The organism is Paenibacillus sp. JJ-223 (assembly GCF_927798175.1).
Taxonomy (GTDB): Bacteria; Bacillota; Bacilli; order Paenibacillales; family Paenibacillaceae; genus Paenibacillus; species Paenibacillus hubeiensis.
Genome location: NZ_CAKMMP010000019.1, coordinates 1 through 115,343 on the forward strand (window position 1 = coordinate 1; position 115,343 = coordinate 115,343).

General features: G+C 52.2%; 108 protein-coding genes, 1 rRNA gene and 1 riboswitch (1 of these 110 running past the window's edge). Of the genes, 86 read left to right on the top strand and 23 right to left on the bottom strand.

Annotation, left to right across the window (positions count from 1 at the left end):
• From rrf to L6H98_RS26725, 17 genes are all read left to right on the top strand, one after another.
• Nucleotides 1-99, top strand: a 5S ribosomal RNA gene (gene rrf, locus L6H98_RS26645); the annotation flags it as partial.
• Nucleotides 100-296: 197 nt separating this feature from the next.
• Complete coding sequence (ybaK, locus tag L6H98_RS26650; protein ID WP_236420726.1) at nt 297-779, top strand: Cys-tRNA(Pro) deacylase; 483 nt, start codon at nt 297-299, stop codon at nt 777-779.
• 379 nt (nt 780-1,158) lie between these two features.
• The gene (locus L6H98_RS26655; protein ID WP_236420727.1) at nt 1,159-2,148 is read left to right on the top strand and encodes a LacI family DNA-binding transcriptional regulator; all 990 of its coding nucleotides are present in this window, start codon (nt 1,159-1,161) and stop codon (nt 2,146-2,148) included.
• Nucleotides 2,141-3,022 carry a ribokinase gene (gene rbsK, locus L6H98_RS26660; protein WP_236420728.1) on the top strand — a complete coding sequence of 294 codons (882 nt, stop codon included), beginning with the start codon at nt 2,141-2,143 and terminating at the stop codon, nt 3,020-3,022. The genes L6H98_RS26655 and rbsK overlap by 8 nt, the downstream gene beginning before the upstream one ends.
• Nucleotides 3,019-3,420, top strand: coding sequence for a D-ribose pyranase (gene rbsD, locus L6H98_RS26665; RefSeq protein ID WP_236420729.1), 402 nt, complete (start codon nt 3,019-3,021; stop codon nt 3,418-3,420). The genes rbsK and rbsD overlap by 4 nt, the downstream gene beginning before the upstream one ends.
• A gap of 14 nt (nt 3,421-3,434) precedes the next feature.
• Nucleotides 3,435-4,916, top strand: coding sequence for a sugar ABC transporter ATP-binding protein (locus L6H98_RS26670; RefSeq protein WP_236420730.1), 1,482 nt, complete (start codon nt 3,435-3,437; stop codon nt 4,914-4,916).
• Nucleotide 4,917: 1 nt separating this feature from the next.
• Nucleotides 4,918-5,889: a ribose ABC transporter permease gene (rbsC, locus tag L6H98_RS26675; RefSeq protein ID WP_236420731.1), complete on the top strand. Its 972-nt coding sequence runs from the start codon at nt 4,918-4,920 to the stop codon at nt 5,887-5,889.
• A gap of 14 nt (nt 5,890-5,903) precedes the next feature.
• Nucleotides 5,904-6,833, top strand: coding sequence for a ribose ABC transporter substrate-binding protein RbsB (gene rbsB, locus L6H98_RS26680; protein ID WP_236420732.1), 930 nt, complete (start codon nt 5,904-5,906; stop codon nt 6,831-6,833).
• 175 nt (nt 6,834-7,008) lie between these two features.
• A complete protein-coding gene (locus tag L6H98_RS26685) occupies nt 7,009-8,517 on the top strand; it encodes a spore germination protein (RefSeq protein ID WP_236420733.1) in 1,509 nt (502 codons plus the stop codon).
• A 64-nt stretch (nt 8,518-8,581) separates the two neighbouring features.
• The gene (locus L6H98_RS26690) at nt 8,582-9,697 is read left to right on the top strand and encodes an endospore germination permease (RefSeq protein WP_236420734.1); all 1,116 of its coding nucleotides are present in this window, start codon (nt 8,582-8,584) and stop codon (nt 9,695-9,697) included.
• Entirely contained in the window at nt 9,694-10,893 is a 1,200-nt protein-coding gene (locus L6H98_RS26695; RefSeq protein ID WP_236420735.1) for a Ger(x)C family spore germination protein, read from the top strand. The genes L6H98_RS26690 and L6H98_RS26695 overlap by 4 nt, the downstream gene beginning before the upstream one ends.
• A 35-nt stretch (nt 10,894-10,928) precedes the next feature.
• A complete protein-coding gene (locus L6H98_RS26700; protein WP_236420736.1) occupies nt 10,929-11,147 on the top strand; it encodes a hypothetical protein in 219 nt (72 codons plus the stop codon).
• 609 nt (nt 11,148-11,756) lie between these two features.
• A complete protein-coding gene (locus L6H98_RS26705; RefSeq protein ID WP_236420737.1) occupies nt 11,757-12,995 on the top strand; it encodes a saccharopine dehydrogenase family protein in 1,239 nt (412 codons plus the stop codon).
• 1 nt (nt 12,996) lies between these two features.
• Nucleotides 12,997-14,124: a carboxynorspermidine decarboxylase gene (gene nspC, locus L6H98_RS26710; protein WP_236420738.1), complete on the top strand. Its 1,128-nt coding sequence runs from the start codon at nt 12,997-12,999 to the stop codon at nt 14,122-14,124.
• A gap of 335 nt (nt 14,125-14,459) precedes the next feature.
• A complete protein-coding gene (locus tag L6H98_RS26715) occupies nt 14,460-17,579 on the top strand; it encodes a GNAT family N-acetyltransferase (RefSeq protein ID WP_236420739.1) in 3,120 nt (1,039 codons plus the stop codon).
• Between the two features lie 15 nt (nt 17,580-17,594).
• Nucleotides 17,595-18,464: an amidohydrolase family protein gene (locus L6H98_RS26720; protein WP_236420740.1), complete on the top strand. Its 870-nt coding sequence runs from the start codon at nt 17,595-17,597 to the stop codon at nt 18,462-18,464.
• A 278-nt stretch (nt 18,465-18,742) separates the two neighbouring features.
• Nucleotides 18,743-19,594: a Cof-type HAD-IIB family hydrolase gene (locus L6H98_RS26725; RefSeq protein ID WP_236420741.1), complete on the top strand. Its 852-nt coding sequence runs from the start codon at nt 18,743-18,745 to the stop codon at nt 19,592-19,594.
• Nucleotides 19,595-19,683: 89 nt separating this feature from the next.
• Here L6H98_RS26725 and L6H98_RS26730 read toward each other — a convergent pair whose 3' ends face one another.
• On the bottom strand, nt 19,684-21,042 hold the full coding sequence (locus tag L6H98_RS26730; RefSeq protein WP_236420742.1) for an MATE family efflux transporter: 1,359 nt from the start codon (nt 21,040-21,042) through the stop codon (nt 19,684-19,686).
• 165 nt (nt 21,043-21,207) lie between these two features.
• Between L6H98_RS26730 and L6H98_RS26735 the strand changes: the two genes are divergently transcribed.
• The 15 genes from L6H98_RS26735 to L6H98_RS26805 all read left to right on the top strand — a co-directional run bounded on the left by L6H98_RS26735 (nt 21,208) and on the right by L6H98_RS26805 (nt 35,486).
• A complete protein-coding gene (locus L6H98_RS26735; protein WP_236420743.1) occupies nt 21,208-21,942 on the top strand; it encodes a class I SAM-dependent methyltransferase in 735 nt (244 codons plus the stop codon).
• 330 nt (nt 21,943-22,272) lie between these two features.
• Nucleotides 22,273-22,947 (top strand): response regulator transcription factor, encoded by a 675-nt coding sequence (locus L6H98_RS26740; RefSeq protein WP_236420744.1) that lies wholly within the window; start codon nt 22,273-22,275, stop codon nt 22,945-22,947.
• Nucleotides 22,935-24,119, top strand: a complete 1,185-nt coding sequence (locus L6H98_RS26745; RefSeq protein ID WP_236420745.1) for a HAMP domain-containing sensor histidine kinase — start codon at nt 22,935-22,937, stop codon at nt 24,117-24,119. Before L6H98_RS26740 ends, L6H98_RS26745 begins: the two co-directional genes overlap by 13 nt.
• Nucleotides 24,120-24,195: 76 nt before the next feature.
• Nucleotides 24,196-24,870, top strand: coding sequence for an ABC transporter ATP-binding protein (locus L6H98_RS26750; protein WP_236420849.1), 675 nt, complete (start codon nt 24,196-24,198; stop codon nt 24,868-24,870).
• 1 nt (nt 24,871) lies between these two features.
• On the top strand, nt 24,872-27,298 hold the full coding sequence (locus tag L6H98_RS26755; RefSeq protein WP_236420746.1) for an ABC transporter permease: 2,427 nt from the start codon (nt 24,872-24,874) through the stop codon (nt 27,296-27,298).
• A gap of 35 nt (nt 27,299-27,333) precedes the next feature.
• Nucleotides 27,334-27,780: a hypothetical protein gene (locus tag L6H98_RS26760; RefSeq protein WP_236420747.1), complete on the top strand. Its 447-nt coding sequence runs from the start codon at nt 27,334-27,336 to the stop codon at nt 27,778-27,780.
• Nucleotides 27,781-27,910: 130 nt separating this feature from the next.
• Nucleotides 27,911-28,489, top strand: coding sequence for an RNA polymerase sigma factor (locus L6H98_RS26765; RefSeq protein WP_236420748.1), 579 nt, complete (start codon nt 27,911-27,913; stop codon nt 28,487-28,489).
• On the top strand, nt 28,486-29,784 hold the full coding sequence (locus tag L6H98_RS26770; protein WP_236420749.1) for a hypothetical protein: 1,299 nt from the start codon (nt 28,486-28,488) through the stop codon (nt 29,782-29,784). Before L6H98_RS26765 ends, L6H98_RS26770 begins: the two co-directional genes overlap by 4 nt.
• A gap of 67 nt (nt 29,785-29,851) precedes the next feature.
• A complete protein-coding gene (locus L6H98_RS26775; RefSeq protein WP_236420750.1) occupies nt 29,852-30,310 on the top strand; it encodes a DUF523 domain-containing protein in 459 nt (152 codons plus the stop codon).
• Nucleotides 30,311-30,455: 145 nt separating this feature from the next.
• Nucleotides 30,456-31,133: an NAD(P)H-dependent oxidoreductase gene (locus L6H98_RS26780; protein ID WP_236420751.1), complete on the top strand. Its 678-nt coding sequence runs from the start codon at nt 30,456-30,458 to the stop codon at nt 31,131-31,133.
• Nucleotides 31,134-31,305: 172 nt separating this feature from the next.
• Nucleotides 31,306-31,680 (top strand): MarR family transcriptional regulator, encoded by a 375-nt coding sequence (locus L6H98_RS26785; RefSeq protein ID WP_339275954.1) that lies wholly within the window; start codon nt 31,306-31,308, stop codon nt 31,678-31,680.
• 137 nt (nt 31,681-31,817) lie between these two features.
• Nucleotides 31,818-32,399 carry an NAD(P)H-dependent oxidoreductase gene (locus tag L6H98_RS26790; protein ID WP_236420753.1) on the top strand — a complete coding sequence of 194 codons (582 nt, stop codon included), beginning with the start codon at nt 31,818-31,820 and terminating at the stop codon, nt 32,397-32,399.
• Nucleotides 32,400-32,514: 115 nt separating this feature from the next.
• Nucleotides 32,515-32,826 carry an ArsR family transcriptional regulator gene (locus L6H98_RS26795; protein ID WP_236420754.1) on the top strand — a complete coding sequence of 104 codons (312 nt, stop codon included), beginning with the start codon at nt 32,515-32,517 and terminating at the stop codon, nt 32,824-32,826.
• A gap of 168 nt (nt 32,827-32,994) precedes the next feature.
• Nucleotides 32,995-34,029 (top strand): LLM class flavin-dependent oxidoreductase, encoded by a 1,035-nt coding sequence (locus L6H98_RS26800; protein ID WP_236420755.1) that lies wholly within the window; start codon nt 32,995-32,997, stop codon nt 34,027-34,029.
• A gap of 305 nt (nt 34,030-34,334) precedes the next feature.
• Complete coding sequence (locus tag L6H98_RS26805) at nt 34,335-35,486, top strand: AI-2E family transporter (RefSeq protein WP_236420756.1); 1,152 nt, start codon at nt 34,335-34,337, stop codon at nt 35,484-35,486.
• Between the two features lie 99 nt (nt 35,487-35,585).
• On the opposite strand, the gene L6H98_RS26810 is transcribed toward L6H98_RS26805, so the two are convergent.
• A complete protein-coding gene (locus L6H98_RS26810) occupies nt 35,586-35,957 on the bottom strand; it encodes a metalloregulator ArsR/SmtB family transcription factor (RefSeq protein WP_236420757.1) in 372 nt (123 codons plus the stop codon).
• Nucleotides 35,958-36,183: 226 nt separating this feature from the next.
• Here L6H98_RS26810 and L6H98_RS26815 point away from each other — a divergent pair, with 226 nt between their 5' ends.
• Nucleotides 36,184-38,520 carry a heavy metal translocating P-type ATPase gene (locus tag L6H98_RS26815; protein ID WP_236420758.1) on the top strand — a complete coding sequence of 779 codons (2,337 nt, stop codon included), beginning with the start codon at nt 36,184-36,186 and terminating at the stop codon, nt 38,518-38,520.
• A gap of 114 nt (nt 38,521-38,634) precedes the next feature.
• Nucleotides 38,635-38,970 carry an SdpI family protein gene (locus L6H98_RS26820; RefSeq protein WP_236420759.1) on the top strand — a complete coding sequence of 112 codons (336 nt, stop codon included), beginning with the start codon at nt 38,635-38,637 and terminating at the stop codon, nt 38,968-38,970.
• A 66-nt stretch (nt 38,971-39,036) separates the two neighbouring features.
• Here L6H98_RS26820 and L6H98_RS26825 read toward each other — a convergent pair whose 3' ends face one another.
• Nucleotides 39,037-39,414: a glyoxalase gene (locus L6H98_RS26825; protein WP_236420760.1), complete on the bottom strand. Its 378-nt coding sequence runs from the start codon at nt 39,412-39,414 to the stop codon at nt 39,037-39,039.
• Nucleotides 39,415-39,738: 324 nt separating this feature from the next.
• Between L6H98_RS26825 and L6H98_RS26830 the strand changes: the two genes are divergently transcribed.
• The 4 genes from L6H98_RS26830 (at nt 39,739) to L6H98_RS26845 (ending at nt 43,471) form a co-directional block, all read left to right on the top strand.
• On the top strand, nt 39,739-40,188 hold the full coding sequence (locus tag L6H98_RS26830) for a MerR family transcriptional regulator (RefSeq protein WP_236420761.1): 450 nt from the start codon (nt 39,739-39,741) through the stop codon (nt 40,186-40,188).
• A gap of 117 nt (nt 40,189-40,305) precedes the next feature.
• The gene (locus tag L6H98_RS26835) at nt 40,306-41,526 is read left to right on the top strand and encodes an MFS transporter (protein ID WP_236420762.1); all 1,221 of its coding nucleotides are present in this window, start codon (nt 40,306-40,308) and stop codon (nt 41,524-41,526) included.
• Between the two features lie 18 nt (nt 41,527-41,544).
• Nucleotides 41,545-41,967: a universal stress protein gene (locus L6H98_RS26840; RefSeq protein WP_236420763.1), complete on the top strand. Its 423-nt coding sequence runs from the start codon at nt 41,545-41,547 to the stop codon at nt 41,965-41,967.
• 79 nt (nt 41,968-42,046) lie between these two features.
• Nucleotides 42,047-43,471 (top strand): aldehyde dehydrogenase family protein, encoded by a 1,425-nt coding sequence (locus tag L6H98_RS26845; protein ID WP_236420764.1) that lies wholly within the window; start codon nt 42,047-42,049, stop codon nt 43,469-43,471.
• Nucleotides 43,472-43,668: 197 nt separating this feature from the next.
• On the opposite strand, the gene L6H98_RS26850 is transcribed toward L6H98_RS26845, so the two are convergent.
• Nucleotides 43,669-44,151: a GAF domain-containing protein gene (locus L6H98_RS26850; RefSeq protein WP_236420765.1), complete on the bottom strand. Its 483-nt coding sequence runs from the start codon at nt 44,149-44,151 to the stop codon at nt 43,669-43,671.
• Nucleotides 44,152-44,342: 191 nt separating this feature from the next.
• On the opposite strand from L6H98_RS26850, the gene L6H98_RS26855 reads away from it, so the two are divergent.
• From L6H98_RS26855 to L6H98_RS26865, 3 genes are all read left to right on the top strand, one after another.
• The gene (locus L6H98_RS26855) at nt 44,343-44,639 is read left to right on the top strand and encodes a hypothetical protein (protein ID WP_236420766.1); all 297 of its coding nucleotides are present in this window, start codon (nt 44,343-44,345) and stop codon (nt 44,637-44,639) included.
• Nucleotides 44,640-44,822: 183 nt separating this feature from the next.
• Nucleotides 44,823-45,398: a GNAT family protein gene (locus L6H98_RS26860; protein WP_236420767.1), complete on the top strand. Its 576-nt coding sequence runs from the start codon at nt 44,823-44,825 to the stop codon at nt 45,396-45,398.
• 52 nt (nt 45,399-45,450) lie between these two features.
• Complete coding sequence (locus L6H98_RS26865; RefSeq protein WP_236420850.1) at nt 45,451-46,962, top strand: MDR family MFS transporter; 1,512 nt, start codon at nt 45,451-45,453, stop codon at nt 46,960-46,962.
• Between the two features lie 114 nt (nt 46,963-47,076).
• Here the strand turns inward: L6H98_RS26865 and L6H98_RS26870 are convergent, their stop codons facing one another.
• The gene (locus tag L6H98_RS26870; protein ID WP_236420768.1) at nt 47,077-47,544 is read right to left on the bottom strand and encodes a MarR family transcriptional regulator; all 468 of its coding nucleotides are present in this window, start codon (nt 47,542-47,544) and stop codon (nt 47,077-47,079) included.
• A 342-nt stretch (nt 47,545-47,886) separates the two neighbouring features.
• Here L6H98_RS26870 and L6H98_RS26875 point away from each other — a divergent pair, with 342 nt between their 5' ends.
• The 5 genes from L6H98_RS26875 to L6H98_RS26895 all read left to right on the top strand — a co-directional run bounded on the left by L6H98_RS26875 (nt 47,887) and on the right by L6H98_RS26895 (nt 51,427).
• Nucleotides 47,887-48,615, top strand: coding sequence for an ABC transporter ATP-binding protein (locus L6H98_RS26875; RefSeq protein ID WP_236420769.1), 729 nt, complete (start codon nt 47,887-47,889; stop codon nt 48,613-48,615).
• A gap of 18 nt (nt 48,616-48,633) precedes the next feature.
• Nucleotides 48,634-49,881 carry an ABC transporter permease gene (locus L6H98_RS26880; RefSeq protein WP_236420770.1) on the top strand — a complete coding sequence of 416 codons (1,248 nt, stop codon included), beginning with the start codon at nt 48,634-48,636 and terminating at the stop codon, nt 49,879-49,881.
• Between the two features lie 101 nt (nt 49,882-49,982).
• The gene (locus tag L6H98_RS26885; RefSeq protein ID WP_236420771.1) at nt 49,983-50,183 is read left to right on the top strand and encodes a ribbon-helix-helix domain-containing protein; all 201 of its coding nucleotides are present in this window, start codon (nt 49,983-49,985) and stop codon (nt 50,181-50,183) included.
• 17 nt (nt 50,184-50,200) lie between these two features.
• Nucleotides 50,201-51,001, top strand: coding sequence for an alpha/beta hydrolase (locus L6H98_RS26890; protein WP_236420772.1), 801 nt, complete (start codon nt 50,201-50,203; stop codon nt 50,999-51,001).
• A 39-nt stretch (nt 51,002-51,040) separates the two neighbouring features.
• Nucleotides 51,041-51,427, top strand: a complete 387-nt coding sequence (locus L6H98_RS26895) for a hypothetical protein (protein WP_236420773.1) — start codon at nt 51,041-51,043, stop codon at nt 51,425-51,427.
• A 120-nt stretch (nt 51,428-51,547) separates the two neighbouring features.
• On the opposite strand, the gene L6H98_RS26900 is transcribed toward L6H98_RS26895, so the two are convergent.
• Nucleotides 51,548-52,819, bottom strand: coding sequence for an NAD(P)/FAD-dependent oxidoreductase (locus L6H98_RS26900; protein WP_236420774.1), 1,272 nt, complete (start codon nt 52,817-52,819; stop codon nt 51,548-51,550).
• Between the two features lie 285 nt (nt 52,820-53,104).
• Here L6H98_RS26900 and L6H98_RS26905 point away from each other — a divergent pair, with 285 nt between their 5' ends.
• From L6H98_RS26905 to mutY, 5 genes are all read left to right on the top strand, one after another.
• Nucleotides 53,105-54,790 carry an ATP-binding protein gene (locus L6H98_RS26905; RefSeq protein WP_236420775.1) on the top strand — a complete coding sequence of 562 codons (1,686 nt, stop codon included), beginning with the start codon at nt 53,105-53,107 and terminating at the stop codon, nt 54,788-54,790.
• 181 nt (nt 54,791-54,971) lie between these two features.
• Nucleotides 54,972-55,406, top strand: coding sequence for a BrxA/BrxB family bacilliredoxin (locus L6H98_RS26910; protein ID WP_236420776.1), 435 nt, complete (start codon nt 54,972-54,974; stop codon nt 55,404-55,406).
• A gap of 135 nt (nt 55,407-55,541) precedes the next feature.
• Nucleotides 55,542-56,351, top strand: coding sequence for an ammonia-dependent NAD(+) synthetase (nadE, locus tag L6H98_RS26915; RefSeq protein ID WP_236420777.1), 810 nt, complete (start codon nt 55,542-55,544; stop codon nt 56,349-56,351).
• A gap of 346 nt (nt 56,352-56,697) precedes the next feature.
• The gene (gene acpS, locus L6H98_RS26920; RefSeq protein ID WP_236420778.1) at nt 56,698-57,120 is read left to right on the top strand and encodes a holo-ACP synthase; all 423 of its coding nucleotides are present in this window, start codon (nt 56,698-56,700) and stop codon (nt 57,118-57,120) included.
• A 53-nt stretch (nt 57,121-57,173) separates the two neighbouring features.
• Complete coding sequence (gene mutY, locus L6H98_RS26925; protein WP_236420779.1) at nt 57,174-58,433, top strand: A/G-specific adenine glycosylase; 1,260 nt, start codon at nt 57,174-57,176, stop codon at nt 58,431-58,433.
• Nucleotides 58,434-58,533: 100 nt separating this feature from the next.
• On the opposite strand, the gene L6H98_RS26930 is transcribed toward mutY, so the two are convergent.
• On the bottom strand, nt 58,534-59,145 hold the full coding sequence (locus L6H98_RS26930; protein WP_236420780.1) for a superoxide dismutase: 612 nt from the start codon (nt 59,143-59,145) through the stop codon (nt 58,534-58,536).
• A gap of 412 nt (nt 59,146-59,557) precedes the next feature.
• On the opposite strand from L6H98_RS26930, the gene L6H98_RS26935 reads away from it, so the two are divergent.
• From L6H98_RS26935 to L6H98_RS26970, 8 genes are all read left to right on the top strand, one after another.
• A complete protein-coding gene (locus tag L6H98_RS26935; protein ID WP_236420781.1) occupies nt 59,558-59,983 on the top strand; it encodes a GNAT family N-acetyltransferase in 426 nt (141 codons plus the stop codon).
• An 884-nt stretch (nt 59,984-60,867) separates the two neighbouring features.
• Complete coding sequence (gene lepB, locus L6H98_RS26940) at nt 60,868-61,461, top strand: signal peptidase I (RefSeq protein WP_236420782.1); 594 nt, start codon at nt 60,868-60,870, stop codon at nt 61,459-61,461.
• Between the two features lie 166 nt (nt 61,462-61,627).
• Nucleotides 61,628-63,472, top strand: a complete 1,845-nt coding sequence (queG, locus tag L6H98_RS26945; protein ID WP_236420783.1) for a tRNA epoxyqueuosine(34) reductase QueG — start codon at nt 61,628-61,630, stop codon at nt 63,470-63,472.
• 15 nt (nt 63,473-63,487) lie between these two features.
• Complete coding sequence (locus L6H98_RS26950) at nt 63,488-64,519, top strand: HD domain-containing phosphohydrolase (protein WP_236420784.1); 1,032 nt, start codon at nt 63,488-63,490, stop codon at nt 64,517-64,519.
• 189 nt (nt 64,520-64,708) lie between these two features.
• A complete protein-coding gene (locus L6H98_RS26955; protein ID WP_236420785.1) occupies nt 64,709-64,972 on the top strand; it encodes a YneF family protein in 264 nt (87 codons plus the stop codon).
• Nucleotides 64,973-65,025: 53 nt separating this feature from the next.
• Nucleotides 65,026-65,619 carry a GTP cyclohydrolase I FolE gene (folE, locus tag L6H98_RS26960; RefSeq protein WP_236420786.1) on the top strand — a complete coding sequence of 198 codons (594 nt, stop codon included), beginning with the start codon at nt 65,026-65,028 and terminating at the stop codon, nt 65,617-65,619.
• A 351-nt stretch (nt 65,620-65,970) separates the two neighbouring features.
• Nucleotides 65,971-66,819: a lipoate--protein ligase family protein gene (locus L6H98_RS26965; protein WP_236420787.1), complete on the top strand. Its 849-nt coding sequence runs from the start codon at nt 65,971-65,973 to the stop codon at nt 66,817-66,819.
• 69 nt (nt 66,820-66,888) lie between these two features.
• Nucleotides 66,889-67,113, top strand: coding sequence for a hypothetical protein (locus tag L6H98_RS26970; RefSeq protein ID WP_236420788.1), 225 nt, complete (start codon nt 66,889-66,891; stop codon nt 67,111-67,113).
• Nucleotides 67,114-67,224: 111 nt separating this feature from the next.
• Here the strand turns inward: L6H98_RS26970 and L6H98_RS26975 are convergent, their stop codons facing one another.
• The 3 genes from L6H98_RS26975 to L6H98_RS26985 form a co-directional block, all read right to left on the bottom strand.
• Nucleotides 67,225-67,839: a hypothetical protein gene (locus tag L6H98_RS26975; RefSeq protein ID WP_236420789.1), complete on the bottom strand. Its 615-nt coding sequence runs from the start codon at nt 67,837-67,839 to the stop codon at nt 67,225-67,227.
• Nucleotides 67,840-67,963: 124 nt separating this feature from the next.
• Nucleotides 67,964-69,265 carry a Fe-Mn family superoxide dismutase gene (locus L6H98_RS26980; RefSeq protein WP_236420790.1) on the bottom strand — a complete coding sequence of 434 codons (1,302 nt, stop codon included), beginning with the start codon at nt 69,263-69,265 and terminating at the stop codon, nt 67,964-67,966.
• Between the two features lie 165 nt (nt 69,266-69,430).
• The gene (locus L6H98_RS26985; RefSeq protein WP_236420791.1) at nt 69,431-70,456 is read right to left on the bottom strand and encodes an alpha/beta fold hydrolase; all 1,026 of its coding nucleotides are present in this window, start codon (nt 70,454-70,456) and stop codon (nt 69,431-69,433) included.
• A 546-nt stretch (nt 70,457-71,002) separates the two neighbouring features.
• Between L6H98_RS26985 and L6H98_RS26990 the strand changes: the two genes are divergently transcribed.
• Together L6H98_RS26990 and thiC are read left to right on the top strand one after the other, a co-directional pair.
• Nucleotides 71,003-71,746 carry an IclR family transcriptional regulator gene (locus L6H98_RS26990; protein ID WP_236420792.1) on the top strand — a complete coding sequence of 248 codons (744 nt, stop codon included), beginning with the start codon at nt 71,003-71,005 and terminating at the stop codon, nt 71,744-71,746.
• Nucleotides 71,747-71,873: 127 nt separating this feature from the next.
• Nucleotides 71,874-71,987, top strand: a riboswitch (TPP riboswitch).
• Nucleotides 71,988-72,310: 323 nt separating this feature from the next.
• Nucleotides 72,311-74,107, top strand: a complete 1,797-nt coding sequence (gene thiC / locus L6H98_RS26995; protein ID WP_236420793.1) for a phosphomethylpyrimidine synthase ThiC — start codon at nt 72,311-72,313, stop codon at nt 74,105-74,107.
• 149 nt (nt 74,108-74,256) lie between these two features.
• On the opposite strand, the gene L6H98_RS27000 is transcribed toward thiC, so the two are convergent.
• The 4 genes from L6H98_RS27000 to L6H98_RS27015 all read right to left on the bottom strand — a co-directional run bounded on the left by L6H98_RS27000 (nt 74,257) and on the right by L6H98_RS27015 (nt 77,550).
• The gene (locus L6H98_RS27000; protein ID WP_236420794.1) at nt 74,257-74,949 is read right to left on the bottom strand and encodes a hypothetical protein; all 693 of its coding nucleotides are present in this window, start codon (nt 74,947-74,949) and stop codon (nt 74,257-74,259) included.
• Between the two features lie 94 nt (nt 74,950-75,043).
• Nucleotides 75,044-75,211, bottom strand: a complete 168-nt coding sequence (locus tag L6H98_RS27005) for a hypothetical protein (protein ID WP_236420795.1) — start codon at nt 75,209-75,211, stop codon at nt 75,044-75,046.
• 524 nt (nt 75,212-75,735) lie between these two features.
• The gene (locus L6H98_RS27010) at nt 75,736-76,524 is read right to left on the bottom strand and encodes a zinc ribbon domain-containing protein (RefSeq protein WP_236420796.1); all 789 of its coding nucleotides are present in this window, start codon (nt 76,522-76,524) and stop codon (nt 75,736-75,738) included.
• A 75-nt stretch (nt 76,525-76,599) separates the two neighbouring features.
• Nucleotides 76,600-77,550, bottom strand: a complete 951-nt coding sequence (locus L6H98_RS27015; protein WP_236420797.1) for a YafY family protein — start codon at nt 77,548-77,550, stop codon at nt 76,600-76,602.
• 83 nt (nt 77,551-77,633) lie between these two features.
• Here L6H98_RS27015 and L6H98_RS27020 point away from each other — a divergent pair, with 83 nt between their 5' ends.
• The 6 genes from L6H98_RS27020 to L6H98_RS27045 all read left to right on the top strand — a co-directional run bounded on the left by L6H98_RS27020 (nt 77,634) and on the right by L6H98_RS27045 (nt 82,420).
• Nucleotides 77,634-78,329, top strand: coding sequence for a response regulator transcription factor (locus L6H98_RS27020; RefSeq protein ID WP_236420798.1), 696 nt, complete (start codon nt 77,634-77,636; stop codon nt 78,327-78,329).
• Nucleotides 78,322-79,419 carry a HAMP domain-containing sensor histidine kinase gene (locus L6H98_RS27025; RefSeq protein WP_236420799.1) on the top strand — a complete coding sequence of 366 codons (1,098 nt, stop codon included), beginning with the start codon at nt 78,322-78,324 and terminating at the stop codon, nt 79,417-79,419. The genes L6H98_RS27020 and L6H98_RS27025 overlap by 8 nt, the downstream gene beginning before the upstream one ends.
• Nucleotides 79,420-79,513: 94 nt before the next feature.
• A complete protein-coding gene (locus L6H98_RS27030; RefSeq protein WP_236420800.1) occupies nt 79,514-80,395 on the top strand; it encodes a M15 family metallopeptidase in 882 nt (293 codons plus the stop codon).
• A gap of 35 nt (nt 80,396-80,430) precedes the next feature.
• The gene (locus L6H98_RS27035; protein ID WP_236420801.1) at nt 80,431-80,976 is read left to right on the top strand and encodes a VanZ family protein; all 546 of its coding nucleotides are present in this window, start codon (nt 80,431-80,433) and stop codon (nt 80,974-80,976) included.
• 699 nt (nt 80,977-81,675) lie between these two features.
• A complete protein-coding gene (locus tag L6H98_RS27040) occupies nt 81,676-82,074 on the top strand; it encodes a hypothetical protein (RefSeq protein WP_236420802.1) in 399 nt (132 codons plus the stop codon).
• A gap of 31 nt (nt 82,075-82,105) precedes the next feature.
• Complete coding sequence (locus tag L6H98_RS27045; protein WP_236420803.1) at nt 82,106-82,420, top strand: hypothetical protein; 315 nt, start codon at nt 82,106-82,108, stop codon at nt 82,418-82,420.
• Nucleotides 82,421-82,516: 96 nt separating this feature from the next.
• Here the strand turns inward: L6H98_RS27045 and acnA are convergent, their stop codons facing one another.
• Nucleotides 82,517-85,231, bottom strand: a complete 2,715-nt coding sequence (gene acnA, locus L6H98_RS27050; RefSeq protein ID WP_236420804.1) for an aconitate hydratase AcnA — start codon at nt 85,229-85,231, stop codon at nt 82,517-82,519.
• A gap of 362 nt (nt 85,232-85,593) precedes the next feature.
• On the opposite strand from acnA, the gene L6H98_RS27055 reads away from it, so the two are divergent.
• The 14 genes from L6H98_RS27055 (at nt 85,594) to L6H98_RS27120 (ending at nt 100,983) form a co-directional block, all read left to right on the top strand.
• A complete protein-coding gene (locus tag L6H98_RS27055) occupies nt 85,594-86,595 on the top strand; it encodes an amidase domain-containing protein (protein WP_236420805.1) in 1,002 nt (333 codons plus the stop codon).
• 354 nt (nt 86,596-86,949) lie between these two features.
• Nucleotides 86,950-88,050: a D-alanine--D-alanine ligase gene (locus tag L6H98_RS27060; protein WP_236420806.1), complete on the top strand. Its 1,101-nt coding sequence runs from the start codon at nt 86,950-86,952 to the stop codon at nt 88,048-88,050.
• Between the two features lie 26 nt (nt 88,051-88,076).
• Nucleotides 88,077-88,400 carry a hypothetical protein gene (locus L6H98_RS27065; RefSeq protein WP_236420807.1) on the top strand — a complete coding sequence of 108 codons (324 nt, stop codon included), beginning with the start codon at nt 88,077-88,079 and terminating at the stop codon, nt 88,398-88,400.
• A gap of 147 nt (nt 88,401-88,547) precedes the next feature.
• Complete coding sequence (gene uvsE / locus L6H98_RS27070) at nt 88,548-89,549, top strand: UV DNA damage repair endonuclease UvsE (RefSeq protein ID WP_236420808.1); 1,002 nt, start codon at nt 88,548-88,550, stop codon at nt 89,547-89,549.
• Nucleotides 89,550-89,647: 98 nt separating this feature from the next.
• The gene (locus L6H98_RS27075) at nt 89,648-90,520 is read left to right on the top strand and encodes an inositol monophosphatase family protein (RefSeq protein ID WP_236420809.1); all 873 of its coding nucleotides are present in this window, start codon (nt 89,648-89,650) and stop codon (nt 90,518-90,520) included.
• Between the two features lie 32 nt (nt 90,521-90,552).
• A complete protein-coding gene (locus tag L6H98_RS27080; RefSeq protein ID WP_236420810.1) occupies nt 90,553-90,837 on the top strand; it encodes a hypothetical protein in 285 nt (94 codons plus the stop codon).
• Nucleotides 90,838-91,019: 182 nt separating this feature from the next.
• A complete protein-coding gene (locus L6H98_RS27085) occupies nt 91,020-92,333 on the top strand; it encodes a stalk domain-containing protein (protein WP_236420811.1) in 1,314 nt (437 codons plus the stop codon).
• A gap of 233 nt (nt 92,334-92,566) precedes the next feature.
• Nucleotides 92,567-94,351, top strand: a complete 1,785-nt coding sequence (locus L6H98_RS27090; RefSeq protein WP_236420812.1) for a sensor histidine kinase — start codon at nt 92,567-92,569, stop codon at nt 94,349-94,351.
• Entirely contained in the window at nt 94,326-95,879 is a 1,554-nt protein-coding gene (locus L6H98_RS27095; RefSeq protein WP_236420813.1) for a response regulator, read from the top strand. The genes L6H98_RS27090 and L6H98_RS27095 overlap by 26 nt, the downstream gene beginning before the upstream one ends.
• Before the next feature lie 222 nt (nt 95,880-96,101).
• On the top strand, nt 96,102-97,394 hold the full coding sequence (locus L6H98_RS27100) for a sugar ABC transporter substrate-binding protein (RefSeq protein ID WP_236420814.1): 1,293 nt from the start codon (nt 96,102-96,104) through the stop codon (nt 97,392-97,394).
• A 146-nt stretch (nt 97,395-97,540) separates the two neighbouring features.
• Nucleotides 97,541-98,446, top strand: coding sequence for a sugar ABC transporter permease (locus tag L6H98_RS27105; RefSeq protein ID WP_236420815.1), 906 nt, complete (start codon nt 97,541-97,543; stop codon nt 98,444-98,446).
• A gap of 2 nt (nt 98,447-98,448) precedes the next feature.
• Nucleotides 98,449-99,288, top strand: coding sequence for a carbohydrate ABC transporter permease (locus L6H98_RS27110; protein ID WP_236420816.1), 840 nt, complete (start codon nt 98,449-98,451; stop codon nt 99,286-99,288).
• A 75-nt stretch (nt 99,289-99,363) separates the two neighbouring features.
• Nucleotides 99,364-100,545, top strand: a complete 1,182-nt coding sequence (locus tag L6H98_RS27115; protein WP_236420851.1) for a rhamnogalacturonan acetylesterase — start codon at nt 99,364-99,366, stop codon at nt 100,543-100,545.
• 42 nt (nt 100,546-100,587) lie between these two features.
• Complete coding sequence (locus tag L6H98_RS27120) at nt 100,588-100,983, top strand: sensory rhodopsin transducer (protein ID WP_236420817.1); 396 nt, start codon at nt 100,588-100,590, stop codon at nt 100,981-100,983.
• Nucleotides 100,984-101,051: 68 nt separating this feature from the next.
• Here the strand turns inward: L6H98_RS27120 and L6H98_RS27125 are convergent, their stop codons facing one another.
• The 4 genes from L6H98_RS27125 to L6H98_RS27140 form a co-directional block, all read right to left on the bottom strand.
• Complete coding sequence (locus L6H98_RS27125; protein WP_236420818.1) at nt 101,052-102,254, bottom strand: Ger(x)C family spore germination protein; 1,203 nt, start codon at nt 102,252-102,254, stop codon at nt 101,052-101,054.
• The gene (locus L6H98_RS27130; RefSeq protein ID WP_236420819.1) at nt 102,251-103,732 is read right to left on the bottom strand and encodes a spore germination protein; all 1,482 of its coding nucleotides are present in this window, start codon (nt 103,730-103,732) and stop codon (nt 102,251-102,253) included. Before L6H98_RS27130 ends, L6H98_RS27125 begins: the two co-directional genes overlap by 4 nt.
• Nucleotides 103,701-104,819: an endospore germination permease gene (locus L6H98_RS27135; RefSeq protein ID WP_236420820.1), complete on the bottom strand. Its 1,119-nt coding sequence runs from the start codon at nt 104,817-104,819 to the stop codon at nt 103,701-103,703. Before L6H98_RS27135 ends, L6H98_RS27130 begins: the two co-directional genes overlap by 32 nt.
• 378 nt (nt 104,820-105,197) lie before the next feature.
• A complete protein-coding gene (locus L6H98_RS27140) occupies nt 105,198-106,169 on the bottom strand; it encodes a DMT family transporter (RefSeq protein WP_236420821.1) in 972 nt (323 codons plus the stop codon).
• Nucleotides 106,170-106,344: 175 nt separating this feature from the next.
• On the opposite strand from L6H98_RS27140, the gene L6H98_RS27145 reads away from it, so the two are divergent.
• Nucleotides 106,345-107,739: a PLP-dependent aminotransferase family protein gene (locus tag L6H98_RS27145; protein WP_236420822.1), complete on the top strand. Its 1,395-nt coding sequence runs from the start codon at nt 106,345-106,347 to the stop codon at nt 107,737-107,739.
• Between the two features lie 117 nt (nt 107,740-107,856).
• On the opposite strand, the gene L6H98_RS27150 is transcribed toward L6H98_RS27145, so the two are convergent.
• Together L6H98_RS27150 and L6H98_RS27155 are read right to left on the bottom strand one after the other, a co-directional pair.
• A complete protein-coding gene (locus tag L6H98_RS27150; RefSeq protein ID WP_236420823.1) occupies nt 107,857-109,176 on the bottom strand; it encodes a glutamate-1-semialdehyde 2,1-aminomutase in 1,320 nt (439 codons plus the stop codon).
• A gap of 299 nt (nt 109,177-109,475) precedes the next feature.
• On the bottom strand, nt 109,476-110,519 hold the full coding sequence (locus L6H98_RS27155) for an LCP family protein (protein ID WP_236420824.1): 1,044 nt from the start codon (nt 110,517-110,519) through the stop codon (nt 109,476-109,478).
• Between the two features lie 210 nt (nt 110,520-110,729).
• Between L6H98_RS27155 and L6H98_RS27160 the strand changes: the two genes are divergently transcribed.
• From L6H98_RS27160 to bcp, 4 genes are read left to right on the top strand one after another with little or no spacing between them, the layout of a single operon-like run.
• Nucleotides 110,730-111,776, top strand: coding sequence for an ABC transporter ATP-binding protein (locus L6H98_RS27160; protein WP_236420825.1), 1,047 nt, complete (start codon nt 110,730-110,732; stop codon nt 111,774-111,776).
• Nucleotide 111,777: 1 nt separating this feature from the next.
• The gene (locus tag L6H98_RS27165) at nt 111,778-112,572 is read left to right on the top strand and encodes an ABC-2 family transporter protein (RefSeq protein ID WP_236420826.1); all 795 of its coding nucleotides are present in this window, start codon (nt 111,778-111,780) and stop codon (nt 112,570-112,572) included.
• Between the two features lie 4 nt (nt 112,573-112,576).
• The gene (locus L6H98_RS27170) at nt 112,577-113,362 is read left to right on the top strand and encodes an ABC-2 family transporter protein (RefSeq protein ID WP_236420827.1); all 786 of its coding nucleotides are present in this window, start codon (nt 112,577-112,579) and stop codon (nt 113,360-113,362) included.
• Between the two features lie 42 nt (nt 113,363-113,404).
• Nucleotides 113,405-113,869, top strand: a complete 465-nt coding sequence (gene bcp / locus L6H98_RS27175) for a thioredoxin-dependent thiol peroxidase (protein WP_236420828.1) — start codon at nt 113,405-113,407, stop codon at nt 113,867-113,869.
• A gap of 107 nt (nt 113,870-113,976) precedes the next feature.
• Here the strand turns inward: bcp and L6H98_RS27180 are convergent, their stop codons facing one another.
• Nucleotides 113,977-115,104: an endospore germination permease gene (locus L6H98_RS27180; protein ID WP_236420829.1), complete on the bottom strand. Its 1,128-nt coding sequence runs from the start codon at nt 115,102-115,104 to the stop codon at nt 113,977-113,979.
• A 43-nt stretch (nt 115,105-115,147) separates the two neighbouring features.
• Nucleotides 115,148-115,343: the end of an endospore germination permease gene (locus L6H98_RS27185; protein ID WP_236420830.1), read on the bottom strand. Its footprint extends 899 nt past the window's final position; the window shows 196 of its 1,095 coding nt (coding positions 900-1,095); its start codon lies off the right edge, out of view — the gene reads right to left on this strand; it ends in the stop codon at nt 115,148-115,150.

Here is a 115,343-nt window from a genome sequence, read left to right on the forward strand (position 1 = left end):
GGGGTTCCACACGTTCCCATCCCGAACACGACCGTTAAGCCCTCTAGCGCCGATGGTACTTGGACCGCAGGGTCCTGGGAGAGTAGGAAGCCGCCAAGCACTTCAAAAACACACTCGAATAATTTCGAGTGTGTTTTTTTATGTTCATTTGAGTGGATTCATTTCCATACGATGAGGACAGCGATGTGGAGACCTGCTTCAAATTGGTCTAGATTTGTCTGGGTCCGTGAATTTTGAATGCCGGGGATGTGGAATACCGACGGCGATGTCCTATATAATAGGCTTTGGTGATGAAAATGGCTAAAAAAACGGACAAAACGAACGTAATGCGTATCCTCGACCAAATGAAGATCCATTACGAATATAACGTCTTCGACAACGAAAGGCAGGATGTCTTTGAAGTGTCCCAATCTCTCGGAAGAAATCCGGCTTGCGTATTCAAAACGCTCGTGACCTCCAATCGTTCGAAAGAATACTATGTCTTCATGGTGCCGATCGAGAAGGAACTGGATCTGAAGAAGGCCGCCAAAGTGGCCGGGGAGAAGGCTTTGGAGATGATTCCTCAGAAGGAGCTGCTGCCTCTCACGGGTTATGTACACGGAGGCTGCTCGCCGATCGGCATGAAGAAGCCGTTCAAGACATATATCGACCAGACCGCAGCAGACGCGGAGCGCATTTATTTTTCGGGTGGGCGGGTTGGATATCAGCTTGGATTGCCGTTAGGCGACCTGCAAAAGGTCATCGACGTGTTTCCAGCCGATATTACTAAGGACTCCTAAACGTTGGCCTTAAGAAACCTTCCTTTCCACGTGTAAGTTTCTGCAATCTCATAAAAGTCTTATTTTTTTGCTCAAGCGGCCACGATCAGTACTTCATTGAACAGTGGCCGCTTATTTATGATGAATAGTTTTCAGCCAGAAGGCTTCCAGTTGTTTCATATCTTAGAGGCCAGGTGATGAGGTGTACCCCTTCATTTAATCGTGGTTTATTCGGCTTTTCAGCCAATATTCTTACGCCGGTCATTCCTTCTGCATTTCCTATTTCAGGGAAAGGATTAGTGTTATCAATCGGTTTCTTCAAAAAAGGGGTTGTCACAGTAAACAAAGTGTGATATTTTTATGTCTGTAACCGGTTACACATTCAGAGGTGAAAAGTTCAATGACAACGATCAAAGACGTAGCGAATTTGGCTGGCGTTTCGGTAGCCACCGTATCAAGGGTCATTAATGAAAGAGGTTATGTTCATGCGGACACTCGCAAGAAAGTGGAGGATGCCATCAAGCAGCTTAACTTTTCTCCAAACGAGGTGGCCCGTTCTTTATACAAGCGCAAATCCAAACTGATTGGCCTGCTGCTTCCGGATATTGCAAACCCTTACTTTCCGCAGCTTGCACGCGGGGTGGAGGACCGGATGCAGGAACAGGAATTCAGATTGATTTTCGGAAATAGCGATGAGGATGAACAGAAGGAGCAGGATTACATCCAAACCTTTATTCAGAATAACGTCGTCGGCGTCATTTCTTCAACGAATTATCCTCATTCTCACATATATGAAAGCTTGAAGATCCCTGTTGTCTTCCTGGACAGGACGCCGTTGGACAGTCCGTCCGTATTTGCAGATGGCAGAGAGGGCGGCCGGCTGGCCGCCAGGGAAATCATCAAGCGAGGAAGCCGCCGAATCACGGTCATGCAGGGACCGACACATATCAAACCTGCACAGGACCGCTTCAAGGGCGCGATTGAGAGCATTCGCGAAGCCGGTTTGGATTATCGTGTAGTCCAGACCACCTCCTTTTCGATTAACGATGTGGGATTATGGGCGGAAGAGCTTTTTAGCAAGCATGGCGATACGGACGGGGTCATTGCCAGCAATGACATCGCGGCGATGGCAGTACTTCACGAGGCGCTGCGAATCGGCAAAAAAGTACCAGAAGACTTGCAGATTATCGGCTTCGACGATATCCCGATGAGCAGCCTGCTGTCACCGGCTCTATCGACCATTCGCCAACCGGCGTACGAGATGGGAAGGGAAGCGGCCGGTCTGCTGATCAATCTGGTAGAACAAGCGCCCATCGATACAAAACATATACAGCTGCCCGTCAGCTTCATTGAGCGGGGCACGACAAGAAAGGTGAATTCAAATGGCTAAAGTATGCGTAATCGGAAGCAGCTCCATGGATCTGGTCGTTACTTCCTCAAGACGGCCGGGGGCGGGGGAAACCGTCCTTGGCGACAGCTTCAAAACCGTCCCTGGCGGCAAAGGTGCTAACCAAGCGGTTGCTGCGGCAAGGCTGGGTGCCGAAGTGTCCATGATCGGCCGGGTAGGCGATGATGCGTTTGGTACAGACATTTTGAACAACTTCAAAGCAAACGGTGTCGATGTGCAAAATGTGAAACCGGTTACACATATGGAGAGCGGAACGGCTCATATCATATTGGCCGAAGGTGATAATAGTATCGTGTTCGTGGAGGCGGCAAATCGCGAAGTGACGCCAGAATATGTCGATGAAGCTGCGGACGTGATCCGCAATGCCGATATCGTGCTCATCCAACAGGAGATCCCGGAAGAAACCGTTGTTCGGGTCAGCAAGATTTGTGCGGAAAGCGGGACTCCGCTGCTGCTTAATCCGGCCCCGGCGAGACCATTACCCGATGAGGTCATCAACAATGCAGCTTACATCACGCCGAATGAGCATGAAGCCGAAATCCTGTTTAAGGGCATGACGCCTGCGGAAGCGCTGCGGAAATATCCGAACAAATTGTTTATTACGGAAGGCAGCAACGGGGTTCGCTACTTTGACGGGGAACAAGAAATCGTCGTGCCGACGTACAAGGTGGAGGCAGTCGATACGACGGGGGCAGGCGATACGTTCAATGCCGCATTTGCGGTCGCTTTGGCGGAAGGCAAGCCGCTCCAAGACAGCGTTAGATTCGCGAACCGGGCTGCATCGCTATCCGTGACAAAGTTCGGGGCACAAGGCGGCATGCCGATGCGACACGAAGTGGAGGAAGGCCTGAAATGAAAAAGCAAGGAATGCTGAACAGCCATATTTCCAAAATACTGTCGGATTTGGGCCATACGGACATGATTGTGATCGCGGATGCGGGCCTTCCGGTTCCTGAGGGGGTTGCCAAAATCGATTTGGCGCTCAAGCTCGGAACGCCGAGCTTTCGGGAGGTCGTCGAATTGATCGCAGACGATATGGTCGTTGAAAAAGTGGTTTTGGCGCAAGAAATCAAGGAGGGCAACCCGGCGGCATTGCAGCTCGTTACGGAGACGTTCGGAAGCGAAGCCGTCGACGTGTCGGTCAGCCATGAACAATTCAAAGCGCTGACCAGACAAGCCAAAGCGGTCATCCGCACGGGTGAAGCCACGCCGTATGCCAATTGCATTTTGCAATCGGGCGTCATATTCGGTTAAAGGGGGACGGCATCATGCATATTCGGATGCAAGGCATATATAAGGCGTTCGGCACCAATCAGGTGCTGAGCGGAGTGGATTTCGAACTGAAGGAAGGCGAGGTTCATGCCCTCATGGGCGAGAACGGGGCCGGCAAATCCACGTTAATGAACATTCTGATCGGCCTTCATCAACGGGATCAGGGAACGATCGCCATCGACGGCAAGGAAACGTATTTTTCCAGCCCGAAGGAAGCCGAGAAAGCGGGAGTTGCTTTTATTCATCAGGAGTTGAACGTTTGGCCGGAAATGACGGTGCTCGATAATCTTTTCATCGGCAAGGAGCTTACATCGTCCATGGGATTGCTGAATACGCGACAAATGAAAGCGCTTGCCAATGAGCAGTTTGCCAAACTGTCCGTGCAAATCCCATTGGAGCGTCCGGCAGGAGAGTGCTCTGTAGGTCAGCAGCAAATGATTGAAATCGCCAAAGCGCTAATGACCGACGCCAAAGTCATCATTATGGACGAGCCGACGGCGGCGCTTACGGAGCGCGAAATCCAGAAGCTGTTCGGCGTGATCGCTTCGTTGAAGAAAAACGGGGTGTCCATCGTTTACATCTCGCACCGGATGGAGGAGATTTTCACGATCTGCGACCGAATTACGGTGATGCGGGACGGCAAAACGGTCGATACCAAGCCGATCCCGGAGACGAGCTTTGACGAAGTGGTCCGGAAGATGGTTGGCCGGGAGCTCACCGAGCGATATCCGTCCCGTCATCCTTCGTACGGCGAAGTGGTCCTCGAAGTGCGGAATGCCAGCAGTAAAGGTTTGTTCCAAAACATCAGCTTTACGGTGAGAGCAGGAGAGATCCTTGGATTTTCGGGGCTGATGGGCTCAGGGCGAACCGAAATCATGCGGGCGATCTTCGGACTGGACGGGATGGACAGCGGAGACATCATGATGCGCGGCAAAAAAGTGAACATCCGGAAGCCGGCAGACGCAGTCAAACACGGCATCGGTTTTATTACGGAAGACCGAAAGGACGAAGGTTTAGTGCTTGATTTCTCCATCCGCGAAAATATGGCTTTGCCGAACTTGTTCAGCTTCTCGAGCAAAGGATTCATTTCCGGGCAAAAAGAACAGGATTTCGTCGACACGCTGATCAAGCGTTTGCAAATCAAGACACAATCTTCGGAGACGGCAGCACGTAACCTGTCCGGGGGCAACCAGCAAAAGGTGGTCATCGCCAAATGGGTCGGCATCGGGCCGAGCGTACTGATTCTGGATGAGCCGACGCGCGGGGTTGATGTGGGCGCGAAACGCGAAATTTATCAGCTGATGAACGAGCTGACGGATCGCGGCGTCGCCATCATCATGGTATCGTCAGAGCTGCCCGAGGTGCTGGGCATGAGCGACCGGATTGCGGTCGTGCATGAAGGACGCATCAGCGGCGAGCTGGCAAGGGAAGAGGCAACGCAGGAAAGCATTATGACATTGGCTACAGGGGGAAAGTAACATGACAACCATGCAAGAAAACCAACCCGCCAAAAGCGGTTTCCGCTTGACGAATGTGACACAGAAACTGGGTCCGCTGCTCGGACTGATCATTCTTATTTTTATCGTATCGGTATTGAATCCAAGCTTTTTGGAACCGCTTAACATTTTGAACCTGCTGCGCCAAGTCTCGATCAACGCGCTGATCGCCTTTGGCATGACGTTCGTCATCCTGACTGGCGGCATCGACTTGTCTGTAGGCTCCATTCTGGCTTTATCCAGCGCATTCGTAGCCAACTTGATGTTGTCCGGTCTTGATCCGATCCTGTCGATCATTATCGGGGTAGCGCTCGGCGGCGTGATGGGTATGGTGAACGGGCTGATGATTACGAAAGGCAAGATGGCTCCGTTTATCGCCACATTGGCAACGATGACGGTATTCCGCGGATTGACGCTGGTGTACACGGACGGAAACCCGATCACGGGATTGGGCGACAGCATGCTGTTCCAACTGTTCGGCCGGGGTTATATGTTCGGTATTCCCGTACCGGCCATTACGATGCTGATTACGTTTGTCATTCTGTGGACGATTTTGCACAAAACGGCCTTTGGCCGCAAAACGTACGCCATCGGCGGCAATGAGAAAGCGTCCATCATTTCAGGCATCAAAGTGCATCGCGTAAAAATCATGATTTATTCGTTGGCAGGCATGCTGTCCGCGCTGGCAGGCGCAATCCTGACTTCCCGCCTGAATTCCGCGCAGCCGACGGCCGGCACATCGTATGAGCTGGACGCCATCGCTGCCGTCGTTCTCGGCGGAACAAGCCTCTCGGGCGGCAGAGGACGGATCGTCGGCACATTGATCGGGGTACTGATCATCGGCGTGTTGAACAACGGTTTGAACTTGCTCGGCGTCAACTCGTTTTATCAAATGGTTGTCAAAGGCGTCGTCATTGCCATTGCCGTCCTGCTGGACCGCAAGAAAACGGCTTAAGGAGAGAAATGAACATGAAAAAATTGACCATATTGCTTGTAAGCGTAATGATGATCGTTCTGGCAGGATGCTCCCTGGAGCCTCCAGGTTGGGCCAAGCCTGATGCTGCCGGGGGCAAAGAGCAGAAAAAAATCGGACTGTCCATTTCCACCTTGAACAATCCGTTCTTCGTTTCCCTGAAGGACGGCGTGGTGGCGGAGGCGGCAAAGCAGGGAATTCAAGTTATCGTCGTTGACGCACAGAACGACTCGGCCAAACAAACCAATGACGTAGACGATCTCATTCAACAGGGCGTAGATGCCTTGCTGATTAACCCTGCGGATTCCGCGGCGATCTCTACGGCGGTGCAATCGGCCAATAGTGTCGGCATTCCCGTGATTACGCTGGACCGTTCCGCAGACAAAGGCGATGTGGCAGCACTCGTTGCGTCCGATAACGTCAAAGGTGGACGAATGGCCGCAGAGTATTTCGTGGAGAAGTTGGGCGAAGGTGCAAAAGTTATCGAGCTTGAAGGTGTACCGGGGGCTTCGGCAACGAGAGAACGCGGAAAAGGGTTCCATGAAGTGGCCGACCAGAAGCTTAATGTAATCGCCAAACAGTCTGCCGACTTTGACCGCTCCAAAGGGTTGAACGTCATGGAGAACCTGCTGCAAGGAAATCCGGACGTACAGGCGGTATTTGCCCACAACGACGAGATGGCGCTTGGTGCCATTGAAGCGATCCAAAGCTCGGGCAAGGATATTCCGGTCATCGGGTTCGACGGCAACGATGACGCGATCAAGTCCATCAAGGACGGCAAGCTGACCGCAACGGTTGCCCAACAGCCTGCACTGATCGGCCAATTGTCGGTACAGGCAGCGATGGATGTGTTGAACGGCAAACAGGTGGAGAAATCCATCCCTGCCGAATTGAAGCTCGTAACCAAAGAAACCGCAAACGAATAATAGCCCGACGATCCCGTTTTGGACCCCGTGTCCGAAACGGGATTTTTGCATTTCGTGAGTGAGAAGCTATTCCTTTCATTCCCTGAAATGAATAATTCGTGGATGGAACGCAAAAGATAGCGACACCTATAAATATCTCAACGACATCAGATAATGCATAACAGGGGGCATGAGGATGAGCACAACCATGGATTTGCTGTTGAATGAACCGTTTACGGGCAGCATGTCGACCGACGAAGCGAGGCTAAGATCCATTTTCACAGGCTGTTCGGACATGGTGTTTCATGCGTTTACAACGGCAGCCCACACTCCTGTGTTATGCATTTATTGCGTTGGGCTGTGCGATACGGAAAGGCTCGAGCGCCAGGTATTGGCTCCGCTGCAGCAGTCGGCGGCAAATGTCAGGATCACGGTTGGTGCTTCACATGAAACGACACATGGCACGACACATGGAACGCCCTCCGCTCTGGAGCATGATGAGACGATGAGGGGCACCAGCACTTCCGAAGCACCCATGTCGTCCGTGGAAATGGTGCATACCATGGGTCAGGCGGTACAGGCTCTTATGGACGGAGGGGCATTGCTTCTCATGGATGGGGAAACCTCGGGAACTGTATATCCGCTATACAAAACACCGAATCGAACGCCGCAGGAACCTGCCGCCGAATCGACGGTTCGCGGAGCACGGGACGGCTTCACGGAATCGTTGGACGTAAACTTGTCTTTGGTGCGGAAGCGAATCAAAACACCTTCGCTAAAGCTGAAAAAAATGACAGTGGGGGAATATACGAGTACGCAGGCAGCCTTGGTGTACGTGGAAGGCATTATCGATCCTTCCTTATTGAAGGAAGCGGAGTCCAGATTAAATCGCCTGAATCTCAAGGAGGTTCTTGAGAGCCAGTACATCGAAGAGGCGATCATTGACCAGAAACACTCGCCTTTTCCCCAAATGATGTCCACGGAACGTCCGGATGTGGTTGCATCGAATGTGCTGGAAGGCCGCTTTGCGCTGATTGTGGACGGCACGCCCTTCAGCCTGATCGCACCTGTCACATTATTCTCCATGCTGCAATCTCCGGAGGACTATTATCAAGATCAGTACATGAGCGTGTTTATCCGCTGGCTGCGGTATTTATTTTATGTCCTGTCGCTGCTGCTGCCTTCGGCGTACGTGGCTATCACGACCTTCCATCAAGAGATGATTCCAACGGTATTGATGCTGAGCATCGCAAAGGCAAGGGAGGAGATTCCATTTCCGGCACTGGTGGAGGCATTCATTATGGAAATTTCCTTCGAAGCTTTGCGCGAGGCAGGCGTCAGGCTGCCCAAACAGGTCGGGTCCGCAGTCAGCATCGTCGGGGCGCTGATCATCGGTCAGGCTGCGACGTCAGCAGGCATCGTGTCCGCCCCCATGATCATTATTGTAGCCATAACGGGCATCGCGTCCTTCATGATTCCGCGATATGCGGCCAGCATCGTTACGCGTCTGCTTCGTTTTCCGATGATGCTGCTGGCGGGCACACTGGGCCTTACGGGTGTGATGCTCGGCCTGATCCTCATCGTTATCCATTTAAGCAGTCTGCGTTCCTTCGGTGTGCCATATCTGTCTCCAGCAACGCCGACCTCAGTCCGCAGCCTCAAGGATGTCTGGTGGCGCCCTTCGCCCAAAGGTAGTCCGAAATGAATCGGCAGTCGCAGCGGTTTATACAGTTTAATTGCATACAGCATTCATGAAAGGGGCATTTGTTATGCTGACAGACAAAGGCAAAATATCGTCGGCACAATTGGCTTTCATGATTTTCCCGGCGATTCTGGCGACATCCATTTTGTCCGTGCCAAGCATGACGATGCATTTTGCCGGGCATGACATGTGGATTTCCCCGCTGATCGGAGCTGTGGTCGGACTTGCCGTCATCGGCATTTCTTTTGGTCTTCACAGGCTCTATCCCGGGCAAACCATCATGCGGTCAAGCACGCAAATTGCAGGATGGTGGGGCGGTAAAGCAATAGGCTTTATTTTTCTGCTCTATTTGCCGCACTTGACCGGCTTGATCATTCGCGAATACGGCGAGTTCATAGCAAGCAATGCGCTTCCCCGAACTCCGCTGTTTGTCGTGATGGGCACGATGGTTCTGGTGTGCGCGATCAATGTGCGGCTGGGCATCGAAGTGGTTGGGCGAACTTCGCAGGTGTTTGTGTCGATTCTGGTTATTCTGATGTGCCTGATCTTCATCTTGTTAATTGGAGAGCTTCATCTGGGCGAATTGCTGCCTTTCCTGGAGAACGGGATTGTCCCCATATTTAAAGGAGCCGTTGCTCCGGCCGCCTGGTTTAGCGAGTACATCGTGCTTGCCTTCCTGCTTCCCTATCTTGACGGGAAGAAGAATCCGGCCAGAACGATGATGTTTTCGCTTGTTTTGACAACAGGGGCCATGATCGTTACCAATTTGTTCTGCTTGTTCCTGTTGGGGGATTTGACGGACAGCTTTGCCTTTCCGTTTATGATTGCTGCGCGTTACATCACGATTGCCGATTTCCTGCAGCATATCGAGGCGGTTGTCATCGGCATTTGGATTTTCGGCATCTTCGTTAAAATCTCCGTGTTTCTGTACATATTCGCGACGTCCACGGCTGAATGGTTCGGCTTGGATAATTACAAACCGCTCGTATTCCCTCTTGCATTTTTATGCATGGTATTTGCATACTGGTTAGCCTCGGATGGCCTTGGAGTCGCTGGCCTCGTAAGCGCATCGGCCAATGTGTACACGATGTCTGTCCTATTGGTCCTCCCGGCCATGATTTACGGACTTGCACTGCTAAAGAACATGTTCAAGCGGACTCCAAAGGATGGCAAAAAAGCATGAAAAATAACGGGAGATTAAAACGATATGCAATCGTTCTAGTCGGTTTAGGCCTGTTGTTGGCCGGTTGCTGGGACCGGAAGGAGATCAATGATTTGGCGATCGTTCTTGCCACAGGCATTGACTATGAAGATGGCAGAGTGGAGCTGACGGCCCAGATTTTCATTCCCCGCAAAGCGAGTGGAGGAGCGGGCGGAGGCACAGGCGGAGCTGGAGAGAGCAGTCCGAGCGGAGTTACCATGGTGCGGACAGCCGAAGGAAGCACCATTGCCGAAGCATTGAACCGGCTGCAGCGAAAGGTCCCCCGAAACATGTTTTGGGGCCACTGCGAGGTTGTTGTCATCAGCGAAGAGGCTGGAAAACAGGGACTGCGGGAATATATCGATTTTTTGCTGCGATATCCGCAGTTCCGCGAGCACGCTTACGTTTTTTCCAGCGCAGAGCCGACCAAGGAATTGCTGGCCCTGCTGGACCCGCTCGAAAGAAGCTCTGCCGAATCCTTGCGGGAGATGGCAAACATGGGGCTGGGCACTCGAGTGACCGTGCTGGATTTGGCCCAGTCCATCGAGGGCCCGAGCCGGTCAGCCATTTTGTCCCGGATGCTCATTCTTCCACCTGATCCGGGGCAAAGCAAACAAACGACGACGCCTTACATCAAAGGCCTGAGCATATACAAGAACGGCCGCTATGTCCGGACCGCCAAAGAGCCGCTTAGCATAGGGATGCTGCTGCTGTCCAACGAATTGAATAATATCATCATGCCGGTTGAATTGGAGCGGGAGAAGGGGGCGTTTTCCATCCGTCCTTTCGAAATGAAAACAGAACTGATCCCGCACGTCAAGGGAAAGGACTGGTCCATGGAGATCAAAGTCCAGTCAAAAGGAGAAGTCGTATTGAACACGACCAACGCCAACTTGACCGACCCTTCCAAGATGAAGGAACTCGAAAAGGCTTGGTCAGACAGGCTGAAGGCATTGGCGGAGGAAGCGCTTGAACTTGCCCAGCACGAGCTGCAAGCCGATCTGTATAAATTTTCGGTCGAATTTCGCAGGCACTATCCCGAGCAATGGAAAGAACGACATCGGCAATGGGACGCCGTTTTCTCGAATCTTGATGTGAAGGTCGACGTCCGCGCTCGCATTGCCCGCACCGGGAAATCGACTGATCCTCAAGGAATTACGGAACAAAGTGCCGACTGAGCACATATCCATATTGGGATGAAGGAGAAGATGCAATGAAATCAGCCTCGATGGTCGGCATCGTGCTGCTGGCAGCGGCCATAGTATATGGGGAGTGGAAAAACACCCCGCAGCGGCGGGAGAGATGGGTGGTTGCAGGCATTATGGCCGGAGCCGTAATTCTGTCCATCGTGCTTCTGCTGCTGCCGGGCATTCCCGGTCCCAGCCAGTTCGTAAAGTTGGTGTTTGGGCAAGTGGACCAATACATGAAATGAACATCGGTGCTACATTCGGCGTGATTATGTCATATGCGTCTAAGAATGACGTCTTCGCTGGATAAAAATGTTTTTATAAAAATGACTTGTTTTTTTCCTCAGCGTCTGATATTGTATAACCTGTGATTTTGGAAAGCGGATATATCAACATTGAATCGGAACTTTCCAGCAGATAATTTTTGACCACTCCTCAAGAGTCAAGGCCATACGGACAGCCGGGTCAAATGCCGATTGGCAACGAAATGTTGCCTTATTGATTGAGTTAAAAGCTCAAATTTTATAAGTTGGTTACTTTACAACCAGTGCATCTGCACATCAACTTGTGAAACGGTCAATAAGAGTGGTAAAGGCGAATTATTTGCTATATAGACTCTGATCCAATATTGATATACATGAAGGAGCTTTCCGCCAGGAACATTCTACGGAATTTCTGTGGTCATGGAACGTGACGCCTTTTTAATGATGTATATCGACAAGCAAGTGTGATGATGCGCGATTAGGCCATTTTGCACTTGCTTTTTTTGTTGTGTTAGAAACGGAACTGGGAAAGCTAAATGAACTGGGTTCAAAACAAATCAAAAAAATTCACTTGGGTTAGGAGAATGGAAAATGGGTAAAGCACTAATCATCGGCGCGGGCGGCGTTGCTTCCGTAGCAGTTCACAAATGCGTTCAAAACAGCGAAGTTTTCGAGGAAATCTGCATCGCAAGCCGCACCAAATCCAAATGCGACGATCTTAAAGCCAAACTGGATGGCGGCAAAACAAAAATCACGACTGCGCAAGTGGATGCAGACAACGTTGAAGAGCTGATCGCCCTGATCAATGAATTCAAACCGGATATCGTCATGAACCTGGCTTTGCCTTACCAGGATTTGACGATCATGGATGCATGCTTGGCAACCAAAACACATTACATGGATACAGCCAACTACGAGCCGGAAGATACGGCAAAATTCGAATACAAATGGCAATGGGAATACAAAGAGCGTTTCGAAAAAGCCGGCATCACGGCGCTGCTGGGCAGCGGCTTTGACCCGGGCGTAACCGGCGTATTCTCCGCATACGCGCTGAAACATTACTTCGACGAAATCGAGTACATCGACATTCTCGACTGCAACGGCGGCGACCACGGTTACCCGTTTGCGACCAATTTCAACCCTGAGATTAACATTCGCGAGGTTTCGGCGAACGGAAGATATTGGGAGAACGGCGAATGGATCGAGACCAAACCTATGGAAATCAAACGTGTCTACGACTTCAAAGAAGTGGGCGAAAAAGACATGTACCTGCTGTACCATGAGGAGCTCGAGTCCCTGGCGAAAAACATTCCTGGCCTGAAACGCATCCGTTTCTTCATGACCTTTGGCCAAAGTTACCTGACTCACCTCAAAGCTTTGGAAAACGTGGGCATGACTTCGATCGAACCGATCGAGTTCGAAGGCAAACAAATCATTCCTTTGCAATTCCTGAAGGCGGTACTGCCTGATCCTGCGTCCCTCGGTCCTCGCACCGTGGGCAAAACGAACATCGGCTGCATTTTCAAAGGCAAAAAAGACGGCAAAGACAAAACGTACTACGTGTACAACGTATGTGATCACCAAGAGTGCTACAAAGAGGTTGGCTCCCAAGCGATTTCTTATACAACTGGCGTTCCGGCCATGATCGGTGCTGCCATGGTCATCACTGGCAAATGGAATAAACCGGGCGTATACAACGTGGAAGAGTTCAACCCGGATCCATTCATGGAAGAACTGAACAAATGGGGCCTTCCTTGGGTAGAAGACTTCAACCCGGTTCTCGTTGACGAACTGCCGGAAGAAGCAAAAGAATCGGAGCTTGTACGTTAAGATGCGGTTCGAGCAATTACCGACACCATGTTTTGTTGTTGACGAAGCACTGATCGAGAAAAACCTGAAAATCCTGAACGGTGTCATGCAGCGTACTGGCGCGAAAATCGTGCTGGCTCAGAAGGCGTTCTCCATGACGGCGATGTATCCGCTCATCGGAGAATACCTGAGCGGCGCAACCGCAAGCGGGCTGTACGAAGCCCGTTTGGGCCATGAGGAAATGGGCAAAGAGAATCATGTCTTTGCCCCGGCCTATCGCGAGGACGAGATCGATGAGATCATCTCGATCTGTGACCACATTATTTTCAATTCGTTTTCGCAGCTGGCGAAGTTCAAAGATAAGGCGCTTCAGGCTGGCAGAAAAGTAGGGCTGCGCATTAACCCGGAATGCTCGACCCAGGTCGGCCACGAAATCTACGATCCTTGTTCCCCGGGTTCCCGTTTCGGGGCCAAACACGAAGATTTCCGCGCCGAGCTGCTGGACGGTGTCTCCGGACTGCACTTCCACACCTTGTGCCAGCAAAATTCCGACGATCTGGAGACGACGCTGAACGCGGTGGAAGAGAAGTTCGGACAATGGCTGCCGCAAATGGAATGGATCAACTTCGGCGGAGGGCATCACATCACGCGCGAAGATTACGACATTCCGAGATTGGAAGCCTGCATCAAACGTATGCAGGAGAAGTACAACCTGGAAGTATATCTGGAGCCGGGTGAAGCTGTTGCGCTGAACGCGGGTTTCCTGGTCACTTCCGTATTGGATTTCCACAGAAACGGCATGGACATCGCCATTCTCGACACATCGGCGACATGTCATATGCCGGACGTACTGGAAATGCCGTACCGCCCACCGCTTGTCGGTTCGGGAGAAGCAGGCGAGAAGCCGTACCTGTACCGTTTGGGCGGGCAAACTTGCCTGTCTGGCGACGTGATCGGCGATTATTCGTTCGATCAGCCGCTGAAGGAAGGCGATCGTCTGGTATTCGAGGACATGGCGATCTATTCCATGGTCAAAACGAATACGTTCAACGGCATGCCGCTGCCAGCTATCGCTGTTCGCCGAAAAGACGGCGATTGCGAAGTGGTTCGCCAATTTGGCTATGAAGATTTCAAAACGAGATTGGCCTGATTTATTTTTTTCATTATACGACTCAGCGCTGCTCAGGCAGAACGGTGGATCAATGATCTCCGACAGCCTGCTTGAGCGCGATCGCATACCAACCGGATTCCTATATAGGGGTCCGGTTTTTTGTTGCAGGTCCATTTTTTCCAGAATTAACAAAAAGTTCACATAGAAGACACATGGCTCCTGTATAATTTTGTATGATAAAGGAATCAAGCTTCCATTCGAAGCTGTTCCATATATATGGGGACAAGCTTTAGAAGGATGGTTTGATTTTTTTACATACCGAACTTTCAGTCCGTATTTAAGCAAAAGCCATTTTTCTGGAGGTGAACGTTTGAATGATCAGTGCAAAAGAAGTGGAAATCGTTGAATATGAGCCTGCCTTCGCTGCTTCCGTCGCAAAAATGTGGAATATGAGCCAGGACAGCTGGGGAGGCGACAGCACGGTCCGGACGGAGGAACAAATCATCAAAGAACACCAAAATAGCCCGTACCTCCACGTTTTTTTGGCCATGGTTGACGACGAGGTCGTCGGATACTGCAGTTTCTCCCATTATAAAGAAGACCAAGGAGCGCTTTATATTCCATTGTTGAACGTGCGCCCGGATTATCACGGCCGCAAAGTCGGAAAACGGCTTATATTGCGCGCGTTGGACGAAACGATCAAACGAGGTTGGCCGCGATTGGATTTATATACTTGGGCTGGAAACACCAAAGCCGTGCCTGCGTACAAAAAATGCGGATTTTTCTGGGAGCGGCGGGATGACACGACGCATCTCATGAACCTGATCCCTTCGGTGCTCCAGACCGAGGCCGTGAAGCATTATTTCGATGAACTGGATTGGTATGCCGATAGCCTGCGGGAGATCGTCATCAGCCCGGATGGCCGCCAAGAACGCGGATTCGATTACTTCACTTACGAATGGAGCAAAGGCTCCACTTACCTCAAAATGGAGTACGAGCGCACGGGGCGCGGACTGCGCCTCATTGAAACCGAGGACTATTTAATTGAAGCAAGCATTCCCGAGCAGCATGAGCTTCCGTTCGGCGCCCATTATCCCATCATGTACAAAGCCGTAAACAAAAGCGGCAAACCGCTCACTGTAGATGTGCAAAGCGTTAGCAATGCCGGGATCAGCTTTGACTTGCAGGAGAGCATGAACGTTGAGCAAACCGGAACCATTGAGGGTACTTTTTTCGTGCAGCCTGTGGAGGAAGACCAGAATCCCTTCGAAACGCATCCGGTGGTGGAAGCCGAACTTCGGATCAATGGCAAACAAGCGACGTTCAAAATCGGAATTGAGCCCAAGTATCCGGTAAAAATCAAGTTTCATGCCCCACAACTGCCCCTGCATGCAGGCCAAACGTACAACCTTGACCTGACCGTGGAGAACGAATACGCGGCGGATGGCGTGTTTGAATTCGAGCTGCCTTCGGATGGTATTCTCGCCTTCGTGCAGCCGACCGTTCGGATCGCAGTTCCGGCCAAAGGCAGACAGTCGATCGCGGTGAAGGCCGAGCTGCTCGAATATGGTATCTGGCATCATAAGGTAGGCATTTACAGTATAACGGATAGCGAAAAGAAACGGGTTCATCAGCAAAAAACAAGCATCGTTTTTCAGGGGATCCATGCGGCCTTTGGCGGAGAAACGGAACAGGAATGGATGATTTCCAATGGCCCTTATTCGGTCCGGTTAGGAAAATCCCAGCCGATGATCTCGATTTATGGGGGGAACAAAGATGTCATTTCGCTTAGTTTCCCAAGCTTTGGTTTGCCGTATAGCGATGCTTTTGAGAAGAAACGGGCAGCGCGTGTTGCTTGGCGGCATGAAGGTGCCATGATCATGGAAGCCGATTATGAGATTGCTTCATTTCATCTGAATCTCACCCTCGTTGTGCAGCTGCATAATAACGGCGTGATCAGCCGTCATTTTATCGTTCGTAACAGTGATGCTGCACCCGAGCGTACGGAACCATTATATATGAAGGAAAAATTTCATTTTGGCTTGGAAGGCGCGATTATTCCGTATCAGGGACAATATGTGGATGCAGGTCAAAGCCCGGATGCCGCCGACAAAGATTATTGGGAACTGACCCAATTCACCGAGAATTGGCTGTATGCTAAACAAGGAGACCATACAAGAGGCATCACATGGCCTGAAGGCAGACAGCTCACCAGAGAAAATTGGCTTTATGGACTTGAACACGAATTGGGACTGCTCCCTGCGGAGAGCGTTGCTCAGACCGAACCGATTCGGATCGCCGTGGGGACATGGCAAGATTGGCGCGATTTCCGTGCATTTGCGTTGAAAGGCGAGAAGGACACCGATCTGCATACAACGGCACATCTGGAGCTGATCATTAACGATCGCAATCCGTTCATACATGGAGAGGCTGCCGCCCGTATTGTGGAACGGAAAAATACGCTGTTGGCCGGCGAAATTCACGTTTCGTCCGTAAAGGAAGGCATTGTCCCGGCATCGCAACTCGTGTATGAAGAGGAACAACGCACCGTTGTGGCTTTGCCGTTAAACGCGAATCCTGCACTGGAGGCCGATATCGTATCCGTCCGGCTTGATATGGAAGATTACGAAGTGAAACGGCATCGTGCGGTATTTCCGGTCACGGAGGATGGCGTAATCCTCCAGACAGAGCCATCGGAGCATGGCGATCTATGCGTGGCCGACAATGGCGTTCTGCGGATTAAAGCCAGTTCCGAGTATGCACCGGCGCTCTTCTCTCTGCAATATCACGGGCAAGAATGGCTGGAGTCTTCCTACCCGCAGGCCGGGCCGAAGTCGTGGTGGAATCCATGGACCGGGGGGATTACGGCCGGAATCATCGGCATGTCCGAATCGAGCCTGATGAAGGAACCTCGCGAGGTTTCGTTTGCGGAAATGAAGGATTCGGCGGGCAATGCTTGGTCAGGCATCCGAATGACGGTGAAGGTTACTCATCATGCCAAATATAAGGGGATCACGATGCATCATTATTTCCTTATGCTTCCCGGCGTGCCTGTGCTGGCATCGGTCGTTGGCATCGTTCAGCATACGGGGGCCCCGCTGCATCCGCTGCACGTGATTCATTATACCTCCTGCCAGGCAAGCCGGGATATTAAGGATTGCCGCGTATACGTTCAGGATCAGTCCGGGGAAGGGGTCGTATACAAGGCTGGCCGGGTTCAATTGGAAGTGAATAGCGCCAGCGGCATCATTCAATATGGATCACGGGAAAGGGAGCAGCGCTTGATGACCGTTTCCCATCCCGGATTGGAATCGGTGGAAACCGTAATCAATAACGAGTTATCCTTTTCCGTGAATATCGAAAAATTGTTCGTTCCGGATCGTCAAGGAAAAATGGGCAAACCCCATTTTTGCATCATCTCGGATCTGCCGGCGATGCAGGACGCCTACGCGGATTTGCAGGCCCTTCGTTTTGACGATGCCAACCTGATATAGAAAGGACTGCTTGGGATGAAAATCATTGATGCGCATATTCACTACTCCAACATTGCGGCGTTCAAAGAGACTGCACAGCTGCAGGCATCCATCGAATATACTTCGAAAGGCCTGCTGGAGGAGTTCAGGAACGCCGGCGTAATCGCCGGGGTAGGCATGGGTGTGACGGAAACGGAAGAAGGTCTGTTTCCGGACGCTGCCGCCCTTAATCCGATGCTTCTTGATCTGGAGCCGTTGTTGCCGGATAACATATACACATGCGTCGGCATTAATCCGCTAACCTTGCATCAGGATGGTCAAATTGAAGCGCTGGAGCAATCCTTGCGTTCCGAACGCGTGGTGGGGATCAAGTTATATGCGGGATATTACCATTTTAACGTCGGCGACGAGATTTACGATCCGGTATATCGCTTGGCTTCCGCTTATGAGCTTCCCATCGTCATTCATGGAGGGCTGACGTATTCGGATCACGGGTTGTTGAAATACTCCCATCCGCTCTCGATGGAAGAGACGTTCATGAAACACCGCAACCTGACCTTTATGTTATGCCATCTTGGTGATCCGTGGGTGATGGATACGGCGGCTTTGCTCGAGAAAAATCCGAATCTTTATGCCGATCTGTCCGGCTGGATTGTCGGGGATGCGGCAAAGGTGGAACGATTGCAGCGCGAGCAGACGTACGTGGACCATTTCAAACGCGCCATCGTCTTTGCCGAGAAGTATGACCGTCTCGTGTTTGGCACGGACTGGCCGCTGGTTCCGCTTGAACCATACATTCGGTTCGTACAGAACCTGATTCCCGAGCAGCACTGGGAAGATGTATTTTATAACAATGCACTGCGCGTGTTTCCAAGACTGCAGCAGGCACTAGCGTCTAATGTATAGGCAGGGCAGGGGTAACTAAAGATCATACCAACGAAACCGGACTCTAGCTTGTGAATGTCCGGTTTCGTTTTTTTGTGTTTCATAACTTGACCTTAGGTCAGACCTAAGGTATATGCTTGAGTCAAATCCAAGGAAAAAGAACAGGAGGGACAAACGGCTTGACTTGGAACGCGTTCCAGCCTGTACACTGGCTTTATGGAGCGTAATCGTCTGGTCGTCTTTTGGATCATGGAGACACTATGCTGCCATATCGCGTCTCATAAGGGGGAAGTGCATTCATGAGTCAGGACAAGCGCAAAATCGTATTTATCGATATCGACGGCACCTTGGTCGGGGATGACGGTATCGTGCCGGAGTCGGCACAGCAGGCTTGCCGCGCCGCGCGGGAGAATGGACATTTATTATATTTGTGCACAGGGCGTTCCAAAGCCGAAATTTACGACGCCATATGGGACATCGGGTTCGATGGACTGATCGGCGCAGGCGGGGGATATGTCGAGATCGGCGGTACGCCGCTGTATCATAAAAAAGTGCAGCCGGAAGACGTACGCCGGATGGTCGATTTTTTCAACGAACACGATGTGGACTTTTATTTGGAATCCAACTCGGCCTTATATGCGAGCCGCAACCTCAAGGCCCGGCTGGAAAAGCTGATCTACGGCGATGTCGAGAACGATCCGGCGGCCCGCGAAAAAATGGAAAAAACGCCGCACCCGTTCATCGCGGGCTTGACGTATGGCGAAAGCGACTTGTACAAGGATGACGTCAACAAGGTGTCTTTCTTGGAAAGCCGGGTACCTTTCGAGCAAATTAAGAAACAATTTGCGGGTCAATTCGAGGTCATCCAATGCACGGTGCCGATCTTTGGCAAAGATAGCGGGGAGATGATGATTCCCGGCATTCACAAGGCGGTGGCCATCGCCGATTTGCTGGAGCACCATGGTTGGTCCGTGGAGGACACGATGGCGATCGGAGACGGCATGAACGATGCCGAGATGCTCGAATTTTGCAGCGTGGGCATCGCCATGGGCAATGCCAAGCCGGGGCTCAAGGAAATTGCCGACGATATTACGGACACGTTGGATAATGACGGGCTGTACAACAGTTTTGTGAAGTATGGCCTGATCTAGTCTGAAATTGACATCTCAAAGAACCGTGACGGACGCGATGGTCATTGTCACGGTTTTTGGGACTTTGCCCCAGGCAGGGGATAAACCTCTTAATCGCTCATCGTTAATCCCGTTAATCTTTCATGAATTGAACGTTTGCGGTAATAGATGCCGATGGTCAGCAGGACAAGCATTTCAGACAGCGGCACTGCCAGCCATACGCCGGTAACCCCGGCAAATGCGGGCAGGATCGCGATCAGCGCAACCATAATGATCATTTCGCGCGCGGCCGTAATCCAGATGGCCATTTTGGCGTTGCCGACGGACTGGAAGTATGTGCTCATGACGAAGTTAATGCCCATGAACAGGTAAGCAAAGGTAAAGATACGCAGTCCATAAACCGCGTTGTCCATCACGCTCGCGCTGAAGTTGCCGAAGATTTGCACAAAAAAGGATGCGCCGATCTGTACGACGACGAGCAGCAATACGCCGAACCCCAGCGCCGTGCCGGACGCGATCCGCAGCGTCAGCTTGACGCGGTCCATCTGTTTCGCACCATAATAATAACTGACCAGCGGCTGCGCCGCCGAAGCCAAACCGAGGAAGGCCAGGAGCACGACGCCATGGATGTAGTTCAGCACCGTAAAAGAGGCGACGCCGTCCGTGCCGGCCAGCCGATCGAGCGAAATGTTATGGGCGACGGAAAAGACGGACATGCCCAATTCCGCCAAAAAGCTCGGGAACCCGATCAGCACGATGGCCATCAGCCATTTTTTGCTCCATTTGAAGCGAGTGAACTTGAGATGATTGTTTTTTCCGAGAAAATGGGTCAACAACACGAGCAGCGCCAAGGACGCGGAAATGATCGTACCCAGCGCAACGCCGCGTACACCCCATTCCAATACGTACAGCATGAGGTAATTGATGGCGATGTTTGCCGCGGCAAAGGTTATCTGCGCGTACATCGATGTTCGCGGACCTCCGTCGTTGCGCACGAAAATGGTCAATGCGTTTTCGATGGTGAACACGAATCCGAACAACAGGATGACGTTCATGTAATCGGCCGCATACGGGAACGTTTCCGCATTGGCGCCAAGCGCGTAGACCAGCTGCTCCCTCAACGAGAAGGCGGTCAGCCCGATCGCTGCCGTGGCGATCAGAATAATCAGAATGGATTTTGTGAAAATCCTTCTGGCGGAGAGAAGCTCTTTTTCCCCCATATAGTTGGAGTATAGCGTTGCGCCGCCCATCCCGATCCATAGCGACATGGCTACGAACAGCGTATAGACGGGCGAGGCGATGCCGATGCCTGCAAGCGCGGTGGAGCCGAGTTTGTGTCCGACCATGATGCCGTCGATGATAAAGTTGAATGCGATGACCAGCATGCCCAGGATGGAAGGCACGAGGTAGCTCAGGAAAGCTTTCTGTACCGATTGTTTTTCCAAGGGATGCGTCCACGTCGTGTTCATGATGACCTCCATTATTAAACTGAATGTTCATTCTGTTTATATTTATACTGAACGTTCGTTCTGTATTTTAGCATATTCAAATTTGAAGTGCAATTGTTCGAAATGTCTGCATTTTTTGTGGTAGAGTCAGGATAGAGTCCAAATGGTTGGAAAGGAAGAAACGATATGAAAGAAAACAAGTATGATGAACCTTCCTTCTTCGCGAGTTATAGTGAAATGCCTCGTTCCAAGGAAGGATTGGAGGCAGCGGGTGAATGGCATGAGTTGCGCACCATGCTGCCCGTGCTGGCCGGGAAAAAAGTGCTGGACCTCGGCTGCGGTTTTGGCTGGCACTGTCGCTATGCGCGAGAGCAAGGGGCAGCCTCGGTGGTCGGCATTGATTTGTCTGAAAACATGCTGCGGCGTGCACGCGAATTAAGCGGTGATTCTGGGATTGAATACCGACGGATGGCTATTGAAGACGTAGGTCCAGAACTGGGGACGTTTGATGTAGTGATCAGTTCTCTTGCCTTGCATTATGTACAGCACCTGGCCCCCGTGTATGCTCGCATTAGGGAGTGCCTTCATCCCGGCGGGTGGTTGGTGTTATCTACCGAACATCCAATCTTCACTGCTCGCGCGGAGCAGGATTGGCATTACGGGCCGCAGGGAGAACTGCAGCATTGGCCTGTCGATCACTATCAGGATGAAGGGGTGCGTGAAACTCATTTTTTGAGCGAACCGGTCCTGAAATATCACCGTACGCTAGCGACACAGTTGAATGAACTGATCCAGGCTGGCTTTGAGATTCGTCGGGTAGAAGAGTCCAAACCTTCACCTGAAATGATGGAGCGTGTACCTGGCATGCGAGACGAGAATCGTCGTCCGATGTTTCTGATGATTGCTGCGACCAAATCATGAATTGTGTTTTGGTATATGGATGGATAATATTAAAAGAAGATCTATGAAATTACCAAAAAGAAACATGATATATATACCGCAAAAAACATAACACGTTAACGGAGAGGCAGAACCAATCTGGAGAAGCAAAGCGGTCGCTTAAAAGCTTTCTGAAAGAAAGCTGCTTCGGAAGCATAGGCTGTTCACCGCATTTTACCCTTAGACAAGGGGGTTCAAAAAAATCTGGGGATAACAGCGATCGGAAGATGGTACTGCACTCGCAGTGGCCTTGTGTGATTGATTAATGCGGTTTCTATAACATAATAAGTTTTTTGAAAAAGAGGTACAACGATGACGAAACGTATCCTGGTCGTTGACGATGAACAGGACATTGTCTGTTTGTTACAAGATTATTTAACCATGAATGGATATATGGTAATGACGGCCATAAACGGTGATCAGGCTCTTCAACAAGCTTCAAAAGGGCCTGATCTTATTTTGCTGGATATCAACATGCCTGATATGGACGGTCTGCAAGTATGCAGCTTAATCCGTAATCATGTGAGCTGCCCGATCATTTTTTTGACGGCAAGAGTGGAGGAGCGCGATAAAATCGTTGGATTTCAAGCCGGGGCTGACGATTATATCGTTAAACCGTTCAGTATCGATGAACTGGGAGCGAGAATTGAGGCGCATTTGCGGCGCGAGGAGCGATTGCAAGCCAAACATCAAACCAAATTCATCGGAGAGTTGGTTGTCGACTACACTTCCAGAGAAATTCGTTTTCAGGACGAAATCATTCACTTTTCTAAAAAGGAATTCGAAATCATTGAATTGCTTTCAATGAACCAGGGGCAAGTTTTCGATAAGGAACGAATCTATGAACTGATTTGGGGTTACGAGCGCGATGGGGACAGTGCCGTGGTTGCGGAACATGTTCGACGGATCAGGCAGAAGTTTGCGGCATGTTCTAAACAGAAGTACATATCAACCGTTTGGGGTGTGGGATACAAATGGGAAGGCTGATGCAGGGACTGCGTAATCTTTCGATTCGGAAAACCTTTATATTATACATGTTTGTTTTTATCATGGCCGCAGCCTTGGTAAGCGTAATCACCGTTGGACAGGCTGGTGAAATGATGAATCGGCTCTTTTTGAAATATAATCCCTCATATACGGTGGAGGATATCAATAACCCGGCAGTGATTTATAATATTGAAAAGATTAATACGGATTATTCACCCAGGGATCAACGCTGGGCTGATTTTCTCCGATTCCTTGATAGCTGGAGTGTCCCCATATATTTCGCAGGAAGCATCATAAGCGCAGCTCTTTTGTTTTATCGCAACAAATTAGAGAAGCCGATCAAGTTAATTCGCAACGCATCCGAAAACATAACGAATCATAATCTGGATTTCCATATTCATTATGACTGTCAGGATGAAATGGGGAAACTGTGCGAATCCCTGGAGCAAATGAGAGCGGCATTGGACCAAAACAACAAAATGTTGTGGCAGGCTGTTGAAGAGCGCAAAAGACTCAATGCTGCGTTTTCCCACGATTTACGAACCCCGCTTACCGTGCTTACCGGGTATACCGATTTTATGAAGAACTATATACCTTCCGGTAAAATGCCTACCGACCAAATTGTCTCTACGCTCGATAAGATGTCGAATCAAATCATGCGCCTGAAACAGGATGTAGATGCGATGAGTGCTGCGCAGCGCCTTGAAGATGTTCAGTACAAGCTAGATCACGTGGAGATGGCATCTCTAACGGAACAATTGCAAAGCATTTGCGATATGTTTACGCAGGGGAAACGTTTCGCGGTCGTGTGGGATATCGATCTAACGGTACTTCATGCTAAAGTGGATGCAAATCTTATCATTCGAGTATTCGAAAATTTGATGGGAAATGCGGCTCGCTATGCCCGGAACCATCTGGAAATTGAATTACGCTTTATTCCTGAATACCTAATTTTGGCTGTTCATGACGACGGCTACGGATTTTCTCCAGCGGATCGCAAGAAAGCATTTGTCCCTTTTTACAGGGGCGAACATGCAAATAGTCAGGATAGACATTCCGGCCTTGGGCTCTACATATGCAAAACTCTGGTTGAAAAGCATGGAGGAACGATAGATATATCCAATAACGAGACTGGAGGAGCTACGGTTCAGGCTATGTTCAGATTAGGTTGAAATTAATGGTTAAAGTTGATAAAAAGTTGAAAATGTTACGTTATGATTCGCTTGTGACCAAATTACGGGCGGAGGGATAACAATGATTTTAGAAGGAAATCATCTCCATAAAGTATACGGACAGGGCGAAAATCAGGTTAGCGTGATCAATGACGTTCATTTTGGCGCAAAACAGGGGGAATTCGTAGCGATTGTAGGGAAATCGGGAGCAGGGAAAAGCACATTAATGCATATTATTGGCGGTCTGGAGCCGCCCACAAAAGGAGAGGTCCTTATTAAAGGGACTTCGGTATATGACCTCAAAGCCGATGAACGCGCGATATTCAGGAGACGCGAGATCGGTTTCGTATTCCAGGCTTTTAACCTGGTCCCCTCCTTGAATGTTTGGGAAAATACATTGCTGCCGATCGGACTGGATGGGAAAGAACCGGATCTTCCGTTCGTGGAAGATGTACTTGCTACACTTGGCGTGGAAACGAAAAAAACGAGTCTCCCGGCTTCGCTTTCGGGCGGCCAACAACAGCGGGTTGCTATTGCGCGGGCGCTTGCCCCAAAACCAGCCATTATTTTGGCAGACGAACCGACAGGCAACTTGGATAGCCGAACCAGTAAGGACGTGCTTGAACTTCTTCGCGTATCTGTGTCCAAATATGGCCAAACGATCATCATGGTAACCCATAACGAAGAAATCGCCGGATTGGCCGATCGAATTGTCAAAGTAGAAGATGGCCAAGTCATGACGGAGAGCTGACATGAAGCAGAACAAGATCGTAAAAGAGATGGCGATCCGTCACCTTGTTTTCTATAAGGGGCGCACACTGGTGACTGTCGCTACAATTGCTCTTTCCGTAGCATTGATGGTTGTCGTCCTCATGTTTTTCCATTCCGATCAAGAGAGAAATCGCAGGGCAGCCATAAATGAAATCGGGGCTTATCATGCTCAATATGATCATCTGACGGAGGAACAGCTGCGCCATTTGCAAAAAAATCAAAAATTTAAAAAGGTTTATGCTGCATATAACATCAAAAATGTAAGCTTTGAACCCTTTGTAGAGAAAAAAATAGATATGGCTATGGTGTATACAGAAGGGATCGAAGACGGCCTGATCGCTCTCAAAAAAGGGAGGGCTCCTCGCACGCCGAACGAAATCGTTTTGGATGAATGGGTGATTGGGGAGCTGGGCTATGCGCCTACTCTTGGACAGGAAATAAAGATGAAGGCACGGTTTGAAGAAAAGGGAAGCCCTAGCTCCAAGGTTATCTCTTTTAAACTCGTGGGCATTACCGAGGATATTGCTGTAAGGAAAGTTGCGCGAGCGGGATTAATGCTGGTATCGGAACCCTTCTTAAATCAGAACGCCATCAAGCCGGATATCAGCTTGTTTGTTTTGTTAAACTCCGATTTTAATGCAACTTCCGTAGCGAGGAACATTGGAATCGCAGAAGGGCTGAATGATGCACAAATCATTATCAATGAACGATATACGGGTGCCTACGAATGGAGTCCTGTGTCCATTTTTCAAATGATCATCCTCGTCATGATTGTAGTGTTATGTGCAGGAATGGTCATTTACAATATATTCAATATTCATGTGTCCCAAAAGATCCGTTTGTTCGGAATGTTGCGTGCTATCGGCATGAGTGCTGCACAAATAAGGCGCATGATTGTATTGGAAGGACTCGTTCTGGGCGTTTGGGGAAGTACGATTGGCGTCATTCTAGGAATCGCAGGGAGTTTTGTTGTGCTGCCTTGGGTCGGGGAGCGAATCAGCGGTTCAACTTTAGAGGTACAACTCTCATGGGTAATCATTGCGGTTTCATGGATCAGCGGAATTGCATTGGTACGGTTATGTATCGAACATCCCATTCGAAAAAGCACAGCGGGGTCAGAAATTGAAGCTATGAAATACAAGCTGACTGGAGAAACGGATTATGCGGGCGGGACATCATCCAGACCATTGAACTCGAAAATAGGCATTTGGGGTCTCTCGCTTCTGCAGCAATTCAGATCCAAAAAAAGAACGATCATTACGGTGGCTTCCATCACGTTTACGGGGCTGATATTCATGACGTCTGCAAGCATTTTATACAGCATGAATATAAACAATCTAGCCGGAAGCATGGTGCCCGGCGATTTCAAAATCAGTTTGGCCGGATCTTCAGGCAGCGCTGCCAGCCATAGTTATATCCAAGAAAAAACAATGAACCAAGTGAAGCAAATCGAAGGTGTCCGTGAAGTACTTACGGAAAAATACGACGGCCTGATCTACAATAAAACGGATGCACGTAAACACCTTAATCATTGGGAGGAAATAAAGGGTTCACGGATTATTGCGGATATTTACGGGTATGACCCGAATCTGCTTCAAAAGGCCATTGACCGAACCGGAGGCAGCTCCGAAATGTTGCAGCAGATGAAGGAAGGGAACTACCTGATTGCCATCTCCGAAGACGGAACATACCAATCTGGCGATAAAGTTCGGATGGCGAGTCTGGATGATCAGGGAAAGGAAGAAGAGTACACCATTATAGCCGTCTTGCCCACATACATGACTTATAGAGGCAGCGCGAGCGAAGGAGGCATCTTTGTTGCGCACGAGGACCTGTTTGAACGAGTAGGACTTGATCCGACCATGAAGCAATTCAGCGTGACGGTTGATCCATCCAGACAACGAGACGTGGAGCAACAACTTAAAAGGGTCATTGGAGAAGAGCCTGATTTGATCCTTACATCCTTTCAGGACATTTATCAGGAATACAGCGAGTCCAAACGACTGATGGAGGTCGCTGCATACGGGTTCATTTCGATGTTAATGGTCATTAGTGTGTTTAATCTGATCAATTCCAATTTGAGCAGTTTCCTGGCGAGAAAAAGGGAAATCAGCATGATCGAGGCCATCGGCCTGTCCCGGAAGCAATTGCGAATACTGATTGGAAGCGAGGGACTTGTGATTGTGGTCAGCAGCATACTATTAACCATTTTGCTAGGGACTCCCTTAGGATATTACAGCGTTCGTTTATTTGCCGTTGAGGCTTCTTATGCCATTTATCAGTTCCCTTATCTAGCGCTCACGGTGCTTGTTATCTTTTATTTGGCCGTGCAGTGGGTGGCAATATGGTACATGGAGCGATATCTGCATAGAAGCAATTTGATGGAACGCCTCCGTTTGGATGGATGACCAGGACTTCAATAAGATAGGAGGTGGGAATAAAGATGATTTCGAATTATCGGCTGTTTAGCGCGATTGCTGTAGTATCCCTATTCTTATTGGCGTTAACGGGGTGCGGAGCTGGTAAAAGCGACAGTTTGGCACCTGAATACAAGGGCATCAAGTTTATCGGTCAGGGAGAAGAGACGACGGATATCAACGTAGCCATTTTCAATGATCTGGAAGAAGTCGTATTCATTCAAACCGTTAGAGTGATCGATAACCAACCAAGCGCAGAGAAAGTATTTCAGGCCATAACGGCGAATAGGGATCTGGGGATGAATGTCACTCAAAATAAGGAAGGTCATGTTGAAGGTGTAGAAGGTCTTAATAGCAACAAGGAGTATGAGTGGAGGTTGTACGTAGATAATCAAGAGGATAACCGGAGATTGAGTGATATTACGTTGGATGAAGGGCAGCCGCTAACGTTACGATACGAATCGGTACATTAGTTCAATTGCAACAGCATTGCTCATTTTATGAGACATGCTGTTTTTTTCGTATACAGTAGTAAGGAAAATTTTCACCAAACGGGAACCGGAAGAGCTGCGCTGCAGTCTTATTGAATGAGGTGAATGCCAGTTGGATGTTCAATTTTTGGAGCAGGCCAGAGAGATCGACAATCACACGCTCAGCCAGATCATGGACGAGTACGGGAACGACGTGTGGAACTATGCCTACTTTCTGACGAGGAGTGCCGAACAGGCAGATGAGCTTTCGCAGGAAGTGTTTATTCGGGCTTACTTGGGCATCTCCCAATTTCGCGGGCAATGCTCGTTGAAGACATGGCTGCTGACCATAACCAGAAACACGACCTTTACATACCGAAAATCGAAGTTTTTTCGCAGCAGCCAGTGGGGAGGCATTTTGCCGATGGAAAACGGAGAAGCGGAAAGGGGCGGATTAATGTCTATTCCCGAAATGCAGGCGCATCCGTCCGCAGAAGCTGAAGCCATTCGGCGGGAGCATGTGCATGAAATCTGGGATGTGGTCATGTCTTTGCCGGACAAATTCAGGGAGCTGCTGCTGCTCCATCTGAAGTATGAACTGACGCTGGCCGAAATTGCGGAAATGCTGGACATCAGCATCGGGACGGCCAAATCAAGACTGTCGCGCGCAAAAGCGAAAGTACGGAAACGATGGGAGGAACGAGGCGAATGAAGACAGGGAAGCGTGAAGAATGGGAAGAGGTGCTGAAGGGTGAGCCATTTGCAGGATCAGCGTTTACGGAACGCCACAAGCAGAGCGTGCTGCAGCGGGTAGCGGGAACGAAAGCAATTCAGGGACAAAGCGATGTCGAGTCACCGTTTACCAAAAGCATGGAGAAGCTGAATTTGCCTGGTCAACGCAAAAGTCGCAAAAAAGGGTGGGTCGCAGCCATAACCGCAGCTGCCGCGGCGGCAGGGATTTTATTATGGAACGGACAGTACATGGAGTCTGTCGTTGAACGCCTTTATCCCGCTTCAGCCCTTTTATTGGCAGATGACGTGAATAAGGAGCTCCTGACCGAACCGATGAAAAGAACGATTGCCGTTACAATGAGGGATTATTTGGGCAAACAATTGGAAGTGACTATGGTAAGGGACGATACGGCATTTCCGAATGACTCGCATACCATTTACGTGCAGGCCGGGCAAAAAACAGATCACAATTATGCGGAGTTCTCAATTGATGCGGCTACCGGGGAAATGCAAAGCTGGACCCTAAGGGGGCAAATGGATGTCAGCCAGCTCGAACCCCGTTATTTGAGCCAGATTCCAGCCCTTCTCCAAGGCATAGGCAGTGACGGAACGATGAAGCCTTTGCAGGTGGACCGCTCGGCGCATATGTCCCCAAGCGAGGATGATGGGCAGCCGGAAGTGATGACTCTCGTAAAACTCGGAAATGAAAATGGTAAAGTCGAGGGGAGCATCATCTGGCAGCAGGATGAGGTGATATATGTTTCCGGGTCCATTGATCTTGAGAGAGCACCCAAAGAAGCCGTGGTTCGTGCCGAGCAAGTCGTTGAGGCGTACTATGGCTACTCGGCGTTGCCATTAACAAGTATTGCGTACAATAAAAATATGCAGGACCATTGGAGCAAATGGGATCTAACCTTTGGGGAACGCTATCTTGTAACCTTGTCTGACGGAAAGTATGGTAAAGATGCTGAAGTCTCCATCTATGATATGGCATTGCATCCTGCGTTCAATAGCGATGCAAGGGAAGAAGCAAAGACCGACCAAGGCAAACAACGACTTATGGATGTCCCTGAATCTGCGATCAGGGAAGCCGCCGAGCCGATCATAAAAAACATGTTTCATGCGCCTTTGGAAGAATACAGCTTTTCTCAGGATGCGGACCATCCGGGACAAGGCACCTTCAAACTAGAGAAGAATAGCCAAGTTAAGGGTGTAATCGATGTGAGTTACGATGCCGAAGGCCGAATCACTTCACTCTCACGAAGCCGCGAATGAACCTGATCCGTGTGGTACAATTTTCTTAACAGGTTGGAAGTGAGTGCAATAAGGAGAGATTGGATCGATGAAGTATTTAGTGAGCTCTTGTCTCGCGGGCGTTGCTTGTCGTTACAATGGTACGGCGAGTCTGGACGAGAAAATTCAAGAACTGGTGGAACGGGAAGAGGCTAAGATGCTGTGTCCTGAATTGCTTGGCGGTTTTTCGACCCCGCGGGAACCGGCTGAAATTATCGGCGGGAACGGCAGGGACGTGCTGGCAGGCACGGCCAAGGTGATCGAGAAGAGCGGCACCGACGTCACGGAGCTTTACGTCAAAGGTGCTTACGAAACGTTGGACTGGGCCCGGAAGCTCGGCGTGACCTGCGTGGTTCTGAAAGAGTTCAGTCCGTCTTGCGGCTCGCAGATGATCTATGACGGCACGTTCGGCAACGAAAAGATTCCGGGCGAAGGCGTGACAGCTGCTTTGCTTCGTCAGGAAGGGTATACTGTCATTTCCGAAAATGAATTTATGGCTGACCTATGAGCCAGTCGGTTTCAAAGGCCGTAAAGTATCAAAACATATACCTGGTAACATCAATGTGCGTACTTTCAATAAGGCATGATTCATTTTAGAATGATACTGTATCCCAATGAAACTGTACCCCAATAGATTAAAGGATGTGGAGAAAGTGGAATCGACGACACCATTAAATAGAAAAGAAGAAATTTTGAAGGCGTACCATTTCCGGCACGCGACCAAACGTTTTGACCCGAATCGCAAAATTTCGAAAGAAGATTTCGAATTCATTTTGGAAACGGGGAGGTTATCCCCAAGCTCCGTCGGCTCCGAGCCTTGGAAATTCGTCATCGTGCAGAATCCGGCGCTGCGCGAGCGCATGGTCGAGTTTTCGAGCGGCGGCAAAGGGCAATTCCCGACTGCGAGCCATCTCGTCGTTTTCCTGGCGCGTACGGACGTGCGTTATGACTCGGCGCATCTGGAATACATTTGCAAGGAAATCAAAGGCATGGACCAGGAAACCTATGAGCGCATTCCGGCAGCATACCGCACGTTCCAGCAAAACAAAGGCATTCTGGACAGCGAGCGGACATTGTTCGACTGGGCGTCCAAACAGACGTATATTGCGCTGGGCAACATGATGACCGCAGCAGCCCTCATCGGCATCGACTCCTGTCCCATCGAAGGATTCAATCAGGAGGAAACCCGTCGCATCTTTGCCGAGGAAGGTTTGCTGGAAGACGGCGTCTGGGACATTTCCGTTATGGCGGCCTTCGGGTATCGTGCAGAGGAGCCGAAATACGGCAAAACGAGACAGTCGCTGGAGCAGGTTACGCACTGGATCGAATAAGCACCAGCATTCTTTATGTTTATGGAAGATAACAATACCTCCCAATCGTCCGCATCAAGATGGTTGGGAGATTTATATGAATAAGCTGCTTGAAAATGAATAGATATCTATGTATAATGAGGGCATGCCAAAATATAATGCAATCTCAATGATATCCCGGATCAGGGACCACGTGAACAAACGCATCGTGCAAGAACTGGAGCAGCAGGGCGTGAATGGCATAGTGCCATCCCATGGGGATATCCTGATCTTCCTTTATCGGGAAGAGGCCCTGTCCATCAAAATGCTGGCCGAGCGGGTTCATCGTACGCAGCCCACCGTGACCGTGCTTGTCAACAAGCTGGAGAAGCTGGGTTTCGTGGAGCGCAGCAAGAGTGCCGAGGACAGCCGGGTGACGATGATCCGACTGACTGAACAAGGAAGAAGGCTGGAGCCGATCTTCGTGCAAATTTCCGAACAGATTAAAGAGATGGTATACGGCGGTTTGACGGAAGAGCAAGCGGAACAGTTGGAAAACTTGCTCGGCAGCATCCTTCGAGAGATGTAATTTTTTTTGGTTATAAACATAGATGTCTATGTTTTGTAGGTGCAGATTTGAAACAAAGGCATGCTTTGCGGGGATTCATCCCGAAGAAGATGCGCACGCTATATGATAAATCATTTGAACTAATGGAGGGAATACTCATGAAACATCTGATCGTATATGCACACCCGCACACGGACAGCTTCAATAAAGCCATTCTGAATACTACGGTAGACGTATTGGAATCCAAGGGGCACGAGGTCGTCGTGCGCGATCTGTACGCGCTGAACTTCCAACCTGTATTGAAAGCCGAAGATACCCTAGCCATGCGTGCGGGACAGACACCCGAGGATATCGCTGCCGAGCAAAAATACATCACGGATGCAGACGCCATCACAATGATCTATCCTATATGGTGGACAGGGCTTCCGGCTATCATCAAAGGGTACATTGACCGCGTGTTTGCTTTTGGTTTCGCGTATGGAGCAAATGAGACGGGCATCGTCAAACTGTTGACAGGCAAAAAAGGGTTCATCATCAACACGCACGGTACACCGAAGGAAATTTATGACCAGATCGGCATGACAGACGCCTTGAAAATGACTTCCGATACAGGCATCTATGACTTTGTCGGTATCGAACCTGTTGGGCATATCCTTTTGGGCGGGGTCGGCAACGTGGACGAAGCGGCTCATGCAGCCATGCTGGAAGAGGTAAAACAAACCATTCAGGCTGCCTTCTAATCGAGGAGCAATACCTGTACAATAAAGAGATCAAAACATTGGGGCTATCCTGCGGAGGGTAGCCTGTTTGCCATAAAAGTTTGCAAATTAATCGAAAGGGGGTATAATCGTACCCATGGAACCAATACTCATTTACAAAGCATTGTCGAACGAAACGCGCAGACAAATTTTGGAGTGGCTCAAGCAACCGGAAGAGCATTTCTCACCAGCGGAGCTGTCTACGCATCCCGATGGAGGGAAGAACGGAATCTGTGTGGGGACCATTCAGATGAAGGCCGGTTTGGCCCAGTCCGTCATATCCAGCTATCTGCTTACCATGCTCAAGGCTGGATTGCTGTTGTCGGAGCGAAGAGGCCAATGGACCTACTATCGCCGCAACGAGGAGACCATCCGCGAATTTGCCGAATATGTGCAGCACAAGCTGTAAGCCGTATGCCGGAACGGAAGCACCCATGCTGGTGCGTAAGGGATTTCCGTCCGGATGCAGACGGCAGCGTGAGGAATATCAACTGCACTGGAAAGTTGTTTTTTTGCACCAATATATCTATATATCTGAATATACGAAATAACAATTCGGAAAAGGAGATTCGATATAATGACTACCGAAACCAACGGTTCGTTCAATAGAAAAACGATTCATGACGTTAAACTGTCCATTCTGGACCTTGCCCCGGTTACCGAGGGAGCGACGCCCGCAGATGCGCTGCGGAACAGCCTTGATCTGGCGCAGCACGCCGAACGCTGGGGCTATCACCGCTATTGGGTGGCAGAGCATCACAACATGCCGGGCATTGCCTCTTCCGCGACTTCGGTCGTCATCGGTTACCTCGCCGGCGGCACCAAGAGCATCCGTCTCGGATCAGGCGGCATCATGCTGCCGAACCATGCTCCGCTCGTCATCGCCGAGCAATTCGGCACGCTGGAATCGTTGTATCCGGGCCGGATTGACCTTGGCCTGGGACGGGCCCCGGGCAGCGATCGCCGCACAACGCTGGCGCTGCGCAGAGAGCTGAACAGCGGAGAAGATTTCCCGGAACTGCTCGCTGAACTTAGAGCTTATTTCGATGCATCGGCCACTTCCTATCATGCCCCGGTACGTGCCGTTCCTGGCGAAGGGCTGAACATTCCGATTTATTTGCTGGGTTCCAGCGATTTCAGCGCACGCCTGGCCGGAAGACTCGGATTGCCGTTTGCGTTTGCGAGCCACTTCTCCCCGGATTATACCCGGGTAGCGATTGAAGCATACCGCAGCAGCTTCCAGCCTTCGGACGTCTTGGCGAAGCCTTACGTGATCGCCGGCGTAAATGCCGTGCTGGCCGATACGGACGAAGAGGCGGAATGGCTCAGCACCACGCTGCTGCAGCAGTTTCTGAACATCATCCGCGGCACCACGGGTCTGGTCAAACCGCCAGCCGACATGGAGGGCAAATGGACGGATCGCGAGCAAGCGGCGGTAGCGCAAACGCTAAAAGCCGCGGTCAAAGGAGCGCCGGACACCGCGCGCGGCCAATTGGAACAGTTCATCGCCCAGACGCAGGCGGACGAACTGATCGTGACGTCGATGATCTATGATCATCAGGCACGACTTCGTTCCTACGAACTGCTGGCCGGGCTGGCAGGCAAAATCTGATGAACTCTGCATTACGCGGCCCGTCTCTCTGGAGGCGGGTCTTTTTTCGATGCTTTTTTATGTCCGGCTGGCAGCTGCCCGGGAGGTCATTTTTTCAAAAGAGGAGAATGGGCAGCACGGCCATTTTCGGGTAAACTGATAAGATAGAACGTTTCTTTTTGAAACGATCGAACGGCTGCCTTCGTATATACAGAAAGGTTTTTTGCATATGTTGGTTCGGACAACGTCTTCTTTGCGGGAACGATGTGAAGAAGCCTTTTTCGGCCTGAATTATGGGAGGATACATAAGAAAGGAAGACTTGCCTATGGAGCAACCACGCGTGTGGCCTGACCGATTCAAGCGATTTTTTCTGAATAACAAGTTTGTCCTGTTTCTGCTGGTTTTGTTGCTGATCGGACTGAATGTGATGGTGCTGAACAAAGTATCCTTCGTCCTTCATCCGTTTGCGGTACTTCTCAAAACGATCGTGCTGCCCATTATTTTGTCGGGAATTCTGTATTATCTGCTGAACCCGATCGTGGATCTGATGGAACGCTGGAAGATCGGTCGGGGATGGAGTATCCTGATTCTTTATCTGGCCATTGCGGGCGTGCTTACGGTCATCATTTTGGCCGTCATTCCGGTGCTGCGCAATCAGATCATGGGGTTGATCGCCAACTTTCCGACGTATAGCGAGAACGTGCGCGTACAATTCGAGGAATTGACGGGCAGCCAGCTCTTTTACCAGCTGCAGGATGCCGTCAATTGGAATTCGACGGACTGGTGGAGCACCGTAACGAAGAAGGCAACCGAGATTCTGAACCATACCTGGACGCGTATTGGCGGGTTCCTGGGTGCGTTTACCGAAGTGGTGCTGTCCATCGTCACGGTTCCGTTCATCCTGTTTTATCTGCTGAAGGACGGCAAAAAGCTGCCTGGCAAAATTTTGTCCTTCCTGCCTGTACAAAGCCGCTCCGGCGCGATGCACGTGCTTCATGACATTAACCATCAGATCAGCTCGTTCATTCGCGGACAGATCATCGTCAGCTTCTGCATCGGCGTTCTGCTGTACATCGGTTATATGATCATTGGACTGGATTATGCACTGATTCTGGCCATCATCGCTTCGTTTACGAGCGTGGTGCCTTATCTCGGACCGGCCATCGCGATTACGCCTGCGCTGATCGTCGCCTTGGTCACTTCGCCGGTGATGCTGCTGAAGATGGTGGCGGTATGGACGATCGTGCAGTTGATCGAAGGCAAATTCATCTCGCCGCAAATCATGGGCAAAACGCTCAAAATTCACCCGATCACCATTATTTTCGTGATCCTGACTTCGGGCAACCTGTTCGGCGTCGTCGGCGTACTGCTTGCTGTTCCGGGGTATGCGGTGCTGAAAGTCTGCGTATCGCACGTGTTTAACTGGTTCAAGGATAGATCCGGACTGTATGATCCGAAAGACGGCAACCCTGTTTAATTTTAATCGAACAACGGTGCCCTTATGAAACAAAAGCCCCGCCAATCGGCTAATAGCCGAAGGGCGAGGGCTTTTGTTTGTTTCGCAGGCCGGCAGAGCCTAGCCGTGCTTGATATGCTGAAGCGTCTGCAGGAAAATCTGCTCGATATGTGTATCGTCCAGAGAATAAAACACGGTTTTGCCCTCTTTACGCCGTTTGACAATCCGCATGTTGCGGAGGGATCGCAGCTGGTGCGAGATGGCCGATTGTCCCATATCGAGCAGTACCGTCAGATCGTGCACACATAATTCCTTCTGCAGCAGTGCATCAATAATACGTAGGCGCGTCGGATCGCTGAACGCCTTGAACCAATCTGCCATTTCGGAAGACGTTTCCCGATCAATCAGCGAGGCACGAATGCCTTGCATATCCGCTTCTGTGCCGAAGCAGGTTGCGTCGCATTCAGCCGGGGCTTTGACTGGTTGTTCCATTTCTATCACCGCCTATGTTAACAACTATACATTCATTATATCCAAAAAACGCCTAAAGCGAAATCATTACTATTAGCATAATTTGGTTGGAAAATCAGCTCTCTTTGGTTGACACATATGAGCACGCGTGCATATAATGGGGTTAATTAAAACATATGAATGATTGCTCATATATAAACCGGTATACAATAACGATTGTTTTTTGTACAGCAAAGGGGAGATGGAAATGTCGACCGAACAAAGGCTTGTCAAAAGGGAACTGTTGCTGGACGGTTTGGATTGCGCGAATTGTGCGCTCAAGATTGAGAATGGAGTCAAAAAAATTCAGGGCGTCAGCGAATGCTCCGTCAATTTTGTCACGAAAACCCTATCGATGCACACGACGTCCGACATGGATGAGCAGGTGGTTGAAGAAGCGAAACGCAAAGTGCTGAGACTGGAGCCGCACATCCGCATCTCGGAGAAAAGAAATGCTGCCGGACAGACGGCGGGCGGAGTGAACTCTGACCTTGCCGGCCATTCGCTGTCGAATCAGCATGCTCATGGGCATGAGCACGGGAGCTGCGAGGGACATGATCACGACCATCACCAAGGGCACGCGCATGACCATGGGCAAGGCCAAGCACATCAGCATGATGATTCCGCCGGACACGCTCATGCTCATGCAGGCCAAGGCCATGCGGGGCATTCTCACGAGCATGGTACAGGGCAGACCAAGGTGCTGCTGGCTCGCCTAGCAGCTGGTTCCGCCCTGGTTGCCGCCGCCGTCTGGTCTCCGCTGGAGGGGTGGGCACAGCTGGTTTTGTATATTGCGGCCTACCTGATCGCCGGCGGAGATATCGTGCTTCAGGCATTCAAAAACATGGTGCGGGGGCAAGTGTTTGACGAATACTTCCTGATGACCGTAGCGACGCTCGGCGCATTCGCCATCGGGGAATACCCGGAAGGCGTTGCCGTCATGCTGTTTTATCAGCTTGGCGAGCTGTTCCAAGGAATGGCGGTCAATCGTTCCCGCAAATCCATCCAATCGCTGATGGACATCCGGCCCGATTATGCCAACGTGTTGATCGGATCGGGCGATGAAACCAAACGCGTCTCTCCGGAAGACGTACGCATCGGAGACCGGATCGTCGTCAAAGCCGGAGAGAAGGTGCCGCTGGACGGCGTCGTCAAAGCAGGAAGCTCCATGGTAGATACGTCGGCGCTCACGGGGGAATCCGTTCCCCGCGAGTTGGAGCCCGGCAGCGACGTGCTGAGCGGTTTCGTGAACAAAAACGGCATACTGACCATTGAGGTTACAAAGACGTTTGGCGAATCGACGGTATCGAAAATATTGGATTTGGTGCAGAACGCAAGCAGCCGGAAGGCGAAAACGGAGCATTTTATCAGCAAATTCGCCCGGTATTATACACCGGCTGTCGTCATACTCGCTGCCCTGATCGCATTGGTCCCGCCGCTGCTCATTAGCGGAGCGACGTTCGCGGACTGGGTGTACCGCGCTCTGGTCTTCCTGGTTATATCCTGTCCGTGCGCCCTCGTCGTTTCCATTCCGCTCGGATTTTTCGGCGGCATCGGGGCGGCTTCGCGCAACGGCATTCTGGTGAAGGGCAGCAACTATTTGGAAGCCTTGAACGACGTCAAGCTGGTGGTGTTCGACAAGACGGGCACATTGACTAAAGGGGTCTTCAAAGTTACGGACATTCGTCCGGAAGGAGAGCGCACGAAGGATGCCTTGATGGAACTGGCTGCCATTGCCGAAGCTCATTCCAATCACCCGATTGCGGAATCGATCCGCGCTGCATGGGGGCAGGATATTCGCACTCACGGCGTAGACGGATACGACGAGATTGCCGGACATGGCATCCGCGTTCAGGTCGATGGCCGCGAGATTCTGGCCGGCAACGCCAAGCTAATGAAGCAGGCGGGCATTCCGTATAAGGAACCCCAATCCGTCGGCACCATTGTGCATATTGCCGAAGAGGGGCAGTATGCCGGACATCTGGTGATTGCGGATGAAGTGAAGGACGATGCGGCTGAAGCGATCCGTTCCCTGAAGCAGCTGGGCATTCGCAAAACCGTCATGCTGACTGGTGACGCCAAAGCCGTAGGCGAAGCGGTGGGACGTGAGCTGGGCGTGGATGAAGTTCATGCCGAGCTGCTGCCCCAGCATAAGGTTGAGCGGCTGGAGCAACTTGAGGCGGAGAAACACGCCAAAGAGAAAATGATCTTTGTTGGCGACGGCATCAACGATACGCCCGTTCTGGCCCGGGCCGACGTCGGCGTAGCGATGGGCGGCCTCGGCTCGGATGCAGCCATCGAAGCGGCGGATGTGGTCATTATGACGGATGAGCCGTCCCGACTGGCGAGTGCCATCCGCATCGCCAAGCGCACGCGGATGATCGTGTGGCAGAACATTGCTTTTGCGTTCGGGGTAAAATTGATTTTCCTGCTGCTCGGCGTATTCGGCATTGCCACGATGTGGGAGGCGGTATTCTCTGATGTAGGCGTGACCGTGCTGGCCGTGTTAAACGCCATGCGTGTGCTGCGGGTGAAAGACATTTGAAATGATGAAACATACCAGGCGGTTCTTCGTATATACGTAGGGCCGCTTTTTCGTTGATTGCGGCATCGGAACGTGCATGCTTGACGGGAGCAACAAGTCATAAGGGGGAGCAGTGTGGGAGGAATTATTGGAATCATCGTTGGCGTTTGTTTTTTTGTGATGGGGCTTATGTTGTACAAAAAACCGCCGAAACAAATCAACGGCATATACGGTTACCGTACGCCTCGTTCCATGAGCGATCTGGAGCTGTGGCATGAGGCGCAGCGATACAGCTCCAACTTGATGATGCAGTTCGGCGTAATCATGGCTGCATTTGGCGTGCTCGGATTTTGGTTTACCGACATGCAGGCTTTGGTGCTTAGCTTGGGTGCGATTATTTTTTACACGGTGAGAATGTTCATGAAGGTCGAAGGCCGCCTGAAAGAAATGCAGCAATCGAATAAGAAATAACGCCCGGCGCCAGCCTCGCCAAATCAGGAAAAGATCCGCACATAGCGGGTCTTTTTTTGCTGCCGATCAAGATGAATGCTCCATAAATTCGAGCCGATTGCCGAAAGGATCATTCACGTAGAACCGGGCTACACCTTCATCGGAACGAGCATCGTCATCAAGGATGTGAACATTTTGCTGGATGAGATGATCACGCAAGGCACGCAAACCCTTCACATAAAAGGCCGGATGTGCCTTCTTGGCAGGAACAAAGTCATTCTGAACACCGATGTGCACCTGCTGAACGCCGCATTGGAACCATACGCCGCCGCGCTTCTTTAAAATCTCGGGTTTCGGGATTTCATTCCAGCCCAATACTCCTGTGAAAAAATGGCGTGCTTCGGACTCGCAGCCTGCGGGAGCGGCTAATTGAACATGATCGATTCCTGAAAATAGAAATGACATCGTACGCCTCCTTGTTTTATTTGATGAAACAAAGTTTCATTTCATGGAATCATTATATATCTTTATGGATTATTTTTCCACAGTCCACATTGATTTTTATCGGATAGTGTGGAGTGGCTCGGGTAAAATACGGATGTAAAAGATGAACCAAGATAACAGCGATCGGAAGAGGATTCTAACTGTGCAGTGGATCTGCGTAAAGGTTGCTCATTCAACGTATGCAGATTTCAAACCAAAATCTTACGTTGACGTTAACGTTAGTTTTATATATAATTACATACATAACATTAATGACATATGAAATGGCAAGGTGAGGTGAAGGAAATGGATTTGTATAAGATTGATGAGGTTGCGAAGGAATGCGGCCTGACCAAGCGTACGATCCGATATTACGAAGAGATCGGCGTCATGCCTTCACCTCAGCGGACCGAAGGTGGTACGCGGTTATACAGCAGGCAGGATATCGATTATCTCAAAAAAGTCGTGCGTGCCAAAGAGGTGCTTGGCTTCTCGCTTCAAGAGCTGCATGCTTATGTGGCCACGGCGGACGTGCTGAATGAACAGCGTTCTGAATATCGGCAATCGACGGAGGTGCGGGAGCGCATTGACAAGCTGGAGCGCATCGAGAATACGTTGAACGACCAGCTGCAATTGATTGAGCAGAAGCTGATCAGCATTCATGCCGTGCAAGGCGAGCTTCAGGAATTGCGCGAACGGGTCCGAAACGGGCTGCATCGACTGCGAGATGAAGAAGCTGCAATGTCGGATTCATAGTTTTTTTCAAAGCACCGGATGATCCGGTGTTGTTTTCGGGTTGACTGTTTCTGAAAATAGCGTGAAATTTTTCGTTTGTTTTCAAACCAATCTTTATCACTCAGGAGGGGTAATTTTATGAAAAGAGAATCTTCACTGCCGGACGAGCTGCCGTCATCGCGCGGAGGCTTGCTGTCCCAGCCGAGAGCGGTCTGGGCCGTTGCTTTTGCCTGTGTCATTTCCTTTATGGGACTTGGTTTAGTGGACCCGATTTTGCCGGCCATCGCCAACCAGCTGCATGCGTCCAAAAGCCAGGTATCGCTGTTGTTTACAAGTTATAACGCGGTGACCGGTATCGCGATGTTAATTACGGGCGTAGTATCCAGCCGGATCGGCGTCAAATGGACGCTGCTGGGCGGCATACTGCTCATCGTTGCGTTCTCGGCGCTTGGCGGCACGTCGGATACGGTCGCTACGCTGGTTGGGTATCGCGGCGGCTGGGGTCTTGGCAATGCGCTGTTCATCGCGACCGCATTGTCGGCCATCGTAGGGTTGTCCACATCGGGCACGGCCAAGGCCATCATTTTATATGAAGCAGCGCTCGGTCTCGGTATTGCGGTCGGTCCGCTGCTGGGCGGCGAGCTTGGATCGATTTCGTGGCGCGGGCCGTTCTTTGGCGTGGCCGTCCTGATGACGATTGCGTTTATCAGCATTATGTTCATGCTGCCTAAAATGGCGAAGCCCAAAACGCGCAGCTCCTTGTCCGATCCGTTCAAGGCGCTTGGCTACCCATCGCTCAAAACGTTGGCGATCACCGCGTTTTTGTATAACTTCGGGTTCTTTACATTGATGGCTTATTCACCTTATGTCATGAATTTGGATGAGCATGGTCTTGGTTATGTGTTCTTTGGTTGGGGACTGGCGCTGGCCATAACATCCGTATTCGTCGCACCGCGGGTGCAGCGCCGTTTCGGTTCCGTACCGTCGATGAGCGTAATGCTCACTCTGTTTGCCCTTGATTTGCTGGTTATGGCGATCGGTACGGTTATGGGATCTCCCACTACCGTCATTGTTGCGGTTATCGTTGCGGGTATTTTCCTGGGTATCAATAATACGCTGATCACCACGGCCGTTATGGAAGCTGCACCGGTCGAACGGTCCGTAGCTTCTGCGGCATACAGCTTCGTTCGTTTCATGGGCGGTGCGCTCGCGCCTTGGCTGGCGGGCAAACTGTCCGAGTGGTTCCTGCCGGAAACGCCGTTCTATTTCGGGGCATTGATGGTTCTGGTGGGCGTGGTCGTATTGCTTGTTCGTCGTCGGCATCTGAGCGGCATCGATGATGCCATTACGCATCATTAATCGGGAGGAGCGAACATTATGCTGAAACGGATATTGGTTGCAGTGGACGGATCGGAACATGCACGGCGGGCGCTGGAGGCAGCGGCCGATCTGGCGGAAAGCCTGAAAGAGCCTGCACGGCTCACGCTTCTTCACGTCAATCCATCGGTATCCTTGAACGAGCCGGCGCTAGGCGTCGACCTGGATGCCCGGATTGCGGACGAAGGGCGGCAGGTGGTGGATGCACTTCAAGAACGGTTATCAAAACGGTCGGTGGCATATGAAACGCTTTTGACAGGCGGAGACCCCGTGGCTGAGATTTGCCGTGTTGCCGGCGAACAAGCATATGACTTGATCGTGATGGGAACCGGCGGCAAAAAGCGGCTTTCGGAAATGATTATGGGCAGCGTAAGCCATGGCGTGTTGAAGCAGGCGGTTTGCCCGGTGCTTACCGTCAAATAAGGTGGACTGAGTCTATATCGATCATGTAGTGTATAAATGGATGAGAATCGAGATGTGAATGCAGTGGGAGGGAGCAGCCATGAAAAAGCAACACCTTTATATTGGCGGCCAGTCCGTAGAGGCCGCAACGTATGAACCGCTGCACGCGCCATATTCGGGCGAGCAGCTTGCGGAGGTGGCTTCCGCCACGGCAGAGGAAGCCGAGAAGGCCATTGCGGCTGCTGCGCAAGCCAGCGCCGGGATGAGGCGGATGCCTGCGCATCAGCGCTCCGCCATTCTGTACCAGCTTTCCGTCCTGCTTGCGCAGCGGAAAGAAGAAGCAGCGCGCATCATTGCGCTGGAAGCGGCGAAGCCGATCACGGCCGCGCGGGCCGAGGTGGACCGGACCGTGGAGACGTACCGTTTTGCCGCCGAGGAAGCGAAGCGCTTAACGGGAGAAACGGTGCCGATGGATGCAGCTGCCGGCGGGGAAGGGCGCATCGGTTACACGGTGCGCCATCCGCTGGGCGTCATCGGCGCGATCACGCCGTTTAACTTTCCGATGAACCTGGTGGCTCACAAGGTGGGCCCGGCCATTGCGGCAGGCAATGCCATCGTGCTCAAACCGGCGGAACAGACGCCGTTATCCGCGTACTTCATTGCCGATCTGCTGAAAGAAGCCGGACTGCCTGACGGTGTGCTCAACGTCGTCAGCGGCGACGGCAAAACGATCGGCGACGTGCTTGTGTCCGATCCAAGGGTGGCCCATATTACGTTTACGGGCAGCCCGGGGGTCGGCAAGAGCATCCGCAGCCAGGCGGGGCTGAAGCGCGTGACGCTCGAACTGGGCTCCAATGCGGCGGTAATCGTGGACCGGGATGCCGATCTGGATAAAGTCATCCCGCGCTGCGTAACCGGTGCCTTCACCAATCAGGGCCAGGTCTGCATCTCGTTGCAGCGCATTTATGTGCACCGTGACATCGCGGAGGAATTTATCAAACGCTTTGCAGAAGTGGCTAGTCAGGTGGTTGTTGGCGATCCGCTGAACCCGGATACCATCGTGTCCGCGCTGATTACGTCCAAAGACGTGCGGCGGGCGCTGGGGTGGATCGATGAAGCGAAGCAGGCAGGAGCCGAGCTGATTGCGGGCGGAACGGCCGAAGGCGGCGTTTTGCGGCCAACCGTGCTCGTCAATGTTCCGCGCGATGCCAAGGTGTCCTGCCAAGAGGTTTTTGCGCCGATCGTGATCATCAATACGATCGATACGGTGGAGGAAGGCATTGCCCATGTGAACGATTCCGTTTACGGGCTTCAAGCCGGGGTGTTCACGAATGACATTCATACGGCGCTGCATGCTGCCGATCATATCGAAGCCGGCGGCGTGATCATCAACGATATTCCGACATTCCGCGTAGACCACATGCCCTACGGCGGCGTGAAGCAGAGCGGCATCGGCCGCGAAGGCGTCAAATACGCGACGGAGGAAATGACCGAGCTGAAATTTGTGGTGTTTAACAAACAATAACGCGGTCTCCCTGATGAAGCGCCAGCCGGAACGGGATCTTCCCGTGCTGCATAGAGTAAGATTGGGCGAGCAAAACATGGATGTGCACAGCAAAGAGCACGGACCTTGGCGGGTCCGTGCTCTTTGCTGTGGTTCGGCAATAAACATGATCATAGCGTTATTGCAAGGAATCTTCGGTCAGGCCGTTTGCAGCCGAATTACTGCAACTGTTCCGAGAGAAGCTTAACGGCTTCCTCCAGAAAGGCTCGGTCTTCGTCGTCGAACCGGTTTTTGAGCGGGCTATCGATATCGAGCACGCCGTACAGCTCCCCGTTTTTGAAGATCGGAATCACGATCTCGCTGTTTGAGGCCGCATCACAGGCGATGTGCCCGGGGAAGGCATGAACATCCTCCACGACAACGGTCCGGCGTTCCGAAGCGGCCGTGCCGCATACGCCGCGTCCAAGCGGGATGCGGATGCATGCCGGCAGTCCTTGGAAAGGACCGAGTACAAGTTCTTTTCCATCATACAGATAGAAGCCGACCCAGTTGATGTCGGTCAAAAATACATTGAGCAGCGCCGCAGCGTTTGCCAGATTGGCAATGGCGCTAGGTTCATCGCGGATCAGTGCGCTTAACTGCCCTAGGACGGCGGTGTGCTGCTCGCTTCGCGTTCCTTCATAAGAAACGGCTTGAAACATGATGAATCACCCTCCCGAGCAAACATGAATGGACTTTAACTCAAAGATAGTGCAGTGCCTGCCGTTAGTCAAGCGGAGGATTACGGAATGTAAGCCGGGCGGCTTGAGGTGCGTGTTTGTTTCTTTGCCATCGGAGCGGGGTAATGAATTTGTAATCACGAAGGGCTGCAACCCGGGAAGGAGCTGGATTGATGCACGCAGAAGTACAGAATTTGTTCATTCGCATCCAACTATTACATCTGGCCCAGGATCAGAATCTGACCGTCAGCGATACGCTGCCCATGCTGGAAAAGCGGGGTTATCGCATTGCGGAGAGAGAGATCCGGCAGCAGTTGGATTATTTGACGCAGGAGAACTTCCTAACGTCTCATGGGGAACAATGGAGCTTGACGGGAGCAGGCATCGAGGAATTCAAGGAAATCTCGGCGATGCTTCACCGGGTTAACGATGAAGTTCTGGCGAGCGGCAGCAAAGCGTCCGCGACTTGATGTTTATGCAGGAAAAGCAGGCAGGCCCTCATTGTAACCGTAACAGCAACAAGACCGGACCGAAGGCGGGCCGGTTTTTTGGCATGAACGCTTCTTCTGTATGGATGGTTGCCATTCGGCCCAGGTTATGATTAGATGACTTAAGAATCTCATGGTTTGCAGAGAGGGATCGGAGTGGCTTATATGTACAGATGTAAAGGCAGAATTCCGGAGCTGGAAACCAGGCGGCTCCTTCTGCGCAAGATGCGCCGCCGGGATGCGGCCCAGATGTTTGAATGGTGGTCGGACCGCGAGGTTACCCGTTACATGAATCTTTCTCCCATGCTTGGGACAAGCGAGGCCGCGGACATGATTGCGCTTCTGAATCAGATGGCAGGCGAGGAGGAGGCCATTCGCTGGGGGATCGAACTCAAAGCGACAGGGCGCCTGATCGGCAGCTGCGGGTATAATACGTGGCAGCTTGGAGGCGCGTTCCGCGGCGAGATCGGGTACGAGCTGGGGCGCGAGCATTGGCGGCAGGGTTATATGACGGAGGCGTTCTCCGTGCTGCTGCCCTATGGATACGAGACGATGGGCCTCAACCGGATCGAAGCACTGGTAGATCCGCGGAACGAGGCTTCCGGTCAGTTCCTTTCACATCAGGGATTCACGCGGGAAGGACTGCTGCGGCAGTATCAGCATACGTCCACCGGGTACAAGGACATGGACATGTACTCCCTTTTGTATGATGAATGGCTTCGGAACGGAACGACAAAATAAGAAAAACCAAATGTTACGAGAGAGAAGGGTTTAAGTGAGTGCAACCGGAGAGTTGAAACGAAGCTTCATTCTGGCGGGGTTACTGCTGGCGACGTTTTTGTCGGCCATTGAAGGCACGGTAATCGGTCCGGCGGGACCGACGATCGTTAGCGATCTTGGCAGCGTGCAGCTGCTCAGCTGGATCTTTACCGCCTATTTGCTGACCATGGCCGTCAGTACACCGATCTTTGGCAAGATCAGTGATCTGTATGGGCGCAAGCTTGTATTTCTGATCGGCTGTACCTTGTTTTTGCTGGGATCGTTATTGTGCTGCTTATCGCAGAACATGGAACAACTGATCGCTTTTCGAGCCATTCAGGGCTTGGGGGCAGGTGCGGTAGTTCCCGTAACGTTTACGATCATTGGTGACATTTACCGGATTGAGGAGCGGGGCAAAATTCAAGGCTGGATCAGTTCCGTTTGGGGAATATCGTCCCTGGTAGGTCCGCTTCTGGGAGGATACTTTGTCGATAATCTGGGCTGGCAGTGGATCTTTGGCTTCAACGTGCCGTTCGGCTTGCTCGCAATGTGGTTTGTGTTCCGCTATTTGAAGGAAGAGGTAACCCCTCGTTCCGCCAAAATTGACTATGCCGGAGCGGTTACGTTTACCGTCGGCATTACGGCTCTGCTTTTCGTGTTATCGGCAGGGGGGCAATACTACGCATGGGAATCTCCCGTTATTGTTGGTTTGAGCGCAGTCGCCGTCATTTTCTTGATTATGTTCTTTGTCGTGGAAAAGAGGGCTGCGGCCCCGATGGTCCCTTTGCATTTGTTCCGCATTCGGGACATTCGCGTAGCCAATATTAGCGGCCTTCTGGCCAGCACGCTCATGATTGGCCTGACGAGTTATTTGCCGCTCTGGGTTCAGGGTGTCAGGGGAGGCAATGCGACCGAATCCGGCCTGCTGCTCGCCCCGATGTCGGTGGGCTGGCTGATCGGAAGCGTGATGGCCGGCCGCATGCTGTTGAAAATCGGTTCCCGGATGACCGCGTTGATCGGACTCGCAGGCATTGCGATCGGCTCCGGCGGGTTGTTTCTGGTAGGAGGAACTTCCCCGGACTATGTGTTGTTCGTGCTGACGTTCATCTATGGGCTTGGTTTCGGATTTGCGTTCACGATCTTTACGATCATTGCGCAATCCTCGGTAGGGTACCAGGAGCGCGGATCGTCCACGGCTCTGCATACGTTCATGCGGACGTTGGGACAAACGATCGGGGCGGCGGCCTTCGGCACATGGTTGAACTACCGCATTTCCGCGTTGTCCGCCGAACAGCATCTCGCCGATTCAGGTATATCGGATAGCGATATTAACCAACTGCTTGCCCCGCATACGGAAGGAGCATTATCCGACGAGAAGTGGGCTTTGCTGCGAGGCGTGCTGGAAGGAAGCTTGCATTCGTTATTTGTCATCATGTTTGTCATTGCGCTGATCTCGTGGCTGACCGCGTTTGCCTTGCGCAAACGGCTGGTCGTTCCGGAAGAAGGAGATTCTTCGTCAAGCGCGGCTTCCGGCCAACGTGCCTAAATAAAAAGTGAACGCCTTTTGGAACTGCGTCGACGCTGTGAGCTTGACGTGTTCCGAAAGGCGCTTTAAATGTAAAACAACCGGCTCTTAGAAACAGGGAGCCGGTTGTTTTGTTTATTTCAAATCGTTGCCCATTGTCCGTTCCGAACTTATTGTCAGTCTTTCCAGCAGCTCCGAGAGCACCACCTTGTCTTCTTCGCTCAGTCCGCTGACTGCTCGGTTGATTTTATGGGCATAACCCGGAAAAATATCGTCCATGATCCGATGGCCTTCTTCTGTCAGTTCCACGAAGATGATCCGTCTGTCCTGAGGGCAGTGTTTGCGATGCAAAAGTCCTTTTTGTTCCAGTTTGTCGATCACATAGGTAACGTTCCCGCTCTGCAGCAGAAGCTGTGCACCTACTTGTTGAATGGGCTGAGCCCCCTTCATGTACAATACCTCAAGCACGCCGTACGCGGTGGGATTGAAACCATGCACTTTGCTTGTGGCTACCGTATGTTCATTCATGCTTTTGAACGTTTTGGCCAAGATGCGGTACAGATGAAGAGAACGTTCGGTTCCGATTTCTTGTAATTCCAGCATACTGATCCCGCCTTTTCTAAAATGATTGATCCGTTGGGACGAGTACCTTATGGATGTAAAATATGATCCCAACTTTGATTGTCTTCACGTTAAACGATGGAGCCATGAATTTTATTTTAAGGGTTGGATTCGAACAAAAACATGCGATATGTCACAAGATTTGCATTTTGAGCAATTCAAATTTGAACATTTTATGGAGGGCAAGTCGACGGTGCTCGCGATTTAACAAAGGACTGAAAATGATCAAAAAGATCAAAATGATCAAAAATTCCTGCTGCAACTCAGGTACAATTAACAACGTATGATCTTCAAACTGGATTGATCAGACAGGAGTGAGGGGAATTGGAATATCCACTGGAAGATACAACGGCGGCGTCAGTACTGGACGTACATATTGAGGAGGCCGGTTACGCGGAAGGAAAAACGACGATCCGTAACATCCGGCTCAACGTGATGCCCGGCGAACTCGTGGGAATCATCGGGCCCAACGGGGCAGGCAAAAGCACGACCATCAAAACGATGCTTGGCTTGCTGGAGTATGCCGACTATGAGGTAACTATTGGCGGGAACGGAAGGTATGCTTATATTCCCGAGCAGCCCGTTTTTTATGAATACATGACGTTATGGGAACACCTCGATTTGGCTGCCGCAGCTTACGAGATGGAGGAGGAAGTGTTTACCGCCCGGGCGCAGGATTTGCTTGTTCGGTTTGGCATGGAAAAGGTCAGGGATGATCTTCCCGGCAGCTTCTCCAAGGGCATGCGCCAAAAAATGATGCTGATGCTCGGTTTTCTTGCTTCGCCGGATGTCTATATTGTGGACGAGCCATTCATCGGATTGGACCCTCGGGCAACGAAGGATTTCCTGAAACTGCTGGATGACGAACGAAACCGCGGAGCGGGCGTGTTGATGTCCACTCACGTGCTCGATACGGCCGAACGCATCTGTGACCGAATCGTGCTCATTCATGACGGAAAATGCGCGGCGCAGGGCACATTGAGCGAGATACGGGCTGCGGCCGGATTGCCGGATGCCTCGTTATTGGATTGCTTCGATGTGCTGACGTCTTGACCGGAGAGGAGAAGGTTTATGGAAGGTATCGATAGATATACGCCCCTTCGTTTGTATAAACGCCGGCGCTCGGAGCATGTCAAGGAACAATGGAACAACTTGAAGCTGGTCGTGGATTGGACGGTGTGGCTGTACCTGCTGGTGCCAGGCTTGCTCTATTTCGGCGGCTGGTATTGGAGCATGTGGACGAAGCCGCTTCCCTCGTGGGCCGAATCGCTGCCATTACCTTTAATGGCGATGGGGCTGGAAGTGGTCATGCTGACGGGCGGCGTGCTGCTTTTTATGGAGGAAGCCGACATGCTGTTCCTGAAATCCCGGAGAACGTGGATGAAAACGTTAATTCGTCGAGGGTTATGCCGTTCGGGTGTGCTTCACATGATCAAAATAGCTGTGCTATTTCTTATGACGGCGCCTCTATGGTCGCGAGCCTATGTGATGCCCATGGGCCATATCATACTGCTTGCCTTGTGGACCGGCATTGCGGCCTTCGTTCAGGCGCTTGCCTTGCATCTGATCCTGGTAAAATACGAGTCTTGGCGTCGATGGATTAGAGTACTGCCCTTAGGTGCGGCGATGGGATTCGTCTATGTGACGGCCACGCTGCGGATGCATGATCGGATGTGGGCGATCCTCCTGGGAATCCTTGGCGCAATGGCCGTACTCACGATGTTATGCCGAATCAGGCTTGAGCTGAAAAACACGTTTGAAGGAGATGTACGCGAGGACCTGAGGCGGCGGATGAAGCTGGCGGGAGTGCTGCTTAGCCAGGCTGTGACTGCGCCGAAGGCAACGCGAACCAAAACGTTCATTTTTCGCAAACCCCGCAAACTGCTGCGCAGCCGCAGCCTGTCCAGCAGAACCGCGGAAACGGCGTTTAAGGCGTATTTTCGAAACACGGCAAACACGAGGCTGTACGTGCAGCTCGCGAGTTTATCCGTCGCTGCGGTGGCCATTCCGCCTTTTCCGGCCAACGTCATCGTTTGCGGACTGTTGATCATGATGCTGACGGTGCTGTTCCACCGATCCTGGAATATGTTTGAAACATCGGACTATATTCAGTTGTTATCCTATGACCCCTACGTGTTGAACAGAGCGGGGGACATCATGGTACGCATGTTGTTTATTCCGGTAGGCTTACTGGTCGGATATGCTTTGGGGGCCGCCTGGCTGGGATGGTGGCAAGGTTTGCTGACGGCTGCTGCTGCCATCGGGTTCGGTTTTCTTACCCTGGAGGTAGGAGGATGGGTGCGCCGTACGAGAAGTTGATTCAGGCAGCACGTTATTTGAAAAAGGTAGCAATAATTGAACCGCAATCGTGTTCATGAAATAATTCGGAATATACCGTTTCTGATGGGAGGAGGTCCGATATGGATGCAGAGAAGGTGAGGGGAGGAGCAAGAGCAGGGGCCGGGCGAAAACGGATCGGTGAAACGCGAAAAATTTCCTTAACCTTGCCTGAAGAATGCTGGGATGAAATTGATCGTTGTTGCGGACGCGGAGACTATACGATATCCGAGGTTTTACGGTCCATCATTGAAGACCATCTCCAGCAGGCGGATTTACTTTGAGGGGAGAGGCAGGCCCTATGCGTGAAGAGCGATTCATTCAAGTGAATGATGGGCGTTTGTTTTCCAGCATGTCGGGTAAAGGCGAACCTCTAATTTTTCTCCATGGCAATTTCAATACACACGATATTTGGAGCGGCCAAGCCGAATTTTTCTCGGCAAAATATCGGGTGATCCGCTATGACCTCAGGGGTTATGGCCGCTCAAGCACCCCTGCTTCAAGATTTTCCAATGTGGAAGATCTGGACATGGTGATGAACTCCATGAACGTAACCCGGGCGGTTCTGATCGGATCGTCGTCCGGAGGAGGCATTGCCCTGGATTTTGCCTTGAAACATCCGGAACGTGTAAAGGCCCTTGTCTTGTCGGCACCCTTTATCAGTGGTCAACGAATGCCTGTCGGGATGATGTGGCATGGAATGAAAAACTACTTTGCCGTTCGTTTAAAAGGGAGGCATGCAGCCATTGAATCATTCATCAAGAGCGATTTTTGGCAGTACTTTATCCCGTCAGAGTCCAACAAAGCTGCCAGAGAGGCCGTATTATTTCAGCTGAGGAACTCTGATGTCTTTTGTCGCTTCGAACCCCGCTTGGCGATGCCCGTCCATCCGCCTGCAATAAGAAGATTGCATTCGATCCAAGCGCCGACCTGTATGATTATCGGGGATCAAGACCATCCTTATAATATAAAATCAACTGATAGGTTTCACGCCGCATTGGACAACTCTTCGAAAGTGAGGATGGAGGGCTGCGGACACCTTCCCTTCATCGAACAACCGGAACTCTTCAATGAGAAGGTTTCCGAATTTCTGGAGGGCTGACGATGGGCGTGGGACCATCAGGCCAGGAGGATATCAGGAATGGTTGATCGCGAGCTTCAAGCGCATTTTGCGGATCGTTCTTCCATGGAACAGGCACATGCCATATTAAAGGAGTTGGGTTACGAACCGTACCAGTCGAAGACGGGACCGTTTCAGTTATGCGTCCCGACGGACCGGCAGGATGAACAGTCTGCCGTAGAGATCGTACAAGCCTATGGAGGCAGCGCGGCTTTTGCCGACACGACGGAAGGGCCGAGCATGTTTCAGGAAATTTCGATTCCCGCCCATCTCGTGAATGAGGACTGGGAAGAGGCATATGCTACAGGCCAGAATAATCGCTACACTGGAGATGCACTGCAGAACAGGGACGAAGACCCGCCGTTCGATGATGCGGTCGACGGTTTCTCGGGGAGCGTCAAAGCGTAGTGGAGCGGCTTATGGTGGAATAAAGGGCATTCATTCGGCCCACATACGAAAAAAACCTCGAAGTTCACGAGCGTGAACATTCGAGGTTTTTTTGGCGTGTCCGGTTTGCCGAAGTCAATGTCAGTGAGTGCCGGCATGACGATAAGCGGCGGCATTCATGCCTGCCGTATAACCGGTCGAGAAGGCAGCCGTGATGTTGTAGCCGCCTGTATAACCGTGAATATCCAAAATTTCGCCGCAAAAAAACAAGCCAGGCAGCAGTTTGGATTCCATCGTTTTCGGCTGGATTTCCTTGAGATTGACACCCCCGCCGGTAACGAAGGCTTCCTTGAGGGAGCGCGTCCCGTCCACACGAAACGTGAAGTTTTTCATGAGCCCGCATAATGCGGACAACATGCCTTTTGGAAAATGATGAACCGTGAGTTCGTCATCGATATTGGCTCGTTTCATCATGAGCGGAATCATGCGTTCGGGAATCCATGTCTTCAAAATATTTTTCACGGATTTACGCGCCTCCTGCTCCAACACCTGCTGCACCTGCGCTTCCAAGGCTCCAGCAGACAAGTCGGGGAAGAAGTCGATGCTCATCTCGACTTGTGGCTTGCCCGATTTAAGCTGCACCTTGCGGATGAACTGGCTGCAGCGCAGCGCGATCGGTCCGGATACGCCGAAATGGGTAAAAATCATGTCCCCCCGATGGGAGATGACCGTTTTGCCCTTGGCGTCCAGAACGGACAGCGCGACATCCCGCAACGATAAACCTTGCAGCTCTTTGGACTGGATCCAGCTCTCCCCGGAAACGATAGGAACCTCCGTGGGGTAGAGCTCGGTGATCGTATGTCCTGCAGCCTCAGCCCAAGGATAACCGTCTCCGGTGGAGCCGGTTTGAGGGACGGATTTGCCGCCGGTAGCCACAATGACCGTGCGCGACGATATCCTTTTGCCGGATGCCAGCTTTACGCCCGACAATCTCCCGCCATCCAAAATCAGTTCCTTTACCGGTTCCCGGGTCCGGATTTCGACGCCGAGGGAGACGATTTTTCCGACCAGGGCATCCACGACCGTTTTGGCTTTATCGGATACGGGGAACATCCGGCCATTGTCTTCTTCTTTCAGTGCGATGCCCAGGCCTTCGAAGAAACGCATGATCCCCTGGTTGTCCAGGTTCTGGAAGGAACTATACAAAAATCGGCCGTTACCGGGAATATGCCGAATCAATTCGTCGGTTTCCTTGGCATTGGTTACATTGCAGCGTCCGCCGCCGGAAATGCCGAGTTTGCGGCCAAGCTGGTCGCCTTTGTCCAGCAGAAGCACCGAGGCTCCATGCTCGGCAGCAGACACGCAGGCCATAAGTCCGGCCGAACCGCCGCCGATCACAATGACATCATACATGTTCGATTCTCCTCTTTTTCGAAAAATAATGGTTTTAGTAAGAAGGACGCGGGATTGCTTGCTTCCAACATAACGTAAACGAGATATCCGGAAGGAAATCCGCTTTGATCTGATCATTCGCATGCATATTGCAAAATGCTGTCCTCTCCTGGCTTTTTATGCAACAATATTATTGTTTCTGCAGTTCTAACAAGCTAATAGAAGGGATATATTGTAATATACTGTCGCCTATGCTTTAATCAGAAATACATGGGGGAACGTGCAGGCGAGGAGGGAGATGGCATTGTGTTTGTATTGAAGGACATTCTTTTACAGGTGCTGCTGGCCGGGTCGGCCGTATTCCTGATTCCCTTATTCCATCTTGTGCTCGCCAGGCAAGCCGGTGCGAAGATGGGACGGACAAGTGCGAGTCTTGCCGCTGCGACGGCCGTTAGCATGCTGCTCTGCATGCTGTTTGCCCATGACGCAAGCCAGGCAGCCATTCCGATTTCGCTCGGCGTAGTTCCTTTCACGCTCGCCATGCTGTATGGCGGGCCAAGAACGGGTCTGATCTTGTCCTTTCTCCATATGCTCTTCTATTTCCTATTCGCTTATCCCTATCATTTGAACGAGTTTCTCCTTCAAACGGGTATTCTTTTCTATCCTATTGTATGGTTGTCCGCCAAACGATTCAAGAATTATGCGTTTTTCCGCAAATTGCTGCTGGTGCTGACACTCGCCGCGGCGGAGATTGCGCTCGCCAGCATGCTAAGTATCCCGCTGATCGGCTCCAATGGCGATGGCATGACAGCAGAGTGGGTGTGGATCGCATTGGCTTACACGGGCGGGGCGGCAATCGCGGGCGGCCTTGGTTTACTCTGGCTTGAACATATTCAGCGCCATGATGGTCTGGAACAGCGCTTGTCCGAAGTGCATCAGAAGTACATATCGGAGACGGAAAGACTTCATCAGATGTTGAACGCTGTTCCGCTCTCCATCGCTACGGTCGACAGGAATGGAACAGTCCAGTTCGTCAACGACATGATGAAACAAACGGCGAGGGAACAGCTTCCTTGTTCAACATCGAACGATCTGATCGGCAACCCGGTCAGCCAATTCGTCGAACAGACTCATGCTGAAAAAATGGAGCATAACATCCGCGAAGCGGTTACCCATGGTGAAGCGAACGGGTTGACCGTGCGCTACGGCTCACATGTCTTTCGGTCGCAGACGGTTCCGCTCTATGGATACGCGGCCGGGGCGCCAGGCGAGACTACCGGGGCGATGTTGGTCATCCAGGACATTACCGAATTGGAAATGCTGCGCAGCGAACTTGATAATGTGGACCGTTTAAGCCTGGTAGGGCAGATGGCGGCAAGCATTACGCACGAGGTCCGGAATCCGATGGCTGTCGTGCGCGGTTTTCTCCAATTAATGCAGGAAAAGAGTCCGGAGAGCTTGCATTATTATTATCGCATCGTCATGGAAGAATTGGATCGCGCCAACAGCATTATTAATGACTTTCTGTCGCTTGCACAGAACCGGATCGCGGAAAAAGAAGAAGCACAGCTGCACGATATCATTCACGAACTCATCCCATTGCTTTGGGCGGATGCCAACTTGCGCGGACAAAGCATCGAGCTTATGCTTGCTCATAATGTACCTAATCTCTATCTGAATACCAAGGAAATCAAACAAGTTGTTCTTAACCTGGCGCGCAACGGAATGGAAGCGATGGAGGAAAAGGGTGTGCTCACCTTGGAAACGACGTACGATGAAAAGCAGGTAGAACTTTTTGTGAGGGATACGGGACCTGGCATACCTCGCAGCAGCCGGGATAAGCTGTTTGAACCTTTTTATACGACCAAGCCGAAAGGGACCGGACTGGGGTTATCCATGTGCCACAGCATCGTGGAACGCCATCACGGCACTATTACGGTCGAATCGGAAGAGGGGAAAGGCACGGTGTTTAAAGTTACCTTTAAGCGATAGATTTGGGGCATAATGCGGCAGCGAACAAGCCATATTATCGAAGAGATGCCTTTTCGCGGGCGCTGTGCAATCTTGCTTTCATTGCTTGGGGATGTATAATAAGGATAACATCATTGTATCCATTTAACGAACAATGACGATGGACAATGGAGCTTATGATGACTATTAAGGAGTGAAACCAATGTCGATGTCATTCGATCAATACATGAAAGATATGGTTCAGCCGATGCGGGATGAGCTGACTCGTTTGGGAATTCAAGAACTGCGCACCCCGGAAGAAGTGGAAGCGAGCCTTCCGGATGCCAAAGGTACTACCCTTGTCGTTATTAATTCCGTTTGCGGTTGTGCCGCAGGACAATGCCGCCCGGGCGTAGCCGAGGCATTGCAGCATGACATTACGCCGGATCATCTGTATACGGTATTCGCCGGACAGGACAAGGAAGCCACAGCCAAGGCGCGTGAGTACTTTGCGCCGTATCCTCCATCTTCGCCCTCCATCGCTCTGATGAAGGACGGGGAGCTCGTGCACTTCATCGAGCGCCATCAGGTGGAAGATCGATCTGCAGGGGAAATCGCGGCTGAGCTCACCAGTGCGTTCGATCGTTATTGCCGTTAAAACGCTCCAGCAACGCCCCGCTCTTCGGAATACCGATGCCGGGGCGTTTCGTTTTGGGTAAATGGAGTTATTGAACCATGTGATTCTTATGAAGGAATCCGATTTGACTATTCTGGAAACGGGGTGTAGTGCACGATGAGTTTGCAACAACAGATCATCGCTGAATTGAAGGTTAAACCAAGCATTAATGTGGAGGAGGAAGTCCGCAAACGGGTGGATTTCCTGAAAACCTACGTCAAAAATTCGGGCACGAAAGGGCTGCTGATCGCCATCAGCGGCGGGATCGATAGCGCCGTGGCAGCAGGACTGTGCAAACTAGCTACCGATGAACTTACCGCGGAAAGCAACCAGGAGTACAAAACGCTGGGCGTATTTCAGCCTTACGGCGATCAACAGGATATTCAGGACAGCTATTCTGTCGCGAAGGCTTTTGATTTGAAGCATGTGGTCGAAACGAACATTGAAGATGCGGTGAACGAGATTGCGCTGGAAGTGGAGCAGGGCTTCAAGTCCATGGGCAGCCCGCGCCACATGACGCATCAAGGCAAAGGAAACGTAAAAGCAAGAACGCGCATGGTTATGCAGTATGCCCTTGCTTTTGAAGAGAACCTGTTGGTCGTCGGTACAGACCATGCGTCTGAGGCCATCACGGGCTTTTATACCAAATGGGGCGATGGCGCCGTGGATATCACGCCGCTGAGCAGCCTGAACAAACGCCAGGTTCGCCAGCTTGCGGCCCATCTGGGCGTGCCTCAGCCGATTTTGGACAAGGCCCCGTCCGCAGGATTGTGGGAAGGCCAAACGGATGAGAAGGAACTGGGCATTTCCTATGAGGCAAACAGCGACTATCTGGAAGGCAAACAGATCGATCCTGCTGCGCAGGAACGCCTGGAAGCATTCTATAAGCGCACGCACCATAAACGGAATGCCATTCCCGGCATTTAAGTTTTTTTCGCTCGACTTGGGCAAACCGGCTTGATCATCGTACTTACATGAACGACCAATGAACTCCAGACACGTTACTGCCGCTGTGGACGAAGATTTTCCGCTTCCGACAGCCAAGCAGCGTTGCTGGAGTTTGTTGTTTTTATGATCGACGGCTGAACGGATGCTGTGAATCTTGCCCGAACAGCCCCCCAAGATGGAAGTTTTCGCCGATGGCCCCGGGTACTCGCATCTGGGCCTGCCACCTGCTACAATGGAATACGTGTTCGGATATCGAACGTAGGGACTAGCGAGAACATGTTGGTTATTGCACCACAGTATAAATGATTAAGCAGGTGAAGCACGGATGATACACGGAATTGGGAACGATGTGCTGGAGATCGGACGCATGCAAAGGCTGCTGGAAGGCGCGCGGGGCGAAGCTTTCCTGAACCGCATTCTGACGCCGGCGGAGCGGAGGATGGCCGCAGAACGGGGCAAACGCCGCACGGAGTTCGTTTCCGGAAGGTTTGCGGCCAAGGAAGCGGTATCCAAAGCATTTGGCTGCGGCATCGGACGAGTTATGGCTTTTACGGACATCGAAGTGCTGCCGGGTGCGCAAGGAAAGCCGGAAGTGACGTTATCTGCCGAAGCCTGGGAACGGCTGCAATTGCCGAAAGACCGACTTTATGCCATTCACCTGAGCATTACGCACCAGACGGAGTTGGCTGCGGCGTTTGCCGTCGTGGAGCAGCTGCACGGACAAGAGCAGAGACCGAAGGATATTTAGGTGATCATGAAGGGCATGTTTATGGACAGGCGTGCAAATGAAAGGAAGGACTTATGGGTTTAATGGAACAGAAAAGACATTTCAGCATCAATCTGCTGGATTGGTATATGGCGAACAAGCGGGATCTGCCATGGCGGCGTCACAACAATCCGTATTTTACTTGGGTATCCGAAATCATGCTGCAACAAACCCGGGTGGATACGGTCATTCCGTATTTCAACCGTTTTATTTCGAATTTTCCGACCGTGCGGGCGCTTGCCGAAGCGCCCGAAGAAGACGTGCTGAAAAACTGGGAAGGTCTAGGGTACTATTCGAGGGCGCGCAACTTGCAAAAAGCGGCGCAGCAGGTCATGGAGCTGCACGGCGGGGAGATGCCGAGCGACAAAGCTTCGGTGTTCGCGCTCAAGGGCGTAGGGCCGTATACGGCCGGCGCGATTCTCAGCATCGCCTTCAACCAGCCCCAGCCTGCGGTGGACGGCAACGTCATGCGGGTGCTGTCCCGCTATTTCCTCATTGAAGAGGACATCATGAAGACGGGTACCCGGGTGTTGATGGAAGAGCTGGCGACCGAGCTCATCCCGGAAGGGCGAGCTCGGGATTTCAACCAGGCGCTGATGGAACTGGGCGCGCTGGTGTGCACTCCCAAGGCCCCGCACTGCCTGACCTGTCCGGTCATGGAGCAGTGCTCGGGCCGCATTGCCGGCAGGGAGCTGACCCTGCCGGTCAAAACGAAGGCGAAGCCGCCGCGCCCCGAGCAGCGGCTCGTCGCCTTGGTGGAAGGCCGCGGTGCCCATCGCGGCAAAGTGCTCGTGCGGCAGCGCCCGGATACGGGCCTTCTGGCCCGCATGTGGGAGCTGCCGCATGTGCTGGCGGCGCCCGCCGCTGCCGGCAAGGCGGCCAAGCCGCTCGCCGATGAGCCGGCCATGGCATTGCTGGCCGGCAGCCTGTGGGCGGAGGGCATTGCCGCCCGCCCCGAAGGCTTGGCTGCACACGCGGAGCATGTGTTCAGCCATATCGTTTGGAGCCTGCAGGTGTACAAATGTACGCAGCAGGACCCGGGCAGCGAGCTTCCGCTGATTGCCGCGGAAGCCGTGGCCGCCTATGGCGAGCAGGCAGCGGCTGCTCAGGCGGCAAGCGGACAAGATGCTGGCGGCCATGCCCGCGAAGAATCGCCGCTGGCGTTCGTTGGTAAAGGGGACGGCCAGACGTACCGCTGGATCGGTCCGGAAGATATGGACAAGCTGGCTTTTCCGAACGTGTTCCTCAAGCTGCTCGGTAATTATTTCGCGGGTGCCTACGCCGTGCTCGAATAGGAAAGAGGCGTGCGTGCGTAAAGTGTCCGCTCGGATGGTTATAAAAAAAGAGCCTGACCGGCCATGCGACCGGATCAGGCTCTTTGTGCAATCACAGTGCTTATTTTGCAGCTGCGTAGCGTTTGTTAACTTCATCCCAGTTGATTACGTTCCAGAACGCGGAGATGTAATCAGGGCGTTTGTTTTGGTATTTCAGGTAGTAAGCATGCTCCCATACGTCCAAGCCCAAAATCGGAGTCAGACCTTCGAAGATCGGGCTGTCTTGGTTAGGCGTGCTAGTGATGGACAGTTTGCCGTCTTTGCCGACAACCAGCCATGCCCAGCCGGAACCGAAACGCGTTGTAGCTGCTTTCGCGAAATCTTCTTTGAATTTGTCGAAACCGCCCAGCTCGCTGTCAATTGCAGCAGCGATGTCGCCAGTTGGAGCGCCGCCGCCGTTTGGTCCGATGATTTCCCAGAACAGGCTGTGGTTGTGGTGACCGCCACCGTTGTTGCGAACCGCTGTGCGGATGCTTTCAGGTACGCTGTCCAGGTTGGCGAGCAGGTCCTCGAGGGATTTTCCTTGCAGTTCAGGAGCGTTTTCCAGAGCTGCATTCAGGTTGGTTACGTAAGTGTTGTGATGGCGATCGTGGTGGATTTCCATCGTTTGTGCATCGATATGTGGTTCCAGTGCATCGTTAGCGTAAGGAAGAGCCGGTAATTGAAAAGCCATAGTGAAATACCTCCTGAGTTTTAAGTTTTAAGGTGCATATGTAACAATACCCTTGCCATTATTATTAAACCGCATCCGAGCCAATTAATCAACATTTTTGTTTATTAAGTCCCTCGGGAAGTTGATCAAATGCATAATCCGCGATAACAAACATATTTTTCCCTATATGCAGAATTTTATGTGATATTGATTAAAATGAAATAGAAATAGAAACGATTTTTGATGTAAACGGTTACAATTAAGCGCTTTCAAAAGAAAATGCGTGTTTTATGGCGAAAAGTATGCTTTAATTGACGAAGAAGCGTTTTTTTCTCGTTTTTTGTCATAATACAAACATCGGGTTTTTGGTAAAAGGGGAACCCCTTTTTGTAAAACCTCATCAATCAAGCTAACGAAAAGGGAGATTTAAGACATGCACGTTCGTTCCTTTCAGTTGAGTGATGCAAGTCGTATGACGGAGCTGCTCAAGATTGCGCTTTCGGAAGATTGTTATGAGAACACGATGGGCCCGTTTGCCCGTCAATTGTCATGGGATTCCGAACTGATTATGGTTGCCGAGGAAGAAGGGGAACTCGTTGGGGCGCTGATCGGCACAATCGATCATAACCAAGGATGTCTCTATCGGATCGCGGTTCATCCGGACTATCGTCGCCAAGGAGTTGGCAAAAAACTAGTCGCGTCCATGGAACAACGGTTCCAGCAGCGTAAAGTCAGCCAGATTTGGGTTGCGGGAGACGAGCATAACAAAGCGGCGATGCCTCTTTACGAAGCGATGGGCTATGGAGCCAATCAGATTTTGAGTGCATTCCAGAAGCTCAGCATCTTGTCCAAGGCGTAGTTTGAATGATTATTACAGATAACATAGCAGATTCACTTAAATATCGGGCATATCCTTTGGGCGCATTGGCGTAAAGGGTATGTCTTTCTATTTTTTCATCTCCTTATTGGTTCTCATCACCAATTGTCTCGTGCAAGCAAATGAAGTAGACTGAAATAGAGTATGCAATTGCAAATAAACCTATCAAATTGGATAAACTAATAGAACAATTCCTGTGCGTTTGCGTATGTCCGTTGTTGGAACCGATGTTCCCTGATTGATGCGCATATCAACATGGATGGAATGTCTGATTTTTGAAGTCTGGCTCAATGGTGAAGTGCTCGGTGTTACCCGGTGAGCCGACGTTCTGAATTAGGGTACATGTATTGTAAGGATCGTAGGATGCATGGTGGGCGGACGGAGTAACCGAAAAAAATGTGGTGATCGTACGATCTCGTCATGGTTGCTCGGAGTAGAGGGTCACTTCCAAATCTAACGAACCTGACGCGTCTTATTTGCAGTGAAATTGGACTCTTCGAGTGCTAACGAACTTTAGACACTTTATTTCCCCGAGGATGGGGCGAATATCGTGTTCTTGACGCCAATAGCGTGTTTGAGATTCGTTACATTTTCTGTGAGGGGGGAAGCCCCTCAATAAGGTGTGTGAGATTCGTTAGCGCCTGATATGCCGCCGCCAAAGTGACTCGTTGTACAAACGTAACGACAACATTTCAAATATGCGATACATTAACGTTCCTTGTAATTAAGGTTTATCATCCCAAAATACCGATGTGCCAATATAGCTGCTATAAGCTGCCAGTACCTGATCCGTTCACCGCCTATTTGCGAACCGACAGAGCGCTTGTTATTTCAAACACAAAAATTCATGAATGAGGTGACCTTTTGTGAATTCCAACCATCCATCTCCCCCGGAGCATCCTGCCGGGGCCGCCAAGCCGGGGAAAACCTCCGTATCATGGTTGGCCGAGCTATGGGATTGGACCAAAACCATCGTTGTCTCCTTTGCGATCATGATGGTGCTGAACCTGTTCGTTTTCAACCTGTCGATGGTTCAAGGGCAGTCCATGCAGCCTACGCTGGTGGAGCGGGATCGACTGTTCGTCAACAAAATCGTTTATGATTTCGGCGCGCCTTCGCGTTTTGACGTTGTTGTATTGCGCGATCCGAGCGATGGCATCGGCAAGAAGGACTTTTTGGTCAAGCGGATCGTCGGCATCCCTGGCGACACGATCGAGGTGAAGGACCATTATTTGTACGTGAACGGAGAACGGCAGTCGGAGAGCTACACCGATACCGAGGTGCAAGATCCGGATTTTGGACCGTTGACGTTGGAGAAGGACCACTACTTTGTCATGGGCGACAACCGCCATGAAGGGAAGAGCAAAGACAGCCGCATTTTCGGCAGCATTACGTCGGATGAAATCGTAGGCAAGGCGGAGTTCATTTTCTGGCCGTTTTCGGAAATCAAAAAGCTGTAAACAATTGGAAGGGAACTATTCATCATTTTTTGCGTTAAACCATATAACCGGGTTCATCCGAGCTTTTAGGCATATCCATGAACAAGAAGCGCCTGTCTCCCATCACGAGGCGGGCGTTTACCGTTTGCGCCAATGGAGTGGATCGGGAAGAAAAGAGGGAAGGTTTATGACAAATGTACAGACCGGGATGCCGCAGACAGCCTCCTATTGGGAGCAGTTGAAACAGGAGATCAAGGCGGCCGGACCCGGGCTGGGCATTGACGATATCGGTTTTGCATCGGCGGAGCCGTTTGTGTCGCTGAAGGCGATTCTGGAGCAGCACCGGGCCAAGGGTTATGAGTCGGGGTTCGAGGAGAAGGTTATTGAAAAAAGAGTACGTCCCGCGCTCGAGGGCAGCGAGCCGGCCTCGCTCATCGCGATTGCGGTCGCTTATCCGTCAAAGATGGTCAATCCGCCCAAGTCGGAACCGGGCGCATATCGCGGCATTCTGGCCCGCTCCGCATGGGGCAGGGATTACCATCACGTATTGCGCGAGGCGATGGACAAGCTGGTAAATTTCATCCGCGAGCGGGTACCGGAAGCGATCATCGAGAGTATGGTGGATACGGGCGTGCTTGTTGATCGCGCGGTATCCCAGCGGGCCGGCATCGGCTTCAGCGGCAAAAACTGCTCGATCATCTCGCCGAAATACGGCTCCTGGATCTACTTGGGCGAGCTGGTGACGAACATTCCGTTTCAGCCCGATACACCGGTTACCGAAGATTGCGGAGAATGCACGAAATGCATCGACGCCTGCCCGACAGGCGCGTTGGTCGGCCCTGGCCAACTGAATGCGCAGCGCTGCATTTCTTTTGTGACGCAGACCAAAGGTTTCGTGGATGAAGAGTTCATGCTAAAAATAGGCAACCGTCTGTACGGATGCGATACATGCCAGATCGTCTGTCCGAAGAATCGGGGCAAAAACTGGGATCACCATCCCGACCTGCAGCCCGATCCGGAGATTGTGAAGCCTTTGCTGCTGCCGCTGCTGGATATGGGCAACCGCGAATTCAAAGAGCGATTCGGGCATACTTCCGCCGCCTGGCGGGGGAGAAAGCCGATTCAGCGCAATGCGGTCATTGCACTGGGGAATTTCAAGGACCAAAGCGCCGTACCCAAACTCACCGAGGTGTTGAAGCGCGATCCGCGTCCGGAGCTGCGGGGAACCGCTGCCTGGGCGCTGGGAAGAATAGGAGGAGAAGAAGCCATGAGAGCGATTGGGGAAGCTGCTGCTTACGAACAAGATGGGAACGTGCTGGACATGCTGCAGAAGGCCAAGGAACGATTGACGTCGTCCGCGTCCTTACCCGAGAAGCCACATGCCAAGCAAGTGAGCGACCATAAACAAGAGGAAGGTGTGACAGGTCCGACCGCGGATAGTAATTCTGCAAATGGAAATGTCGCGCCGAAGGCCAAAACTGAAGCAGCAGCGTGGAAGCCTTCCGCAGTAACCGGTTTGCACGGCAAACCTATTTATTACGACGAGGTCGTTACCCCGATAGGCACGTTGACGTTGTGTGCTACCGAGAAGGGGCTGTGCCATGTCGATTTTGGAGCCTTTCATGTGAGAGAGGCGCATCTTCAACAATGGGCGCGCACCTGGATCGGTGAGTACCGTTACGAGAAGAACGATGACAAGCTGCGGGAGGCTGTAAGGCAGGTTGGCGAATATTTTGCGGGCGAACGACAAACGTTCGATCTGCCGCTCGATTTGCTCGGAACCCCGTTCCAGCTACAAGTATGGCAAGTCCTGTCCGATATATCTTATAGAGAAGCCTTATCACACGAACAGGTTGCTGAAGCGATCGGCAGGCCGAAGGCTGTTCGCGCCGTACTGGACGCGATCAGCAAAAATCCGGTGCCGATCATCATTCCATGTCACCGCATTAGCGGCAAGGACGGCACCCTGCTCGGTTATGTAGGCGGTCTGCAAACCAAGGAGCAATTGCTCGCATTGGAGACGCAATCGTAAGAGCGGGGGACATGCATGAAATATGTAAACGTGGAGAGCGTGGAAGCGGGCGAGATTTTGGGCAAAACGGTATATTCGGGCAACGGCATGGTGCTGTTGTCGGCCGGTGTCCAGCTCACCGTATTCATGGTCAGTACGCTCAAGCGTATCGGCGTGACCATGCTGTACATCCAGGATGAAGCATACCAAGATGTGGATACGGAAGACATACTGGATGAAGCCACGAAACGGGCCATCATTCAAGAGATGAGCGTAACGCTTGAAGCGGTGCGTTCGGGAAAGGAATGGAGCCCGAAAAAGATCGCCGTCAGCATCGACAAGCTGCTGAACGACGTGTTGAGCGGCCGCGAGCTGTTGGTACAGCTGACCGACATTCGCTCCAAGGACAATGCACAGTACATTCATGCAATGAACGTGTGTTTGCTGTCCTCGGTCATTGGGCTGAATATGGGGCTCAACTATAACCAGCTCAAGGACCTTGCCGTGGGCGCGTTGCTGCACGACATCGGCAAGGTAGCCGATGACCCGGGCGGCAGGTCTGCCGCCAACTCCTCTTTGCATCATACATGGCGGGGGTTCGAATTGATCAAAGCCAAGCGTGAGTTCAGCCTTCACACGGCCCATGTGGCATTGCAGCATCATGAGTGCGTTGACGGTTCGGGAATGCCCAGGGGCATCAAGGGCAAGGACATCCACACTTTCGCGAAAATCGTCGCGGTGGCGGACGTGTACGACAATGCCATCAACGGTTCTTCCGGACGGATGCTGCTGCCGCACGAGGCTTGCGAAGAAATGATGGCCATGTCGGGGCGCAGCTTGGACCGGGACGTGCTGATCGAGTTTAACCGGAATGTGTCCATCTATCCGAACGGAACGGCGGTGCGCCTGTCCACCAAGGAAACGGGCGTGATCGTCAAGCAGCATCGCGGGCTGCCGGGCAGGCCGGTCGTCCGCATTGCGCGCGGAAGCTCGCGATACGATCTGGATGTGGTCGAGGTGGACCTCGCCGTGCACACGACCGTGTTCATCGAAGCGGTGCTGGCCTAAGGCGGACGCGAATTCGCGCACTGAAATGCAGCTGGAAAATCCGTTTGCTCCATGCGTGCGGAAATGCTATGATACTTTCAGGAAAATCCGGACCGTGCATGCAGCAGGAATGGCTTGAAATGGCTTGAAACATCATGGTGCCGCACGGATCACGGGGCTTTCAGATTGCACATACAGAGGTGTCTAAGGATGGAAATTGTTATACCGATTATTACTCTGATTGTCGGTCTGGTCGGCGGATTTTTCATCGGGGTGTTTTATTTGCGCAAACAGCTCGAGAAAATGCAAAGCGATCCGGACATGCTTCAGAAGATGGCCAAGCAGATGGGCTACAACCTGAACGGCAAACAGATGCAGCGTGCCCAGCAAATGATGAAAAACCAAAAGCCTGGCATGAAACAGCCGCAGGCTCCGCAGCATCCTGCGCGTAAAACGTCAGGTCGCCGCAAATAATAGCAAGAAAAAGGGCTGCCCACCCGATGTCGTTTGAAAGGAGGCGTTTGGCAGTGGCTGGCGTTAAAGATTATGTGAATTCCAAAGTTATCGATAACCGGGAGAAGATCGAGTATCATATACAGCAGATTCTGAGCTTGATCGGTGAGGATACAACGCGTGAAGGGCTGCTTGAAACGCCTGCGCGCGTAACCCGGATGTATGAAGAAATTTTTGCGGGCTATGACGTTGATCCGCGCGAAGTGCTGGGCGTAACGTTTGACGAGAATCACGAGGAACTCGTCATCGTGAAGGATATCGTTTATTACAGCCAGTGCGAGCATCATATGGCTCCATTCTTCGGTAAGGTCCATATCGGATATGTGCCGAGCGGCAAAATCGTTGGCTTGAGCAAGCTCGCCCGCCTTGTGGAGGCGGTTACGCGCCGCCTGCAGGTTCAAGAGCGCATCACGTCCCAGATTGCCGACATCCTGAACGAAGTCGTGGAACCGCACGGCGTGATGGTCGTCGTGGAAGGCGAGCATCTGTGCATGTGTTCCCGCGGTGTCAAGAAACCTGGCAGCAAGACGGTGACGTCGGCGGTACGGGGTTCGTTCCGCAGCAATCAGGCCCAGCGTGCCGAGTTTCTTTCTTTGGTGAAAGAATAAGCCTAAGCCGTGCCGGACAAGCTGTCCTTGTACAGAGGGTATATCGTGCACAAGACCGCATTCCTTTCATGGAATGCGGTCTTGTTTTTGCATACAGGACCCGTTCTGTTCTTTTCGCCTCCCGATTGCCGGGTCCGGTAGACAACGATGGGCTGACCGCTCATCCCTGCTGGATTAATCACAGAAAGTGAAATACAATAAACAGGTCGTCAGGAATCGTTTGATCGGACGTGATTACATGAAATATCCGGAAAGTCGCTGCACGGGCTCCGTTACAAATGAATCCAATATGGCATCGATATCCTTGGTTGAGGGAGGTCCTCCTTCATCCACCGTTGGGGGAATGTAGATATGGAAATTTCGCAGCTTTCGAATCTTGCGACCAAGCCGGACGTTCAGTCCAAGCGGGATTACGCTTCTCGTTTGCGCATTTGGGAAACGCCGCTGCTGCGTGCCGGGAGCGACGTGCTCGAAGCGTTTGCCTGGGAGGAGCTGATGTGCCGACGCGTGGGTGAAGGACACGCTCCACTTGCCCATATATGGCGTCATCCCGATGCGTTCGTAGCAGGCTTGCGCGACCGCCGGCTGCCGCTGGCCGTGGAAGCGATGGAGCGCATCAGGAGCGGGGGAACCTCGGTGTGCGTTCGGCCATCCGGAGGAGCTGCGGTTCCATTGAATCCGGGGGTTGTGAATATTTCGCTTATGCTGCCCAATCCGGGGCGCGATATTAACATTCACGACGACTTCCGGGAGATGGCCTCCATCATTGCCGAGTCGCTGCATCCGTGGACACGAAATGCCCGTACGGGTGAGATTGAAGGGGCATTTTGTCCTGGTGAATACGACGTGAGCGTAGAAGGCATGAAGTTCTGCGGCATTGCCCAGCGCAGGCAGGCCAAGGCTTACATTATTACGGCTTTCATTATCGTCGAAGGGCAGGGCGATGCTTTGGTGCAACAAGTAAGCCGGTTTTACCGGGAGGCCTCGGGAGGTGCCAAGGAGGGTTACCCTGAGGTTCGGCCAGGTACGATGGCGAGCCTGCAGGAACTGGCCGGAGTCCCTTCGGCCGCCATGTACACGGCTGCATTGGTAAGGACGTTGCGGAGCCGTTATGCCGCAGCGGAATCCTTTCCTGTTCCAAGCGTGGATCGCATGGACGTGAAGCGGATGGCAGAGCAGATGAAAAAGCGTTACGATTAGTATCCTTCGTTTGCCTTGGAATCGAGGCTAGGAGATGATATGATGTGTTTTCGAGAGGAGAGTGCCAATATGGAAACATTGAGATATACGTACGAATACGAAGTCGTGTCGACCGGTGAGAAATCCGAGTTCAGTCAGATGGCGACCAGCAAGGAAGAAGCGGCATCGTTGATCGTGGCGCGCATTGCCGATTTGGAATTCACGAGCGAAGACGATATCAAGCTGGGCGACCTGATTGCGATCAGCAAACAAGTCGGCGATAACTATGTGGCGTGCGAGGGCTGTGCTTCCTAAGAAAGCAAGGCCATCCATCGATGATCTAAAGGCAAGCGTTTCGTCAGGAAACGGCTTGCCTTTTTTGCATATCGACCAAATCATGAGCTTCCTTCGTTAAGGGAGCATGCATTAATCGATATTGGCGATTTTCCATTGATCTTCTTTGACAAAGAAATAGGTTAATCCGCTGTTCTCCACATTCCCCTCTGAGTCTTGGAGGGCAAACCGGACGCCAACCTGAATTTGTACTCTGCCGTCCATAGTGACTTTCTTGATGGTATCCAAATCATAAAACATATATTGAACGTTTTGTTTATCAAAGAATACCGAATGACGGCTGTAGCTTTCATGCAAGTGTTCACCGAACTTCTCTTGATCTTGCGCGACAACCGCTTCAAGATTACTTTTCAGCTTGGTAATGATATCGTCATTGAAAAAGCTCTTTTTGAACGAATCAAAATCGATAAGTACCCCGGCCTCGAAGCCAGCCTCAGTCACATCATTGATCGTTCTTGTTGCAGCGTCGATCAACGTCTCGGTAGCTTCTGTAGGATGGTCCGCTTCTTTGGCTTGGCCCGTAAAAGTCTTGTTCGCAGAAGCTGCCTGGCTTGTTGGGTTGGCAGCTTCTTCTGCATTGGAGAGGGCCTCGGTATTTTCATCATTTGCACATGCGGATACAAGCAAGGCTCCTGCAATCCATGCAAACCATATGCTTCGCTTAAAAAATTTCAACAAATCGATCATCCTCCCTTAGGGATATAAACGCGAAGAACGAAATGGAAGTTACGCGTATAGAAACAAAAGGGAGAATGAAAAAGAGAGGTATCTCGGCAGGCACCTGCCCGAGATACCTCTCTTTGCCTTTGGCTTAATATGGTGGCCATAACAGCTTGCGTGCTGCCTCATAACGTTCGGCAGCGGCAGGCCAATACACGACGTTCCACCAGTCTTCGATATATTTCTTGCGCTCGTTCTGATGTTTCAAGTAATAAGCGTGTTCCCATACGTCGAGAGGGAGCAGCGGAACGATATCCATCTGCGAAAGGTTCTGGTGTTTCTCGGCTTGCAGTATTTCGAGTCTGTGGGCCCTCGGGCTCCAGACAAGCATGGCCCATCCGCCGCCTTCAACTTTGTTTGCGGCTTCCGTAAACTGGTTCTTGAATGCATCGTAGCTGCCGAAATCGCGTTTGATCTGCTCTGCGAGCATGCCGGATGGTTTGCCTCCGCCATGAGGGTTCATAATCGTCCAGAAGATGGTGTGCAGGTAATGCCCGGCCCCGTTAAACGCCAGCTCGCGCTCCCAGTGCTTGACTAATTCGAAATTGTTCTTTTTCCGCGATTCGGCCAGCTTTTTCTCGGCGGTATTCAGGCCGTCCACATAGGATTGGTGATGTTTGTCATGATGGATGCGCATCGTCGTTTCGTCGATGTACGGCTCCAGCGCATTATACGCATAAGGAAGCGGCGGCAAGGTATGGCCTCCAATGGGGACCGGCCTGGCTTGCACGGGCGTATGCGCAGTAACGTCGGATGCGGAGCCCGGGGAAGTCGAATCCGCGTCCATGCCGGGCGGGATGGATGGCGTAGAGCCTGCCGGCTGACCGGGCGGGGGAGAGGAGCTGCCTTTGGCCCCGGCAATGCCCGAATTTTCACTGCTGCGTAATTTCCCCGCTGCGCCTCCTGCATTTGCGATTTCCGCCTGGAGCAGCGAGGAAAGCGACTCTCCTTCGGCATCGCGCATGATGCCGGACTTGCCGAGCGTATCCAGAACGCCGAGAAAGTATTCCGATTCGCGAATAAAGTGCAGAATGGCGGTTTTGGCAGGCGGAGCGGCCAGTATAGCGGCGCTTTGCTCGAGCAGGGCATACAGTTGCCGAATAAACTCCCGGGATTGTGTGCTGGCCGTGTTTACCAAATCCTCGACGGCTCGCAGGATATAAGGATCTGGCGGGTGCGTCCCCGGCAACAGCTGTTTCAAAAGCCGGTTGGCGGCAGCCCCCGTGCTGGCAAAAGCGGCCTGCCATTCCCCAAGCAGCTTGACATAGGCGGGCTCAAGATCGGGAACAAGCGCCAGAATGATGATTGTATGCTCCTTCTCTTGTTCTTTCCAGAAACGAATTTCCTCCAGGATCCGCAGTGGAAGCAGCTTTCCATATTCATACCAGTTCATAACGGATTAAACCTCCTAATCACCGAATTTCGTCCCAAAAATATATTCGGATAACAGGCTGTCTTATGTATACGAAAAAAAAGAGCCCTCAAGAGGAACCCAAGAGGACTCGAATTTTCATGCAATTCCATGTTTCTGATGCATAGGCTTCAGTTGCGCTGATCGTCAATGGCTGCCGCCGGTATTCTGCACATCATCGTCGTCGGTGTTTGTGACATGGCTGAGGAATGTGGAGACGCGTCGCAAATATTCTTTTGGATGCTCGCGGAAAATCAGCTCATGGTGCGCTCCGTCAACAATCCATTCCTCCGAATTGGCATTCGACTGGTTGGCGGCGAGCAACTCCGCGATCGGGTAAGGCGCCTTCTCGTCTTCCGTTCCGTGAACGAAGAAGATCGGGAAGGGATAATCCTTCTTTTTGACTTCTTGGTACGGAATTTGCTGCAAGCCTGTGCCATTCAGGACAGGGAACAGCAGGTTCAAAATTTCCAGCGTCGGCTGGCGCGGCAGGTCAATTTGATTATGGATATTATGGTATAGCGTATCCGGTTCCAGCAGAAACGTGCTGTCCAATATCATGGCGTCGACGTCCTGGGTTAACAGCCCTGCCTGCAATGCCGTACCCGCTCCCATCGAAAATCCCCATACGACGATTTCCTGGGCACCGCGCTGTTTGGCGAATTGGATCGCTCCGAGCAATTGCTTGGATTCCGCCTTGCCGCCCGTAGCGACGGCTTTGTTGACCTGGGAGGCAAAACCATAATCGAACATCACCACGTTGAACCCAAGCTGATGGGCATAATGCGCCAAATCGTACATGGGCACCCAGGTTTCCTCCCGGTTGGCTCCGTATCCATGGCTGAAGATGATCGTTTTGTTCACGTCGGCGTCGGCAGGAATGTACCAGCCTTGCATGATGCGGCTTCCGTCGACAGCCGGGAACGTGATGTCTTCGTATTTCATGTTTTTGGCCTGCATCGGATTGGAAAAGACGGGGGCTACCGTAGGGTTGGACAGCACCCAAGCGATGTAGCCGTGAAGCGCGATGAAGCAAAATAACAGAAAAAATACAACGGAGAGCAGCAACGCCACGATAATATGTTTAAGCCGGATCAGCCTCGGAGACAGCGAAGAGGGCAGATCGGAAACTTTCGTTTGCAGCGGGGCCTCGCTCTGGGATGTCGGAAACATACATGCCCCTCCTTTGTTGAATCGGCTAAAGATGACGACTAATTCTCACTGACGATCATTTTCTCCAAAACTGCCCGCCGCCGGATTACTGGGGCGCAGAGGAGGAAAGAGTCAGATTATGTCGACATGACAAGTTCGGTTCCGTGAAAAAAACAGAGTTGGACGGTTATACTTATACCATTCAGGCATAAGCGAAAATATGAATTCGCTTTCGGAAAGTTATTCCAATAGGAACGAGAAAATGTGGAAACGCTCGTTCTTTTCCTCTTTGTGATGGCGAATAGACTTTTTTATTATCGTATGTTCCACCATAGCCAATGTCAATTCTTCAGGCGTATTTGTTACCTAATTGTTATATAGTTCTTTAGATGCATGGTTATTATTTCCTTTGAGTGCAAAATACAGGGGATGAAGTCTGATAACCTAGACCCCACGATACTTCTTCCGGTTCGAATTTAACGGGCATCGGTTTACAGATGGAATCGTTTCTCATATAATTTATGTAACCGAGTTTCATGTGATGAAACATGAGGAGGGCATTCTGCCATGGAGGACCGAAAGTTAACCGTCCGGGCTGTAGAACGGGCGCTGGATATATTATTGTGTTTTACGACCCGCAGCGATCTGGGATTGACCGAAATCGCCAGCCAGATCGGATTGCATAAGAGCACCGTGCATCGTCTCATGGCTACCCTGGAAGACCGGGGATTTGTGATCCGCGATGCGGCGACCGAGAAATACAGACTCGGCATTCGCATTTGGGAACTATCCGCGCATATGTCCCGGAGCGACGATCCCGCCATTTTGCTGCTGCCGGCGATGGAACGGCTGAGAGATCGGCTCGGGGAGACGGTGAGCTTGTATCTGCGCGACGGTGCCGAACGGATTCGGATACAGGCCGTACAGAGCGATCAGGCGATCCGCCGGGTGGCTCCCGTTGGCGCAAGGCTGCCGTTGTCCGTAGGGGCTTCCAGCAAGGTGCTGATGGCTTTTGCAAGCGAGGAAGACCGGGAAGAACTGATGAACGGCCCGGAATGGCCCGTATTCATCGATCCGCAGGCGTATTTGGCGCAGATGGCGGATATTCGGGACGCCGGCTACGCCACAAGTTACGAAGAGCGCGAACCGGGGGCCGCGGCGGTGTCCGTGCCCATTATGGGCCGGGATGGCCGGATCGCAGCCGCGTTGTCCGTATCGGGGCCTGTCAGCCGCCTTTCCCAGGAGACGCTCCATGAGTATGCTCCGGTCCTGAAAGAAGCCGCCGCGCAGATGGGACTTATGCTGGCCTGATCCGAAACGGCATTTTGGAAAATAAGGTTGTTTTTCCGCCATGTTTAGGCTAATCTGTAATGGACAGCCCAAGACATGGGCTGACTGAACTGAATAGGACGCAGCGGCAAAGTTGCCGCTAGCCGTCAAACGTTACTGGGGGAGTCCGAATTGTCCGGACTGAGACGGAATCGCATGAGATTCCGGACCCTTAGCACCTGATCTGGATCATGCCAGCGTAGGGAAGTAATCGGCGAAACAACGACGAGCATCGTCAATATGCCTTGAGTGAAGCTCCCCTGTGGGTAGACTTGCCGTGGCACGTTTGGCGATGAAGGATAAAGCCGGTTCCCTGGGGGAACCGGCTTTTTTAATGCAGTATCCGAGAAATCATCGCATCTCCGTGGCGTTCCGACAAGGTGGAGATGTGTGATGCGGCGGCCATGGTTGCCATGTTCCCGCCCGCCCTGGAGCTGTATCCGTGCTTTTGAATTCGCCCGTGCTGTACTTCCTTCATGCTTGGCCTGATGAGCAGGTGCGCAGAATGAGCAATGCCGGACCATACCATGAGGAGGAGAATGAGCGATGAGCACAGGACACGAAACAGCGGGACAGGAAAACCATCGGGATACGGAAAAAGAAAGCACGGGGCGGCTGCGGCCTTTTCCGGGCAGCCGCAAGGTATACATTCAGGGCTCGCGACCGGACCTGTTGGTCCCCGAACGCGAAATTGCCCTTCATGACACAAGCACTCCCCAAGGGGTGGAGCATAACGAACCGCTCCGCGTGTACGATACGAGCGGTCCGATGACCGATCCGGATTATGAGGCGGACATCCGGACGGGCCTGCCCGCGCTGCGCAGACAGTGGATTACGGAGCGCGAGGACGTAGAATCGTACGAAGGCCGGACGATTAAGCCGGAGGACAACGGCTTGAAGCCGGGCAGCACAAGAGCTGGAGCCGAGACGTATCCCGGCGTTACCGGGAAACCGCTGCGGGCACGGGAAGGGCGATGCGTGACGCAGATGCACTATGCGCGGAGAGGCATCATTACGCCCGAGATGGAATTCGCGGCCATCCGCGAAGGCGTGGAGCCTGAATTCGTACGGCAGGAGCTGGCCAGCGGCCGAGCCATTTTGCCTTCCAATATCAATCATCCGGAGAGCGAACCGATGATGATCGGACGCCATTTTCACGTCAAAATCAATGCCAACATCGGCAATTCGGCCGTATCGTCTTCCATTGAGGAAGAGGTCGAGAAGATGACCTGGGCCGTCCGTTGGGGAGCGGATACGGTGATGGATCTGTCCACGGGCAAAGACATTCACACCACCCGCGAATGGATCATCCGCAATTCGCCGGTACCGATCGGCACGGTGCCGCTCTATCAGGCATTGGAAAAGGTCGGAGGGGAGGCGGAGGCGCTGACGTGGGAGCTGTACCGCGACACGCTGATCGAGCAGGCCGAGCAGGGCGTGGACTACTTTACGATTCATGCGGGCGTGCTGCTCCGCTATATTCCGATGACTGCCAAACGGATGACCGGCATCGTGTCACGGGGCGGATCGATCATGGCGGCCTGGTGTCTGGCGCATCATCAGGAAAATTTCCTGTACACCCATTTCGAAGAAATCTGCGAGATCATGAAGCGGTATGACGTCGCCTTTTCGCTGGGAGACGGCCTTCGTCCGGGCAGCATTTATGATGCCAATGACGAAGCGCAGATGGCGGAACTCGCGACGCTGGGGGAATTGACCCAGATCGCCTGGAAGCATGACGTGCAGGTGATGATTGAGGGTCCTGGACACGTGCCAATGCACAAAATCAAGGAAAACGTGGACTTGCAAATGGAGATTTGCCAGGAAGCGCCGTTCTACACGCTCGGCCCGCTGACCACGGACATTGCGCCGGGGTACGACCATATTACGTCGGCCATCGGGGCGGCCATGATCGGCTGGTTCGGTACATCCATGCTCTGTTACGTTACGCCGAAGGAGCATCTCGGCTTGCCGAACAAGGACGATGTGCGCGAAGGCGTCATCGCCTACAAAATCGCAGCCCATGCCGCCGATCTGGCGAAAGGACATCCGCGTGCGCAGCGCCGGGACGACGCGCTTTCCAAAGCACGCTTCGAATTCCGCTGGCGCGACCAGTTCAACCTGTCGCTCGACCCTGAACGCGCCATGTCCTACCACGACGAAACACTGCCTGCCGAAGGAGCGAAGCAGGCGCATTTCTGTTCGATGTGCGGACCGAAGTTCTGCAGCATGCGCATTACGCAGGATATCCGTGCATTTGCCGCGGAGAAGGGATTGTCGGAACAAGAGGCGGTTGCCGCAGGCATGCAGGAAAAGGCCGAAGAATACCGGATGCGCTCATAATGCCGGCCTTCTTGCGCGGTTGTCCGCGAATCCGTTAAATTGGCGTTATTGTCTGTCCGCAACAAAACGGACAGGAGGAGAAGCAAAACAGCAAAAAGCAGTTCATCTCCCTATCTTGGGGAATGAACTGCTTTTTTGCATGTCATGCATCACAAGCCGGACTTTAGCTGCATATTCAATTCCCGTTGCAAATACGGTGCCAGAACGGAAAGGGGACTGTGCACGGTTATGCCGCTAGCCATCGTTACCCGTGCTGCCGCCGGAGCCATGGACAACTGGGCGGCAATCGGCGTCCAACCCGGATATCGTTCGGCATGCCGCATCAATCCCGCCTGAACGGCTGCCGCGTAACCTTCGCGGTCTCCGCGCATAATCAGCTCGAACGTGCCTGGCAGCAATACGCTCTTGGCTTGAAGGGCATGATTTGACGCGTGATGTTCCTCCTCCGGCTGTAAATGGCGCAAAAAGCGGTCCATCGTTCCTTGGACGGTGGCTGGGTTGGTGAAGGCGAGCAAATAGGGCTTCGGCTGGCGCTGCATCATCGATAACAAGGGATCGTCGATGCCGATCACGGGAATGGAGGCGGGCAGGGTCTCCTGGTCCAGAACGGCCGTGAAGAGCGTGCAGGTGACGAGAATGGCATCGGCATGGCATCGTGCGATCCATTCCATCGTGCGGGCTACTTTGTCGCGGACGGTGTTTTCGTTGAAGCCTGCGTCGCTTTTGATCCGGTCTAGTCCCGGATCGACGTAGTGCACCAGTTCGACGTCATAGGCAGCCAGCGCCTCCTCGATGAGTGCAATGTTGGAATAATGGGCATGAAAGCAAGCGATGGTCATCATGAGGCATTCCCCTTTAGGATTGTTGCGGGAACCGTGTGAAGGAGCCGCGAACGTTTTAGCCCATTATAGAAACAGGGAGGGGGAATGTACAGCATTATCGCATGGATGGGGAGGCATTCTTTTTGGCCATTTTTTGCTGCAAAATGTCGTGGAAGGTCAACTCTTGGGTATCCCGGTTTTCTTTTTTCGGAGCGTTGACCGCTGCATTTCGCGGATACTGGTGATGGTATGGGATCATTTGCTGAATAGGCATGCGGATCATTCGGGTTCCTCCTTTTTGAGAACAGGTTATATGTAATATAAATATGATGATTTCAGAGCATGTTGATTGTTGTTTGCAAAATAGGCATATATGACTTGTTAGATGAAACAAGGGTGTGTAATGAACCTTTCCAAATCGGAATGTAGTGATTTTAACCCGATTTTCGAAATTGTAAACATTTTTAGCGATATTCAGGAGTAAAGGACCGTATATTAGGGGCGGTATATGGGAGCATGGGGCGGGGGGGTGTGCGGATAGTCCCGATCAAGCAAGACCAAAATGGGTCGAAAATAAGTCGTTTTGTCTGGTTGCATAGAAGGGGATAAGCGAACGAAATTGGTTCAATGGTCTGTAGGTACGGATAACAGAAGAACGGAAGAAGTGGGCGGCAGGGAATAGGGGAAATGAAAACCGAATCGCATCATCGATGTGCAGGAAGGCGCACGCAAGGTGGGCGGGCAAACATAAAAAAAGCTGCCGGGACCCTTCCCGACAGCAAGCATGTTCACTATATTGCAGCCAAGTTATGAGCGTGGCCGGAAGGCGATGTACAGTTCCGCCTGCATGTTCAGGGGATCGAGACTGCGTTCATCGTACAGCTCGAAGTCCCCGGTAAACGTGCGTTCGTCCCGGTTGTTCCAAGCCCATACAGCCCCCCAGGCTTCGCTGACCACTTCGGCCATGGGGCCTGTTCTGGTTGCAAATACAGCGTATGTCGCGGGCGGGATTTCAATGACTTCCAGATGGGGCGGCAGTGCATCGCCCGGTGCCAGTTCATGTCCAACCAGAATCGTGTATTCTCCGAGAACTCCATCCGCATAATCCGTGTAGCAGCCATAACGAGGCGTCGTGGCAGCAGGAAGGTCAGGCAAGCTCCAGTAACGCTCCCACAGCGCTTGTATGCTGCCTTTGCCGCTCATCTCCACGCCATTGCTGGTTCTGGCGGTGACGCCGGCTAACCGTTTCGCTGGCAGGGTGACATACGTGACAGGCTGTGCCGAGGGAGATGCGTTATGCTCCTGCTTCAATTCGGCAGACGTCATCCCGGCTTGCGCGGATGCACTCCATCGTTTCAGGAAGGGAAGCTGATGGCGAAGCATCGATCGCGCGGACGGCTCGTCCATGCCTTCCTGAACGAGAATTGCGGTGCACATCTCAATCATGCCGTCCAGCGATATGTCCGGCTGCTCGAAACGCCCCTCCTTATAACAATAGATGCAATACTCGCTGGTGCTTTTCCCATCCATTTCGGTGCCCCACTGGGCAGCATTGCCGAGCGGCATTCCGCAGCTTTGACATACAGTCATGTTCATTGTAGTTCCTCCTTGTTTTTCTTCTATCGATCAGTCATAACCGAAGTATAAACGGAGGAACTGGACAGCTATCTGTCAAGTTTGCGGAGGGTTGGCATAATTTTGGGCGATCTGCACGGCGATCCGGCGTATGTGCTCGCGAATGTGAGGCGGCTCCAACACTTCGACGTCAGCTCCGAAGCTCAGGATGAAGCCATATAACCAGTTGTCTTCCGGGAACGCGACCTGGCTGATATAGTATCCTTGGCCATCCGGAACGACGTTTTCGATGCCGAACCATTCTTCGGCGGTATGCCGTGCCCGTGCATGGAAGCGGAGCGTGAGCCCCGTCTGGTTATCCGGAGCGGTCCATTCCTGCTGCCAGGGTTTGTCCTGCGGCTGAACGGGCCTGCGTTCGAAGCGGCCTTCAGCCAGCGCGACATCCCGCATGCGGACCAGCTTAAACATGCGAAAATCGTCGCGTTCATGGCAGAAGGCATACAGGTACCAGGAATGCCTTTTGAGCACCAGCGTGTGGGGATCGACCGTCCTGTGCGAATGGACGCCCTCTGCGCTGCAATATGTAAACGTGATGGAACGCAGCTGGTCGATGCCTTGCTCGATATGCCGCAATTTCTGCTGCAGCGCCTCGGAGTAAGTCCATGTGGAATAATCCACGATGAACCGGCTCGTATTGGCCTGAAAATCCCCGTTTCGGGATGCCGGCACGATGCTGCTCAGCTTCTCCATCAACAGATCGCGTGCCGTACTGGCATGGGCCGTCGAGACGCTCCGCAGCGCGGTTACGATCGAAGCCAGATCCTGATCGGTGAGCACGTTCCGGTCCAAACGATAACCTTCGGCCAGCCCGATGCCCCCGCTCGCTCCCTGATAGGTTACTACCGGAATGCCTGCCTGGCCCAGCGTATCAATGTCGCGGTAAATCGTACGAACGGACACCTCGAACGTGTCGGCCAAGTCTTTGGCCTGCACCCGGCCCCGATTGATTAACAATACTACGATGGCTAACAGTCGATCCAGTTTCATACATCTTTTCCTTTCCGAAGATTCAATGATCCAGCCAGTTGTGTTATATTGTTGAGCATCACATACATGGAGTGGAGTAAGCAATGAAGCGGATTACGATATTGGTTGCCGACGACGAAGTGGAGATTGCGGACCTGGTGTCCCTGCACCTCCAAAAAGAAGGATACCACACGATCAAGGCGTTCGACGGAAAAAGTGCCATTCAAGCGATTCAGACGCAAACGGTCGATTTGGCCATTTTGGATATCATGATGCCCGGCATGGACGGTTATGAGGTAACTCGCAAAATTCGCGAGCAGCATCATTTGCCGATCATTTTTTTAAGCGCCAAAACATCGGATATGGATAAAATTACGGGACTTGTCATGGGCGGGGATGACTATATGACCAAACCTTTCAATCCAATGGAATTGGTTGCGCGCGTGAACTCACAGCTGCGCCGTTTCCTGCAATTCAGCCAGGCTGCACCCGTCAACCGTTCGGTATTGGAGATGGGCGGGCTGGTCATCATGCCTGATCAGCATCGCGTCACGCTGTATGGCAAAGAGGTTGATTTGACGCCGAAGGAATTCGACATCCTGTATCTGCTCGCCAGCCATCCGAAACAGGTATTCAGCGCGGAAAGCATCTTTGAGCAAGTTTGGGGAGAAGCCTATTACGAGAGCGGCAACACGGTGATGGTGCATATACGGACATTGCGCAAAAAACTCGGCGAAGAGATGGACAAAAACAAGTTTATCAAAACGATCTGGGGCGTGGGGTACACCTTTAATGAATAATCAAAAAAAACAAAGAAGCTTTCGCACCACGATGATCATGCTGCTCGGCCGGAGCATGCTTGTTTCGGGCGCGATTACCTACGGGGTGTACAAGCTGCTTCAGTGGTATTATTCCGGCGTCCGTGCAGAGGATACGTTGGCCGATTACCGGCGTTTCATGAAAAGCGTGGGGGATATTTATTTTTTCATGATTTTGTTTATCCCGCTGGCGATTCTGTTTTTCTTCTGGTTCACAAGGTCTTACGTCTCCCATTTCAAGGAGATTTCGGAGGGAATACGTCATCTGGCCAATGGCGATTTTCAGCATCGCGTCCGGATTTCGTCCAAGGACGAGCTCGGGGCAATCGCGGAGGACGTGAACTTGGCCAGCCAAAAGCTGCGCGATGCCGTGGAACGCGGCGATTTTGCCGAAAGCAGCAAAGACCAGCTCGTGGTCAATCTGGCGCATGACCTGCGGACTCCGCTGACTTCCATTCTCGGTTATCTGGATCTGTTGATGAAGGATGATCAATTGACGGAGGAGCAGGCCAAACATTATACCTCCATTGCTTTCACCAAATCGCGGCGCTTGGAAAAGCTCATCGACGGGCTGTTCGAGATCACCCGAATGAATTACGGCATGCTGCCGATCAACAAGCAGAGACTGGATCTGAGCGAGCTGCTGCGTCAAATGAACGAAGAGATGTATCCCGTTTTCGAGAAAAATCACTTGACCTCCAGGCTGGACATCGAACCCGATCTGATCGTGCATGGGGACGGAGAAGTGCTGGCCCGCGTATTCGAAAATTTGCTCATGAATGCTGCCCGCCACGGCAGGGACGGATTATACGTAGATATTCGCGGCCGTACGGAAGGCGAGCAGGTGGTCATTCAGGTCGTTAACTATGGGGACAGCATCCACCCCGAAGATTTGCCTCACATTTTCGATATGTATTACAGGGGGGATCGGGCGAGAACGCTGCAGGAGGGCAGTACGGGGCTGGGGCTGTTTATCGCCAGAAATATCGTGGAACAGCATGACGGAGTCATCTCCGTGCATAGCGATGTGATTCACACGGCATTCGAAATTCGCTTGCCTGTTTTAAAGTAAGATCGGCGATTTAAGAAAAACTTTATTTTTGCCGCACTTTTTCTTAAATTGTTTCCACTATTCTTGGTATTACGAGAGAAGGGGGAACAACGTAATGAAAAAGTGGGGCTTTTTGATCGTCCTGATTGCGCTGGGGTATATTTTTCTTCGCTCTTCCGTGGCGATGCCCGACCCGGATCAAACGGGAGTGCCCGTCATGGAGCTGGGAGAAGCCGTGGACGGCTGGAGTGCTCCTGGACGGGAGATAACCCTGGATTTGCGGAACGACGTTTATCAAGGGGACTTGCTGCTCGTGAACAAGGAATATCCGGTACATGCCGAAGGCGTGCGTAAGGATATTGTCCGTTTGGCGGACGAGCGTGACTTGGATCGAGGATACGGGATTCTTGATCGGGACATTCAACTGTCGCGCAAGGTGGCAGAGGCGTTCCGGCAGATGGTTGAAGCAGCGGGAGAAGAGGGTGTGAGGTATTTCCTGATCAGCAGCGGCTACCGGGGGTTCGATAAACAACAACAACTCTATGAGGAAAAGGGTTCCGATTACGCGCTTCCCGCCGGTCACAGCGAGCATAACCTGGGCCTTTCGCTGGATATCGGCTCGTCGCTGGGTGCGATGAGTGAAGCGCCGGAGGGTGCCTGGCTGCAGGAAAACGCGTGGAAATACGGCTTCATTCTGCGGTACCCCAAAAATAAGGTGAACATCACGGGCATTCAATACGAACCATGGCACTTTCGGTATGTAGGGCTTCCGCATAGCGCGATCATGCACCACAAAGACCTTGTGCTGGAGCAGTATCTGGAGCTGCTTCGGGAAGAGAAACGGATTGGGGTCGAATTGGATGGCATACATTACAGCGTAACGTATTATCCGGCCACGTCAAATGCCAATGTATTCATTCCCGAGAAGGGCGAATATGAGATATCGGGGGATAACATGGATGGCGTCATTGTGACGACCAGCAACGAAGAGCAGTAGAGCTGACATGAACGCAAGGTAAGGAGGTTGCAGAGATGAACGCAAAAGGATGGCACATCAAGATCATATGGGGAGCGGCTCTGTTTCTGTACCTGGTCGTATTGCTGAAACTGATCTTGTTCAAAGGAGGGGCGATCGATTTGAAGCATGTTGCGGTTCAGGTTATGGAGACGGTCAGGCGGCCGGATTTGCTGCACACCCGGTCCATGAATCTGGTACCGTTTCGGCAAATCGCGCAGGAATGGCACCAACTGTCATTGCATCATCCGGCTTCCGCCCTGAATCTGATCGGCAATGTCCTGGCTTTTGTGCCGCTGGGGATTTTCCTTTCTTTTATGCCGGGCGCGAAAAGGCTGTTCACGGCACTGCTCGCTTGCACGTTGCCGCTGCTGCTGAGTTTGGCGTTCGAGGTAACGCAGTTGCTGACAGGCATGGGTGTTTTCGACGTAGACGACCTGATCCTGAACAGCTTCGGCGGGGCGGCAGGTTATATGATTGCCGGAACGCTTGCGGCAATGGGGTCTGTTGTGCTTTCGTTAAGCAAGGTTGATGCCGGTGCGAAGAAATACAAGGAAACATAGGGCGCGATTGGACTTGTCGATACAGCCAAGTCAGACACATAAAAACATTGGGTACAGGAGTTCGAACCTGTTTTCGGACAAGTGGACTCTTGCACATGTTTGAACGATATTTAAATACCAAAAAGAAGCCCATGCTTGTGTTGCGTGAGCTTCTTTTTGGTGCAGGGGGACGGATTTCCTGCTACTGCATCGTCATACTACATTGGAGCTGATATGGTTGGCCTTCTGCATAGGTCCGTAAGGTCGGGCTGCGCGAGGGGATGGGGTGTTTTTTCCAGGAGAGAGCAGCTTATATGGCGAAATGGTAGATGCACCGCATGGACGCCACATACTAACGTCAGGTATGAATACCGATTCCGTAACGAACCTGAAGATGCTTATTGGGGTGAATTGGCAAGCAATTTAGATCTAACGAATCGTAGACACGTTATTTCCTTGAAGTGGTTTGCAGAAGGCTGCTTTGACGTGAAATAGGGTGTCTGAGGTTCATTAGACGTGGATGGAAGCAAAATTCGTGTATATAAGGTGTCTGGGTTTCGTTAGAATACGTGGCGGCTGTTAGCGGAACTTTTGAATGAAAGACGGGTATGATCAGAGGTGCATTTCAACATGATACATATTTATTTTTATCTGCCACCATTAGTAGGATCGTGGACAGAAGGGGAGTGATTGTTAGGAATGGCATCCAAAGGAGAAGCATTGTATTTGTTGGCACAACGTTGCGCCACGAAGATGAGAAGTATCATCAGCATTGAACATGAAATTGCTGCAGCTGCGGGAGGTACGCCGGATAAAGAGACGGTGGATCGATTGGAAAATGAAAAAGATCAACTATTGCAATCCTCAACACTTGAAGAGTTAGTGGCCATGAGGACAGTAATGATTGTTGGGGAGTCCGAGAGAGGAAGACGTTTGTTCCCGGGAACGGACAACATCGAAATTATCCATCTGCCGATCGAATTATCAGAACATGAGCTTATGGAAAAATATTCACGCTATCTTGCATTCAAAACGAGGGATGAGTTGTTTTACGTGCTTTCGCGGCGTACGGATATATCCATTTGTTTCCGAGAGGGCATGGACATATTGAAATTGTGATTACGCCAGATCAGCAGGGGAGGCCGACAAAGTGATCCTGAAAATTATCGTATATGGCATGCATTCGTTCTACTATCATGTACCGAAACAATATGCGGAATATATCCCGGATTGGATATCTGAATTTCACAGTTTTCTAAATACCTTGGAATACAAGCATCAGTTCTCTGAGTATACGGAGATGGTTGAAGAGGACGGTAGCATTTCTTTTGCAGGCTTTGTCCGTGTATATGGTGCCGAAGATTTTGTGGACTGGGCAAACGTCGAGAAGATCAATCAAAGAGGTTTATATTCCATAGAGGCTCCACCAAATGATGAGCATGTCGATTGGACCTTTCATTTTTGATACACCAAAGTATCATAAACAAACGCCCCGCTTCGTACAACCATACGAAGCGGGGCGCTTAAAATTTAAATTTATAGGTCTTAATATTTTACAGCATTAACCTTTTTTCATCATTTGACGCAGCACCGTTTGCAGGATGCCGCCGTTATGGTAGTAATCCACGTCAACCATGCTGTCGAGACGGGCAATTACGGTGAAGTGGAACTGGGTTCCGTCTTCGCGGGTTACGTTAACCGTCAGTTCTTCACCCGGTTTCACGTCATTGCTCAGGCCCGTGATGTCATATGTTTCACGTCCGTTCAGACCCAGGCTGGACCAGCTTTGGCCTTCTTGGAATTGCAGCGGCATTACGCCCATGCCCACCAGGTTGCTGCGGTGGATGCGCTCAAAGCTCTCGGCGATGACGGCTTTGACGCCGAGCAGGAAGGTACCTTTTGCCGCCCAGTCGCGGGAGCTTCCTGTACCGTACTCTTTACCTGCGATAACGATCAGGTTCTGTCCTTCGTCCTGATACTTCATGGAAGCATCGTAGATGGACATTTCCTCATCCGTAGGCAGGTATTTCGTAATACCGCCTTCCGTGCCAGGAGCAACCTGGTTGCGGATCCGGATGTTGGCGAACGTACCACGCATCATGACTTCATGGTTACCACGGCGGGAGCCGTAGGAGTTGAAGTCTTTGCGTTCCACGCCATGGTCTTTCAGATACAGTCCGGCCGGGCTGGATGGAGCGATATTCCCCGCAGGGGAGATGTGGTCCGTCGTTACGGAGTCACCGAGCAATGCCATAACGCGTGCGGAACGGATATCCGAAATGTCGGTCAGCGTATCGCCAAGATTTTGGAAGAACGGCGGGTTCTGGATGTACGTGGAGTTCGGGTCCCACTCGTACAATTCGCCTTCCGGTACGGAAATTCGGTTCCAGCGCTCGTTTGCCGTAAATACGTTCTCGTATTTGCTGCGGAACATATCGGCGTTCAGAGAGCTTGCGATCGCATCCTTGATTTCCTGGGAGCTAGGCCACAGGTCTTTCAGGAAGACCGGCTCGTTGTTTGTATCATAACCGATCGGATCGGTTTCGAAATCGATGTTCACCGTTCCGGCCAATGCGTAAGCTACAACAAGCGGCGGCGAAGCCAGATAGTTGGCTTTGACTTGAGCGTGAACGCGTCCTTCGAAGTTACGGTTACCGGACAATACCGCCGCTACCGTCATGTCGTTCTCGGCGATCGCTTCGCTGACTTCGTCCGGAAGCGGACCGGAGTTCCCGATGCAAGTTGCGCAGCCGTATCCGGCAACGTTGAATCCGAGCTTATCGAGGTACTCGATCAGGCCCGCTTTTTCCAGATACTCCGTTACGACGAGGGAGCCTGGCGTCAAGCTGCTTTTTACGTAACCTGGTTTGGTCAGGCCGCGTTCAACCGCTTTTTTCGCCAGCAATCCTGCACCGAGCATAACGCTAGGGTTGGATGTGTTCGTGCAGCTTGTGATCGCCGCGATAACCACCGCACCTGTAGTCAGCTCGCTGGAAGAACCGTCCGGATGTTTCACAGGTACCTTTTGCGCGATCTTCTCTTCGGTCAGGCCATATCCGCCTTTGTCGATCGGCGTGCGGATGATGCTGTTGAAGCCTTCCTTCATTTGAGTCAGCTCAATGCGGTCTTGCGGACGCTTAGGTCCGGCAAGGCTCGGCACGACGGAGGCAAGGTCGAGCTCGATGACATCGGTAAACACAGGATCAGCCGTGCTGTCCGTGCGGAACATGCCTTGAGCTTTGTAGTATGCTTCCACGAGTTCAACCTGTTCGTCGGAACGGCCCGTGCTGCGCAGGTAGTTCAGCGTTTCGCTGTCAACCGGGAAGAAACCGATCGTTGCGCCGTATTCCGGTGCCATGTTGGCTACCGTGGCACGGTCTGCAAGACTGATGTTGGCAAGACCAGGTCCGTAGAACTCGACGAATTTGCCGACAACGCCTTTTTTACGCAGCATTTGCGTTACGGTCAGTGCCAGATCCGTTGCCGTTGCGCCTTCGCTCAGGCTGCCTGTCAGTTTGAACCCGATAACGTCAGGTGTTACAAAGTAGAGCGGTTGGCCCAGCATGCCTGCCTCGGCCTCGATTCCGCCGACACCCCAACCAACAACGCCAAGCCCGTTGATCATGGTGGTGTGGGAATCCGTACCTACGAGGGAGTCAGGGAATACAAGCGTTTCGCCATCAACCGTTTTCGTTGCAGCTACGGATGCGAGATACTCCAGGTTGACCTGGTGAACGATCCCTGTGGATGGTGGGACGGCACGGAAGTTGTTGAATGCCGTTTGCGCCCAACGCAGGAAACGGTAACGCTCTTCGTTGCGCTCGAACTCGACTTTAATGTTGTAGTCCAGCGCGTCGTTCGTACCGAAAGCGTCAACCATGACGGAGTGGTCGATGACGAGGTCAACCGGAACGAGCGGGTTGATTTGTTTAGGGTCTCCGCCTGCTTTTTTCACGGTGTCGCGCATGGCTGCAAGATCCACGACCACCGGCACGCCGGTGAAGTCCTGCAGGACGATCCGTGCAGGGATGAAAGGGATTTCCTTATTATTGTCACGGCCTTCTGCCCAGCCGGTCAATTGTTTGACATGGTCTTCGGTAATGGCACGTCCATCGAATTGGCGAACGGCTGCTTCGAGCAGCACTTTAATGGAGAAAGGCAGCTTGGAAAGATCGCCGTGGCCATTTTCCTGAAGAGCATCGAGACTGTAGTAGCGGTAAGATTTGCCTCCGACCTCAAGACTGCGGGCGGCGGAGAAATGATTCTTGGCTGACATACATGTACCTCCTTCAAATGTGCGATGCGATGAAGTTGAACGTTCATTCAGCGGAAACAGGCCTTCATCCATCCATGCTTCCGGTTGGTAGTTTCATTAGATGAAACACAATTTCAAAATCGTAACTTTAGTTCTAAGTATACCGTTTTCACCTCTCCACGTAAAGGGCTTTTTGCCCGCAGCATCAGGTCCGCAAAAAGAATGTATGCGTTTTCCGCATGGAGGCTGGGAGCTTTGCCCATCGATGAATTCGCATTGATCCAAACATACAACGACACGTCCTTTCATATAGATGGAAGAAAGTATGTGTGCAAGCCGGGCGGTGCATATCCCGGAGCAGAACAGCCAAAGGGGGGCTAGGCTTGGAACGCGAATGGAAGAGTGCTTTATATGCTTACGTGAACGAATACAACCGCTGCGAGATCGATCACCGTGCCTTGAAAGGCGAGCAGGTCGTGATTGACGCGATATTTAGGGCGGAACGCGAAGAACGCATGGCCAGGCTGGAGGATTGGTATCGGACGCGCCGTGCCGTTCCTCTTCGCGGCGAAACCAGCGCCAAACTGGTGCGCACGGTGTCCGAGAGCCCGGAGGAGTCCGTGGTGGATGTGCAGCTGTACGTCAGGCTGTTTTATGCCAAAGAAGGCATTACCCATCGGGATGAACGGATCGAAAGGGAGAGGCTGACCTTTCAGCGGCATAACGGCAAGTGGGTAATTGCCCGCGTCGAACGGGAAGTTTCGGAACGCCATCCTGTCGGGGATAAGGTACCCTACCATCATGCCGATTTGCAGTCGCTCAATCTCCCCTTATTGAATCGGGAGGTGCTGGGACAAGGCAGAGGGGGCGTAACCAAACAGCGGGAGTATCGGAGGGATCTGGCCGTAGCCTATGCCGACCAATGGTGGAATTCAATCAATCCGGCTTATGAAGAGTTCGAGGTGGATTGCACCAATTATGTGTCCCAATGTCTCTTTGCAGGGGGAGCACCCATCAACTATACTGGTAAAAGGGAATCGGGCTGGTGGTACAAGGGCTATGTCAACGGCTCGGAAATGTGGAGCTACAGTTGGGCGGTATCGAACGCTTTGGAACGATATTTGACCCATAGCACGCGGGGGTTGACCGCAACGGTGGTCGAACGTCCCGAACAGCTGCAGCTCGGGGACGTCGTCCTTTATGATTGGGACGGCGACGGCCGTTACCAGCACAGCACCATCGTCACCGCATTTGACGCGGGCGGCATGCCGCTGGTCAATGCGCATACGGTTGCCAGCCGCCACCGTTTCTGGGATTACCGGGATTCCTACGCCTGGACCGAACGCACGACGTATCGGCTTTTCCATATTGACAGCGTATTTTAAGCAGGGAAAAGATGCTGCGGGTGCGGTGACGGAAACATCCAGGTCCGTTTAAAATATCTATTATATAGGTTGAACTAGACATTTACACGATAACGGAGAGGGCAGAAAGAATCTGGAGAAGCGAAGCGGTCTAAAAGCTTTCTGAAAGAAAGCTGCATCGGAAGCATAGGCTTATCACCGGATTTTCCCTTTGAAAAAAGGGGATCAAAAAAATCTGGGGATAACAGTGATCGGAAGATGGTTCTGACCACGTAGTGACTCCGTGTAAAAATCATCGGTTCAACTTATATAGAATAACAACGATGCAGGGAATGCAAACTTAACGCATCGCGCACAGACAATCGGAGGTTACGCATGAGCATGGATAAATTGACAGTTGGCGTCGTTTACGGCGGAAAATCGGGAGAGCACGAGGTTTCGCTGCAGACGGCGTTTGCTGTAACGAACGCGTTTGATTATGAAAAATACGAGTTGGTTCCTTTCTATATTTCGAAGCAGGGATCATGGAAAAAAGGACCGGTGATGCACGCGCCTTTCAAACAAATCGAGGATCTGAAGCTGGAGGAGGCTGCGGGAGGAACGAAAGAAGCGCTGAACGCGCTGTTCGGACGCCTTTACGGAGGAGATGAGACTATAGACGTCATGTTCCCGCTGCTTCACGGAACGTATGGCGAAGACGGCACGATCCAGGGCATGTTCGAAATGGCGGATATGCCTTATGTGGGGGCTGGCGTGCTCGCTTCGGCGGGCGGCATGGACAAAGTGGTCATGAAAAAGCTGTTTGCGCAAGCCGGCATTGACCAATGTGCCTTTACCTATTTTAATGCAACGCAATGGAAACAGTCCGAGCATGAGATGATGCTGCAGGTCGAAGACCAGCTGGGTTATCCGTGCTTCGTCAAACCGGCGAACCTGGGTTCCAGCGTGGGCATCTCCAAAGCGCGCAGCCGCGATGAGCTGAAACAGGCGGTCGAACTTGCGCTGCGTTATGATACCAAAGTGGTGATCGAAGAGTTCGTAGATGCGCGCGAGGTAGAAGTCAGCGTGCTCGGAAATGACGAACCGATGGCATCCGTGCCAGGGGAAATCGTCTCTTCCGGCGAATATTATGACTATGCCGCCAAATACATCGACGGACAATCGCAGATGCTGATCCCGGCTCCGCTGGATCCGGAAGCTGCCGATCGTGTCCGCGAAGCGGCACTGCAGGCGTTCCGCGCCATCGAAGGCAGCGGCATCACCCGCGCGGACTTTTTCATCCGCCGATCGGACGGGGCGCTGCTGATCAATGAAGTCAACACCATGCCCGGATTCACGCCGTATAGCATGTATCCACTGTTATGGCGGGAGACCGGCGTTTCCTATGCCGAGCTGCTGGACCGCATGATCGAGCTTGCCCTTGAACGTTACAAGAACAGACAGGCGCTCCAATTCGAGAGCGGCGTGAACGCATAACCTCAACCGAAAAGGAGAAATGTGGGATGGGCTTCCAGACAGAATTCAATTCCGTATGCAAATTCAAAAGCGAGCAGGAGCTGTTCGAGCTGCTGGAATACGGCCGCGGCAAAATGGTGAAGCAGGGCTTCCGGGTATTTCCCACCGGACAGAAGGTCATCGCCTATACCCCCGATAACGTGGCCGTAGCCATCGTCAAAATTTTGGCTTCCATTGCCGAAATCAACTTTCAGGGCCAGGAAGTGACGGAAGTCGAAATGCAGCTGATCCGCAAACTGACCGAAGAGGAATCGCGTATCCAGACGGCCCTTGCCGACGAGATGTTTTTCGGGGAGCACGCTCAGGACTAGCCGTAGATGAACTCCGTTTTTTTATCACCGGAAAAGGGAGAGATTAGCGTCCTCGTTTTAGGGTAAAACTTGGAGGTATACAGAGGAGGCATTGACGGCCTTCCATACCATGAGTTATTTACCCCTGAACGAGAGGAAGGACGCTGCATGCTTGTACGTTTTGGATATGTGGCCATGTCCGTCATCGTCGAGAATGCGTCCCCTTCCCGCACGATGACGATGGCCAGCTTCAACAAAATCGGGGACCGGGAAGCAGCGATTCGCAAACTGGAGCGCATTGCGGCCGAGAACCTTCACAATACGCTGCGTTTGCTCAGACACAACAAGGCAAGCCGTATTCATGTTTACCGTTTCTCCTCCAAGCTGATCCCGCTGGCCACCCATGAGGATTTGAGCGACTGGGACCCGTTTCCGGCGCTGACGCATGAGTTCTCTGCCATTGGAGAGTTTGTGAAGGAGAACGGCATGCGCGTATCCTTTCATCCGGATCATTTTACGGTGCTGAGCACGCCGCGCAAGGAAGTGCTTCGCAACTCCGTTCGCGATCTGCGCCATCATGTTCGGATGTTTGAGGCCATGGGATTGGATGCAACCGCCAAAAACAACATTCATATCGGCGGCGCTTACGGGGACAAACTTGCGTCGGCCGAGCGCTTTAAGCAGCATTTCATGGAGTTGGACCCGGACATCCGGCAGAGGATCACGCTTGAGAACGACGATAAAACGTTCAATGCTCCCGAGACGCTTGCCGTTTGCCAAACGCTGGGCGTACCTATGGTGCTCGACATTCATCATCAATGGGTGAACAACCAGGGCGAGAAGCCTTGGGAGCTGTGGCCAGGCGTGTTGGAGACGTGGCAGACGCCGCTGGCTCAAGCAGATGCCCCGGCGGACCGGCCTTTGCCTCCCAAAATCCACGTGTCGAGTCCCAAGAGCGAGAGGGACCCGCGCGGCCATGCCGATGGCGTGGAGTTGGAGCCTTTGCTGACGTTTTTGCGCCATATTGCCGCACATACCCCTGCCCTTGACGTCATGATTGAAGCCAAACGCAAGGATGAAGCGCTGCTTCAACTGATGCAGAAGCTGGCAGCCCTTCAGGAAGAGGGGATCGAGTGGGTGGACGAGTCTACCGTCATCATACGTCCATAACGCGAAAAGAGGCCTGGGCGGCAAGAAACTTTGCGAACTGCGGGGCGTATACTTTTAACAAGACTATTATAGGTTTGCAGATTGATATAGAAAGTAGAGTGAACGCTTTGAATGAGAAGGAAAAAACGCCTTATGTCGTGACAAGCAAGAGCTATACTGCCGTGGCGATCAACGCCGCATCCAAGGCCGGAGAATGGATCAAGAGCCGTCTTGGCACGGTTGCCGAGCCTGGCACCAAATATTCACCGCAGGACTTGGTGACAGAGGTGGATAAAGGCGCAGAGCAGATGATTCGCCGGCTGATCCTGACGCACTTTCCCGATCATGCCATCTTGGGCGAGGAAGGTGTTGAACCGGGACCGGAGGCTTCGGCCAAAGCATTGAAAGAAGCGCAGGAGGAAGAATACCTGTGGATCGTCGACCCGGTGGACGGCACGACCAATTTCGTGCATGGTTTCCCGTTCTATTCGGTATCCATCGCCTTGGCCCATCGCGGAGAAGTGATCGTGGGAGTGATCTATGATCCCTCCCGTGACGAAATGTTCGTGGCGGAAAAAGGAAAAGGAGCCTACGTTCACGGTAACCGCATGAAAGTGTCGAATGAGCAGAACCTGGCCCAAAGTCTGATTGCCGTCGGCTTCCCTGCAGATCCTACATTTGCGCTGCCGCTGAACATGGCGGCAGTGCAGGCTCTTGCGCCTCAGGTACGCAACCTGCGCGCCGGCGGATCGGCTGCCCTGCATTTGGCATACGTTGCTGCAGGTCGTCTCAGCGCGTACACCGAAGTGGGGCTGAAACCGTGGGACATCGCGGCGGGGGCACTGCTCGTGGAAGAGTCCGGCGGCCGTGTGAGCGATACGATCGGAACGCCGTACCAGTTGTCCGTGAGTCATGTCGTGGCCAGCAATGGCGCCATTCACGATGCATTGACCGACGTGCTGAAGAAAGCACGCGCCACCGGTTTGGAATAATTAGACCGAATAAGAGAAAGGAGCGAAGAGCCATGGATGAATCCAAGGAGCTGGAGCAGCGATTGCGCGAGATGTTAACCGAAGGGGAGATGGAGGATTCCGACGATACGCGTGAGCGCGAGCGTCAGGTGCTTCCTCCCAAATATGAGGTTCGCATTCAGTTGGAACATGATCCGATCGTGGAAGAAACGTTGAAATATCGGAGCATCGCACGCGAAGTGGATGACCGCTACGATCGTTACCTGGAACGTGCGGATGGCAGCAAACGAAATTCAGATCATGGAACTACATCGGGGGAGCCCGAGAAGGGTTCTTGAGCCTGGTTCAAATGAAGCAACATGAAGGACAGACTTTCTCTTATGGGAAAGTCTGTTCTTTGGCGTGTTAAGCTTTTGGCGACAGGACTATTAAATAATGATAGAATCGATATATTGGAAAATGGGGCCATGATGGCCTCAACCTGGCACGTCTTTATTCTGAAAAGGAGTGGGATCCGAGAATGAAACATACACGTACATGGAGATACACGGCCGCCGGTATTACAGCGAGCATGCTGGCAGGGGTGCTGCTCTTCTCCTCTTCTTCCGCACCGGCATACGCTGCCGCTGCCAATGGGAACGGGAATGCATCCGGGCAGGCAGTAAGCGCAAAAAGCAGCACTGCTGCGGTCGCAGAACCTTTCCGCATCGTCACATTGGGGGATTCCATTACGGTAGGGTACGAACCTAATTTGAAAGACCTTCCATACGGTTACGTGGAACGTCTGCAAGAGCAAGGGTTGCTTCACGGACGTACGCAGACCGACAATTTCGGCATTGCCGGACTGAAGAGCACTGGACTGAAAAACTTCGTTGCCGCGATTCGCGCTGGCCAAACGATCACTTCGGAGGCGATTCAACCGAGCTTGGCTGATCCGCGCGCAGGACAGATCGGAGCCAACGTTTCTGCCATTCGCGAGAGTCTGGCACAAGCGGATCTCGTGGCCATTACGATTGGCGGCAATGACGTTTCCGAGCTGCTCGGAACGGCGGATAAGCTTGGCAACGAGGAATTGGAGGCCAAAGTAAAGGAGCTGCTTGCCGCGTATACCAGCAATGTGAATGCGGTAATTCAGGATATCCATACGCTTAACCCGGATGTTCGCATCGTGATCGCGGACCAGTATCAGCCGATGCCCGAAATCGGGGGCAAAGCGTTGTATGCCAAACTGATGGAGGCGGCTGCCGGTTTTACGACGACCATTGATGGGATTGCGGCCCAATCCGTCAGCGATGGCATCGATGTGAAGGTGGCTCACGTCGCGAAGGAATTCGTTGGCGGTGAAGGCACGATGACACATATGATCAAAGATCGCGATTTCCATCCGAACCAGTTTGGCTATGAAGCCATTGCCAAAGTGTTCGCCGAAACGATCTGGGGCGATTACACCAAGCTGACCGCCCCGACGTCGGGTCAACCGATGAACATTATCGTGAGCGGCAAACTGCTGGATACCCCGTACAAACCGATCAATCGCGACGGCAAAAACTATGTGGCGATCCAGGATATTGTGAATGCCGTGGGAGCCGCTACCGTGTGGGACAACAAAACGTCAACCGCAACGATTACATATGGCGAACGTAAGGTGGCCGTAAAAATCGGCGCGAGCACCGTTCAGGTTAACGGATCGGCTGTTGCGGTGGATACGCCTGCATTCCTGAACAAGGTAGGCAAGGAGTCCAAAACGTACGTGCCGCTGGCGATGGTTGCCGAAGGTCTTGGTTTTGACGTGCAATACGTAGCGAAGTTGAAAACGGTATTTGTGAACCCATAATCGGCCTCAGAGCAGGAAAATCCATGTTGATCTTAGAATCGACATGGATTTTTTGCTGTTGGTCTATTTTTCGACCACACAGAGAATAACGCGTTTTTGTACGCCAGACTCAAAAAGTTGATTATTTATGTCTTGTCATTCGCTCATGGATGTGTAAATATGAAAATAAATTACAGTAAAGCGGAAAACATGCCAGATCACTGCACCCTTCTCCAATCAAAGGAGCGCTTTGAATGAGACAAATGAAGAACGCTTTCACGGCACTGCCCATTCACCACAAAACGATTCTTCTCATCGGATGTTTGATGCTGGTCAGCTTCACCTTCTATGTATCCGTCCTGAGTTACGTATTCAACATTTATGACCGCCAGATCTACGAGAAATCGTCCCAGGTCCTGAACATGTCTTCGGTGGGGATCGAAAACCAGCTGCGCGAAATCGCCAATCTGTCCTTCAAAGTGATGTCGGATGAACAATTGCAGCAGTACCTTCTGCAACTGGACAAGGCGGATACCGTGTATGCCCGAAATACGCTGCGCAAAAAAATTACGAACCGGCTCGTCGCGTATGCGGGTTCGGAGAAATACGTCTATTCCATGCTGTTTATCGATAACGACAACAATATCATGGCGGCAGGAAACCGGGAGGGCATCTCCAAAGATATGCAAACGGAGCTTGTCAGCCTTGGGGACAAACACGCCGGCTCCAATGCCTGGTACACGGGCGGAGATCGCCAGGCGAGACTGCTGTCCGTACGACAGGTGAAGTCATTCACCGGCGGGTTTACGCTGGAGAAGCTGGGCACCCTGATCATTCGCGTGCGGTTGGACCGGATCGTGCAGGACCAGATGCAGCACCCGGCCGAAGACTCGCAGCTCATGATCACGGATGGCAAAGAGGCCATATATCCGACGGAATCCACGGTGAGCGAGGAAGAAATCGCCGCCGAGCTTAACCGCACGCAGCCCTACGGCATCGCGACGTTCGAGCAGGGAAGGCATTTTGTGGCCCGCGCGAACTCTTCCTATACGAACTGGGTGTATTTGTACATGACCCCGTACGATCAGATGTTCAAGCAGATCCAATTTATTAAACAGCTGGTTACCGTCATTTTTATCGTGATTATGCTGACCGCATTGTTGGTCGGCGCAAAATTTTCCCGAAGCATTACCCAACCGATCGCCCAGCTGATCAAAAAAATGCGGAACATCGAAAAAGGCGATCTGGATAAACTGGAGGAAGCCGCTCTGGGAAACGTCCCCTTGTCGCCTCAGAACGAGGTCGGGCTTCTGCACCGAACGTTCAAAATGATGCTGCAGCGCATCCGGGAACTGATCGAGGAGAATTATGCGAAGCAGCTGGTCATTCGCGAAACGGAATTGAAAGCGCTTCAGGCGCAGATCAATCCCCATTTTTTGTACAACACGCTGGAGTCCATCAACTGGATGGCAAAGGTGCAGAAACAGACGCAAATTTCCGAAATGGTCGAAGCGCTCGGCTTTTTGCTGCGCAGCTCGGTCAACATGTCGGAGAAGTGGATTGCCCTGGAGAAGGAGCTGGACATCGTTCGCAGCTACGTGACGATCCAGCAGACGCGATTTGAGGAAAGGCTCGATTTCGACATGGATATTGCACCCGAGGTGACCACGGCCCGGATCCCGAAGCTGACGCTGCAGCCACTGGTGGAAAACGCGATCCATTATGCGCTTGAGCCGAGCATTGATCCATGCCAAATCCGGATCAGGGCCAGGGCTGAAGGGGATAAGGTCGTGATCGAGGTGCAGGATGACGGGCCGGGCATGACGCCGGAATTCATGGAACGGCTGCAGGAAGGACGAATCAAAACGAGAGGGCAGGGCATCGGATTATCCAACATTCAGGAACGGATCAGGCTGACCTTCGGGGACGAAGGCGAGATGATCGTGAGCAGCAGACCCGGCTCGGGAACCGTAGTATCGATCAGAATACCTTGGATCAGGGAGGACGATGACGATGTACAAAGTGATGCTCGTAGATGATGAACGCGTAATTCTGGAAGGCATTTCCCAGGTCGTGGACTGGGCTGCGGCCGGTACGGAGCTGGTGGGTACCGCCAGGAACGGAGTGGAGGCATTGGACAAAATCGGTCGATCCCAACCGGATATCGTCATTACGGACATTTCGATGCCGGGACTGGACGGTCTTGGACTGATTGAGAAGGCAGCAGAGGAGTATCCAGGGGTCAGATTCATTATGCTGTCAGGATACAAAGAATTTGAATATGCGCGCAAAGCGATGCAGTTCGGGGTGAAGCACTACCTGCTAAAGCCCTGCAACGAAAATCAAATCCATGATGCATTGACGGAGCTTCTCCAGGAGCATCAAGACGCCCGGGCCAAGGAGCATGTGGCCGGCCAGATGGAGCAGCGTCTGCAGCGCGTGCTGCCGCATGTGAAAGAGCAGTTTCTGCTGGAATTCATGACCAACCGCACTTATGGCCCGGTGGATCTGGAATATTATCAGGAGCTGTTCAATCTGAAGCTGGAAGACCAGCAAGTAAGGCTGCTGCTGTTCCGGATTGTGGATGAGCATGATTATAGCCATCTGTTCGCGATTAAAAACATCGCCAGCGACCTGCTGCCTCACGCACAGCTCAGCACAACGATTGAAGGCAAGCTGCTTCTGCTGCTGAAAGACTCCGAGGGACTGGAGGCATTGAAGGACAGCATCGAAGAAGTGCGTGCCGCCTTCAAAAGGTTATACAAATTGGAAGTGACAGCCGCGCTCAGCGGGGCCGATCGCATGATCGAGTCCCGCCGCCTGTTCCGCGAAGCGCTGCAATGCCTGAATCATCGCTTTTTTCTGGGGGAAGGCAAGCTGATTACGACGGATGACCTGCATTTGGCCGGTGAAGGCGACGGTCTGCACGTCGAACAGGATGCGGACCGATTGTGCCAGCTGATCAAGACGGGCCATACCGAGGAAGTCCAGGCCGAGGTGGAGCGTCTGTTTGAACTGCTGGCCGGTCGCCAGCTCGAAATCGGCGTCACCCGATCTTACGTGCTGCAGCTGTACTCGGCCATGATCCATGTGTGCCCGCCGGAGGAAGCTGCAGAGTTTACCCAGCGCATGGCATCCTTGCCCGAAGTGGATACATTGTCCGGCCTGAAAGGGTTTGTAGCCGAAAGCGCGGCCAGGTTGACGAACGGTTATTATAAAAACCATATCTGCCGCCAATCCTCTGCCGTGGAAAAAATGATGGATATCGTAGACCGCCACTTCGGCGAAGCTGATCTGTCCCTGAACGGGGTGGCGCATCAGATGCTCTACATGAACCCGGATTATTTGGGCAAAATTTTCAAAAAAGTGACCGGAGAGAATTTCTCCAACTATGTGAACCGTCTGCGGATTGAACGGGCATGCGACCATATCCGCCGGGGCGGAGATGTGAAAGTATTCGAGCTGGCCGAACTGTTCGGCTTTGGCGGCAACTCGCAATATTTCAGTCAAGTGTTCAAAAAATGGACCGGCATGACTCCGACGGAATTTCGGAGAACTTGCATCTAACACGAGGCCAACAAACGAATGTAGGCCATTTGTGGGAGGACGGACAGCTCCGGAGGGAGCCGGACGTCCTCCTCTGTTTTTTGAACCAACAAGACGGTTTTGTGTATTCAACTCTGTTCGTACTTTTGGGAAAATGACTTTATCAAGTTGGTGAAAGCGTTATCAGATTGAGCGGGGTAACCGATTCACCTCATACAATTCAACACAAAAGGGGAGATTGGCATGGTGAAAAAGGCAATATTCCTGATGATGGCTGCGCTGCTTGTATTTACGGCTGCATGCAGCTCCGAAGGGGGAAGCTCATCGGGCGGCGCGTCTTCGGACGGCTCGGTGAACCTTCGAATCGCTTGGTGGGGTTCCGATGCGCGTCACGAATATACGCAGAAGGTCATTGACCTGTACAAAGAAAAAAATCCGAACGTCAAAATCGACGTGGAATACGCCTCGTTCGACGACTATTGGAAAAAGCTCGCTCCACAGGCTGCCGCAAATCAGCTGCCTGACATCGTACAGATGGACATTTCCTACATCAGCCAGTACGCGCAGAACGGACAGCTCGAAGATCTGGCCCCATACCTGGGCAACCAGATCAAAGTCGATGACGTTTCCGAAAACGTAATCAGTACGGGAGTCATCAACGGCAAGCAATATGGCGTGCCAGCGGGCGTGAACGTATTGGGCTTCCAATACGACCCGGCCTTGTTGAAAAAAGCGGGCGTAGATGCCCTGCCTGAAAACATGACGTGGCAGTCGTATGAAGAGCTTGGTAAACAAGTTGCGGCCAAAGGCATGTATCTGGACGGCGGCGTGGCGCCGGACATTTTCTTCCACTACTTCCTGCGTACCAAAGGGCTGTCCCTCTATAATGCCGAAGGAACCGGCCTTGGTTACGATGACGACAAACTGTTCGTGGAATTTTTCGGATTGATGCGCCGCATGATCGAGCAAAAGGCTGCGCCTTCGCCGGACATCGCGAACCAAACGAAAGGCATTATCGAGGAATCCGACCTGGTTAAAGGCACAGGCATCGGTATTTGGCAGTGGTCCAACCAGTTCGTGGCGGTGCAGCAGGTCGCCAACCGTCCGCTGGAATTCGCGCCTATGCCGGGGCCGGACATGGAGAAAGGGCTTTACATGCAGCCAAGTATGTACTGGGCAGTAACGTCCAACTCCAAAGTGAAGGAAGAAGCAGCGAAATTCATTGATTTCTGGGTGAACGATGTTGAGGCCAACAAGCTGATCAAAGGGGAACGCGGTGTGCCGATTTCCGGCAACATCAAGGAAGCCATTGCTTCCGAGCTGAGCGAGCCGACGAAACAAGTATTCGACTTCGTGGCCGCGATGGAACCGAAAGCTTCTCCGATGAGTCCGCCGCCGCCGGTCGGCTCGCCTGAAGTGATTGCTTCCCTTGCTGACGTTGTCGAGGAACTGAACTTCGGCAGAATTACGCCGGAGCAGGCAGCGCAGACGTTCCGCAGCAACGCAGAGTCCATTTTGGCCAATAACAAGAAGTAGTTGAACGATGTTTTGCCCGCACCCATCGCGGGGAGGATGGAATCGAAGGCTGCCCGCGAACCGCGGGGGCCTTTGCCCGTCCCGTCCCAGTCGAGATTGAGATGCAGATGGGGACGGCAGGCAATCCATAAAGGAGGTTTGTTACGTTGAAGCGGTATACGTCGTTGCGCAATAACTTGACCGGATACGCGTTCATCAGCCCGTTCATTATCGGCTTTTTGGGCTTTACGCTGATTCCGATGTTCGTATCCCTGTACATGTCGTTTACGAGTTACAACCTGTTTACCTCTCCGCGCTGGATCGGCATGGACAATTTCACTAAGATGTTTTTCGATGACCCGAAATACTGGAACTCAGTGAAGGTCACCTTCCTGTACGTGTTCATCGGCGTACCGCTGAGGTTGATATTCGCCCTCTTCGTGGCGATGATCCTGAATACGGGTTCCCGCATGGTCGGCACATACCGAACGTTGTATTATCTTCCTTCCATTATCGGGGGAAGCGTGGCCGTGTCCATCATGTGGCGCAACATTTACAGCAACGAGGGTGTCATTAACAGCGCATTGACGGCAATCGGGATCGGACCGATCAGTTGGTTTGGCGATCCGAATGCGGCGCTTGTGATGCTGATCTCCCTGTCCGTTTGGCAGTTTGGTTCCTCGATGCTGATCTTCCTGGCTGGATTGAAAAATATCTCGCCGGAGATGTACGAAGCAGCAAGCGTGGATGGGGCTAACCCAGTCAGAAAGTTTTTCCGGATTACGCTTCCGCTTCTGAGTCCCATCATCCTGTTCAACATGATCATGCAAACGATCAGCGCGTTTATGACGTTTGTGCCTGCATATATCATTTCCAAAGGCGAAGGCGGCCCGATGGACGGCACGATGCTGTACTCGCTGTATCTGTTCCGCCAGGCGTTCATGTTCAACAATATGGGATACGCTTCGGCCATGGCCTGGATGATGCTGCTCATGATCGGTGTATTGACGGCAATCCTGTTCATCACATCCAAGTATTGGGTCTTCTATGAGACCGAGGGAGGGAAGAAGTAACGATGGTATGGAGAAAAGTAAAGTGGCCGGTATATCACGTATTCGTTGCTGCCCTCGCCCTGTTGATGCTGTACCCGGTGCTGTGGATGCTGTTCAGCTCCTTCAAGGAAAGCCGCACGATCTTCGTGACCGCCGAATCATTGTTCCCGACCGAATGGATCTGGAGCAACTACGCGGACGGCTGGAAGGGAACGGCAGGCAGACCATTCATGCACTATATTACGAACTCGCTCGTTATCGTGGTGATCTCCACCATCGGTGCGGTGTTGTCGTCATCACTTATCGCTTTCGGATTCGCAAGGCTGAACTTCAGAGGCCGGGGCTTCTGGTTCGGAATCATGATGTTAACCTTGATGCTGCCGCATGACGTCGTGCTCGTGCCGCAATACATCATTTTCACGAAACTCGGTTGGCTGAACACGATTTTGCCGATCGTTGTCCCTACCTTTTTCGGGATGCCGTTCTTCATCTTCCTCATGGTACAGTTCATCCGCACCATTCCGAAGGAATTGGACGAAGCAGCCACGATTGACGGTTGCGGCAAGTTCAGGCTGTATTTGCAGATCATCATGCCATTGATCAAATCCTCGCTGGCAACCGCGGCGATCTTCTCCTTCTACTGGAGATGGGAAGACCTGCTCGGACCGGTGCTGTACCTGAATTCGCCGGATAAATACACGGTGTCGATGGCGCTCAAAATGTTCCTGGACAGCGAATCCGCCTCTAACTGGGGAGCGATGTTCGCCATGTCGATCGTCAGTCTGGTTCCGGTCGTTGCCGTATTTTTCATTTTCCAGAAACAGATTGTGCAGGGAATGAGCACCAGTGGGTTGAAAGGATAATAGTGAAAACGCAACCAATTTGATCAGAGGAGGTTGTTGCCATTGAATCAAACCGGAAGTGGCCAGAACGCTGCTGTGGCGACAGCGGCAGAAGGCGACAGCGGAAGGTCTGCCAGCTGGAAGTTCAACTTCGGCCCGGGTGCCGGCGTTAACGGGTATGTCAACGTTCGCGCCGACGCCCTGTATTCGGAAAAGGTAGGGTATGGCTTCGAACCGGGTTCGCTCGTTTACGAGAAGCGGCGAGTGCTGGAGAACGGGATAGGGACCGGTGGAGGACAAGGCACGGCAGGCCAACAGGCCGAGCTTCGTTCAGGCTTCTGCATCCCGCTCAAAGCCTCGTTTCTGGTGGATGTGCCGGATGGTACTTATCAGGTGCTATTGTTAACCGGGGATGCTGCCACGGAGACGATGACGCGGGTGAAAGCAGGAGAAGGCCGATTGATGCTGCCGACTGTTCGCACATTGCCTGGACAGTGCCAGGAGCTGCGCTTCTCCGTCGTTGTACGCGGCGGGCAGCTAAGGCTTTCATTTTCAGGTCCGGCTCCGCGTCTCAATGCATTGGAAATTACGCGGGCCGATCAGACGATGACGGTATTTCTGGCGGGGGATTCCACCGTCACGGACCAGCAGGAGAGCGGGTATCCGTATTGCGGATGGGGCCAATTGCTGCCCGCGCAGTTCAAGCATGACGTAGCCGTCGACAACCATGCCCATTCGGGGCGCAGCTCGCGCAGTTTTATCGACGAAGGGCGTCTGGATGCCATTCTTGAAAAGATCAAACCCAGCGATTTTCTGTTCATCCAATTCGGACATAACGACGAAAAGCCGGACCCAGCGCGGGGAACCGAACCGTTTACGACATATAAGCAGTATTTGAAAAAGTACATCGATGCCGCACATGCGGCTCATGCCATCCCCGTACTCATTACGCCTGTTCATCGGCGCTACTTCGGGGAAGACGGGAAGCTCACCGATACGCATGGCGATTATATCGTAGCCGTACGGGAACTGGCGGCGGAGGAAAACGTACCGCTGATCGATCTCGCTGAGCGAAGCCGGATATTGTTCGAGCAGGCGGGCGTGGAGGGCAGCAAAGATGACTTTATGTGGGTGCTGCCCGGCGAGTATTTGAATTTCCCTGAAGGCGTAGAGGATAACACGCATTTTCAGGAACGCGGGGCGCACCGTCTTGCGCAGCAGGTGGCGGAAGCCATTCGCGAGCTCCGTTTGCAGCCGCTGCAGATGTATTTGCGGTAAACAAACGTTAGCTTAACCAGCCCAAAGGAGGCAGACCAAATCATGACGGATCATGCAGGGACGGCAGTTCATGACGCGAAGGGGCATGTGCATTGGGTTATTCCCGATGGGTATATTCCGCCGGAGAGCAGCGGCTCGCTCGAAAGCCACGAGAGCATTTGCGTGCTGAATACGGGAAGCAAGGATGCAGAGCTGGAGATCACCATTTTTTTTGAAGATCGCGAGCCTCTGGAACACATCAAAGCCGTCGTCCCGGGACGACGAACCAAACATATTCGCACGGCTTCCCTTCAAGCGAACGACCAAACCATTCCGGCAGGCGTGCCCTATGCCATTACGGTATCCAGCACCGTGCCGATTATCGTGCAGTACAGCCGGTTGGATACAACGCAATCCGAATTGGCATTGATGAGCGTTGTTGCCTTTCCGATTGCATAAGCAGATTATCCCTGATGTACGAAGAAGGTTCCCATTCCGGATTTCCGGACAGGAACCTTCTTTTGCTTTCAGGAGGAGTTGTACTTGTACGTGCTCGCATTCATAATGTTTACCTGCACTTCAACCTTTCCCAATTTAAAATCGGTAACGGGATTTGCCCGGTTTCGGGCATGCTTCTTCCACAATTCCGGATTGTGGCGGTATAGATGCTCGGCTAGGCCGTAAGCGTCTACGTGGCGGGATTGGGCGATCTTGAATGTATGGCGGATATCCTTTTGAATTTGCTGCGCAGCGAGCCGTTCCATTTCCCGAACGGAGCTTGGCTTCCCGTGATCTTCGATGATCGATCCGTTCACTAAAGTGGTAAGGTCAAAACGAATACCGTTCCCTTCCGGTACTGCTTTGACGATCGTGCGCGGATCGCGAAGCGAAAGCGAGAGGAGCGGTACTTTTTTGTCCTCGGCATATACGTATAAAGGGTACTGGTAGACTTTCCCGTATTTGACGTATCGGGCACCGAAAGCGTGCTGTTCCTCGATCCTTCCCTGATTATGTCCGCCTGAAACGACATAGAATCCATCCGTCTGAATCAGCGGAGGTTTTCGTTCCCCTTGGACCCATGTCGTATTCACGGAGGTGATCGAGGGAACGAGAATCGTTGAGGCAGGCTCGCGGAATCCGTCCAAAAGCTGGTGCAATCGTATAGGCTCAAAGGAAGAGTACTGCTTGTACAGCTTCATCGGCTCAAACAATTCGATGGTCTGCATGGACTGGTTCAAGAGAGCAGAGGGCGATAACACTTTGTTGATCTCTTCCTTTGTTCCATAAATCCATGGTGTATACCGTAACTGGCCCGAATGCAGCAGCGTGTCGAAAATATCGGTCAGTTTGCTGTTCAGTGCGTTCTCGCTCAGCACGATTGCTTTGACATGCGTCCATAATGTTTGCTGCTGCGAACTCCGATAGAGATCGTTGATAGCCATATTCAGCGTTGTTCCTTTGCCTTGCCCGATCCAGATTTCGCTATCCTCCCGCTGGCTTGGTCCCTCCTGCTTGGCTATGCTCGAAAAATCTATGACTTGTGCATATGCGATATAGTGATCCTCTGTATAATCGATACCGAGGGCCGTAATGAAATTGATGCTCTGCACTTCCTTGGAATCCCAGCATCCGGATAATGGAAGGACTGCTGCACATAGAAGTACCAGAACAAGCACTTTAGATTTCAAAGGTTCGAAGCGGTTTATGAAACGGAGCTGCGGCTGCATCATGAAGAATCCTCTCCTGTACGCGTCGAGTCCTGCGTACGCAGGGCAGCCGGGCGGTTTACCCGGTCTTTGGAAGGCAGCATCGACACCGATTGCGTGAAATCTCCCGGGATGTAAGGAGAGACCGGGGATAGATAGGCAACGCCGTAACATTCCAACGAAGCGAGATGGACAAGCAGCACAAATAATCCGATCATGAAACCGTACAGGCCAAGAGTGGTGGAAAAGAGGAGCAAAAAAATGCGAACTTGGGACGTTACCCCGCTCAGCACCGTATTCACCAGAATGTAACTGGAGATGACCGATATCGCCACCGTGACGATAATGGTGGGGGAAGTAATTCCGGCGCGGATCGCGGCATCCCCGATAATCAGCCCCCCGACGACGCTGACCGTTTGCCCAAGGGCTCTGGGGAGCCTTCGGCCGGCTTCATTGAACAGTTCGAACATAAATATCATCAAAAATGCCTCCAGCGTGACAGGCAAGGGCAGGCCCATCCGCGTACCCGCGATGGTTGCCAGCAGCGGCAGGGGAACCTGCTCCAGATTAAAGCTGGTCAGCCCGATATAAAACGACGGAAAAAAACAGGCAATCAGCAGTCCGGCGATCCGCAAAATCCGCTCAAACGTCACGATAAAAAAAGGAGTGCTCTCATCCTCAGGGGATTTAAGCTGGTTAAAGAGAGTGGTCGGTGCGATGGTGGCGACCGGGGAGCCATCGAACATTACAGCAAACCGGCCGTTGAGCAGCGAGCTGACCACGTAATCGGGCCGCTCCGTGCTGTCCGTCAGCGGAAAGATGGTTTTCACGCCTCCCATCACCCCCCTCTCGATGACAGACGTGCCCATGAGGCCGTCAATCTTGATATGGTTTACGTTTCGCCGGGCCTCTTCCAAAATATCCGGATTGATGACGTCCTTAATGTACAGCAGGGCCACAGAGGTTTGGGTACGCTCCCCTTGAACGAATTTTTCGTAACACATGGAGTCGCTTTTTAACCGTTTGCGGATGAGCGCGATATTTGTGCTGAGTTCCTCCGTAAAACCGTCCCGGGGACCTTTCACAGAGGTTTCAATCGCTGATTCTTCCGGCGAACGCCCCGGCACGGAGGCGATATCGAGACTGTATGCCGGTTGGCCGGAACCAAAGATCAGCAGTAACTGTCCGCTGAAGATGAGCCGGTTCATGTCCGGAATATTCCCGATATGGGCAATAGGGGTTAGAGCAAGTCCCAATTCAGTGGGCAGCGCCTTGCCGCTTTCCTGTGAAACATGCTCGATTCGTGGAACCACATACTGATTGATCTGTTTGAGGTCCGTCAGCCCTTCGCAATACACGAGGATTACGGGCCAAGCGGGATGGAGTTCTCCCGAAGGATACCCTTGAACCACGACGTCCGCGCAGGCACGGAACGTTTCTTTCAGGGAACTGAGCAGGGATTCATGCGATTCAGCTTTTATCGTTTTCTGTTTCTGCTCCATGATGTTTCCTCCTTTGGGAACGTGAGCTGAACCAGGCAGTGATTGTGGCAAGAATGGCGAGGGTTCCGAGATACAGCATATTGGCAGGGAAAATATAATGAACGAGCCAGGACTCAAACGTGATGTCATTAAAGGGAATCAGCATGCTCATAAACATCAGGATCGTTATCGTGCTGATCAAGGCTACCCTTTTCCGAACGCTATTAATATGCCATATCTCCACCACGATATACATGGCGAGGGAGATTCGGGTAAAAGCTCCTGCGAGCCATTGGTAGATGGAGAAAAAATCGGTTTGGGCAATGTACTTTCCTAATGACGCGATTCTCCATTCTTCAAATGCCGGGTACCGCATCCGCGCAGCCTCAAAGGGGTCGAATTCGACGATAGCCCCGATCAGGGGGCCCAGCGTCAAACCTACCATGATGCAGGCCAGCAAGAGGTATTGCCACACTCGAATCCGCGATTTCAGATGCGGCTGGATGTACCAAATGAAGAGCAGTTCGAACAGACCCGCCAGACTATAGAGGGATCCTTTCAAAATAGGGGGCCATCCGTTCTCCAACAAGGGGAGCAGACGAGAATAGTCTTTGTATTGCATATTGACGATGGACACATAAAAACCGAGCAATACAACAAGCGGCAGCAGAAGGCCTGCCGTAAAGGCCATCGCGCGCATGCCTTTATAAGCGGTATACCCGCATGCTGCCATCAAGGCGATGCTTGTGGCGATTACGGGAGTGTCCTGCAAATAGTTGGTTTTGGCCCAGGTCGTTGTGTCATGAAGCGTGAAATAGATCACCGAGAGGAAAAACAGGCTATTGGTGATCTTCAATAGCAGGCCGACCGGTCTCCCGAGCCGGTCCGTAAACCATTCATGCAGCGTCTGATGCTGAAGATGGCGGGAGACGTAGGCCAACATAAGGACGAATAGCAAAAAAGGGCCTGCAGACACAAGCACCGATATCCATGCATCCCGCTTGGCTGCCGCCAGCAGGGCAGGGATGATCAGAACGTGGCTGATCAGGCCGACACTTAACATGATGAGCATCATGGCTTGCAAAAACGAAGGCTTCATCGGTTTCATGGGAGAGCACTCTTTTCCTGGATGAATGATATGCCGCTCTCAGCATTGTTAACGCGATGAAGCCATCTCATACCGCCAAACCGAATAAGAGAGGCGATTGCCTTCGGACCCCTGTTGCATTTCTTGCTATATAAACCACACTAAACAATCACACAGGGCACTCCGAGTGCAGTACCATCTTTCGATCGCTGTTATCCCCAGATTTATTCAAATGCCCTTTTGCTAAGGGGAAATCCGGTGAACAGCCTATGCTTCCGAAGCAGCTTTCTGTCAGAAAGCTTTTAGACCGCTTCGCTTCTCCAGATTGGTTCTGCCCTCCGTTAACGTGTGTATCTTTTTTGCGGTTTATATAGCATCCGGCTTGACGCTCAAGTCTATTCAGCTCTGTCCGCTTCGTTCGGCATGGAGCGGAGATTGATGATTTGACGTGTTTGGCCGCCCTTGTTTTTTGCCGCTTAAATTGGTGCCGAGCACGCCCGCAATGATGAGCAAGGCTCCGATGACATGGTACCCGCTGACCGGTTCATGCAAGATCCATGCTCCTCCCGCAATGGACACCAATGTGGACAGATTGCTGAATACGCTCATTTTGGACGCTTCCAGATGGGTGAGCGCGAAGCTGGACAGCAGCGTCGAGAACATGGTAGACAGTATTGCCAAATAGGCCAGCGCCATGAGGTATGTTCCATTTCCCAAAGGCTGGACATACTCGGCCATCGTACCTAAGTAGGCATGACGGACAAGGGAAACCGCGTTAAAGGCAAGGCAGCCGATCATCAAGGTGACCCAAGTGAGCTCCAGCGGTTTGTATTTTCGGGTCAAAGGCCGGGCCAACACGCCATACCCGGCGAAGGAGACGGCAGAGAGCAGGAGCAGCAGGATTCCTTTCACATTGCCGATGGACATTGATGCCCCCTTCATAGCAAACAAAAAGACGACACCGGATACGGACAGCAGCAGAAACAGTTTTTGCGCCAGTGTTGTTCGTTCTTTCAGAAAGAGCGAAGCGAGAACAAGCGTAAACACCGGGACCAGTGCTTGGATAATGCCCGCTTCAGAGGAATTGGACGTGACGAGCCCGAACGTCTGGAAAGCAAAAAACAGGACGGGAGACAGCAGACCTAGCGGAATGATTCGCCATAAATCCTTGGCAGACAAGCGGATGCGCACCATGCCGAGCGCGATCGGCATGCTGACAACGATCAAGGAAAGAGCAAAGCGATGGGCTAACACGTCGAGCGGATGAGCGACGGCCACCGTCATTTTGGCAAACATAAAGGATAAACCGATAATCATGGCATATAAAACGGCTGCAACGTAAGCGTAAGCCCGGGCAGACGTATGTTTCATGTGATTTCCTCCAATCGTGAGTGATTGCAGCTCGGACAGCGAAGTGCAATGCCAAACAAACTTCCGTCATCTGCAAGAGCATCTGTTGTATGATCGTGTCCAATATACGCCCTGACAAGGCGTGGTACAATGATGAAAAACATCGATTGTACCGGTACAATTTAGGAGGATTTATGTGAAAAAATATGAAACCATTGCGCGATCGCTCGAACGATGGATGCAAGAGCAAACAGCACGGCAGGGACTGGGGAGTTGGAACGAGAGGGGCATCAAGCTGCCTCCCGTTCGATCGCTGGCCAAGCAGTATCAATGCAGCATCAGCACCGTGCTGCGTGCCTACGAATGGCTGGAGCGGCGCCATCTAGTGTATGCGGTCCCCCAATCGGGATATTATGCGGTGCCTAATGGTGGAGGGCCGGAAGAAGGGAAATGGGAAGGGCCGCTCGATTTTGCTTCGGCCGCGCCGGATTCGCGCGTATTTCCGTATGCCGATTTTCGCCATTGCGTGGACCAGGCGATGGAGAAGAAACAAGCTGAGCTGTTTCGTTACGGCACCGACCGCGGTTTGCCCTCATTGATTGAATTGTTGGCCAAACAGTTCGCCGATTATCAGGTGTTCTCGCAAGCCGGGCAGATGTTTATCACGTCAGGGGTACAGCAAGCGCTGGCGGTGCTTGCGCTCATGGATTTTCCGAACGGGAAGAGGCGGGTGCTGATCGAGCTTCCGGGTTATCACAACATGCCTCCCTTGCTGAAGGGGCTTAATGTGCCCTTTGCCGGGGTCAAGAGAACGGTGGACGGTCTGGATTGGGAAGACCTGGAGCGGAGTTTCAAGGAAGACGATATCAAGTTTTTCTATGTGATGCCTCGCTTTCATAATCCGCTGGGGACATCCTTGAACGCCAATGAAAAAAAGAGGCTGATCCGCCTTGCGCAAAAGCATGACGTATATTTGGTGGAGGACGATTTTCTCGCCGATCTGGAGAGCGATTCAAAGCAAGACCCGTTGTGGTCTGCCGATACGGAAGGGCGGGTCATTTATTTAAAGAGTTATTCCAAAATTCTGTTTCCCGGGCTGCGCCTTGGCGTCGCCGTGCTGCCGCATGAACTTGTTCCGCTGTTCGGGGCCCATAAGAGAATGCTGGACATCGATACTTCGCTGCTGTCGCAGGCGGCGCTCGAAATCTATATTCGAAGCGGCATGTTCGCCCATCATGGCAAAGTGATTCGTGGCAGGTATGCCGCGCGCATGCGAAAGGTGCATGAGCAGCTGGATCGCTTCCCCGATTTTGCTCCGTTTGCGGAGGCGCCGCGTACCGGAGGAGAACATACGGTGCTGCCTTTGCCTGAGCGCATGCCTTTGGCTGTGCTGGTATCGCGCTTGGAGAAACGCGGCGTATTAGTGGATACAACGGAACGGTATTATCCGGACGCTTTGCGGCAGCAGGATAAAATGCTGCGGCTCAACATTTCCAACGTGCCTGGCCAACGGGTTGCGGAGGGCATGGACATCATTCGCGAGGAAATCATGAAGCTGGACGCTGCTGGACAAAGATCGTCGAAAGGTTAAGGTGGCAGCGGACATCGGCTCCAACATGTGCTTCGCTCGCAAAAACAAAGGCGTATGAGCAAACTGGACAAGCCAGTGTTCATACGCCTTGTTTGCGTTCAATGGGTCCGCCGTTCCCTACGCCTGTGCCATCGCTTTAAACGAAGCTTCGGCGGCTTCGATGGTTTGCTGCACATCCGCATCCGTATGCGCGGTCGTCAGGAACCAAGCCTCGTATTTGGATGGGGCGAGGTTGATCCCGCGATCCAGCATGTTGCGGAAGAACGCGGCAAATTGCTCGCCGTCCGTGTCTTGGGCTTCATCGTAGTTCGTTACCGGATGGCTGCAGAAATGGGTGGAGAACGCACCGCGAATGCGGTTGATCGTCAGGGCAATGCCGTGGCGGTCCGCAGAAGCTTGCAGGCCGGCCGTAAGTTCAGTCGCCAGACGTTCCATCTCGTCATACACGCCTTCGCCCTGAAGAACCTCCAGGCAGGCGATGCCTGCGGAGATGGAAGCCGGATTGCCAGCCATCGTTCCTGCCTGATACGCAGGTCCGAGCGGCGCAACTTGCTCCATCACGTGTTTTTTGCCGCCATAGGCTCCGATCGGCAGGCCGCCGCCGATGATTTTGCCCAGGGCCGTCAGATCCGGTTCAATCTGCGCATGGTTTTCCAATCCGGCATACGTCTGGGTGGAGCCGTAGTGGAAACGGAATGCCGTGATAACCTCATCGTAAATGACGAGCGAGCCATTGGCTCTGGCCATGGCGCAAAGGCCTTCGAGGAAGCCCGGTTTCGGCATGACCATGCCGAAGTTGCCGACGATCGGCTCAACCATAACGGCGGCTACATCATCGCCCCAGCGTTCCAGCGCTTCCTTTAGGCCGTCCAGGTCATTGTAAGGCACCGTAATGACCTCGTGCGCAATGCTCGTCGGAATTCCGGCACTGTCCGGAATGCCCAGCGTGGATGGTCCGGAGCCTGCAGCAACGAGCACCAGGTCGGAGTGGCCGTGGTAACATCCGGCAAACTTCACGATTTTGTTGCGTTTGGTGTAAGCGCGAGCGACGCGGATCGTGGTCATGACCGCTTCCGTGCCCGAGTTGACGAAGCGGACCTTGTCCATCGAAGGAATGGCTTCCTTCAGCATTTTGGCCAGCTTGATCTCTAGTTCGGTCGGTGTGCCGTACAGCACGCCGTTGGCGGCCGCTTCCGCAATCGCTTGGGTAATATGCGGATGCGCATGCCCGGTGATAATCGGTCCGTAGGCTGCCAGGTAATCAATGTAGCGGTTGTCGTCCACATCCCAGAAGTGGGCGCCTTGAGCCTTTTTCATAAACACAGGCGAACCGCCGCCCACGGCTTTGAATGAGCGGGAAGGGCTGTTGACGCCTCCGACGATATGTTGAAGCGCTTCGTTGTATAAAACCTCGGAGCGGGAACGTGATGGATTCATGGAATAACTTCCTTTCGTAATATAGAAATATCGGTTTGCTTTTGATAAAAGTCATATATAACAATACCAGTTTGGCATGCAAGATCAAATGAAGATTTGCACAAAAATCAGGCGAAACCGGACAAAAACGTCTGTTGAAGCAGCCTTCTGCGAAGGCAGAACGCTCTTAAGAAGTCGTTTCCACCTCCTTAGAATTCACCGATCCCGCGACAAACATGCTGAAACCAGGCGGAATACAGCAGCAAAAAAGGCAGCCGGATGGCTGCCTTTGGCAAAGCGTGATCATGCATGGTGAACTTTTATTGTGCAGGCTGCCCGGTATCCTGATCATCACCGCTGGCCGTCTTGTCATTGGCCGCATCCTGGCTGTCGTTCTGCTCCACAGGCGGATGGATGATATCCTGCACATGCTGCTTCAATTTCTCTTCGCTCGTTACGGTCAGAACCTGGGCGCCGCCTGGCGTGCGCTCTTCTTTCAGCAAGTCCATGGGCGGAACTTGCTCGCTGCCGTTCATGCTGCTCTGGTACCCGAGTCCGCCGAGCTTCCACATGTCGGAAAGAGTCAGGTTCGTATCGACGTAAGGACTGACCTCCTCCAAAATGCTAGGCAGCTTGGCAATCGTTGTGGTCGATTGCATTTTCGCCGCAACGGCTTTCAGGAATTCGCGTTGGCGCTCCGAACGCGCAAAGTCGGACATGGCGTCATGACGGAAACGCACATACATCAGGGCCGTTTCGCCGTCCAGGTGCTGATAGCCCTTCTTCAGGTCGATATCATATTCGTTGTTGTCGGCTTTACTCGTATAGTGCATGTCCTTCTCGACATCGAAATCGACGCCTCCAACCGCATCCACCAGTTTGATGAATCCTTGGAAATCCGTATACACATAATATTGGACAGGGATGCCCAGTAGGTCGCTGACCGCATTCATGGCCACGTTCGGACCATGGGTGATGGCGGTATTGATTCGCTCTTTGCCGTACCCCTCAATATTTACATAGGTGTCCCGCAAAATGGAAAAGAGATTGATCTTTTTCGTAAGCGGGTCAAGCGATACAACCATCATGCTGTCGGAACGGGGGACTTCGCCTTTCTTTAGTCCGCGCGCATCAACGCCCATCACGAGAATATTTACGGTATCCGTACCCTCCCATTTTGGCGGATCCGGCGTATTTACTTTTTCGACATTTTCAATGCCGGCAAACGGAGATTCGTCGCCTTCCTTTTGCAAGCCATTCAATTGATTCAGAATAGAACCGAAATAAAATGCCGCCGCTCCGCCAACAAGCAGGATGAAGGCGGCAAGAGAAATCCATATGGTTCTCTTCGTCTTTCTGGTCATGCTAGCTCTCCTTTGTATTCAAAATGAAAGAACAAAATAAGTCCAAACGCTGAATCAGACCGAGGTCTTCCGTTCAGTTCCCCTTCACGACAAATGCGAAAAGAGTGAAAACCTCGCAGATGATTAAAGCTTGCTGAATTTTGACTGATACCATTATAATTTCTTTTTGGGCTACAAGCAATTTCAACAAAATCCAAGTGAGGTATAAACATGCTGGCGATTGATGTCAAAGATTTGCGCAAGTCATTCAGCGTGCAGAAGAGCCGCGGCGGGCTCAAGGGCGCGTTTCAGGATCTGTTTGCACGTCAATACCAGGAAGTGTTGGCTGTAAACGATATCTCGTTTCAAATTCCGCAGGGCGAAATCTGCGGTTATATCGGAGAGAACGGTGCCGGGAAATCAACGACGATCAAAATGTTGACCGGCATTTTGGTGCCTACTTCGGGACACATCTCGGTGGGCGGATACGTTCCCTATCAGGAACGCGAAAAATTCGTGCAGAACATCGGCGTTGTGTTCGGACAGCGAAGCCAGTTGTGGTGGGATATCGGGGTCATCGAGTCGTTCCATCTGCTGCGGAAGGTGTATAAAGTCGGAGAAGCCGATTTCCGCAAACGGTTGGACGAATTGGTTGAGCGATTGCAGCTGCAGGAACTGCTGAACCGTCCGGTTCGCAAATTGAGCCTCGGCCAACGGATGCGCTGCGAGCTGGTGGCTGCCCTGCTGCACAACCCGGGGATCGTCTTTTTGGACGAACCGACCATCGGCCTCGATATCGTCGTCAAGTCGGAAATCCGCGAGTTTTTGAAAGACATGAACAGAGAACATGGCACAACGATTCTGCTGACGACACATGACTTGCAGGATATTGAAGCATTGTGCTCCAGAGTGATCATGCTGGATGCGGGCAATATCATTTATGATGGCGGGCTTGATCATCTGAAGTCTCAGTGGGGGACGGAGCGCGAAATTCGCTTCAAATTCGGAAAGGCCTATCCGCTAAGCCGCATGCAGGAATGGACTGCCGAACTGCCTGTGCGCTGGACGGCGGAGAATGAATTGTCGGCTTCGGTTTGGATTCCGCTGGAGCTCAACGTGTCCGACGTGCTGGCCCGGGTAGTGGGACAAGCGGACATTACGGATATTCAAATCATCGAAACCAATACGGATGAGATTGTGCGCAGCATCTACCAATCCGGTTCTGCGGATCGCCCTGAAATCGCAGGCGCCGAGAACGAAGCGGCAGGTGTATCCTGAAATGAACGGCGCTTATCTTGATTTTATACGCATTCGTTTTCTGACCATGCTGGCCTACCGGGTCAATTATTATTCCGGTATTCTGATATATACGCTTAACATCGGCGTGTATTACTTCACCTGGCAAGCTATCTATGGAAGCAGCGGCGAGCTTGGCGGTTTCACGGCAGCTCAGATGACGACCTATGTGGCCGTATCCTGGATGGCCCGGGCGTTTTACTTCAACAATTTGGACCGCGAGATCGCTGCGGACATCCGGGACGGCACGATTGCGATCCAATTCATACGACCGATCAACTATGTCATGGTCAAAATGATGCAGGGGCTCGGCGAAGGCGTATTCCGTTTTCTGCTGTTCATGATCCCAGGGATGCTGATTGCGATCCTGCTGTTCCCGGTTGAACTTCCGACCGCACCGTCGGCATGGATCGGATTTCTGGTCATGCTGTTCTTCAGCTTCCTGATCAACTCCCAGATCAACGTCATTACGGGGCTTGCCGCGTTTTTCGTCGAAAACAACGAAGGCATGATGCGCATGAAACGCGTAGTCGTCGATTTGTTTTCCGGCCTGATCGTGCCAATCAGCCTGTATCCGGGCTGGCTGGCTGCCGTGATGAAGGTGCTGCCCTTCCAGGCTATTACCTATTTGCCAGGCTCCGTGTTTACCGGACGGGTGGAAGGCACGGGAATCTGGAACGTACTGGGCCTGCAAGTATTATGGTTCGTCGTGCTGTTAATTCCGATGGTGCTGATCTGGCGCCAGGCGCGCAAGCGTCTGTTCGTGCAAGGAGGGTGACGGAATGTACTATTTGGGACTTGTATGGGAATATTTGAAAAATTACATGAAAACAAGGCTGACTTATCGGGCCGACTTCTGGGTTGAAATCATATCCGATCTGCTCTTTCAGGCCACGAACCTGATTTTTATCTTTGTGGTGTTCCGCCACACCGATAATCTGGGCGGCTGGAGCGAAAGCGAGGTCCTGTTCGTCTACGGGTATTTCATGGTGCCTTACGGCATTTTCAGCTGTTTCATCAACATGTGGGGGTTCAGCGAACGTTATATCGTCAAGGGCGAGATGGACCGCATTTTGACCAGGCCGGCTCACAATTTGTTTCAAATCCTGCTGGAGAACGTGGACCCGCCTGCACTGGTGGGATCGTTCATCGGACTTGTCATCATGGTTCTCAGCGGAGCCGAAATGGGACTGGTGCTGGAGTGGTGGCATATTCCGGCGCTTGCCATCCTCGCGATCAGCTCGGTGCTGATCTATGCCGGGATTTATACGGCTCTGACGTCGCTGTCCTTTTATTCGGATGCGCCTACGGGCATTTTGCCATTGATGTACAACATTCAGGGATACGGGCGTTATCCCGTAACCATCTACAATCGCGCCATTCAGGTGCTGCTCACCTGGATCATTCCATTTGCGTTCGTGGGCATTTATCCGGCGGCCTTGTTCCTGGACCGGGCCGAAATGCATCGGATGGCCTTGCTTACGCCTGTCATGGGAATCGTTTTTGGGGCCATCGGACTGACATTATGGAATTTTGGCGTGAAACGATATCGCGGCGCAGGTTCGTAACATGACACTGTCCGCATAAACGGATTGAAGGAGGAATGCAGAATGACAGTAACGGAAGGCATGCAGGTTCCCGATTTCGAGCTGCCGTCCAGCTCGGGCGAACGTGTGAAGTTATCCGATTATCGCGGACAACGCGTGCTGCTCTATTTTTATCCCAAGGACTTAACCTCTGCCTGCTCGCAGCAGGCCTGCGATTTTCGCGATCGACATGAGGAATTCCAGGGGCTGAACACGGTGATTCTGGGCATCAGCACAGATCCGATGAAACAGCATGACAAATTCATCGCCAAATATGGGCTTCCATTTGTCCTGTTGTCGGATGAGGAGCACAGCGTGGCCGAACAATTCGGAGTGTGGCAGCTTAAAAAGATGTACGGCCGGGAGTACATGGGCATCGTCCGTTCTACTTTTCTGATTGACGAAGAGGGGAAGCTGTTGAAGCAATGGTCCAAGGTGCGCGTTAAAGGGCATATCGAAGAGGCGCTCGAGGCGGTAAAGGCGCTGTAGTCACATATCTTAAGTGAATCCAAAGGTCGTGGTTGCGGATCATTCCGTAAATGCGGCCTTTTTGGCTTGCACATCTTTCCAAGTGTTCTAGGAGCCGCAGATGGTATTTATCTGCCATAGCTTCCTTCAGAGCGCGGTGGTTTGCCAGAAATCTTTTTTCTGAACCGATGAATGAGCAGCAGGAATAGAGGAATGACCGTGCTTACGGTAATGTCCAATTCGAACCAGGCAGGCATGATCGTGAGCGTGTAAAATATGATGTTTGGCGCAATCAGCACGCCCATAGCAAAGAAAAGCAGCATGGACGGAAGAATCAGCGGCTTGTAATCCTGCATTTTGAAGAGCTGCGCGGTTCCCACGATGAATGCGAAGATATGCAGCATGCTTTTGAAATACGTGGAGATCAGCCAAGCGATTGCCATCAATGCTTCGATCCGTTGGAAAAAACGGCCTATGTCAATCTTTTGGGCGAGGATGTAGGAAACGTAGATGTTATGCTGCGTTAGCATGGGGCCAAGCACCAGCAGGGACACCAGCAGCAGCATGCTTAGAAGAATGCCGCCGAACAATGCGGAGGTTAACATGTCCCTTTGAAGGTGAGGCCCTTTCGAGATATAGGGAAACAGCATGGATAGTACGATCAATTCGCCATAGGAAGTAAAGGCCCCCCGAATAATTCCATCTACGAAAGAGAGCCAGGGAATGCCGAAATAGGGCTTTAAATGGGAAGCATCGGCTTGAGGGAGCAAGGCCAGGATTAAAATCAGCATGCCCATAACGACAAACGGCGCCAACAGTTCCGCGCTTTTGCCGATCGGTCCAAGCCCCTTGAGCATCCCCCAGGTCAGCGAAGCGATGAGCAGGATGATAATGGCCCGAATCGGGGTCTTGAGATAAATCTGGGTGGTCAAGAAATCGCCGACTTCCCGAATGCATATGGCTGCTCCGACGAGAAAGTAAAACAGGTAACAGACAGCCAAAGCGAACCCGAACCAGCGACCGAGTGCGATGTAACAAATTTCGATCAGCGTCTTCCCGGGATAAGCCTTGTACAATTTGAACATCAGCCATAGAATGCAACAACCGACGGGCTGGGCCAGCAGCGAGCAGATCCAGCCGTCTTGCTGTCCTGGATACGTAACCAAGGTCGGATAGATCAGGATCATGTCTCCGATCATGACCATAAAGGTAAGCACGGCAAACTGCCGAATGGTCAGCTTCTCTTTCATTTGCATGGGCCGTACAATCCTTTCGTTAAGCAAGGGTCAATGATAGGGTCTATGAATTTTTTCGCGATTTGCCCAGGTGAACCAGCAGAAGAAGGCCCGGCAAAAGGATGCCGATGGTTGTATCCCAGTCTACCCAGTAGGGAACGATGCTGATAACAATATACGTAATGCTGGGGGCGATCAGATTCGCCAAGCCGAAGATCAGCAGGGAGGATGGAAGGATGAGAAACCGGTACTGCTTCATT

Excerpts from the sequence above, each read along its gene's own strand:
- ybaK (WP_236420726.1), top strand. The coding sequence starts at position 297 with ATGGCTAAAAAAACGGACAAAACGAACGTAATGCGTATCCTCGACCAA.
- L6H98_RS26655 (WP_236420727.1), top strand. The coding sequence starts at position 1,159 with ATGACAACGATCAAAGACGTAGCGAATTTGGCTGGCGTTTCGGTAGCC.
- rbsK (WP_236420728.1), top strand. The coding sequence starts at position 2,141 with ATGGCTAAAGTATGCGTAATCGGAAGCAGCTCCATGGATCTGGTCGTT.
- rbsD (WP_236420729.1), top strand. The coding sequence starts at position 3,019 with ATGAAAAAGCAAGGAATGCTGAACAGCCATATTTCCAAAATACTGTCG.
- L6H98_RS26670 (WP_236420730.1), top strand. The coding sequence starts at position 3,435 with ATGCATATTCGGATGCAAGGCATATATAAGGCGTTCGGCACCAATCAG.
- rbsC (WP_236420731.1), top strand. The coding sequence starts at position 4,918 with ATGACAACCATGCAAGAAAACCAACCCGCCAAAAGCGGTTTCCGCTTG.
- rbsB (WP_236420732.1), top strand. The coding sequence starts at position 5,904 with ATGAAAAAATTGACCATATTGCTTGTAAGCGTAATGATGATCGTTCTG.
- L6H98_RS26685 (WP_236420733.1), top strand. The coding sequence starts at position 7,009 with ATGAGCACAACCATGGATTTGCTGTTGAATGAACCGTTTACGGGCAGC.
- L6H98_RS26690 (WP_236420734.1), top strand. The coding sequence starts at position 8,582 with ATGCTGACAGACAAAGGCAAAATATCGTCGGCACAATTGGCTTTCATG.
- L6H98_RS26695 (WP_236420735.1), top strand. The coding sequence starts at position 9,694 with ATGAAAAATAACGGGAGATTAAAACGATATGCAATCGTTCTAGTCGGT.
- L6H98_RS26700 (WP_236420736.1), top strand. The coding sequence starts at position 10,929 with ATGAAATCAGCCTCGATGGTCGGCATCGTGCTGCTGGCAGCGGCCATA.
- L6H98_RS26705 (WP_236420737.1), top strand. The coding sequence starts at position 11,757 with ATGGGTAAAGCACTAATCATCGGCGCGGGCGGCGTTGCTTCCGTAGCA.
- nspC (WP_236420738.1), top strand. The coding sequence starts at position 12,997 with ATGCGGTTCGAGCAATTACCGACACCATGTTTTGTTGTTGACGAAGCA.
- L6H98_RS26715 (WP_236420739.1), top strand. The coding sequence starts at position 14,460 with ATGATCAGTGCAAAAGAAGTGGAAATCGTTGAATATGAGCCTGCCTTC.
- L6H98_RS26720 (WP_236420740.1), top strand. The coding sequence starts at position 17,595 with ATGAAAATCATTGATGCGCATATTCACTACTCCAACATTGCGGCGTTC.
- L6H98_RS26725 (WP_236420741.1), top strand. The coding sequence starts at position 18,743 with ATGAGTCAGGACAAGCGCAAAATCGTATTTATCGATATCGACGGCACC.
- L6H98_RS26730 (WP_236420742.1), bottom strand. The coding sequence starts at position 21,042 with ATGAACACGACGTGGACGCATCCCTTGGAAAAACAATCGGTACAGAAA.
- L6H98_RS26735 (WP_236420743.1), top strand. The coding sequence starts at position 21,208 with ATGAAAGAAAACAAGTATGATGAACCTTCCTTCTTCGCGAGTTATAGT.
- L6H98_RS26740 (WP_236420744.1), top strand. The coding sequence starts at position 22,273 with ATGACGAAACGTATCCTGGTCGTTGACGATGAACAGGACATTGTCTGT.
- L6H98_RS26745 (WP_236420745.1), top strand. The coding sequence starts at position 22,935 with ATGGGAAGGCTGATGCAGGGACTGCGTAATCTTTCGATTCGGAAAACC.
- L6H98_RS26755 (WP_236420746.1), top strand. The coding sequence starts at position 24,872 with ATGAAGCAGAACAAGATCGTAAAAGAGATGGCGATCCGTCACCTTGTT.
- L6H98_RS26760 (WP_236420747.1), top strand. The coding sequence starts at position 27,334 with ATGATTTCGAATTATCGGCTGTTTAGCGCGATTGCTGTAGTATCCCTA.
- L6H98_RS26770 (WP_236420749.1), top strand. The coding sequence starts at position 28,486 with ATGAAGACAGGGAAGCGTGAAGAATGGGAAGAGGTGCTGAAGGGTGAG.
- L6H98_RS26775 (WP_236420750.1), top strand. The coding sequence starts at position 29,852 with ATGAAGTATTTAGTGAGCTCTTGTCTCGCGGGCGTTGCTTGTCGTTAC.
- L6H98_RS26790 (WP_236420753.1), top strand. The coding sequence starts at position 31,818 with ATGAAACATCTGATCGTATATGCACACCCGCACACGGACAGCTTCAAT.
- L6H98_RS26795 (WP_236420754.1), top strand. The coding sequence starts at position 32,515 with ATGGAACCAATACTCATTTACAAAGCATTGTCGAACGAAACGCGCAGA.
- L6H98_RS26800 (WP_236420755.1), top strand. The coding sequence starts at position 32,995 with ATGACTACCGAAACCAACGGTTCGTTCAATAGAAAAACGATTCATGAC.
- L6H98_RS26805 (WP_236420756.1), top strand. The coding sequence starts at position 34,335 with ATGGAGCAACCACGCGTGTGGCCTGACCGATTCAAGCGATTTTTTCTG.
- L6H98_RS26810 (WP_236420757.1), bottom strand. The coding sequence starts at position 35,957 with ATGGAACAACCAGTCAAAGCCCCGGCTGAATGCGACGCAACCTGCTTC.
- L6H98_RS26815 (WP_236420758.1), top strand. The coding sequence starts at position 36,184 with ATGTCGACCGAACAAAGGCTTGTCAAAAGGGAACTGTTGCTGGACGGT.
- L6H98_RS26825 (WP_236420760.1), bottom strand. The coding sequence starts at position 39,414 with ATGTCATTTCTATTTTCAGGAATCGATCATGTTCAATTAGCCGCTCCC.
- L6H98_RS26830 (WP_236420761.1), top strand. The coding sequence starts at position 39,739 with ATGGATTTGTATAAGATTGATGAGGTTGCGAAGGAATGCGGCCTGACC.
- L6H98_RS26835 (WP_236420762.1), top strand. The coding sequence starts at position 40,306 with ATGAAAAGAGAATCTTCACTGCCGGACGAGCTGCCGTCATCGCGCGGA.
- L6H98_RS26840 (WP_236420763.1), top strand. The coding sequence starts at position 41,545 with ATGCTGAAACGGATATTGGTTGCAGTGGACGGATCGGAACATGCACGG.
- L6H98_RS26845 (WP_236420764.1), top strand. The coding sequence starts at position 42,047 with ATGAAAAAGCAACACCTTTATATTGGCGGCCAGTCCGTAGAGGCCGCA.
- L6H98_RS26850 (WP_236420765.1), bottom strand. The coding sequence starts at position 44,151 with ATGTTTCAAGCCGTTTCTTATGAAGGAACGCGAAGCGAGCAGCACACC.
- L6H98_RS26855 (WP_236420766.1), top strand. The coding sequence starts at position 44,343 with ATGCACGCAGAAGTACAGAATTTGTTCATTCGCATCCAACTATTACAT.
- L6H98_RS26860 (WP_236420767.1), top strand. The coding sequence starts at position 44,823 with ATGTACAGATGTAAAGGCAGAATTCCGGAGCTGGAAACCAGGCGGCTC.
- L6H98_RS26870 (WP_236420768.1), bottom strand. The coding sequence starts at position 47,544 with ATGCTGGAATTACAAGAAATCGGAACCGAACGTTCTCTTCATCTGTAC.
- L6H98_RS26880 (WP_236420770.1), top strand. The coding sequence starts at position 48,634 with ATGGAAGGTATCGATAGATATACGCCCCTTCGTTTGTATAAACGCCGG.
- L6H98_RS26885 (WP_236420771.1), top strand. The coding sequence starts at position 49,983 with ATGGATGCAGAGAAGGTGAGGGGAGGAGCAAGAGCAGGGGCCGGGCGA.
- L6H98_RS26890 (WP_236420772.1), top strand. The coding sequence starts at position 50,201 with ATGCGTGAAGAGCGATTCATTCAAGTGAATGATGGGCGTTTGTTTTCC.
- L6H98_RS26895 (WP_236420773.1), top strand. The coding sequence starts at position 51,041 with ATGGTTGATCGCGAGCTTCAAGCGCATTTTGCGGATCGTTCTTCCATG.
- L6H98_RS26900 (WP_236420774.1), bottom strand. The coding sequence starts at position 52,819 with ATGTATGATGTCATTGTGATCGGCGGCGGTTCGGCCGGACTTATGGCC.
- L6H98_RS26910 (WP_236420776.1), top strand. The coding sequence starts at position 54,972 with ATGTCGATGTCATTCGATCAATACATGAAAGATATGGTTCAGCCGATG.
- nadE (WP_236420777.1), top strand. The coding sequence starts at position 55,542 with ATGAGTTTGCAACAACAGATCATCGCTGAATTGAAGGTTAAACCAAGC.
- acpS (WP_236420778.1), top strand. The coding sequence starts at position 56,698 with ATGATACACGGAATTGGGAACGATGTGCTGGAGATCGGACGCATGCAA.
- mutY (WP_236420779.1), top strand. The coding sequence starts at position 57,174 with ATGGGTTTAATGGAACAGAAAAGACATTTCAGCATCAATCTGCTGGAT.
- L6H98_RS26930 (WP_236420780.1), bottom strand. The coding sequence starts at position 59,145 with ATGGCTTTTCAATTACCGGCTCTTCCTTACGCTAACGATGCACTGGAA.
- L6H98_RS26935 (WP_236420781.1), top strand. The coding sequence starts at position 59,558 with ATGCACGTTCGTTCCTTTCAGTTGAGTGATGCAAGTCGTATGACGGAG.
- queG (WP_236420783.1), top strand. The coding sequence starts at position 61,628 with ATGACAAATGTACAGACCGGGATGCCGCAGACAGCCTCCTATTGGGAG.
- L6H98_RS26950 (WP_236420784.1), top strand. The coding sequence starts at position 63,488 with ATGAAATATGTAAACGTGGAGAGCGTGGAAGCGGGCGAGATTTTGGGC.
- L6H98_RS26955 (WP_236420785.1), top strand. The coding sequence starts at position 64,709 with ATGGAAATTGTTATACCGATTATTACTCTGATTGTCGGTCTGGTCGGC.
- L6H98_RS26965 (WP_236420787.1), top strand. The coding sequence starts at position 65,971 with ATGGAAATTTCGCAGCTTTCGAATCTTGCGACCAAGCCGGACGTTCAG.
- L6H98_RS26970 (WP_236420788.1), top strand. The coding sequence starts at position 66,889 with ATGGAAACATTGAGATATACGTACGAATACGAAGTCGTGTCGACCGGT.
- L6H98_RS26975 (WP_236420789.1), bottom strand. The coding sequence starts at position 67,839 with ATGATCGATTTGTTGAAATTTTTTAAGCGAAGCATATGGTTTGCATGG.
- L6H98_RS26980 (WP_236420790.1), bottom strand. The coding sequence starts at position 69,265 with ATGAACTGGTATGAATATGGAAAGCTGCTTCCACTGCGGATCCTGGAG.
- L6H98_RS26985 (WP_236420791.1), bottom strand. The coding sequence starts at position 70,456 with ATGTTTCCGACATCCCAGAGCGAGGCCCCGCTGCAAACGAAAGTTTCC.
- L6H98_RS26990 (WP_236420792.1), top strand. The coding sequence starts at position 71,003 with ATGGAGGACCGAAAGTTAACCGTCCGGGCTGTAGAACGGGCGCTGGAT.
- thiC (WP_236420793.1), top strand. The coding sequence starts at position 72,311 with ATGAGCACAGGACACGAAACAGCGGGACAGGAAAACCATCGGGATACG.
- L6H98_RS27000 (WP_236420794.1), bottom strand. The coding sequence starts at position 74,949 with ATGATGACCATCGCTTGCTTTCATGCCCATTATTCCAACATTGCACTC.
- L6H98_RS27005 (WP_236420795.1), bottom strand. The coding sequence starts at position 75,211 with ATGATCCGCATGCCTATTCAGCAAATGATCCCATACCATCACCAGTAT.
- L6H98_RS27010 (WP_236420796.1), bottom strand. The coding sequence starts at position 76,524 with ATGAACATGACTGTATGTCAAAGCTGCGGAATGCCGCTCGGCAATGCT.
- L6H98_RS27015 (WP_236420797.1), bottom strand. The coding sequence starts at position 77,550 with ATGAAACTGGATCGACTGTTAGCCATCGTAGTATTGTTAATCAATCGG.
- L6H98_RS27020 (WP_236420798.1), top strand. The coding sequence starts at position 77,634 with ATGAAGCGGATTACGATATTGGTTGCCGACGACGAAGTGGAGATTGCG.
- L6H98_RS27025 (WP_236420799.1), top strand. The coding sequence starts at position 78,322 with ATGAATAATCAAAAAAAACAAAGAAGCTTTCGCACCACGATGATCATG.
- L6H98_RS27030 (WP_236420800.1), top strand. The coding sequence starts at position 79,514 with ATGAAAAAGTGGGGCTTTTTGATCGTCCTGATTGCGCTGGGGTATATT.
- L6H98_RS27035 (WP_236420801.1), top strand. The coding sequence starts at position 80,431 with ATGAACGCAAAAGGATGGCACATCAAGATCATATGGGGAGCGGCTCTG.
- acnA (WP_236420804.1), bottom strand. The coding sequence starts at position 85,231 with ATGTCAGCCAAGAATCATTTCTCCGCCGCCCGCAGTCTTGAGGTCGGA.
- L6H98_RS27060 (WP_236420806.1), top strand. The coding sequence starts at position 86,950 with ATGAGCATGGATAAATTGACAGTTGGCGTCGTTTACGGCGGAAAATCG.
- L6H98_RS27065 (WP_236420807.1), top strand. The coding sequence starts at position 88,077 with ATGGGCTTCCAGACAGAATTCAATTCCGTATGCAAATTCAAAAGCGAG.
- uvsE (WP_236420808.1), top strand. The coding sequence starts at position 88,548 with ATGCTTGTACGTTTTGGATATGTGGCCATGTCCGTCATCGTCGAGAAT.
- L6H98_RS27080 (WP_236420810.1), top strand. The coding sequence starts at position 90,553 with ATGGATGAATCCAAGGAGCTGGAGCAGCGATTGCGCGAGATGTTAACC.
- L6H98_RS27085 (WP_236420811.1), top strand. The coding sequence starts at position 91,020 with ATGAAACATACACGTACATGGAGATACACGGCCGCCGGTATTACAGCG.
- L6H98_RS27090 (WP_236420812.1), top strand. The coding sequence starts at position 92,567 with ATGAGACAAATGAAGAACGCTTTCACGGCACTGCCCATTCACCACAAA.
- L6H98_RS27095 (WP_236420813.1), top strand. The coding sequence starts at position 94,326 with ATGTACAAAGTGATGCTCGTAGATGATGAACGCGTAATTCTGGAAGGC.
- L6H98_RS27100 (WP_236420814.1), top strand. The coding sequence starts at position 96,102 with ATGGTGAAAAAGGCAATATTCCTGATGATGGCTGCGCTGCTTGTATTT.
- L6H98_RS27110 (WP_236420816.1), top strand. The coding sequence starts at position 98,449 with ATGGTATGGAGAAAAGTAAAGTGGCCGGTATATCACGTATTCGTTGCT.
- L6H98_RS27120 (WP_236420817.1), top strand. The coding sequence starts at position 100,588 with ATGACGGATCATGCAGGGACGGCAGTTCATGACGCGAAGGGGCATGTG.
- L6H98_RS27125 (WP_236420818.1), bottom strand. The coding sequence starts at position 102,254 with ATGATGCAGCCGCAGCTCCGTTTCATAAACCGCTTCGAACCTTTGAAA.
- L6H98_RS27130 (WP_236420819.1), bottom strand. The coding sequence starts at position 103,732 with ATGGAGCAGAAACAGAAAACGATAAAAGCTGAATCGCATGAATCCCTG.
- L6H98_RS27135 (WP_236420820.1), bottom strand. The coding sequence starts at position 104,819 with ATGAAACCGATGAAGCCTTCGTTTTTGCAAGCCATGATGCTCATCATG.
- L6H98_RS27140 (WP_236420821.1), bottom strand. The coding sequence starts at position 106,169 with ATGAAACATACGTCTGCCCGGGCTTACGCTTACGTTGCAGCCGTTTTA.
- L6H98_RS27150 (WP_236420823.1), bottom strand. The coding sequence starts at position 109,176 with ATGAATCCATCACGTTCCCGCTCCGAGGTTTTATACAACGAAGCGCTT.
- L6H98_RS27155 (WP_236420824.1), bottom strand. The coding sequence starts at position 110,519 with ATGACCAGAAAGACGAAGAGAACCATATGGATTTCTCTTGCCGCCTTC.
- L6H98_RS27160 (WP_236420825.1), top strand. The coding sequence starts at position 110,730 with ATGCTGGCGATTGATGTCAAAGATTTGCGCAAGTCATTCAGCGTGCAG.
- L6H98_RS27165 (WP_236420826.1), top strand. The coding sequence starts at position 111,778 with ATGAACGGCGCTTATCTTGATTTTATACGCATTCGTTTTCTGACCATG.
- L6H98_RS27170 (WP_236420827.1), top strand. The coding sequence starts at position 112,577 with ATGTACTATTTGGGACTTGTATGGGAATATTTGAAAAATTACATGAAA.
- bcp (WP_236420828.1), top strand. The coding sequence starts at position 113,405 with ATGACAGTAACGGAAGGCATGCAGGTTCCCGATTTCGAGCTGCCGTCC.
- L6H98_RS27180 (WP_236420829.1), bottom strand. The coding sequence starts at position 115,104 with ATGCAAATGAAAGAGAAGCTGACCATTCGGCAGTTTGCCGTGCTTACC.